100 protein-coding genes and 1 riboswitch are annotated in these 115,343 nt (G+C 34.7%); of the genes, 31 read left to right on the top strand and 69 right to left on the bottom strand.

The annotated features are described in order from the left end of the window. Window positions 1-231: 231 nt before the first annotated feature. From CF599_RS03825 to CF599_RS03815, 3 genes are all read right to left on the bottom strand, one after another. On the bottom strand, window positions 232-2,418 hold the full coding sequence (locus tag CF599_RS03825; RefSeq protein WP_121964722.1) for a glutamine synthetase III: 2,187 nt from the start codon (window positions 2,416-2,418) through the stop codon (window positions 232-234). Between the two features lie 209 nt (window positions 2,419-2,627). Beyond that, window positions 2,628-3,233, bottom strand: a complete 606-nt coding sequence (locus tag CF599_RS03820) for a hypothetical protein (RefSeq protein ID WP_121964721.1) — start codon at window positions 3,231-3,233, stop codon at window positions 2,628-2,630. A gap of 68 nt (window positions 3,234-3,301) precedes the next feature. Next, a complete protein-coding gene (locus CF599_RS03815; RefSeq protein ID WP_121964720.1) occupies window positions 3,302-3,946 on the bottom strand; it encodes an HdeD family acid-resistance protein in 645 nt (214 codons plus the stop codon). Window positions 3,947-4,066: 120 nt separating this feature from the next. On the opposite strand from CF599_RS03815, the gene CF599_RS03810 reads away from it, so the two are divergent. Continuing rightward, window positions 4,067-5,155: a lipase family protein gene (locus CF599_RS03810; RefSeq protein ID WP_121964719.1), complete on the top strand. Its 1,089-nt coding sequence runs from the start codon at window positions 4,067-4,069 to the stop codon at window positions 5,153-5,155. Between the two features lie 632 nt (window positions 5,156-5,787). On the opposite strand, the gene sucD is transcribed toward CF599_RS03810, so the two are convergent. From sucD to CF599_RS03730, 16 genes are all read right to left on the bottom strand, one after another. After that, entirely contained in the window at window positions 5,788-6,660 is an 873-nt protein-coding gene (gene sucD, locus CF599_RS03805; RefSeq protein ID WP_121964718.1) for a succinate--CoA ligase subunit alpha, read from the bottom strand. Between the two features lie 164 nt (window positions 6,661-6,824). After that, entirely contained in the window at window positions 6,825-7,760 is a 936-nt protein-coding gene (locus tag CF599_RS03800; protein WP_121964717.1) for a UDP-3-O-(3-hydroxymyristoyl)glucosamine N-acyltransferase, read from the bottom strand. 20 nt (window positions 7,761-7,780) lie between these two features. Next, entirely contained in the window at window positions 7,781-8,347 is a 567-nt protein-coding gene (efp, locus tag CF599_RS03795; RefSeq protein ID WP_121964716.1) for an elongation factor P, read from the bottom strand. Window positions 8,348-8,371: 24 nt separating this feature from the next. After that, window positions 8,372-9,157, bottom strand: coding sequence for an acyl-ACP--UDP-N-acetylglucosamine O-acyltransferase (gene lpxA / locus CF599_RS03790; RefSeq protein ID WP_121964715.1), 786 nt, complete (start codon window positions 9,155-9,157; stop codon window positions 8,372-8,374). A gap of 5 nt (window positions 9,158-9,162) precedes the next feature. Further along, the gene (locus CF599_RS03785) at window positions 9,163-10,557 is read right to left on the bottom strand and encodes a bifunctional UDP-3-O-[3-hydroxymyristoyl] N-acetylglucosamine deacetylase/3-hydroxyacyl-ACP dehydratase (RefSeq protein ID WP_121964714.1); all 1,395 of its coding nucleotides are present in this window, start codon (window positions 10,555-10,557) and stop codon (window positions 9,163-9,165) included. 29 nt (window positions 10,558-10,586) lie between these two features. Next, window positions 10,587-11,609, bottom strand: coding sequence for a UDP-3-O-(3-hydroxymyristoyl)glucosamine N-acyltransferase (gene lpxD, locus CF599_RS03780; protein ID WP_121964713.1), 1,023 nt, complete (start codon window positions 11,607-11,609; stop codon window positions 10,587-10,589). Window positions 11,610-11,639: 30 nt separating this feature from the next. Then, the gene (locus CF599_RS03775; RefSeq protein WP_121964712.1) at window positions 11,640-12,878 is read right to left on the bottom strand and encodes an HD domain-containing protein; all 1,239 of its coding nucleotides are present in this window, start codon (window positions 12,876-12,878) and stop codon (window positions 11,640-11,642) included. Window positions 12,879-12,989: 111 nt separating this feature from the next. Continuing rightward, a complete protein-coding gene (hutH, locus tag CF599_RS03770) occupies window positions 12,990-14,492 on the bottom strand; it encodes a histidine ammonia-lyase (protein WP_121964711.1) in 1,503 nt (500 codons plus the stop codon). 26 nt (window positions 14,493-14,518) lie between these two features. Then, on the bottom strand, window positions 14,519-15,286 hold the full coding sequence (gene yaaA, locus CF599_RS03765) for a peroxide stress protein YaaA (protein WP_121964710.1): 768 nt from the start codon (window positions 15,284-15,286) through the stop codon (window positions 14,519-14,521). A gap of 281 nt (window positions 15,287-15,567) precedes the next feature. Then, on the bottom strand, window positions 15,568-16,668 hold the full coding sequence (locus CF599_RS03760; RefSeq protein ID WP_121964709.1) for a DUF695 domain-containing protein: 1,101 nt from the start codon (window positions 16,666-16,668) through the stop codon (window positions 15,568-15,570). Between the two features lie 144 nt (window positions 16,669-16,812). Then, window positions 16,813-17,898: a DUF695 domain-containing protein gene (locus tag CF599_RS03755; protein WP_121964708.1), complete on the bottom strand. Its 1,086-nt coding sequence runs from the start codon at window positions 17,896-17,898 to the stop codon at window positions 16,813-16,815. 133 nt (window positions 17,899-18,031) lie between these two features. Further along, window positions 18,032-19,822 carry a cytochrome-c peroxidase gene (locus tag CF599_RS03750; protein WP_121964755.1) on the bottom strand — a complete coding sequence of 597 codons (1,791 nt, stop codon included), beginning with the start codon at window positions 19,820-19,822 and terminating at the stop codon, window positions 18,032-18,034. Between the two features lie 70 nt (window positions 19,823-19,892). Continuing rightward, window positions 19,893-21,383, bottom strand: coding sequence for an alkaline phosphatase PhoX (locus CF599_RS03745; RefSeq protein ID WP_121964707.1), 1,491 nt, complete (start codon window positions 21,381-21,383; stop codon window positions 19,893-19,895). Between the two features lie 248 nt (window positions 21,384-21,631). Next, window positions 21,632-22,564 (bottom strand): hypothetical protein, encoded by a 933-nt coding sequence (locus CF599_RS03740; RefSeq protein ID WP_121964706.1) that lies wholly within the window; start codon window positions 22,562-22,564, stop codon window positions 21,632-21,634. 890 nt (window positions 22,565-23,454) lie between these two features. After that, window positions 23,455-24,054 (bottom strand): hypothetical protein, encoded by a 600-nt coding sequence (locus CF599_RS03735; RefSeq protein ID WP_121964705.1) that lies wholly within the window; start codon window positions 24,052-24,054, stop codon window positions 23,455-23,457. Between the two features lie 99 nt (window positions 24,055-24,153). Further along, the gene (locus tag CF599_RS03730) at window positions 24,154-24,708 is read right to left on the bottom strand and encodes a hypothetical protein (RefSeq protein WP_121964704.1); all 555 of its coding nucleotides are present in this window, start codon (window positions 24,706-24,708) and stop codon (window positions 24,154-24,156) included. A gap of 933 nt (window positions 24,709-25,641) precedes the next feature. On the opposite strand from CF599_RS03730, the gene CF599_RS03725 reads away from it, so the two are divergent. Beyond that, window positions 25,642-26,631 (top strand): diaminopimelate dehydrogenase, encoded by a 990-nt coding sequence (locus CF599_RS03725; protein ID WP_121964703.1) that lies wholly within the window; start codon window positions 25,642-25,644, stop codon window positions 26,629-26,631. A 314-nt stretch (window positions 26,632-26,945) separates the two neighbouring features. On the opposite strand, the gene CF599_RS03720 is transcribed toward CF599_RS03725, so the two are convergent. After that, entirely contained in the window at window positions 26,946-28,916 is a 1,971-nt protein-coding gene (locus CF599_RS03720) for an OmpA family protein (RefSeq protein ID WP_121964702.1), read from the bottom strand. Window positions 28,917-29,236: 320 nt separating this feature from the next. Here CF599_RS03720 and CF599_RS03715 point away from each other — a divergent pair, with 320 nt between their 5' ends. Beyond that, window positions 29,237-29,983: a glutamine amidotransferase gene (locus CF599_RS03715; RefSeq protein WP_121964701.1), complete on the top strand. Its 747-nt coding sequence runs from the start codon at window positions 29,237-29,239 to the stop codon at window positions 29,981-29,983. A gap of 156 nt (window positions 29,984-30,139) precedes the next feature. Here CF599_RS03715 and CF599_RS03710 read toward each other — a convergent pair whose 3' ends face one another. Further along, the gene (locus tag CF599_RS03710; RefSeq protein WP_121964700.1) at window positions 30,140-30,886 is read right to left on the bottom strand and encodes a hypothetical protein; all 747 of its coding nucleotides are present in this window, start codon (window positions 30,884-30,886) and stop codon (window positions 30,140-30,142) included. 331 nt (window positions 30,887-31,217) lie between these two features. Between CF599_RS03710 and CF599_RS03705 the strand changes: the two genes are divergently transcribed. Next, window positions 31,218-32,465 (top strand): MFS transporter, encoded by a 1,248-nt coding sequence (locus CF599_RS03705; RefSeq protein WP_121964699.1) that lies wholly within the window; start codon window positions 31,218-31,220, stop codon window positions 32,463-32,465. 79 nt (window positions 32,466-32,544) lie between these two features. On the opposite strand, the gene CF599_RS03700 is transcribed toward CF599_RS03705, so the two are convergent. The 12 genes from CF599_RS03700 to CF599_RS03645 form a co-directional block, all read right to left on the bottom strand. Continuing rightward, entirely contained in the window at window positions 32,545-32,814 is a 270-nt protein-coding gene (locus tag CF599_RS03700; RefSeq protein WP_121964698.1) for a SemiSWEET family transporter, read from the bottom strand. A gap of 224 nt (window positions 32,815-33,038) precedes the next feature. Continuing rightward, entirely contained in the window at window positions 33,039-33,575 is a 537-nt protein-coding gene (locus CF599_RS03695) for a DUF4303 domain-containing protein (protein WP_121964697.1), read from the bottom strand. Window positions 33,576-33,590: 15 nt separating this feature from the next. Continuing rightward, window positions 33,591-34,202 (bottom strand): SMI1/KNR4 family protein, encoded by a 612-nt coding sequence (locus CF599_RS03690; protein WP_121964754.1) that lies wholly within the window; start codon window positions 34,200-34,202, stop codon window positions 33,591-33,593. Window positions 34,203-34,259: 57 nt separating this feature from the next. Continuing rightward, entirely contained in the window at window positions 34,260-34,937 is a 678-nt protein-coding gene (locus CF599_RS03685; RefSeq protein WP_121964696.1) for a hypothetical protein, read from the bottom strand. Between the two features lie 116 nt (window positions 34,938-35,053). Then, window positions 35,054-35,701 (bottom strand): DUF4240 domain-containing protein, encoded by a 648-nt coding sequence (locus CF599_RS03680; protein ID WP_121964695.1) that lies wholly within the window; start codon window positions 35,699-35,701, stop codon window positions 35,054-35,056. Between the two features lie 77 nt (window positions 35,702-35,778). Next, complete coding sequence (locus CF599_RS03675) at window positions 35,779-36,336, bottom strand: hypothetical protein (RefSeq protein ID WP_121964694.1); 558 nt, start codon at window positions 36,334-36,336, stop codon at window positions 35,779-35,781. Window positions 36,337-36,428: 92 nt separating this feature from the next. Beyond that, entirely contained in the window at window positions 36,429-37,718 is a 1,290-nt protein-coding gene (gene kynU / locus CF599_RS03670) for a kynureninase (RefSeq protein ID WP_121964693.1), read from the bottom strand. Between the two features lie 17 nt (window positions 37,719-37,735). After that, window positions 37,736-38,893 carry a nitrate/nitrite transporter gene (locus CF599_RS03665; protein ID WP_158221764.1) on the bottom strand — a complete coding sequence of 386 codons (1,158 nt, stop codon included), beginning with the start codon at window positions 38,891-38,893 and terminating at the stop codon, window positions 37,736-37,738. Between the two features lie 256 nt (window positions 38,894-39,149). Next, window positions 39,150-40,094: a hypothetical protein gene (locus CF599_RS03660; protein ID WP_121964691.1), complete on the bottom strand. Its 945-nt coding sequence runs from the start codon at window positions 40,092-40,094 to the stop codon at window positions 39,150-39,152. A gap of 56 nt (window positions 40,095-40,150) precedes the next feature. Then, window positions 40,151-41,155, bottom strand: coding sequence for a metal-dependent hydrolase (locus CF599_RS03655; protein ID WP_121964690.1), 1,005 nt, complete (start codon window positions 41,153-41,155; stop codon window positions 40,151-40,153). 319 nt (window positions 41,156-41,474) lie between these two features. Beyond that, entirely contained in the window at window positions 41,475-41,954 is a 480-nt protein-coding gene (locus CF599_RS03650) for an Lrp/AsnC family transcriptional regulator (RefSeq protein ID WP_006258948.1), read from the bottom strand. Window positions 41,955-42,042: 88 nt separating this feature from the next. Next, window positions 42,043-43,194 (bottom strand): M14 metallopeptidase family protein, encoded by a 1,152-nt coding sequence (locus CF599_RS03645; RefSeq protein ID WP_254050227.1) that lies wholly within the window; start codon window positions 43,192-43,194, stop codon window positions 42,043-42,045. A 304-nt stretch (window positions 43,195-43,498) separates the two neighbouring features. Between CF599_RS03645 and CF599_RS03640 the strand changes: the two genes are divergently transcribed. The 3 genes from CF599_RS03640 to CF599_RS03630 all read left to right on the top strand — a co-directional run bounded on the left by CF599_RS03640 (window position 43,499) and on the right by CF599_RS03630 (window position 46,205). After that, on the top strand, window positions 43,499-44,011 hold the full coding sequence (locus CF599_RS03640) for a helix-turn-helix transcriptional regulator (RefSeq protein ID WP_121964688.1): 513 nt from the start codon (window positions 43,499-43,501) through the stop codon (window positions 44,009-44,011). Window positions 44,012-44,331: 320 nt separating this feature from the next. Next, entirely contained in the window at window positions 44,332-45,000 is a 669-nt protein-coding gene (locus tag CF599_RS03635) for a spermidine synthase (RefSeq protein ID WP_121964687.1), read from the top strand. Between the two features lie 89 nt (window positions 45,001-45,089). Then, window positions 45,090-46,205 (top strand): GNAT family N-acetyltransferase, encoded by a 1,116-nt coding sequence (locus tag CF599_RS03630; protein ID WP_121964686.1) that lies wholly within the window; start codon window positions 45,090-45,092, stop codon window positions 46,203-46,205. Between the two features lie 91 nt (window positions 46,206-46,296). Here the strand turns inward: CF599_RS03630 and CF599_RS03625 are convergent, their stop codons facing one another. Further along, window positions 46,297-46,773 carry a hypothetical protein gene (locus CF599_RS03625; RefSeq protein ID WP_121964685.1) on the bottom strand — a complete coding sequence of 159 codons (477 nt, stop codon included), beginning with the start codon at window positions 46,771-46,773 and terminating at the stop codon, window positions 46,297-46,299. 2 nt (window positions 46,774-46,775) lie between these two features. Then, window positions 46,776-46,913, bottom strand: coding sequence for a hypothetical protein (locus tag CF599_RS19480; protein ID WP_158221763.1), 138 nt, complete (start codon window positions 46,911-46,913; stop codon window positions 46,776-46,778). Window positions 46,914-47,417: 504 nt separating this feature from the next. Here CF599_RS19480 and CF599_RS03620 point away from each other — a divergent pair. The 3 genes from CF599_RS03620 (at window position 47,418) to CF599_RS03610 (ending at window position 49,277) form a co-directional block, all read left to right on the top strand. Then, on the top strand, window positions 47,418-47,861 hold the full coding sequence (locus CF599_RS03620) for a GNAT family N-acetyltransferase (RefSeq protein ID WP_121964684.1): 444 nt from the start codon (window positions 47,418-47,420) through the stop codon (window positions 47,859-47,861). Between the two features lie 3 nt (window positions 47,862-47,864). Then, entirely contained in the window at window positions 47,865-48,935 is a 1,071-nt protein-coding gene (locus tag CF599_RS03615; RefSeq protein WP_121964683.1) for an alanine racemase, read from the top strand. Window positions 48,936-49,040: 105 nt separating this feature from the next. After that, window positions 49,041-49,277, top strand: coding sequence for a twin-arginine translocase TatA/TatE family subunit (locus CF599_RS03610; RefSeq protein WP_121964682.1), 237 nt, complete (start codon window positions 49,041-49,043; stop codon window positions 49,275-49,277). 52 nt (window positions 49,278-49,329) lie between these two features. Here the strand turns inward: CF599_RS03610 and CF599_RS03605 are convergent, their stop codons facing one another. Together CF599_RS03605 and CF599_RS03600 are read right to left on the bottom strand one after the other, a co-directional pair. Next, the gene (locus CF599_RS03605) at window positions 49,330-50,013 is read right to left on the bottom strand and encodes a phosphoribosylaminoimidazolesuccinocarboxamide synthase (RefSeq protein WP_121964681.1); all 684 of its coding nucleotides are present in this window, start codon (window positions 50,011-50,013) and stop codon (window positions 49,330-49,332) included. Window positions 50,014-50,198: 185 nt separating this feature from the next. After that, window positions 50,199-50,960: an OmpA family protein gene (locus CF599_RS03600; RefSeq protein ID WP_121964680.1), complete on the bottom strand. Its 762-nt coding sequence runs from the start codon at window positions 50,958-50,960 to the stop codon at window positions 50,199-50,201. A gap of 429 nt (window positions 50,961-51,389) precedes the next feature. Here CF599_RS03600 and CF599_RS03595 point away from each other — a divergent pair, with 429 nt between their 5' ends. From CF599_RS03595 to CF599_RS03585, 3 genes are all read left to right on the top strand, one after another. Further along, entirely contained in the window at window positions 51,390-51,632 is a 243-nt protein-coding gene (locus tag CF599_RS03595; protein ID WP_121964679.1) for a hypothetical protein, read from the top strand. Between the two features lie 115 nt (window positions 51,633-51,747). Further along, on the top strand, window positions 51,748-52,221 hold the full coding sequence (locus CF599_RS03590) for a hypothetical protein (protein ID WP_121964678.1): 474 nt from the start codon (window positions 51,748-51,750) through the stop codon (window positions 52,219-52,221). Window positions 52,222-52,403: 182 nt separating this feature from the next. Next, a complete protein-coding gene (locus CF599_RS03585; RefSeq protein WP_121964677.1) occupies window positions 52,404-53,816 on the top strand; it encodes a PLP-dependent aminotransferase family protein in 1,413 nt (470 codons plus the stop codon). Between the two features lie 51 nt (window positions 53,817-53,867). Here the strand turns inward: CF599_RS03585 and CF599_RS03580 are convergent, their stop codons facing one another. From CF599_RS03580 to corA, 3 genes are all read right to left on the bottom strand, one after another. Beyond that, a complete protein-coding gene (locus CF599_RS03580) occupies window positions 53,868-54,902 on the bottom strand; it encodes an LLM class flavin-dependent oxidoreductase (protein WP_121964753.1) in 1,035 nt (344 codons plus the stop codon). A 1,374-nt stretch (window positions 54,903-56,276) separates the two neighbouring features. After that, window positions 56,277-56,852 carry a hypothetical protein gene (locus tag CF599_RS03575; RefSeq protein ID WP_143824789.1) on the bottom strand — a complete coding sequence of 192 codons (576 nt, stop codon included), beginning with the start codon at window positions 56,850-56,852 and terminating at the stop codon, window positions 56,277-56,279. A gap of 13 nt (window positions 56,853-56,865) precedes the next feature. Next, window positions 56,866-57,951 carry a magnesium/cobalt transporter CorA gene (gene corA / locus CF599_RS03570; RefSeq protein ID WP_121964675.1) on the bottom strand — a complete coding sequence of 362 codons (1,086 nt, stop codon included), beginning with the start codon at window positions 57,949-57,951 and terminating at the stop codon, window positions 56,866-56,868. A gap of 77 nt (window positions 57,952-58,028) precedes the next feature. Between corA and hutI the strand changes: the two genes are divergently transcribed. From hutI to CF599_RS03550, 4 genes are read left to right on the top strand one after another with little or no spacing between them, the layout of a single operon-like run. Beyond that, on the top strand, window positions 58,029-59,273 hold the full coding sequence (hutI, locus tag CF599_RS03565) for an imidazolonepropionase (protein ID WP_121964674.1): 1,245 nt from the start codon (window positions 58,029-58,031) through the stop codon (window positions 59,271-59,273). 52 nt (window positions 59,274-59,325) lie between these two features. Continuing rightward, the gene (locus tag CF599_RS03560; RefSeq protein ID WP_121964673.1) at window positions 59,326-60,369 is read left to right on the top strand and encodes a formimidoylglutamase; all 1,044 of its coding nucleotides are present in this window, start codon (window positions 59,326-59,328) and stop codon (window positions 60,367-60,369) included. Window positions 60,370-60,371: 2 nt separating this feature from the next. Continuing rightward, window positions 60,372-61,046, top strand: coding sequence for a response regulator transcription factor (locus tag CF599_RS03555; RefSeq protein WP_121964672.1), 675 nt, complete (start codon window positions 60,372-60,374; stop codon window positions 61,044-61,046). Between the two features lie 3 nt (window positions 61,047-61,049). After that, entirely contained in the window at window positions 61,050-62,399 is a 1,350-nt protein-coding gene (locus CF599_RS03550; RefSeq protein ID WP_121964671.1) for a HAMP domain-containing sensor histidine kinase, read from the top strand. 110 nt (window positions 62,400-62,509) lie between these two features. Here CF599_RS03550 and aroC read toward each other — a convergent pair whose 3' ends face one another. Continuing rightward, window positions 62,510-63,571 (bottom strand): chorismate synthase, encoded by a 1,062-nt coding sequence (aroC, locus tag CF599_RS03545; RefSeq protein WP_121964670.1) that lies wholly within the window; start codon window positions 63,569-63,571, stop codon window positions 62,510-62,512. Between the two features lie 361 nt (window positions 63,572-63,932). On the opposite strand from aroC, the gene CF599_RS03540 reads away from it, so the two are divergent. Both CF599_RS03540 and CF599_RS03535 read left to right on the top strand, forming a co-directional pair. Beyond that, window positions 63,933-64,433, top strand: coding sequence for a GNAT family N-acetyltransferase (locus tag CF599_RS03540; protein ID WP_121964669.1), 501 nt, complete (start codon window positions 63,933-63,935; stop codon window positions 64,431-64,433). Between the two features lie 519 nt (window positions 64,434-64,952). Continuing rightward, the gene (locus CF599_RS03535; RefSeq protein WP_121964668.1) at window positions 64,953-65,816 is read left to right on the top strand and encodes a hypothetical protein; all 864 of its coding nucleotides are present in this window, start codon (window positions 64,953-64,955) and stop codon (window positions 65,814-65,816) included. Between the two features lie 106 nt (window positions 65,817-65,922). Here the strand turns inward: CF599_RS03535 and CF599_RS03530 are convergent, their stop codons facing one another. From CF599_RS03530 to CF599_RS03515, 4 genes are all read right to left on the bottom strand, one after another. Further along, window positions 65,923-67,701 (bottom strand): aminopeptidase P family protein, encoded by a 1,779-nt coding sequence (locus CF599_RS03530; protein WP_121964667.1) that lies wholly within the window; start codon window positions 67,699-67,701, stop codon window positions 65,923-65,925. Between the two features lie 200 nt (window positions 67,702-67,901). After that, entirely contained in the window at window positions 67,902-69,029 is a 1,128-nt protein-coding gene (locus CF599_RS03525) for a hypothetical protein (RefSeq protein WP_121964666.1), read from the bottom strand. 277 nt (window positions 69,030-69,306) lie between these two features. Next, window positions 69,307-70,017, bottom strand: coding sequence for a sterol desaturase family protein (locus CF599_RS03520; RefSeq protein WP_121964665.1), 711 nt, complete (start codon window positions 70,015-70,017; stop codon window positions 69,307-69,309). Between the two features lie 198 nt (window positions 70,018-70,215). After that, complete coding sequence (locus tag CF599_RS03515; protein WP_121964664.1) at window positions 70,216-71,724, bottom strand: S41 family peptidase; 1,509 nt, start codon at window positions 71,722-71,724, stop codon at window positions 70,216-70,218. A 227-nt stretch (window positions 71,725-71,951) separates the two neighbouring features. Here CF599_RS03515 and CF599_RS03510 point away from each other — a divergent pair, with 227 nt between their 5' ends. Next, window positions 71,952-72,647 (top strand): hypothetical protein, encoded by a 696-nt coding sequence (locus CF599_RS03510; RefSeq protein ID WP_121964663.1) that lies wholly within the window; start codon window positions 71,952-71,954, stop codon window positions 72,645-72,647. A 705-nt stretch (window positions 72,648-73,352) separates the two neighbouring features. Here the strand turns inward: CF599_RS03510 and CF599_RS03505 are convergent. The 6 genes from CF599_RS03505 to CF599_RS03475 form a co-directional block, all read right to left on the bottom strand. Further along, window positions 73,353-74,858, bottom strand: a complete 1,506-nt coding sequence (locus CF599_RS03505; RefSeq protein WP_121964662.1) for a calcineurin-like phosphoesterase family protein — start codon at window positions 74,856-74,858, stop codon at window positions 73,353-73,355. A 3-nt stretch (window positions 74,859-74,861) separates the two neighbouring features. Beyond that, entirely contained in the window at window positions 74,862-76,655 is a 1,794-nt protein-coding gene (locus CF599_RS03500; protein ID WP_121964661.1) for an alkaline phosphatase, read from the bottom strand. A 248-nt stretch (window positions 76,656-76,903) separates the two neighbouring features. Further along, window positions 76,904-78,493, bottom strand: coding sequence for a RagB/SusD family nutrient uptake outer membrane protein (locus CF599_RS03490; RefSeq protein ID WP_121964660.1), 1,590 nt, complete (start codon window positions 78,491-78,493; stop codon window positions 76,904-76,906). Between the two features lie 12 nt (window positions 78,494-78,505). Further along, entirely contained in the window at window positions 78,506-81,574 is a 3,069-nt protein-coding gene (locus CF599_RS03485; protein ID WP_121964659.1) for a TonB-dependent receptor, read from the bottom strand. Between the two features lie 487 nt (window positions 81,575-82,061). Then, a complete protein-coding gene (locus CF599_RS03480; protein ID WP_121964658.1) occupies window positions 82,062-85,814 on the bottom strand; it encodes an AraC family transcriptional regulator in 3,753 nt (1,250 codons plus the stop codon). A 499-nt stretch (window positions 85,815-86,313) separates the two neighbouring features. Beyond that, window positions 86,314-87,291 (bottom strand): deoxyhypusine synthase family protein, encoded by a 978-nt coding sequence (locus tag CF599_RS03475; protein WP_121964657.1) that lies wholly within the window; start codon window positions 87,289-87,291, stop codon window positions 86,314-86,316. A 768-nt stretch (window positions 87,292-88,059) separates the two neighbouring features. Between CF599_RS03475 and CF599_RS03470 the strand changes: the two genes are divergently transcribed. Further along, window positions 88,060-88,512, top strand: a complete 453-nt coding sequence (locus CF599_RS03470) for a PaaI family thioesterase (protein WP_121964656.1) — start codon at window positions 88,060-88,062, stop codon at window positions 88,510-88,512. Window positions 88,513-89,193: 681 nt separating this feature from the next. Here the strand turns inward: CF599_RS03470 and CF599_RS03465 are convergent. The 3 genes from CF599_RS03465 to CF599_RS03455 form a co-directional block, all read right to left on the bottom strand. Beyond that, window positions 89,194-91,272: an outer membrane beta-barrel protein gene (locus CF599_RS03465; protein ID WP_121964655.1), complete on the bottom strand. Its 2,079-nt coding sequence runs from the start codon at window positions 91,270-91,272 to the stop codon at window positions 89,194-89,196. Between the two features lie 285 nt (window positions 91,273-91,557). Further along, the gene (gene fabG / locus CF599_RS03460) at window positions 91,558-92,304 is read right to left on the bottom strand and encodes a 3-oxoacyl-[acyl-carrier-protein] reductase (protein WP_121964654.1); all 747 of its coding nucleotides are present in this window, start codon (window positions 92,302-92,304) and stop codon (window positions 91,558-91,560) included. Between the two features lie 67 nt (window positions 92,305-92,371). Further along, the gene (locus CF599_RS03455) at window positions 92,372-93,673 is read right to left on the bottom strand and encodes a Na+/H+ antiporter NhaC family protein (RefSeq protein ID WP_121964653.1); all 1,302 of its coding nucleotides are present in this window, start codon (window positions 93,671-93,673) and stop codon (window positions 92,372-92,374) included. Between the two features lie 62 nt (window positions 93,674-93,735). Further along, window positions 93,736-93,842, bottom strand: a riboswitch (SAM-I-IV-variant riboswitch). A 358-nt stretch (window positions 93,843-94,200) separates the two neighbouring features. Between CF599_RS03455 and CF599_RS03450 the strand changes: the two genes are divergently transcribed. From CF599_RS03450 to CF599_RS03440, 3 genes are all read left to right on the top strand, one after another. After that, the gene (locus CF599_RS03450; RefSeq protein WP_121964652.1) at window positions 94,201-96,348 is read left to right on the top strand and encodes a TonB-dependent receptor; all 2,148 of its coding nucleotides are present in this window, start codon (window positions 94,201-94,203) and stop codon (window positions 96,346-96,348) included. A 144-nt stretch (window positions 96,349-96,492) separates the two neighbouring features. Then, a complete protein-coding gene (locus CF599_RS03445; RefSeq protein WP_121964651.1) occupies window positions 96,493-97,023 on the top strand; it encodes a hypothetical protein in 531 nt (176 codons plus the stop codon). After that, entirely contained in the window at window positions 97,013-97,603 is a 591-nt protein-coding gene (locus CF599_RS03440) for a hypothetical protein (RefSeq protein ID WP_121964650.1), read from the top strand. Before CF599_RS03445 ends, CF599_RS03440 begins: the two co-directional genes overlap by 11 nt. 46 nt (window positions 97,604-97,649) lie before the next feature. On the opposite strand, the gene CF599_RS03435 is transcribed toward CF599_RS03440, so the two are convergent. Further along, entirely contained in the window at window positions 97,650-98,612 is a 963-nt protein-coding gene (locus CF599_RS03435) for a nitronate monooxygenase family protein (RefSeq protein ID WP_121964649.1), read from the bottom strand. Between the two features lie 506 nt (window positions 98,613-99,118). Between CF599_RS03435 and CF599_RS03430 the strand changes: the two genes are divergently transcribed. After that, the gene (locus CF599_RS03430; RefSeq protein ID WP_121964648.1) at window positions 99,119-99,619 is read left to right on the top strand and encodes a hypothetical protein; all 501 of its coding nucleotides are present in this window, start codon (window positions 99,119-99,121) and stop codon (window positions 99,617-99,619) included. Between the two features lie 64 nt (window positions 99,620-99,683). On the opposite strand, the gene CF599_RS03425 is transcribed toward CF599_RS03430, so the two are convergent. Then, window positions 99,684-100,292: a hypothetical protein gene (locus CF599_RS03425; protein WP_121964647.1), complete on the bottom strand. Its 609-nt coding sequence runs from the start codon at window positions 100,290-100,292 to the stop codon at window positions 99,684-99,686. A 2-nt stretch (window positions 100,293-100,294) separates the two neighbouring features. Continuing rightward, window positions 100,295-100,774: an RNA polymerase sigma factor gene (locus CF599_RS03420; protein WP_121964646.1), complete on the bottom strand. Its 480-nt coding sequence runs from the start codon at window positions 100,772-100,774 to the stop codon at window positions 100,295-100,297. 358 nt (window positions 100,775-101,132) lie between these two features. On the opposite strand from CF599_RS03420, the gene CF599_RS03415 reads away from it, so the two are divergent. The 3 genes from CF599_RS03415 (at window position 101,133) to CF599_RS03405 (ending at window position 102,846) form a co-directional block, all read left to right on the top strand. After that, window positions 101,133-102,167 (top strand): hypothetical protein, encoded by a 1,035-nt coding sequence (locus CF599_RS03415; protein ID WP_121964645.1) that lies wholly within the window; start codon window positions 101,133-101,135, stop codon window positions 102,165-102,167. Between the two features lie 147 nt (window positions 102,168-102,314). Continuing rightward, on the top strand, window positions 102,315-102,551 hold the full coding sequence (locus CF599_RS03410) for a hypothetical protein (protein ID WP_121964644.1): 237 nt from the start codon (window positions 102,315-102,317) through the stop codon (window positions 102,549-102,551). A 4-nt stretch (window positions 102,552-102,555) separates the two neighbouring features. Further along, on the top strand, window positions 102,556-102,846 hold the full coding sequence (locus CF599_RS03405) for a hypothetical protein (RefSeq protein ID WP_121964643.1): 291 nt from the start codon (window positions 102,556-102,558) through the stop codon (window positions 102,844-102,846). 7 nt (window positions 102,847-102,853) lie between these two features. On the opposite strand, the gene CF599_RS03400 is transcribed toward CF599_RS03405, so the two are convergent. The 4 genes from CF599_RS03400 to CF599_RS03385 all read right to left on the bottom strand — a co-directional run bounded on the left by CF599_RS03400 (window position 102,854) and on the right by CF599_RS03385 (window position 105,013). Beyond that, window positions 102,854-103,453 carry a hypothetical protein gene (locus CF599_RS03400; protein ID WP_121964642.1) on the bottom strand — a complete coding sequence of 200 codons (600 nt, stop codon included), beginning with the start codon at window positions 103,451-103,453 and terminating at the stop codon, window positions 102,854-102,856. Between the two features lie 75 nt (window positions 103,454-103,528). Continuing rightward, the gene (locus CF599_RS03395) at window positions 103,529-103,708 is read right to left on the bottom strand and encodes an XRE family transcriptional regulator (protein WP_121964641.1); all 180 of its coding nucleotides are present in this window, start codon (window positions 103,706-103,708) and stop codon (window positions 103,529-103,531) included. Between the two features lie 94 nt (window positions 103,709-103,802). Further along, window positions 103,803-104,366: an immunity 53 family protein gene (locus tag CF599_RS03390; protein ID WP_121964640.1), complete on the bottom strand. Its 564-nt coding sequence runs from the start codon at window positions 104,364-104,366 to the stop codon at window positions 103,803-103,805. 17 nt (window positions 104,367-104,383) lie between these two features. Continuing rightward, complete coding sequence (locus tag CF599_RS03385) at window positions 104,384-105,013, bottom strand: DUF4240 domain-containing protein (protein ID WP_121964639.1); 630 nt, start codon at window positions 105,011-105,013, stop codon at window positions 104,384-104,386. A gap of 716 nt (window positions 105,014-105,729) precedes the next feature. On the opposite strand from CF599_RS03385, the gene CF599_RS03380 reads away from it, so the two are divergent. The 3 genes from CF599_RS03380 (at window position 105,730) to CF599_RS03370 (ending at window position 107,918) form a co-directional block, all read left to right on the top strand. Continuing rightward, on the top strand, window positions 105,730-106,521 hold the full coding sequence (locus CF599_RS03380) for a helix-turn-helix transcriptional regulator (protein WP_121964638.1): 792 nt from the start codon (window positions 105,730-105,732) through the stop codon (window positions 106,519-106,521). Between the two features lie 66 nt (window positions 106,522-106,587). After that, complete coding sequence (locus CF599_RS03375; protein WP_121964637.1) at window positions 106,588-106,971, top strand: RidA family protein; 384 nt, start codon at window positions 106,588-106,590, stop codon at window positions 106,969-106,971. Between the two features lie 14 nt (window positions 106,972-106,985). Beyond that, window positions 106,986-107,918, top strand: a complete 933-nt coding sequence (locus CF599_RS03370; protein ID WP_121964636.1) for a threonine/serine dehydratase — start codon at window positions 106,986-106,988, stop codon at window positions 107,916-107,918. Between the two features lie 165 nt (window positions 107,919-108,083). Here CF599_RS03370 and CF599_RS03365 read toward each other — a convergent pair whose 3' ends face one another. The 8 genes from CF599_RS03365 to CF599_RS03330 all read right to left on the bottom strand — a co-directional run bounded on the left by CF599_RS03365 (window position 108,084) and on the right by CF599_RS03330 (window position 115,221). Further along, window positions 108,084-108,518, bottom strand: coding sequence for a hypothetical protein (locus CF599_RS03365; protein ID WP_121964635.1), 435 nt, complete (start codon window positions 108,516-108,518; stop codon window positions 108,084-108,086). 380 nt (window positions 108,519-108,898) lie between these two features. Beyond that, entirely contained in the window at window positions 108,899-109,462 is a 564-nt protein-coding gene (locus CF599_RS03360) for a Crp/Fnr family transcriptional regulator (RefSeq protein WP_121964634.1), read from the bottom strand. A 10-nt stretch (window positions 109,463-109,472) separates the two neighbouring features. Beyond that, a complete protein-coding gene (ribB, locus tag CF599_RS03355) occupies window positions 109,473-110,129 on the bottom strand; it encodes a 3,4-dihydroxy-2-butanone-4-phosphate synthase (RefSeq protein WP_121964633.1) in 657 nt (218 codons plus the stop codon). Between the two features lie 13 nt (window positions 110,130-110,142). Continuing rightward, window positions 110,143-110,361: a DUF2798 domain-containing protein gene (locus CF599_RS03350; RefSeq protein WP_121964632.1), complete on the bottom strand. Its 219-nt coding sequence runs from the start codon at window positions 110,359-110,361 to the stop codon at window positions 110,143-110,145. Between the two features lie 133 nt (window positions 110,362-110,494). Further along, a complete protein-coding gene (locus CF599_RS03345) occupies window positions 110,495-110,893 on the bottom strand; it encodes a RidA family protein (protein WP_121964631.1) in 399 nt (132 codons plus the stop codon). Window positions 110,894-111,076: 183 nt separating this feature from the next. Continuing rightward, window positions 111,077-111,871, bottom strand: coding sequence for a helix-turn-helix domain-containing protein (locus tag CF599_RS03340; protein ID WP_121964630.1), 795 nt, complete (start codon window positions 111,869-111,871; stop codon window positions 111,077-111,079). A 199-nt stretch (window positions 111,872-112,070) separates the two neighbouring features. Continuing rightward, on the bottom strand, window positions 112,071-113,576 hold the full coding sequence (locus CF599_RS03335) for a RagB/SusD family nutrient uptake outer membrane protein (RefSeq protein ID WP_121964629.1): 1,506 nt from the start codon (window positions 113,574-113,576) through the stop codon (window positions 112,071-112,073). 7 nt (window positions 113,577-113,583) lie between these two features. Next, window positions 113,584-115,221, bottom strand: coding sequence for a SusC/RagA family TonB-linked outer membrane protein (locus CF599_RS03330; RefSeq protein WP_256383554.1), 1,638 nt, complete (start codon window positions 115,219-115,221; stop codon window positions 113,584-113,586). Between the last annotated feature and the right edge of the window lie 122 nt (window positions 115,222-115,343).

Genomic DNA, 115,343 nt, shown 5'->3' with positions numbered 1-115,343 from the left:
GATAATGTCCATATGAGAATTGGACAAATAATTTCTAAAGAAATAGAAATGTTTTAAACTTAGAATATGCCATAGATGCTATGGGTTTTGTTCTAACTTAATGACTGCAAGTTACAAATTTAAAAAATAACTATGTGAGATACTGTAAAGAATATCAAGGAATTAATACGCATAAAAAAAGTGACCTTACTTTACAGTAAGATCACTTTTAAATCATTTTATCACTCTATCTTAGTTAGTAAATAACAATTCTCTGTACTTAGTTAATGTCCAAAGTTCGTTGTCTACCATTATTTCTAATTTATCACTGTGGTAACGGATAACATCAAAATAAGGTTTCACTTTATCACAATAAGCGTGTGCTTGCTTTTCAACATCTTCAATATTATTGGCAATTTTACGCTCATTAGTCATCTCAGTTACCTTCACATTGATTTGCTCGATGTGGTGAGAGATCTTCTTAATCATTTGTAATTGCTCAGCTGCGATTGTTGCAAACTCCTCATTACCAAATATCTCTTTAAGACCTTTAACGTTGTCGATTACTAAGTTTTGGTATCTAATAGCTGTAGGGATTACATGGTTTCTAGCGATATCACCTAATACACGTCCCTCTATTTGGATACGCTTCACGTACTCTTCTAATTCGATCTCGTATCTAGCGTGAATCTCAACACTTGACATTACTGCCATTTCTTCAAATGTAGCAATAGCCTTAGGGTCTATCTTAGCTTTTAAAGCAGATGGAGTCGTTTTGTTATTACTTAATCCACGTTTAGCAGCTTCTTTTTCCCACTCATCACCATATCCATCACCTTCAAAAAGGATTCTTTCGCTGTCTTTGATATATTCTCTAAGTACATTAAAGATTGCTTCATCTCTTTTTAATCCGTCGTTCTCAACTAATGCATCCACTTCGTTTTTGAAGTCTTTTAATTGTTTTGCTACGATCGTATTTAATACAGTCATCGGCCCAGCACAGTTAGCTGTAGATCCTACTGCTCTAAATTCCCATTTGTTACCTGTAAAAGCAAATGGTGAAGTTCTGTTTCTATCTGTGTTATCTAATAATACATCTGGAATCTTCCCTACTACATTTAACTTAAGGTCTGTCTTTTCTTCTGGAGAAAGTTTACCGTCAGTAACCTCTTTAAGTTCATTCAACACTTTAGTCAATTGTTGTCCGATAAACACAGACATAATAGCTGGTGGTGCTTCATTCGCTCCTAGACGGTGGTCATTACTAGCTGATGCAATAGCTGATCTTAGTAATTCTTCGTTATCATTAACAGCCTTAATCGTATTGATAAAGAACGTTAAGAATTGCATATTACTCTTAGGTGTTTTACTAGGACTAAGCAAGTTAACTCCTGTGTCCGTCGCTAATGACCAGTTATTGTGTTTCCCAGAACCATTAACTCCTTTAAATGGTTTCTCGTGGAATAATACTTTAAAGTTATGTTTCTCAGCTACTTTCTTCATAACATCCATTAATAGAGAGTTATGATCTACTGCTAAGTTTGCCTCTTCAAAGATAGGTGCTAACTCAAATTGGTTAGGTGCTACTTCATTATGTCTAGTCTTCACTGGGATACCTAATAAGATACAGTGATTCTCTAGATCGTGCATATAGTTTAATACTCTAGTTGGGATAGAACCGAAATAGTGATCATCTAACTGCTGACCTTTTGCAGCTGTATGTCCTAATAATGTTCTACCAGTAGTAAGGATATCAGGTCTAGAAGCCGCTAATGCGCTATCTACCAAGAAATACTCTTGTTCCCATCCTAAAGTAACAGTTACTTTCTTTACATTCTTATCAAAGAATTTAGCTACCTCAGTTGCAGCATCATCTATAGCGTTAAGCGCCTTTAATAAAGGAGTCTTATTATCTAAAGCTTCTCCTGTATAAGAGATAAATACAGTAGGAATACACAATGTAGAACCAAAGATAAATGCAGGTGATGTAGGATCCCAAGCTGTATATCCTCTCGCTTCAAATGTATTTCTAATTCCACCATTAGGGAAACTAGATGCATCTGATTCTTGTTGTACTAATTGGCTACCATTGAATTTCTCAACTGGATCTCCATCAAAAGATGTTTCAAAGAAAGCATCGTGTTTCTCAGCAGTTGTTCCTGTTAACGGTTGGAACCAGTGTGTATAGTGACTAACCCCTTTTGACAATGCCCACTCTTTCATTCCCAATGCAATGTACTCGGCTAACTTACGATCGATCTTAATTCCTAGTTGCGCATTCTTCACTGCCTGATAAGCCTCAGGAGTAAGAAACTGTCGCATTGACTTGTCATTAAATACGTGATCCCCGAAGATCAATGATTTTCTACCCAGTTCTTCTACCTTTACAGCTTCTCTAGAGGCTGCTTTCTCAATTGCTCGAAAACGAAATGTTGACATAATTAATAGTTTTAAGAGGGCACCCCCTGTTTTGTGAGTACAAATTTAAATAAAAGTGATTAAAAACAATACACACCCCCTATATTTTTTACATTTTATTTTAAAAACTACACTAAAAACATTCGCACCCCTCTACATATTACCCCTAAGGCAATAAAAAAGGGTAGAAACTTGCGCTCCTACCCTTATTCTATATTATTAGTATACTACTAGTAATTCTTAACTACTTTCACATCTTCTAGGTTATACTTACGTACAGCCTCTTCATATGATAAAGTTGTGTTACCACTTGACTTAGTGTCATTATTAGCTTTAACAGACTTAGTATTTGACTTTGGATTCGCTCCTGGAATATATACAATTCTGAAAGTTCTGTCTACTAAATAAGGTATCTCATTAGAATTTTGTGCTCTAAAAAAGCCTAAATCTCTATCACTTGATGCAACTATTTCATAATCTAAAACAGAAAAATTATAACTAAATTCAAGTTGATGTTCTATTTTCGTATCAGAATTAGTTTTATAGTATGATTTTGACAAAGGTGTCCATACTGGAAACTTTGTTCCTTGATTATCTGTTACTGACCCATCTAAAATATACACTAACAGAACATCACCATCATACACTTTAACAGGGTGTGTAAAGGCGTGCCCAACTACAGCATCATTTGGTTTACCATCAAAGCTTAGACGAGTCTCCATTACATAAGGAAATATACTTGGCCCTGGAGGTCCTTGTGGTCCAGTAGATCCCTCACATCCTACTATTAAAAGTGAACTCGCTACAAAAGCGAATAACATTGCAATTTTTTTCATAATCATTTTATTTAGTGGTATGCAAAGTATAAAATATTTTCTACTTATAGTTTTTTTTAAGAAAATATTTAGTCTTCTCCGTGTAGCTTTTTGCGTACTTCTTCTTTAACTTGCTCATAACGATCTAGTAATTCTTGGTCTACTTTACCAGAATACTTCTTGATACGTCTTAAGAACATACCAAATAGAACACTATAAACTCCTAAAAGTATAAACGCGAACGCTGTCCAATAAACTATCGTAAATGCTCCAAACTCTAGGTTCCATAGCATACAGAATGAAAACACTAATCCTAATAGTGCAAATATAAATAAACTAACCCACGATTTAACTCCGTAATTTTTCAAATCAAATGCTATTCCCATACCTCGGATAGATCTAAACATTAGACCAAACCCTACATATATAGGTAACACAACTGCAGAAAGTGTAGGCGTACCTATTAGTATAATACCTAACACTACATCGATAATTCCAGAGAATAGAAGCCATCCCCATCCATCTAATTGCTCACTATTAGAAAATGCAAAAATAATCTCAAAAATACCAGCTATTAAGAACATATAACTAAATACAAATATCAAGGATGCATATGCTGTCACAGGAGTTGTAAACATATATATTCCTCCTACAACAAACAGGAGACCAACAATAACAGGTATGTACCAATTTTTCACTCTATCCTTTACTGTCTTTACAAATGAATTGCCCATAATTTCTATATTTAAGATTAAATTCTAATTTACAAATTTAAAATCTCATTAAAAAATTTAAATTGTTAACTTTGAAGTACAATATATACTCCTAAAGTTTCAAAAATACATATATCACCGATGATTAAAAGAATCTTTCTACTTCTACTGTGTTCTAGTACCATTGCTTACGCACAGTCTACTCTAAAACCAATTGCAGATAAAACAGAAATTTACAATAGCCTTCAGCTAGCTACAGATATACAAAAAGCGTATCCTGTAGATTCGCTTTATACTTTAACACACTACAAGAATATTTATAAATCTCCTGAAGTAGGCCTTACTAATATGTGGGGATTGTATCTTAATGATAATAATGTCTACGAGATAGTAATTAGAGGTTCCGTGAATAAAGGGATTAGTTGGTTAGCAAACTATTATGCTGCTATGATACCTTCATCGGGTGAAATACAATTAGATCATCAAACCAAAAGAAAGTATAATCTATCAGCTGATACTAGAGCCACTGTACACGCGGGATGGACTTTAGCATCACTATACTTAATGGAAGATATACAACCGAAACTTGACAGTCTGATAAAACTAAATAAAAAGGACTTTATCATTTCTGGCCATAGTCAAGGAGCCGCTATTGCTTACTTAATCACAGCTAATCTTCTGAATCAGCAAGCAAATGGCAAGATACCCACTGATATTCAATTCAAAACGTATGCAATAGCTCCACCTAAACCTGGTAATCTGTACTTTAGTTACCAGTATGAAAAGTTAGCTAACAATTGGAGTTACTCTGTTATTAATACACAAGATTGGGTACCAGAGCTACCACCAACAACACAAACGTTTAGAGATTTTAATGAAATAAGTCCGCTAGCAGATCACGAAGTTAAAAAAGCATTGAGTAAAGTTCCTTGGCCTAAAAGAGTATTTGCAAAGAGTATTCTCAACTCAATTAAGAATCCAACAGAAAAGAGTGTCAAGAAATACAATAAGTATTTAGGATCATTTGTTTTTGAGTTTATACAAAAACAACTTCCAGAGCTCAAAGAACCTACTTATACTCTAAATAGCAATTACGCTAGATGCAGTAATCCTATTATACTAGATGGTTTACAAGATAAAAAATACCAAGAGCAATTTCATAAGCCTGAGAATATAATGACACATCATTTACCTCCTGCTTATTTATATCTTCTTGATAAAAGCAAATAAAAAAAGAGACTCTAAATTAGGTCTCTTTTTTGAAATAAAACAATCTTTCAATTGTTATAGTTATTATAGTTTGGTTAGGGTTCAATTTCTGATAGCTCACTTGGCTCTGTTAATAAACACAAATCCGTTTAGCAGTAAGCGCATTACAATATACAGAAGTTTTCTATTAAGTCAAATAATTAAGCTATTTTAATCATTTAACCACTTTATATGTTAATATGAACTCCAAAAAACAAATCAAAAAACAGTTTACATATAATATGCTTTAATTTTTAACCTTAACTTAAGAACATTAGCTTCTATAAATCACCTTATTTGCAAATTATTTCTATGGGATAACTTGCCTCAAAGTCAATAAAGAGGCAATATCCTTAATGCGTTTATGGAAACACTTAACAAAAAAGTGAACCCTACAACTCTCTATCTCCCTAGATTAGTAGACTCGGTAGCTAAATAACACAATTAAGTTGCCAAAAACACCTCCTATATTTTCCATATTTGAAAATTAATGGGACATAGCCCAGAATATTGAAAATTTGAAAGGCTTATCACTTCCATCAAACTGATATAAAATAGAAAAGGTCTATGCTGATATGCATAGACCTTTTCTTATTTGATATTTAGAATATTGACTATCCTAAAACTTCTTTTACTTTTAAACCGATTTCAGCAGGAGAATCAACTACGTGGATTCCGCACTCAGCCATAATACGTTTTTTAGCAGCAGCTGTATCATCAGCTCCACCTACGATAGCACCAGCGTGTCCCATTGTTCTACCTTTAGGAGCAGTTTCTCCAGCGATAAATCCAATAACAGGTTTTTTGTTACCGTTTTCTTTGATCCAACGAGCAGCATCAGCTTCTAATTGACCTCCGATTTCACCAATCATAATGATAGCTTCAGTTTCAGGATCTGCCATTAATAATTGAACAGCTTCTTTAGTAGTTGTTCCAATGATTGGGTCACCACCAATTCCGATAGCTGTAGTAATCCCTAAACCTTGTTTTACAACTTGGTCAGCAGCTTCATAAGTTAAAGTTCCTGATTTAGAAACGATTCCTACATTTCCTTTTTTGAATACGAAACCTGGCATAATACCAACTTTAGCTTCACCTGGAGTGATAACACCTGGACAGTTAGGTCCAACTAATCTACAGTCTCTTCCTTGGATGTAGTCGTAAGCTTTGATCATATCAGCTACAGGAATACCTTCTGTAATACAGATGATAACTTTAATACCTGCATCAGCAGCTTCCATAATAGCATCAGCAGCAAATGCTGGTGGTACGAAGATAATAGAAGTATCTGCACCTGCTTTTTCTACTGCATCTGAAACCGTGTTGAATACTGGACGATCTAAGTGAGTTGATCCTCCTTTTCCTGGAGTTACACCACCTACTACGTTTGTTCCGTACTCAATCATTTGCGAAGCATGGAAAGTACCTTCACTTCCAGTAAATCCTTGAACGATTATTTTTGAATCTTTATTTACTAAAACACTCATGATCTTGTTTTTATTTATTTAAACTTACTTACACAAAAATAAACAATTCTAATTAGTATTAAAATTTTTTACCCTCTTATAAATAACTTTAATTGATTAATTAATAACATTCTTCATTTTCTACTACTTAGCTTTAAACCTAGCAGTAACTACGGTCTTTACAACTATAGATTTTTAGTTTTTGCTATCAATTCAGGTATTCTTTTAATACTAGCTAACTGCTTTAATTTATCTCTAGACTCCTCTGCAGGATATCCGAAATAAACCTTACCACCTGCTAGTGATTTAGAAACTCCTGATTGCGCTAAAATTACAGCTTTAGTTCCTATTGTGATACCACTTGTAGTACCAACTTGTCCCCAAAGTGTAACTTCATCTTCTATTATAACACAACCTGCAATACCACATTGTGCTGCAATTAAAGAGCGAATACCTACTACAGTATCATGTCCGATATGAACTTGATTATCTATTTTGGCTCCTTCTTTAATAGTTGTATCTCCTGTAACTCCCCTATCTATAGTACATAAAGCACCAATACCTACATTATCTTCAATAACGACTCTACCACAAGATACTAAAGGATCAAATCCCTCAGGTCTCTTCTTATAATAGAATGCATCAGCCCCTAAGATAGCTCCAGCGTGAATAACTACGTTATCCCCTATTACTGTACCATCATAAAGTACTACGTTAGGATGAATTATACAGTTCTTTCCTATAACTACATTATGCCCTATGAATACATTTGGCTGTATTACAGTTCCTTCACCTATAACAGCGTCTTTTGCACGAACTTCTATAGCAGGTTTAAAAGGATTAAAAAACTTAGATAACTTATTAAAATCTCTAAACGGGTCATCAGAAATTAATAGAGCTTTGCCCTCAGGACATTCTACATCTTTATTAATTAAGATGATTGTAGCATTAGAGTTTAATGCCTTATCATAATATTTTGGATGATCTACAAAAACTATTTCTCCCGCTTGTACAACGTGAATTTCGTTCATTCCATATACTGGAAAAGTAGGCTCTCCGACAAACTCACAACCAATAATCTCTGCTATTGTTTGTAAATCTTGAATTTTTGCAAAACGCATCTTATTCTTCTAAAAGGTGATTACTCCTTAATACGCTCCATATAAGCGCTGTTTGATGTGTCAATCTTGATTTTATCTCCTTCATTGATAAATAAAGGTACATTGACAATCGCTCCAGTTTCTAAAGTAGCAGGTTTTGTAGCATTTGTTGCTGTATTTCCTTTTACTCCTGGCTCAGCATAAGTAACTTCTAAAATTACAGATGGTGGCATATCTACTGACAATGGCATTTCTGTATCAGAATTAATCTGTACCATTACCATTTCTCCTTCTTTTAATAATTCAGGAGCATCTAATGTTTCTTTTAAAAGAGTGATTTGCTCGTAGCTCTCCACGTTCATGAAGTGGAACAAATCTCCCTCTGGGTATAAATATTGGAATTTATGTGTCTCTACTCTTACTGTTTCGATTTTGTGACCAGCAGAAAAAGTATTTTCTAATACTCTTCCATTAGTAACACTTCTCATCTTCGTTCTAACAAATGCAGGTCCTTTTCCTGGTTTAACGTGTAAAAATTCAACAATTTTGTAAATATCGTTGTTAAACTGGATACATAGACCGTTTCTAATATCAGATGTTGTTGCCATTCTTTTTAATTGTATTTAGTATTACTAATATATTCCTGAATATCCTCTCATAATTCCTCTTGAAGAATTACGGATAAACATTAAAACTTCGTCTCTTTCTGGAGTTGCTTCCATATCTGCTTCTATAATTTCTAGTGCTTGACTTGTATTATAGTTCTTTTGATATAAGATACGGTAGATCTCTTGTATTTCTCTAATCTTCTCTGGAGAGTAACCTCTTCTTCTTAATCCTACTGAGTTAATACCTGCATAAGAAATTGGTTCACGTGCAGCCTTGATATAAGGCGGAACATCCTTACGTACTAATGTACCTCCAGTAATGAAAGAATGTGACCCGATAGTACAGAACTGGTGTACAGCAACTAATCCTGCTAATACAACATAATCTCCTATAGTAACGTGTCCCGCTAAAGTACTTGAGTTTGAGAAAATACAGTTATTTCCTACGATACAGTCGTGAGCGATGTGACTATATGCCTGAATAAGACAGTTCTCACCGATTACTGTTTTGTATCTATCTTTCGTTCCTCTATTGATTGTTACACACTCTCTAATAGTAGTATTATCTCCTATCTCAACTGTTGTAATCTCTCCTTCAAATTTTAAATCTTGTGGTTCTGCTGAAATAACTGCCCCAGGAAAAATCTTACAATTCTTCCCGATACGAGCTCCTTCCATGATAGTAACATTTGATCCTATCCATGTTCCCTCACCGATCTCAACGTTATTATATATCGTTGTAAAAGGCTCAATAACAACATTTCTAGCTATCTTAGCTCCAGGATGTACATATGCTAAAGGCTGATTCATATCTTCTAATTATTTGTGATTTTTGAAATCTGAGCCATTAATTCAGCTTCAGCTACTAATTTTCCATTCGCATATACATATCCTTGCATATGACAAATACCTCTCCTAATAGGAGTGATTAATTCTAATTTAAATACTAATGTATCTCCAGGGATTACTTTATGTTTAAACTTAACATTATCCATTTTCATGAAGTAAGTTAAATAGTTCTCTGGATCTGGTACTGTACTTAAGATTAAGATTCCACCTGTTTGAGCCATTGCTTCACAGATTAGAACTCCTGGCATCACAGGTGCTCCTGGGAAATGTCCAACGAAGAAAGGTTCGTTCATTGTTACATTCTTTAACCCTACTACATGTTTATCAGACATTTCTAAAATCTTATCTACTAACAAGAATGGAGGTCTATGTGGTAAGAAAGACATAATCTTAGTTACATCCATAAATGGTTCTGCGTGCAGATCATAAGATGGTACTTGATTGCGTTTTTCGTTGCGAATAATCTTAGACATTTTCTTAGCAAAATTAGTATTCACTGAGTGCCCTGGTTTATTTGCGATAACTTTACCTCTAATTCTAGTTCCTATTAAAGCTAAATCTCCTATTACATCAAGTAATTTGTGACGTGCAGCCTCATTAGGATAGTGTAAAGTTAAGTTGTCTAAAACACCATTTGGTTTAACAGTTATCTCGTCTTTACCAAATGCTTTTTTAAGATGCTCCATTGTCTCTGCAGATATTTCTTTATCTACATAAACAATAGCGTTATTTAAGTCTCCTCCTTTGATTAAACCATTAGCTAATAAAGCCTCTAGTTCATGTAAGAAACTAAATGTACGTGCTTCAGATATTTCTTCTTTAAAATCAAACATTGACTTTAAAGTTGCGTTTTGTGTTCCTAATACCTTAGTACCGAAGTCAACCATAGCAGTTACTTGGTAACTATCAGATGGCATCACTATGATTTCGCTTCCTGTTTGTTCATCAACAAAAGAAATAACTTCTTTTACGATGTACTCTTCACGCTCAGCATCTTGTTCTACTATACCAGCCTTTTCAACAGCTTCTACAAAGTACTTAGAAGACCCATCCATAATCGGAGGCTCAGATGCGTTTATTTCGATAATAACATTATCTAAATCACATCCAACAAAGGCAGCTAATACGTGCTCTGTAGTTTGTATTTTAACTCCCTTTTTCTCAAGGTTTGTACCACGTTGTGTATTCACAACATAATTAGCATCCGCTTCTATAATTGGATGTCCCTCTAAATCCAAACGTACAAAAGTAAAACCATTGTTTACTGGAGCAGGTTTTAAAGTCATTGTTACCAATTGACCTGTGTGTAAACCTACGCCACTAAGCGTTACTTCATTCTGGATGGTTTTTTGTTTAACCATAATTAAATCTCTTTAAGTATTCTGAAAGGCTATTCGTTTATTTTCTTTTTAACTGTTTCTAAGTCACTAACTATTTTACTGAAATTTTTAAAATAGCTATATGATTTTAAGAAATCACTATGTGGCAACGCAGGACTACCCTGTACTGCCGCTCCATTCTCTAAATTCTTAGTCACCCCTGATTGTGCTTGGATACGCACATTATCACCTATAGTGATATGCCCTACTATCCCTACTTGACCACCGATCATACAGTTCTTACCAATCTTAGTAGATCCCGCTACACCTGATTGTGATGCAATAACTGTATTCTCACCGATCTCAACGTTATGAGCAATTTGAATCTGATTATCTAATTTTACTCCTTTGCGAATAATAGTAGATCCTAAAGTAGCTCTATCTATAGTAGAAGCAGCTCCTATCTCTACATTATCCTCTATAATTACATTCCCTATCTGTGGAACCTTATTAAAGGTACCATCAGCATTAGGAGCAAAACCAAAACCATCAGAACCTACTATTACACCTGCGTGTAATGTACATTTCTCTCCGATTATAGTCTCTGAATAAATACGCACACCAGCGAATAATACAGTATTATCACCGATGCTTACATTATCTCCTACGAATGTATTTGGATATATCTTTACGTTATTACCTATTTTTACATTCTTTCCAATATAACAGAAACTTCCTAAGTATAGATCATCACCGTACTCCACACCCTCTGATATCACAGAAGGTTGTTCTATTCCTGACTTCATTAATTTCACCTCGTTATAGTACTCTAATAATTTAGAGAATGCTTTATACGCATCATCTACTTTTATTAAAGTTGCCGCTACAGGTTGTTCTGGTTCGAATGTTTTATTAACAATCACTACTGATGCTTGAGTAGTGTATATATGATGCACATATTTAGGATTAGCCAAAAAAGAAATAGACCCTTCAGTTCCTTCCTCTATCTTAGCTAATGTACTAACTTCTATCGCAGGGTTACCTACAATCTCTCCTTCTAATACTGATGCAATTTGCTCTGCTGCTATTTTCATTACGGCAAAAATATAAAATATAATTGAAATTTAACTTTCTAAAACGTTTTTTGGATAACAAACAAAATACTTTGTTATCAATTTCGTTAATGATTTTAGATTAAGTTCATCAGATACAGATAACACATCTTTCGTTGTACCATCTTTTTTAAGTATCATAATAGGCTCTTTATCTTTGCTATACGCTTGATTTTCCATTTTACCCTTAAACACAAAGTATTTAGTTGCTTCAATAGAAAGTGAATATTTCTTAGACACTTTTTCAAGCATATTATTTAATTTTAACTTCGTTTCTTCTTTATCAGAGACAAATTCTATGCGCAATAAATCCCTATTGATAATCATTTTGCTCAATTCAGACAAAATAAAATCACTATGGAATTGCCAAGATTTTAACGCTCCTAAAATATCAGAATCATCTAATAACGCGAACTTCTCTAGTCCTACTTGATCAAAATCCTCTTCATTTATCTGACTTTTCAAAAAGAATTGTAACGACTCACTACACCATAACTCAACTCCCTTATGTGTCAATTCTTTTGCTCTTTTCAATACTCTCACTAGTATTAGTTCTGCACACACACTTGTTTTATGAAGATAGGCTTGCCAATACATCAATCGTCTAGCGATTAAAAACATCTCTACAGAATAAATCCCTTTTTTCTCTATGACTAACTCATCATTAACCACATTCAACATCTGGATTAAGCGCTCAGAATTAATATTTCCCTCTGCTACACCACTGTAAAAGCTATCTCTCTTAAGATAATCCATACGATCCATATCCAACTGACCTGAGATCAATTGCAACATAAACTTACGGTGGTATTCTCCTCTGAATATTTTAATTGCTAAATCTAACTTCCCTTCAAATTCTCGATTTAAACGATTCATAAATAGAATCGAAATCTCCTCATGATGTACTCCTTCTACAATGCTTTCTTCCATTGCATGTGAGAACGGACCATGTCCTATATCGTGTAATAAGATAGCCACATATAGCGCATTCTCTTCTTCTTCTGATATAGATACATTCTTAAACCGCAAAACTTGTACCGCTTTTTGCATCAAGTGCATACAGCCTAAAGCATGATGAAATCTTGTGTGATGAGCACCAGGGTAAACTAGATAGGATACCCCCATTTGAGAGATTCTTCTCAATCGTTGAAAATAAGGATGCTCTATTAGATCATATACCAATGAGTTTGGTATAGAAATAAACCCATAAATAGGGTCGTTAAGTATTTTAAGTTTATTAATGTTAGCCAATTATAGTCATTTTTATAAACGTATACAAATATAGCAATATATTAAAAAAACTGCACCTTTTTTTAAAAGAAAGATGCAGTTTAATATAATATTTGTGTGAAATTACAATTCCTAAGCTTCTGTTTCTATTTGAAACGAATTTAAGAATGCTATTGATTTTTCTATGTCATAGTGAAGAATTCTATCTACATCTACAAATGAAACTTCTTCTCTGTATATTTTTAAGAAAGATTCTATGAATTCACTTGATTTAGCAGGTCTTCTAAACTCTAAAGCTTGAGCCGCATTCATTAATTCGATTGCTAATATACGCTCTAGATTATCTACTATACGCAGAGCTTTAGTTGCTCCATTAGCCCCCATACTCACATGATCTTCCTGTCCATTACTAGACACTATACTATCTACACTTGCTGGAGTTGCTAATTGTTTATTCTGACTTACGATACTTGCAGCTGTATACTGCGGAATCATAAACCCTGAGTTTAATCCTGGGTTTGATACCAAGAAATGTGGTAATCCTCTTAATCCAGAAATCAACTGATAAGTACGACGCTCAGAGATGCTTCCTAATTCTGCTAGAGCTATTGCTAAGAAGTCTAATGCCAATGCTAGTGGTTGTCCGTGGAAGTTACCTCCTGACACAATAATATCGTCTTTATAGAAGATATTTGGGTTATCTGTTACAGAGTTAATCTCTGTCTTAAATACGCGATTTACATAATCTATTGCATCTTTAGACGCTCCGTGTACTTGAGGAATACATCTAAATGAGTATGGATCTTGTACATGCTCTTTAGGGCGATTAATTAATTCCGAATCTTCTAATATCTCATTAAAGAATTGAGCAGTTTCTATCTGTCCTTTGTGAGGTCTTACATAGTGAATCAACTCATTAAATGGCTCTATTCTACCGTCAAATCCCTCTAAAGAGATAGCACCGATAACATCAGCTAAGTAAGATAGTTTCTTTGATTTTAACAAGATATAACATCCATAAGCACTCATAAACTGTGTTCCGTTTAACAAGGCTAATCCCTCTTTAGATTTAAGCTTAATCGGCTCCCAATTATGATTAGCAAGAACCTTGCTAGCAGGCTGTCTAAAACCATCGTAGAACACCTCTCCCATACCGATTAATGGCAATGTTAAGTGTGCTAATGGTGACAAATCTCCTGAAGCTCCTAAAGAACCTTGATTATAGACTACAGGTAATATATCATTATTAAAGAAGTCCATTAAGCGCTCTACAGTCTCTAATTGTACACCAGAATTACCATAACTCAATGATTTAACTTTTAATAACAACATAATCTTAACGATCTCCTCAGGAACTATCTCTCCTGTTCCACATGCGTGTGACATCATTAGATTTTCTTGTAACTGAGACAAATTATCATTGTCTATCTTCACATTACACAGCGAGCCAAAACCTGTATTAATCCCATAAATAGGATCTGCCTGTTTTTCCATCTTATCATCTAAATACATACGGCAGTTAACGATATTCGCTCTCGCCTCTTCAGATAATTGTATTTTTTTTCCCTGTGTGATTATCTCTTGTAGTTTATCAATCGTAAACACATCAGAAGAAATATAATGTACTGTTTCCATATTTTTATTTTGGTGGTGTATAAATTTTATCTTGTAAACACTAAATTATTCCCTTTAGAATCTCCTTCACTCCAAGCATACCCATCTACATTAAACTTTTTAAGACCATCGATGTCATTTATATCATTATCTATGATATAACGCACCATCAGTCCTCTCGCTTTCTTGGCATAAAAACTAATTGTCTTTAACTTACCATCCCTTAATTCTTTAAAGTCTGGTGTAACTAATATTCCCTTTATCGCTTTTTTATCTATCGAACTGAAATACTCATTACTAGCAAGATTAACTAATAGCTCATCTTGTCTCATCTCTTTATTTAAAGCCTCTACTAAGATCGGTTTCCAAAACTCATATAGGTTTGCTTTGTCACCGATACTCATTTTAGTCCCCATTTCTAAGCGGTAAGGCTCTATTTCATCTAAAGGTTTTAAAAGGCCATAAAGACCTGATAATATTCTCAACTTATTTTGTAATACATCTATCTTCTCTGGAGTCAAACTATAAGCATCTAGACCTGTGTATACATCACCATTAAAGGCAAATATCGCTTGTCTAAAATCACTCTCTCTTCCCTCTTTCTTTGCGAAAGTTCTCTCTTGATTTCTCTTCCAGTTTAACTCTGCTAGATTATTAGAAATCTTCATTAAAGCTTCTAAATCCATCGGTGTTTTAGACTGTAATACCTCATTAATCATTTTTGACTCTTTTACAAAAGCAGGTTTTGTAGTCTTATCCACTGGCACCGCTGTAGCATAATCTAAGCTCTTAGCAGGTGATATTAAAATTTTCATAGTATCTTTTTTAGCATCCCAAATATAGGATAACTATTTAAACTTTCATATTTCACCCTCTTGTGTTTTTAAGTTTTCTAGTTGTTTTAACACATTTTTTAATATCCTTAGAATCTTAAGTTGTAACATTCGATTTCACTTGTATCGCTAATATTACTCATTACTAAACAGATAAACATAAAAAAACAAAAGAGTTACTTATATATGTACTATCTCATATATATAAGTAACTCTTTTGCCTTATCACATCTCTTATTTAATTAGGTTAAGATATTGTATACCTACCCTCTATTAATAGCATTCGTATAAACCTCTAATCCCATCCAGTATTTATCTCTATAAATCGTATAATCTATATCAAATTTATCTGTAAACAGACTAATCGTCTTTAACACCTCTCTTGAAGCATTTCTATAATCTTTAGTCGCAAAGAATAAAGTACGCTCATTAGCTCCTGTCTCTCTAGCCACACTGTTAAGCAAGTCCGTCTCTAGCAACAAATCCTCTATCTCATCCATCATAGACAAATCATTCGTTGAAGGCATACCATCCTCATTTCCCTCATATCCTATAGACATTTTAACTACCCAAGGATAAGACATCTTTTGATCCCAATTGAGAAACGTTGTATTTACCACTACTATCAGGCGTCCATTATCACCATTACTCTCTAATATAGAATATTCATCTGCTTCATTTATACGGATAATACTATCATATTTTTCTACAAATTCAGCCTCTCTATAACTTAAATAATCGCTTAACTTAGTCACCGAAATAACGTCTCCTTCAATATCTTCCTCACCCTTTACCTCTAAGTAATCGATCATCGTCATTGTCTTTTCTTCTCCTAGATAATTATCTAAGAACAAATAAAGTGCATTACCAATATCACTCTCATTTTCAGGCGTACACTCTTTAACAATAAAGCGCAAATGGATATAATCAGGATACTCCTTGTCATAAATAGGAATAAACGAAATCGTATTTTCATCTAACAGAAAGCCATTCATATCTAGCCCTATCCCTTTCATACTAGGCTTACAACTAATAAATCTCCAATGTGCTAAGTTTGGCGCCACAGCCACTAAATCATCGACAAAAGGCAGTGCTTTTAATGCGCCATCAGGTGTGATAATTAATTCTCCCACTCCATCCTTACTCATTCCAGTTAGCATATTAAAGTTAGGATTTATCTCTTTTAATCGAGGGCCAACAACATCAATAAACTTCTCAACCACCCCATCGTTATTCTTTATTACTTCTAAGAATACCGCTTCCTGCTCTACAAACCACTTCCAAAAATTCTTATATTGAGTATCTAACTCCACTACTGCAGACTCTTTAACCTCTTTCCCAAATATCTTTTTTAAAAAACTCATATTACTTTCTATTAATCCTATATAGTGGATTATCGGTTAAAAATACACCTTTTTAGATAAATAAAAAACAGCTATTACAAATCAACCTTGTCTCCTATTAGGTTTTGAAGATTCAGTACTTAAAAGTTTACAACTACCCTTATATCAACTATTATTAACTACATTTATATATGTTTCTAAATGCTTCCAATATTTATCCTTATAAACAAAATACTCTACCTCTACCTCATCACTAAATAAGTCTAGCACAGCATTTACTTCTTTAGAAGCCTTGCGAAAATCCTTAGTTGCTAGATATAATACTCGCTTATTTTCTCCTGTCTTTCTCCCTACATTATACACTGTGCCTGTTTCTACTAATAGATCTTCTATCTCTTCTAATTTTGACAGACCTTCCCTTGTTGGTAGCCCATCTCCTCTACCTTCATATTTTAAGACTACCATTACTGTCCACGGATAGGACATTTTTCGTTCCCAATTTAAAAAGGTCTTGTTCACTACTATAATAACACGCGATTCTCCCTCTCCTCCTTGTAATATACCAAAGCTATCTTGTTCACTATTATGCAGTACACCATCATATTTCTCTACGAATTCAGCTTCTCTAAACTTTAAATATCCTGTAAGTTTACTAATGGGAATTAAATCTCCTTCTATATCATCGTTACCACAAACTTGTATATCATCCACCAAAGTCATCGTTGCTAACTCACCGATGTAATTGTCTAAGAAAATATACATTGCATTACCTATTTCATCTTCCTTTTCAAGAGTAAATCCATCTACTACAAAACGCAAGTAAATATAATCTGGATACTCTTCAAAATGAACAGGAACAAAGGATACAGTATCTTCATTTAGAATAAAACCGTTCATCTCAATTCCTCCATTTAATGTACCCGGTTTACAACCTATAAAATTCCAACCCTCTAGCTTAGGGGCTTTAGCAATCAGTTCTTCTACATAAGGGATACTCTTTGTCTGTCCATCTGGAGTAATGATCATCTCAGCTTCTTCTAATTCATTAACTCCTACTAAGATTGTAAAATCCTCATTTATCTCTCTTAATTTCGGAAGTACTATATCTAAAAAGTCTTCTTCTATTCGATTATGTTGATGTACTACTTCTGCCAAAACAATACTGTTACACCTAAACCAATCCCAAAACATTTCATAACTAGAATCTAACTCTAGTTGCTTTTTGTTAAATATATTCTTAATAATTTCCATTTTCTGTTTTTTAGAATAAAAATAGAAAATAAATAGTCATTATCAAAATACTAAAACTAAGATTAGATTAATAGACAAAACAAGGCCATAGCAACTGAATACTATGACCTTGTTTTACCAAAATTATCAACACTTACTTATCGCTAAGAGCTTTCATAAATACTATAATATCCTTAATCTCTTGTTCTGACAGATTTAGTTTATCCTCAGGTAGTGTTTGACTTTCTACATCAAGTCCTAAACCTAGTCCTCCTCCTTTATTATAAAAATCCATTACCTCTTCTAATGTTGTATAAACACCATTATGCATATAAGGACCACTCTCTCCTATATTCCTAACAGTTGTCGTTTTAAAGGAATGCCTTAATTGTGGAAGATCTGTATTATAAACATATCGTCCTAAGTCTCCATCTAACACTGTTCCTTCTTTATTAGCAGGAACGCCTAATACCTCTTGCTCTGAATTGGTAAAATATGGAGGCACTGTACCATTAAACAGAGGCATAAAGTGGCAAGTAGCACACTGCGCCTTACCTACGAATAGATTAAAACCATTCTTTTCCTGCGCTGTCATTGCTTTCTTATCTCCTCGCATATATTGATCAAAACGAGAATTAAAAACAGATAGCGAACGAATAAACGTGGCTAAGGCATTTTCTAATTGCCATACCTCGATGTCTTTATCTGTTTTAAATACTGCTTTAAATTGTTTTTTATATGTATCTGATTCATTTAAATGAGCAACTATTTGATCTAAATCTCCGTGCATCTCATCTTTATTCGTAATCACATCTGACGACTGACTTTCTAAAGTAGTACTGCGCATATCTAAAAACTGTCCGTGATAATAAGCAGAGTAGTTTAACGATGGTGTATTGCGTACCAGTGGTTTCCCCTTTAAGTCTAAGGCTGTTTTTAACCCATCTGTATAGCCTTTATCTTTGTGATGACAGTCAGCACAACTTCTAAAACTGTCCTTAGAAAGCTTTTTATCAAAAAACAGTTCCTTTCCTAAAGCTACTTTCTCTGGTGTAAGATAATAAGTAGAATCTGGCATAAAAGCATTTAGATTAATCAAGTCCTTATTAAACAATGATCCCACACTGCCTTTAACCACCTGATTACCATCATTAAAAGGAATACCTAACTCTCTTTGCAAACTCACAATACCCGTCGAAATAGGATCTAAATAACTAGTAATCATATCTAGATAGTCAAAACTATCTTTACTTGGATTCTTCTCACAGATAGCAATTGTTTTATCTAATAAAACACAAACATCCTTAAACACCTGTTTATCAGACCAAGTTTTATTTAATAAAAGAGCCTGCTTAACTCCTTTTAAACTAGCTGTAGCTTCTACGAATTGCAATTTACTCGCCGGAGTATCAAATCCTGTAATCCCCAAAGCTATAATCTGAAAAACCTCCATCTTTAAAGCTTCTAAAACTAGGACTTCCGAAATAGTAATAACTTCAAAGTTCTTTCGCATGCTATGTACAAAGCTCTTTAGCCTCTTTACCTCTAATAACAAATCCTCTCTACTTGTCGTGTCATATATCGGATAAAGAAACTCTTCTACCACCTGAAATCCCTCTGCAGGGATAAATTTATTCTCATCTAAATCTAATTGATCTAAAGCAGGCCCATTAATTGCCTTACTTGTATGAGGTAAAAAGTATGACACAGCCCATTCCATCTCTTTATAAGCTAATCTGCTATTGACAAATGCTGTACGCACAGATGTACTATCTTTAGCTGTACTTACAGATTCTACTAATTGATCTACTTTTGACTCTAGACTATCTACTTTCGTTAATAAGTAGTTGTTATACGTTATATCTTCATATTTATTCTCTTTGTTTGCACAACTTAATATACTTAAGGTCAACACAAATACAGATATATATTTTAAAATCTTCATAGGCATAAAAAAAGACCTCCGGCAGCATATTAACTACACCACCAGAGGTTACAAAACACTATATTCTAATCTATCTTTCTACGTTGCGGATGATCACTACTTGACCTCCCTCTTTATTCTTATTTACTCCTGCTTTATCAGCATTAGCAAACTCTGATTTTTGCCAAGTGTGAGAGTGAATGTTTACTGAGAATGTATTCGGAATACCTACTAAGTCAGAGATATCTTCCATTGCTCCGAATTCCCAAGAACCAAACTTCTGTAATTGTCCTGATTGATTGTAATTCTTTTGCCATTCAGCATCTTCACGATTGTGTTTCATATTTAACCATGGTTTATATGATCCATCAGCCATTTTGTACTGCCAGATATAAGAGTCATGTTTCGCATCAGCGTAGTATGAGTCACCATCTTCTTGAATATATACATAGTTCTCTGTTACACATAAGTTATCTGGGTTGATTAAGTCTCTACCTGGCTTACTATCTCCCTCAGCGATAACAGATAACTTACCTGTCATCATACCGTTTTTATCCATTAACAACTTATATACACGTCCCCACATTGTATATCCCTTTACAGGATTACCACCACTTGCTTGACCTGTCGCTGTAAAGTAAACTTCATTTCCTTTACCTGCTCCTTTTCTATAATCCACATCCTCTACACGAGAAAAGCGAATTACACCTAAATCCATATTCTTTTGATTGATTTGTGCTCCTGTCATATCTTTAGCACCAGGTATCTCTACGAACTCTACATCATATTCTTTCCCTTTCTCCATATCCATTTCAGTATACCCACCAGACTTGCGTTTTAACGCATATAGTTTACCTCCATTAAGATCTCCTTTATTTCCTACATACATAATCAACTGTCCAGCACTCTGATGACTTGAACTATACCCTTGATCTTCTCCGATTAAGATGATAGTCTTTCCATTAGATACATCTGATGGCAACGGCACTGCATTCTCCATACTTGCTTTACCTAATGCAGGCAATACGCGATCTGTATTAGACTTAAGATCTGTTGACCCTAATGGATCTACCGCATGTACCATACTCTCTTCTCCAGATTCTCCTGCTGTTAAAAATACAGGTCCAAATCCATGAACTTCAGGTTTAGCTAGTGTCGCCGAGCATAACCTTGTGATTCCTCCTATACCATCTACGATATATTCTCCTTTTACAGGTTTAAAATTCTTATCTAAAGTCACACGTGATACAGATTGCATAATCTCGTGATTCGTGATCATTAAAAACCCTTCTCCTTTTGGATTTTTCATAAACCCAGCTCCATCAGGTTGTCCTCCGAAGACAAAATCAGGAGATTCACTTAACTTATCTTCACTTGAGATAAGAGAGAATATTTCTAATTTTTCAAAACCAGGCATAGCATACACAAATGCTGGTGTCTTTGAATGATTCTTTAATTCAATCTTGTCGCCTTTGTTGCCTTCTCCTCCTTTGTCAGTTGAGTTGTCGTCATTGCATCCTACAACTGAGGCAGTCATAATAAGACCTAAAACCCAAGTAGGTAGTTTGTAGTTAATTTTCATTAGTTTATATTTTTTGTTAATGCAAACATACCCTCCCTATTTAAGCAAATTATTACTAACAAATTATTAAAACTTTAACAAATCAACTATTCTTACCTCCTAACTTAAACGAATTGTATCTTTAATGTAAAGACTGATACAAAGACATCCCTATAAACAAGATACCCGCTGCACGAAGCTTCTCAACTTCACACAGCGGGTATACTAACTTAAAAATTCTTACTTTCCTCAGAAAGAGCTAAAGAGTACTATAAACAAAAAGCATTATCTGCTCCACCTATTGAGATCACATAATCGTTTAGAGTCATAAATCCTAGTGCATGCTCACTATCCCAAGAACAATTAAACAAATATCCCACAGAAGGTGTATCTTCTAATGACTCCGGTATAATGTAAATAACCAATGGTGTAATCAACGTACCGAACTGTTCTACATCAGTAATATCAGGCATAAAAGACGCTTTATCCTCTTCTACATAATCATATCTCGGCTGCCATTCTCTATACTTAATGACTAACTTAGCTAATAACTCATCTAAGATAGCCTGTTCATTCTCTTGTATATTGGCAACAATACGATCCATTAATGCCTCTGCCTCCTCTTCATCTATCTCCTCTTCTAAATAATCTAACAACACCTTACATCTAATATTATTCTCCGTCTTAAAGAATGCTGCCCATAATGGTAATGTAAACTCACACTCTACCTCCATCTCATCATCATCATCATAATCCTCATTTACTGGCAACTCTCTAGGGCTTTCTAAATGCTTATTAAAAAACTCGTAACAGAACGGCGCTCTAGTGAAGATATAATCAGGTTCTACAGCATAACACAAATTCAGATAGCGTAATGCTTCCTCCTCATTTCCACATTCTAAGCAACACTCTCCTTTATAGTAATTTCTAATATACTCAGGATTTCTATCACGATTAATATGTTTGTCATTTTCATCTAGCCAAAACATCATCTTATCAAATTCCTTTAAGCGAATATACTCATTAGTCATGCGCCCTATAATAATAGAGGCATTGTATATGCTGTATTTATTATCATCAGCTATAGCCCACTGCCCTTCAACATAAGCAATAAACTCCTCTAAAGTCTTCGTATTGGTCTTTAAACCATATTTATCCAAGTAATTATATATACAATCAATTACGATATGCGCATCTTCCATAGTGTTGTGTTATTATAAATCCAGAATAAGAGATAAACAGAATTTTTGAATTAAGGACTAAGTTGCTAAGATAAGAAAAATGGTGTTTTATATAGTGATTTAGGCTATTACTTGTTTTACTGCCCTTCTGCAAACACCCTCAATACATTATTAACGAAAATATCTAACGATATTTTATGTGGGTGTATAGTAATACACCCCTACCGTTGCGTGCCGACAGGACGTAATATACATCCGCAATAACCCCGCTGTTCAAAGTCTCCCGACTTTGAACAAAATACACAAAACACATCCCCAAACTTTGTCATCCTGACGTTAGGAAGGATCACATTATATTTAATCCGTATGACAACGCATAGCCGTCATCGTAGGGATGATTACATACATCCACATAAAACATCTTTAGATGTTTTCATAAACGATGTGACACATATTGGAGGGTGTATAGTAATACACCCCTACCGTTGTGTGCTGACAGGACGTCATCTATATCCGTAATCATAATCCATAACACTTGCGCTGTCGCAGGACAGAGCGTTAAAAAAGAGTCCTGTGGGCTCTCTTAGCGAATGGGACAGGCGGCGTGTTGGCATAATCCGTGACGTCTATATCCATAATCCACTTCCACAGTAGTACGGGCGTATTACTATACGCCCTTCATAAAACATCTTTAGATGTTTTCATAAACGATGTGACATATATTGGAGGGTGTATAGTGATACACCCCTACCGTTACGTACCGACAGGACGTTATTCAGTTTGTGGAGACGCAAAATATTGACGTCTCTACATTGACATTCGACTAAAACATTCTATTTCAGATTTTTATCTATAATCTTTGAGATTATCATTTCACCAATAAATCTAATTACATAATGTTGTTATAATTTTCACAAATTCTTTTCCATCATTTCTCTATAACCAGGAAAGTCATTTGGATTTAAAATTATTTTATCTTTATTGTCAGTGATATTTATAATTTCAAAATCTGGTGCAGGATTTGTTTGTACAATATATTCATTTAGAATTTTCACACCTAATGCATTATTTCCACGAAAGCTAAAAAAGTAAGTATAGGAAGCTACTTCATATTTTTTATTTCCTAATATAGTCGCTAATGAGTCTATTTTTGATAGAATCACTTCGTTTCTCCTAATTTTTGTTTTTAGGTTTTCTACTTCCTTTTCATCATACATTGAAGGAATTTCAGTCTTATACCCTTCCTGTCTTTCTAGTGAACTTTTATCATACCCAATGTTTCTGGTGAAATAGTCCTTTCGATATTCAATATTATTACTAAAAGTTATTGAGTCTATCAATTCAAGTTTAACGAATTCATAACTACTTGGATCATTCATCTTTTCTTTAAGGTATACTTCTACATTTTTCTTTATAATCTCTCCTTTTGTAAGTCGTTTATCAGAGCAAGAAGCTAGCCCAAATATAAAAAGTCCAAGACCAAGTATAATTAGTATAGTTGTTTTTTTCATTTTTTGATAATTAAAATTATTATTGACTTTTAGTTGTTACACAATGTTCCTACATTTTAGGAGATGAAGGGATATGTATATACAACATTAAACTTACATCTACTTTTTTAGTTCATCAATTTTGTTTTTTGCTTCTGTAAAAGCTGTTTCGATAACATTACCATCACTAATGAATAAAGTATTATCTGAACCAAACTTTTCAAGCTTTATATACCAACTTGATTTCCCACCACTAACATAATACCCTACCTGAAAACCATCAACTGTTACAAATTTATTTTCCATATAATCAGGATTTAAAGCTACATCACCTTCTACCTCATTTTTCAATACTTTTAAGGCTTTCAATACTTCATTTAAATCAGAGTATTCTATAGACGCAACACTTGTACTATATTTCCCTTCTTTAGAAATTTGATAAAAATACCCTGTTACAGTTCCATTTGAAATTTTTCGGATTCGCGATTCAGCCATACCAAAAGATGCTTTTAAATTTGGTAGCTTTGTATCAGTAAACTTTGTTATACTTCCTGTTTTTGATGCAAAAATATCCATCTTTGTTTTTACTGTTTCTGCTTCTTTCTTTACATCTTGAGCACTCACACTAAAAGAAATAAAAAATAGTGTAGTAACGAAAAATAATTGTCTAAACATAATTGTATAATTAATATGGTTTATAATGTCAACCAAGATATAAGTATTAATCTATACGATTTTACGGAAAACCGTAAAACACAACTATATTTGATTTGTATAACTACATAAAAGCAAAAATGAGCTTATATCACTCTTTATTGTACTTTTTACTCTTCTCAAAATGCACTATAGTTTATTCTCAAAATGTTAGTTCTGCAAGTACCGAACTCTCACCAATCCTAGTAATATCAATAGCTAACAAGGTTTAAGACGCAGTTTGTTCGAGAGTTGTGCGGGACTCGTTCGGAAGAGCTTCGGAAAACAGGGTCCTTTTCCGAACAAACCCCGAACAAACCTGCATAAACACTCAAACAAACCCATATCCGGATCTCTCCAACTCAACACCAATAGTAAAAAATGAGATTTTTTTAGCCCTTAAAAAGATGGTACTTTTTAAAGCTAACTGAAGAAGTATTTTTGCTTTGATTTATATTCTTTTAAGTTGAAAAACAATCAGATTAGAACTCTGATTTGAAGCAAAATACAGGGCAAAGATACGAAAAAAAGAATTAGGAATTTAAAATTAAGAATTAAGAATTGGTGCCTTCGGTATTTGGGGATATAGACTGTGGTTACTGTATGGAGTTACGAGTGTGATCCTTCCTTTCGTCAGGATGACAAAGTTTGAGTTATATTATGGAGACAGAACAGGACGTTAAGAAAACATCATTTGATGTTTACGTGAATGTATGTAATCATCTCTACAATTGCAGATGTGACTTGTGGATATAGCTAATGACTTTGGTTATAATACCTGAGAAAAGATGTGTTAACCTAATTCGGATAATCTATTTATTATACAGTAAGTCTAAAGTTTTACCTACCTTAGCTCGTTCTAATAATCCCTTTAAATACTAGGGATGACACACTTTTTAAAACAATAATAAGCATATGAATACGGACAGTAACAATACAATCAAAATAGGTATTGTAGGTTATGGAAATTTAGGTAAAGGAGTTGAATTAGCTATTCGCCAAAACCTTGATTTAGAACTAATCGCTATCTTCACTAGGAGAAATCCTCAAGACTTAGAGACAACAACTAAGGTAGTGCATATAGACGAAATAACGGATTATAGAGCTATCGTAGATGTAATGATCATCTGTGGTGGATCTTCTACTGACTTGCCTGAGCAGGTACCTTATATCTCTCAATGGTTTAACACTGTAGATAGTTTTGATACACACGCTAAGATACCTGAGTATTTCCACACAGTGAATAAGTCTGCTAAAGAGCATAATACTTTAAGTCTTATCTCTACTGGATGGGATCCGGGACTGTTCTCTATGCTTCGCTTATTAGGAGAAAGTATCTTACCACAAGGCGAAACATATACGTTCTGGGGAAAAGGACTTAGTCAAGGGCATTCTGACGCAATAAGACGTATAGATGGCGTTAAAGGTGGTGTTCAGTACACTATTCCTATCGAATCAGCACTAGAACGTGTTCGACAAGGAGAGAATCCAGTGTTGACAACAGCTGAGAAGCACGAGCGAATCTGTTATGTGGTGCCTGAAGAGGGTGCTAATACTGCAATTATAGAATCGACTATCAAGACGATGCCTAACTACTTTGCGGATTATAATACTGCTGTTCACTTTATCTCTGAAGAGGAGTTAAAAGCTAATCACAGTGCAATGCCTCACGGTGGTAAAGTATTCAGATCAGGAATCACGGGTACTGATACGAAACAGAATATAGAGTTTGGTCTTGCCCTAGAGAGCAATCCTGAATTTACAGCTAGTGTATTAGTAGCATTCTCACGTGCAGTATATAAATTAGCAGCTCAAGGACAGACAGGTGCTGTAACGGTATATGATATCCCATTAGGGGCACTATCTCCTAAATCAGCAGAGGACCTGAGAAGAGAAATACTTTAAGTTAATTAGGAATTAGGAATTGTTGCCTTTCAGGCATTAGGGGATTATTGTGCGAAAATCTCTCAACTTTGAGAGACTTTGCAAAGAGGGCACAACGAATATAAGGTACAGACGCAATATCTTGCGTGTCACCCAATACTTCACGCCCTCCAATGTAAGAAAATATCATTTGATGTTTTAGGTGTATGTAATCATCCCTACGATTGCGGATAATGATTGTGGTACGGTATGTACATATTGCCCGCAGGGCAAACAATTCTTAATTCTTAATTTATAATTCTTAATTAAAAAAAGAGGCTTTCGCCTCTTTTTTGTTACATTTCTGTTATGATAAATTCACTACGTCTGTTTAGTTGGTGGTCTACTTCGCTACACGGTACGCCGTTAGCACATCTGTTTTGAAGTTGAGATTCTCCATATCCTCTACCTGTTAATCTACTTGGTTCTATACCTTGTGAGATCATCCATTGGATAGTTGCTTTCACACGTCTATCAGATAATGCTAAGTTATAATTGTCATTACCTCTACTATCTGTATGTGAGCGTACATCTATCTTCATCGTTGGATATTCTCTCATTACCTCTACTACTTTCATTAATTCAATCGAAGCATCTGGACGGATAAATGATTTGTCAAAGTTAAAGTATATCGGTTGTAACTTCAGCTTCTTAAACAAGTCATCGTTTACCCCTACTGGTTCATACGATTTGTCTAATCCTATATTTACTTTCTTCTCCCCTGTTATATCAGCTAATGCGAAGACTAACTCTACAGTGCTGTATAATGGAGCTTCTCCTTTAATTCTATATTTGTGGTTACAGTCTAATACATCCGAGCTATACTGACCATTCTCATCTGTCTGTATTGTTTTTGACTTTTCGTATAAAGCATCAGAGATTACGATTGTTGCATTTGGAATACCTTTATTTGTTTTGATATCATATACTGTACCTGCGATATGCTGTAAACAAGCTTTTTCCATAAAGGTATAGATATCATCTCCACCTAATCCCTCTGGTCTATTCGAACTTACAAATCCCGAATTAGTATCTCTATTGATATATAAAGAGAAATCGTCAAATGGACTGTTAATCGGAGCACCTACATTAGTTACTTCTCCTATCCCTCCATTGCGGTCTATCTTAGCAGTGAAGATGTCTAATCCTCCTAATCCTGGATGCCCATCTGAAGCAAAGAATAAATAGTTATCCGATGATATAAATGGGAAAGTCTCTCTACCTGCTGTATTTACTTTTTTGCCGATATTCTCTACTCCTCCATATACGTGGTTAGGATAAAGCGCTACTCTGTAAATATCTGATTGTCCCTCGCTATCTTCTCTATCTGATGAGAAGTATAACCATCCATCATCAGCTGTCAATGCTGGGTGAGCTGTATTAAAATTGTCAGAGTTAATTGGCAATTCTCTTACGTCTGCCCAAGTACCATTAGCTTGCTTAGTAGCACTGAATATCTTTAATAATGAAGAGTTCTTCTTGTTGTTCTTACGCTTTCCTTTTAAACTAGAATTGTTACGGGTGAAGTACATCATTTTGCCATCTTTCGTAAAGACTGCTGTAGCGTCATTTACTTTAGAGCTCAACTCTGGTGCGTACACCACTGGTTCTCCCATCTTGCCATCAGCTGAGATAGTACTGCTGTATAAAGTAGTAAAACTCTCATTAGTCCACTCGTGTAATTTCTTACTTGACAACTTCGCTGACGGACGTGCAGAAGTAAAGATTAATTGATCTCCTATCACTGTTGCTCCATAATCAGAATATGGCGTATTAATAGATGTATGTTTTAATTCATAACGGCTATTCTTGTCTTCGATTCCCTTTAAGTAATCTTTATTTGCTATGTATAATTGTGATCTTGAATCTCCTTTCTCTAATGCAACGAATTGTTCCATTACTTTCTTAGACAGATCATATTGTTCTGATGCTTTTAGCGTCTGTGCATAGCGATAGTAGTACTCAGAAGGAATAGCTACCTTCCCTTTATCTTCATACTCCCCATTAAACAGTTCGCCATACCACTTGTTAGCATCTAATAGCTTTCCATTAAAATAGTACGAATCAGCCAACTTCATTAATATATCAGCATTGACATATCCTTTCTTAGCCATGCGTTCATAGATCTTAATCGCATCTATATACGCTAACTTTTCATATTCTTTGTCCGCTTTCTTCTCAGTTACACGCTGTGCCTGTACAGTAGTACTGCTTAGCGCTAATAAAACGATACTTAATAAACTTGTCTTTAGTAATTGTTTTCTCATACGTTAGATTGTGAATGTGGGGTTAATCACCTATTACCTAAAAGGTAATACAAAACTACATTAAGTATTATCAAATACACAATAAAACAAGACTTGGACTATCAATAATACTACTTATTCGCTATTTTATATTTTAATACACAACTATATCTAAATAGTAATCACTATTAAATCAATAAACACATTTATTTAATGATTTTTAACAAGTACAATAATCACTTTTAATTGAAAGGCATTGGACTAGGTGCTTTTAAACATTCTGGACTATAAGGCTACTGGGATAGACTTTTACCTTTGCCCAAAACAAAACAACGAACACAATGCATATACATATTGTAATACACGAGGAGTTTGAAGCACCGGGAGCTTATTTAGATTGGGTGATAATGAAAGGATACAGTGTCAGTATGACCAAATTATATGAGTACAATACACTGCCTACCTCAGCAGAACACATTGATTTATTAGTAGTATTAGGTGGTCCTCAAGACCCTATCACAACTGTAGAGGAATGTCCACACTTCAACGCTCAACTCGAAAAGGAATTAATTCTCAAATGTTTTAGAGCAAACAAAGCTATTATAGGGGTATGTCTAGGCGCTCAACTTATAGGAGAAGCGCTCTGCTCTGCCTTTAGTCACAGCCCTGAGAAAGAAATAGGTGTATGGCCGATACATCTAACTGAAGATGGAAAGAACAACCCCAAGTTTAAACACTTCGGCGATACACTGGATGTAGGCCATTGGCATAATGATATGCCTGGGCTTACTCCTAATGCTTCTGTTATAGCAGCTAGTGCAGGTTGTCCAAGACAGATTATAGAATACACACCGCTGGTATACGGATTTCAATGTCATCTGGAGTTTACTCCTGAAGTTATTGAGTTGCTAATCGCTAATGATCTTGATAATATAGAGGGGAATAGCCATAGACCTTATGTACAGTCTGTCGCCGAATTAAGAAACAATGATTATAAGGTGATGAACAAGGCGCTGTTTACGTTCTTAGATTGTTTGGTTGAGGAAATAATGGTTGACAGTGATCGGCAGTTTTTAAGGAGTATTTAAAAGATTATTCTATTTATGAGAGAGGATGTGGATTGGGGCTACTGTGTGGAGGCGCAAAATATTGCCTCTACATTCCTGTTCCCATTTTTCTATTTCCCTCTGCTGTAGGCACCATTCTTAATTCCTAATTTTAAATTCTTAATTGGAGCGCAGCGACTACCCGTCTAAGTGCATCTCCACGCATTCTTTGTTCTCAAGTACTAAGTCGATAATATGATCCAAGATTATCTGATCTCCCATAGATATCGTTGCTTCCATTTGTTCTGGACTGTGATAATGTATAGATACACTGTAGATATCTAACGTATCATACCAATCTGATCTAACCTTGGTTCTAAGAAATGGCATATATTGATTCTTCTCGCTATTATAGAAGTCTATAATCGGCTTGCGTACGCTAGCTAACCAATTCATATATTCACGTATCAATAACTTATCTGCATCTGTAAGTGCAATAGAAGATTTGATTTCATATCTATTCCCTGCACAGTATTTATTAAAGATAACTACTTTCTTTGCATTTAAGCTGTACACATAAGTAGTCCCCTCTGTAAGGATAAAGTCATCTACAGTCAACTTAGCTAAAACCTTTATTTGTTTAAGCTTTCTGATATCTTTTAATCCGAAAGTATCTCCGTGTGTTTTTGCCTTTTGACTAAATATAAATAATTTGCTCTTTACAGTTGAATTATCTATCTCGAGTAAAATATCATATGCTGACTGCCACCATTCTAACAAAGCATAGATATGTGACTGCATGACAAGATTTTTATTTGTTTGCTCTAATTCTTGTAATTCATAAAGTAAATCAAATAGATCATCTGCAATTTCTTTAGTATTGTACGCCTCTCTAAACTGTTTAGAAAGTGCATTATATCTTTTATTATATGTAGTAAAACTCATTCTATAATATAACTAGCTTTTAGTGGGTAATTATCCTTTTCATCTATATGTCAACCCTCTATTACAACAAAAAAACAATCCATACTAAGGATAATAGTTTTAAATAAGAGTGCCTTAACACTAATCAAAGATAAAGAAAAGAATAATCGATTATCTTTGCCAATTGCTTTTTTAGTGAATAATAAAATTATGATTATAAAGAACCCTAGTGTTTACAACACTTTACGGAATAAATAATTTTAACAAATATCAATTAATATTATCACTTAAAGTATTAAATCATCTTCTGAACAGATATTAATCTTATCAGAAACTTATTAAGCAACATTATATGACCCAAATAAACAACCAAGCATTCACTGGCTATGAGAAGTTCGTAATCTTTATCTTAGCTATTACACAATTTACCGTTATTCTAGACTTTATGGTTATGGCTCCCTTAGGAGACTTATTGCTAAAGAGCCTTTCGATGACCACGAAGGACTTTGGGATAGCTGTATCCGCTTATGCCTTTAGTGCAGGAGCAGCAGGATTACTAACGGCAGGGTTTGCTGATAAATATGACCGTAAGAAACTATTGTTATTCTTCTATATCGGTTTTATAATTGGCACATTGTTCTGTGGATTAGCGAACTCATACGTAACATTAGTGCTAGCCCGTATATTCACAGGTCTATTCGGTGGTGTGATAGGTTCTATCTCTATGGCTATTATCACAGATATCTTCTCTCTCAAGCAAAGAGGACGAGTAATGGGATTTGTGCAAATGGGGTTTGGAGCAAGCCAAGTATTAGGTATCCCTATAGGGCTATATATCGCTAACAAATGGTATTGGGAAGCGCCATTCTTTATGATTGTAGGCTTATCAGTAATCATCGCTATCGCAATAGGACTATACTTAAAACCTGTAAACGAACACTTAAAAAATACGCATCTTCAAAAAAAACCTATTGCTCACTTATGGCATACTGTTAAGAATAAGGATTACCGCATCGGATTTATGTCTATCACGATGTTATCTGTAGGAGGATTTATGATGATGCCATTCGGAACAATATTTGCAGTCAATAATCTAGGAGTACATCCTGATCAACTACCTATTATGTTTATGATATCAGGGGTAGCTTCACTAACATTAATGCCGTTTATAGGTCGTCTAAGTGATAGAATGAGCAAGTTTAAGCTATTTGCCTTTGCTTCTATCTGGTTAATGACAGTATGTGTGGTATATACTAATCTATTTCACATTCCATTCTGGCTAGTAATCGCGATTAATATCTTAATGATGATTGGTATTATGAGTCGTATGGTACCCTCTTCTGCCTTAAACAGTGCAGTACCTGATAGCCCTGACAGAGGAGCTTATATGAGTATCACTTCTTCTCTACAACAGATATCAGGAGGTATAGCTGCTGCCATAGCTGGTATGATCGTTTATCAAGAACACGAGAATAGTCCACTGATCAACTATGATATCGTTGCTTATGTATTAGTTGGAGTCTCTATAGTAAGTATTATCTTAATGAGTAGAGTCAATAAATTAGTTCAAAAGAGGTATGTAGTAGTGGAGAATGATTAATAAATAGAAATATAAAAGGGAAATACACATAACTGTATTTCCCTTTTACATTATCTCTATTTCCTGTTCTCTACTTTCCTTATACTAATGCTGTAATACAAGCAAACAATCCAAATAACACGCCTGGAGCATTCGCTAAAGCAATAGGCCAATCTTTCTTCTTAACCCCATACATCACCCATAAGGTACAGTTAATAGCTGCTACTAGAGGTTGGATATAATCACTCTTGTTACCGTTTAGATTACCTATGATTTGCGGGATATAAGATACATACATCGCGATAGCCATTACTGTAGCTACAATGCCTAATATTCTAATAAATTTAGTGTCTTGTGTTGCTTGTGCCATAGTAAATGTGTTTTAGTATATATCCTCAAATCTGCAACTACCATTTACTGCGAATAAACTGTACTTTACATAGCTTTAATTAGCTCTAAAACCACACTACAGTGTGCTTTAATCACTAATCTTGCTCTGTGTTGTACAATTCATTCTCGTTTAAACGTTATCTGCAGATTTAAGGAATATCACAATTTACAAAAAACAAACAGAACACACTAACTAACAGCCGTTTATTCTACTGAACTAATTACTAATCGTTCTTGGGCTAATAAACGCTCTTCATCTTCTTCATCAGCATCTACTTCTGTCACCAATGTCCAAACACTAGGTGTCGTCTTAAGATAACGAGCTAATAGATCCTCTCTTTCTATCCTCACCATTATTCTTCTTAGACAAGTAAGAAAGCCTGTAGAATAACTATCAAATAATAGGGTGTCATCTATACTATCCATTATTCTGAAGTATTCATCCTCTATAGGGCTGTATAGTTCTTCCCATAGTACATTAATCTCAGGGATATATTCTTCTACCTCTACATACGTCCAATCAGGAGGATAATAGCCCCTAGCCTTATTCATCTCGTCTGTATCAAAACTCAGCAATATATGCCCATAGAAAGAATGGCAGTTATAGGCGAATGAACAGAACTGTTCTTCTTTTAACGTTGAATCAGCGATTAGCTTTATAGACTTCTTTGTCAATAAATATACTGTTTCTTCAAATTGATACTTCTTTTCAAAAGCACTCCAACTAAGCGTTTCTGCCATTGTTTTATCTATTTATTAATATCTCCATTTATTGACTATATCCTTTCCTATTAAATCTATCACAATATCCTCTGTCCAATGGTCTACCTCTTTCTGATCAATATCGCCAAACAGGTCTGTCTGTGCTAGTACTAAACAGCATTTAAGATAATCCTCAAAGTCAAGGAAGAACTTCGTTATATAAGGTCGAGTATCGTGATCAAAGTAATAAATCTCCTTGGTATCCTTGTGAAAACAGAACATATTACCATTACCTAAATAATTGCTAAAGGTTATCAAATATGGCAATACCGCAAGATCTTCTTCCGTAAAGTTTGGTCCATATTGTGGATCAGGTGCCCATATTTCTTCTAGATATTCTATCTCTTTTAGTTCAATAAGTTCTTCTCCTATACCTGCTACCCCAAACACAAGATAGAACTGCTTTAGAGAAAGAGGTAAAGTAGTTTCTAGCCTTTTTTCTAGTTCTTCTATCTCTTGTTTTGTACAAGGTACAGCACTTGATTTGCTCCAATTATAAGCTAAAGATTCTATGATTAACCTTGTATTTACTTCCCATTGTGGATCACCTATATGACTAAAAGGGATGATAACATCTTCTTTTTTATTTACTTCTATATATTCCATATTTAAATACATTAACATTAAACAACTTAATACTTCTATATAAAGTGATACTTTATATTAAAAATACCAACTCCACTCTTGTCCTTTGCTTAAAAACTGGTTGATTAAATATAAGAATACGGCTTCTTCACTGCGATATTCGACTAAGTACTTGTTCCAAGTATTGCTACTTAGTTCCACCTTATTTTTCTCACTATCCTGATACTCCCAAGCACCGAAAATATTCTTTTTAAACGAGGCTGATTCTCTACCCGATTTATAGTTATACGTTCCTAATATATCTTTACCGATCGTTCTTTTGATTCCTCTAGATTTGTCTTCGTATACTTTATTCCCAAAAAAGTCGGTACTATACTCTACTTTATTTCCTCTGTTATCTTCAATAATCGTTTTGCCTAAGACGTCTATTTTATAACCTGCTTCATAGCCTAATACATTCTTAAATCTAGCAACGTGATCAACTAAGAACATCTTTCTTTTATCCTCTTGATCTAGTAGTTCGGGATACTCTTTCTCGACATATTCTTTTGAGTATTCTACTTTATTACCTCTATTATCAGAAAAGACAAGGCCTCCAAAGAAGCTCTTCTCTAGTTTAGCCGAATAACCATAATGATAATAGGTCAGATTATTCTTATAATCCACATCTATCTTCTGTGCCTTAATAGAACCTGCAGTAAGTAAAGCAGTAGATAATAAAAAAGTGCTAAATAGTGTTTTAAAAGGTTGTGTCATATGTAGTGTTCTTTTATAAAACTAGGTTAAGGTAATAAATACTTGGCTTTAGTGCAAAAAAAAAGTTTAAGGAATAATCCTTAAACTTTCTTATTATTTATCTAGTAAGACACATACTATTCTTCAACGTCCGAACGAACGTCACAAATCTCCTCTACTAATTCAGGATACAGCTTTTGTAACTCTGTACCTCCTTTTACTTCTCTATTCATCTTTACTTCTACATCGTCATATCCTACTACATTAGGATACCCTTCATAGATAATATCTCTGATTTCTTCAGACTCCTCTACTCCATTCATCTCTTCATTAGCAAGATCTGCTACATATAATAGCTCCTCACCATCACAGTCACCGATATCAAAGCTATATTCTCCGTTAACGAATGCCTGAATATCTTTCGTTATTGCGTCTACAAAGTCTTTACCTTTTAATAAAATCCAACATCTAAAGTATATAAATGCATCATCTGATATAGAATCGTCAAAGTCTATCACTCCCTCTTCTACTTCAAACTCGTTATTTATAATGATGTACAACTCAGCCATTTCTGCTGTATACAGTTTATACAATTGTTGTTGCATAACTTTCTCGAAAACAACTAAATGATCTTTATCTGTCTTGCTTAAAGTATCGATCATTTGATCAATATGTTCGTCTTGGTCATAATCTTCCCAATCACAATCTTTCTGTTCGTTAGACTCCTCTATTACTTTCCAAAAAAAGTTATCTTGTTCTTGTTGTGTTGCTTTGATAATACTCATATCTCTGTATTTTAAAGGTTCTTCTTTGATTCAATAAAATTATACATTATATTCTAGATACGCTGTCCTTTTTAAAGTTATTTATTAGGAAACCACTCCTTGTCAAAGGATTTCTTCTGAAATATTATATTTCCTATGTCAACATTGAATATTCCTTTGTCTTTTGATTTGTAGGTATAGTTATCATACGCCATACAACAAGATATTAGCACCTCCATATTCGCATCATCATTAGCTGTAATGGTATAGTTATCCCCTGCGAACCAAGACACCGCTTGCTTATCCCACCAAGCGATCTGCTTTCCATTTTCAAATACAGAACACTTTCTACCTCTATGTGGGTAGATATCATATACTCTATTTTGATATGTACACTGATAATGTGTCTGCCAATACGACTTCATCTCTAAAACAGCTTCCTTCCCTTGGCTATCTGTCAGCACATAAGTAGGATAGATAAAAAAGAACTTCTTCTTTACTTTAAAAGCTTGTTGTCGGGTTTGTTCTGAGAACAAGTGCATCTCAGCGAAGAGTTTAAATATCTTTTGTTCTCCGTAGTACTTCTTTTCTCTATTTACATAAATATCATATTTACTTCCGATAGAGATTTTTTGTTGATTGATATCAATAATCATTTAATGTAGTCTTCTAATTACAGAGTAAAGCTAAGGTATAAATCTGAAAAAGGCATCTAATTATATAAATTAAATGCCTTTTATACTCTTTTTTAGATAACTATCGCTCTTTCATTGCTAAAGTCATTCCATTCTTTATTCTTTCCGATTAATTCTAACGTTTCTATTAAGTGATAAACCTCTTCATAAGAATTATAAAGGGCTATCGGTGCTAATCGAATCACATTAGGCTCTCTAAAATCAGGAATAACATTGTGTTTCTTTAATGCTAGACAGATACGATAAGCTTCTTCGTGTACTAAAGCAATATGTCCTCCACGCTTAGCATCCTCTGTTCCGTTACTATAAGAATAGTTATAATCTTTTAGGCGAGTATCGATAAGATACATCATATATGCGGTAAGATTAAGTGATTTAGCTCTTACATTCTCCATCCCTGCCTCTTCATAGATATTTAATACCCCTTCTAAAGGTGCCATAGAGAACATATTAGGTGTTCCTGTCTGATAAGCTGTAATATCTAAGGCTTGATCGAACTGATGTTTTAACTGAAACTGTGTCTCATCTTTATTACCAAACCATCCTGACAGACCTACTTGCTTATCGAAGTGCTTCTTATTAACATAGATACCTGCTGTAGCCCCTGGTCCTGCTGATAAATACTTATAGTTACACCATATAGCAAAATCAGGCTGAATAGCCTCAAAGTTATGCGCTACAGCTCCTATAGAGTGACATAAGTCAAATCCGATATAAATACCTCGCTTATGTGCTTCTTTAGTTAGGCGCTCCATATCTAGAAGTTGTGAACTGCGGTATAATACAGAAGGCAATAAGATAACTGCCACATCTTCTGTCATCGCTGCTATAATAGCGTCTTCATCTATAAACACACCATTATTACTATTCACTACTTTTACTACCTCGTCTACTTTCATCCCTTTTAATAAGACTTGACTATCTATAGCATATCTATCTGTAGGGAAGTTTAGATCATCTACTAATATCTTATAGCGCTCCTTAGTCGGTCTCCAAAATGTAGCGATCGCTTGGTGAATATTCAGTGTCGTGTTAGCCGTAATCATTACTTCATTTTCTCCTGCATTGATTAATTTCCCTACGCGATTACCTAAGTTCTTACCATAGTTAAAGTAATGTCCGTTATCTACATTCCATATTAAGATTCCCTCTTTTTTCCATACATCCATTACTTTTAATAATGCCTTCTCAGCATCTATAGACGCTAACCCTAATGAGTTACCATCCATATAGACTTTATTATCTGTTAGTGGAAAGAATCGACTTCTATACTTGCCAAGGACATCTTGTTGATCTAAAGCTCTTGCTTGTTCTATACCTGGTTGAAAATCTTTATTTGCCATATCTCTGTTTTTTTTAATTATATATCTTGTTTTTCTATTTTTGTAAATGGTGTTAATAATAATGCTGCTACTAATGCTAATGCTGTTAAGAATAACAATGCTACTCCCCAACTTCCAAAAGACACTATACTGGATACTATAGGAATTCCAATAAGTGCACCTATATAGTAGAATAAGTAGATTACTGCAAAGCTATCCTCTAGTTGATTCTGTTCTTTTATTACTTTAGGAACTGCTGAAACGATACACGTCGAGGCAAAACTAATACACGTAGTAAGTAATACAACCTGAATAACAACTGCTAAACCAAGTAATCTATCTGCCATAAAACAGGCTAATGCCATAAATAAGAAAGAATAAACACCTATAAGAATAGGTCTCTTAGTCTTCTCTATCAAAAAACCAATGAAAATACCCGCGGGAATACCTGCTAATCCAAACAGGATAGCATTTAGACTTGATTCTTCTAAAGACAATTTGTTTACTTCCTTAAATAAAGTCGGATAACTATCTAGAAATGTAAAGAGGATAAAACTCAATATCGCCATCGCTAATGCCAATTTAAGCACTGTTCCATTCTTTAATGTAGCCAATAAGGAAGGTTGGCTGGCTGTTATTGTTTCACTTTCACTTGCATCATCAAATAACAGGGCATAAAAGACAGCTATTACAGCAGATACTATCGCTAGATACAAGTATATATTAGATAGTCCATATCGCTCATACAGCACAGGCAATACGTAAATCACTATCGCGTAGCCCAATGCGGAGAAAGTAACAAATATCCCAACTGCTAGTCCATGTCCTTTTTCTTTAAACCAATGTGTCAAGAGCATCATACTACTGACCATTATAAACGAGAAAGACACCCCCTCTATAATACGCGCGATCAACATCAAGGGAAAAGAATGACTATAATAACCTAGTAGATTGCCTATAAACAGTGCTATCATTACTAGTATACTGACTTTCTTCGCTCCGAAACGCTTGACTAAGCTTCCTCCCGGCAATGCTAAAAACACAGGTGCAAACGCAAAAACTGATACATAAATAGAGACTTCTAAAGGTGTAAGACCTAAAGTGCTAATAAAAGCCTCTCTAATCGCTGTAGGCGATATCTTCATTTGGCTAATAGACAAAACTATTGCTCCTATATATAGCACTGTAAATTTCATCCTTTTAGACCCCTTCATTACTTGCCTTTTTTAATAAATTAAATATCCATTTCTCTCTTATCCATTTGGATTAGTTTAAAATAACAACTTAATTTTTTATTATATAAGTCCATTTTTGTCTATTAAAGACAGAAATAATGCTAAGATTGTCGATTAGCACAAAATACTTACTTAAAATGCTATTTAGTATCTATATTTAGTCCACTGAGCAAAATAGAGGCACAAAAAAAGAGCAACTAATTGCTCTTTTTCTTATCTAAGATTGTAATAATTCTCTTTGTTTATTTAAATAGGCAGTCTTCTCCATTTCGCCTGATTGACTAATCAGTGTTGAGGTGCGTTTGATGACTTGTAACCTATGTGTCTGTGCTTGATTAAACGCTCTGTCAAAAGATAGCAGTGTATTGGGGTAATTTAAGTCTAAGACAGTTGCTTCTAGCCCATCTGATACTAAACAAGTATGTGATAGCTCTATTGCCAAATGGGAGATATACAAGTCTAATTTCTTTCCTTTATACTCCCCTGTACTCCCGATATCACTGATTAAGCCTAATATTTCGACTATCTCAGCTATTAGTACATTCTTATTTTCTAAAGACAACATATCCGTTTTATAGAAGTACTCTATGTCATATAGTATCCCTGTTAATAGTTCTGGCCCTAGATAAAGGACTATATTAAAGTACTGTATCGCTTTCCAATAAGCACCCTGAACCTTCTTCAGTCGAGGTGATAGTTCTATCTGATCGAAACCTTTGGGATTACCCACACCTTGATTAAGCTGTAACTTCATTAAGCGCAGTTTCATTAAACCTGTTGAACCAAAATAAAGTAGCTCTGGCAACTCTTTACTCACCATTAGCATGGAATGCTTACTTTTAGATTCAAACCCTTCTAAAACGTTTAATTCTGCTTCTAGCTTCTTTACATAGCCATCTACTAAGTTCTCCTCCTTTATTACACGCAGATTACAAGTTACCTTATCTCCTCCTTCTCGAATAACTAAAGAAGTTAGGTTTATATTTAATGCCTTAGAGATATTAACTACTTCTGACAAGGTAAACTCTACCTCACATCTTATCCTTCTATAACAAGCTTCTTTACTCAGATGTACTAGATCAGAGAGGAAGTCTACTAGCTTTACTCCATCAGGAAGTTGTTCAGAGATGATATTGATAAAATGTTTTTGGTATGAACTCATATATAAAAAGTATTGAAGGTATAAAGATAATAATGTAAATAAAGACGTATAAAGAATTATCTCCCCTGAAGACGTACCCAAAGCTTCTTAAGCAATAAAAGTCCGTCTTTTCTGTCTTTCTTTACTTCCTCCGCTTGCAGCTCTCCTCTATTATCTAAATAAAAATGATAACTAAAGGCAAACTGTACTTCTTCACCTTCATTCTTAAGTAACCCAAAACGCAAATCGTTAAAGTATATTCCCTCCTTAGTCTCTGATAAAGTATAATACCCCTCACTGATATTTATTAATCGAAGAATCAAAGGATGTGTTTCTAGAGACTTGATTAACTCTCTATTTTTTGGAAATTCCTGAAATGTAATCGGTGAATGATCAAAGAAAGAATACTCTCCTATCAAAAAGGAATCTTCTGTTTCTACAATAGCATTCCACAGAATAGTATTCATAACTGTTGGCTTGACAGACATCTCTGTATACTTAATTCCCTGTGTAGATAGGGCATCTGTAAAACTATAGAAGGCAACTGCTTTTAAGGCTAGTGTAATGAATAAATAGAATGAACTGACATAGAATCCCATACGGTTAAAAAACATTCTTTTCTTCATATCTGTCTTCTCACGCATCGAACGAATCAGAAAATACGCAAATGGTAATGTATACAGTGGATCAATGACAAATATTGATTTAAAGGCTAAGGAATAATCAAAAGGCCACAATAGACGTGTTCCCCAAGTAGTGAACATATCTAATAACGCGTGAGTGAAGAATCCCCAAAAAAACAGCCAAAACCCCTCTTCATAGGTTACCTTATTCTTTTTCTCAATGAAATAAAGCAAATAACCAAATAAAGCTCCCCCGAATAGGGCAAATAGAATAGAGTGTGTGAAACCACGGTGTACTTCGACAGCTGTAATAGGATCTGTAAAGAACATAGACAAAATATCTAAGTCAGGAATAGTCCCTGCTATAGCTCCGTAAAGTATTGCTCTATTTCCAATCTTGCGACCGGCAACAGCATTCCCTACTGCAGCACCTAGTATAATTTGTGTTAATGAATCCATCTTTTTTCTTCAAAAATACAAATAAAAACAGAAGAAGTCCTTTAACCATCGTTGACTTACTAAATAAAGTGCCTTTAACCTAGAATCAGCGATAGCCAAATACTACAAAGCAATTCTACTTTATAACTCTTTCATTAGCTCTATAACCATACTTTGGTATGCTTAAATCACTAATTCAGATCTATTTTGTATAATTACTTTTCGTTTATCTGTCTATCACATATTCTGGGTTTAACCTGCAATAAACACACAGTTTAGAGCAAAAAAAGAGGGTAATCCAAATAGGATACCCTCTTTTATATTTAATATGCAGTATATCTTAAAGTTCTTTGAAGATAGTGTGCATTAAACGTTTTTTATCGTTGATACTTTCTTCTAGAGAAATCATTGATTCAGTTCTGTAAACTCCTTCAATGTCATCAATCATATAAATTACTTCTTTTGCGTGACGAGTGTTTTTTGCTCTAATCTTACAGAATACGTTAAACTTACCTGTAGTAACGTGAGCCACTGTAACGAAAGGAATCTCATTAATACGCTCTAACACAAACTTAGTTTGTGAAGTATTGTGTAAGAAAATCCCAATATATGCGATAAACGCATATCCTAATTTTTCGTAATCTAAAGTTAAAGAAGATCCTTGGATAATTCCAGCGTCTTCCATCTTTTTAACACGAACGTGAACAGTACCAGCAGAGATTAATAGTTTCTTCGCTATATCTGTAAAAGGAACTCTCGTATTGTCAATCAACATATCTAAGATTTGGTGATCGATTTCATCTAAACGAAATTTACTCATAAATCAATTATTTATCTTATTATAATCTATAATTCTGTACAATAATACTAAATAAAATTTATATTTTCTGAAAAAAAAACAAACTTTATTATTTTTTTAATAATTCACTAACCATTACACTGTCTATTTCAACATAATCTGTCAATTCCTTATCGATTGCTTCACTTATACTAATTAAGGTGTCTTTAAAGAAAAGCTCTCTCTTAATAGCGTGATGGACAAATTTACTTTCTTTTTTAATAATATCAACAATAATAGGACAAAATTTAACACATTCTTCCTTTAATTGCTCTAAATATTGAATTTTTACAATATATTGATCCCTAGTTTCCTTGCATTTAACGTATTCTATACTAACATCATTGAAGTTTTTTTCATTCTCAGGGATATTTAAGTAAGAATCTACACTATTGTTAACATAATTTTCTTCATACAATGCAGAAACTACAACAATAAGACTTCTAAAAACAACCTTACGACTCACCTCTCGTTCATAATCATTAGGATAATGACCTGCTTCAAACAGTATAGTTGGTACATTCTGAGACTGAAAGTAATCTCCTATGCAGTTAATGTTAAACCCATCGTCAAAACGCCCTACTTGCCCAGGGATAACCTCCTGAAGCTCTTTATTCATTTCTACGATTAGCTTGATTGCCTCTAGTCTATTAACATTAATCTCTCTCTCTTCATTATACGAAGGAGCTAAAAAAGAGATTGTAGCTGGCTTACCAGTGTCTCCAACACCAAAAATAGTACGCTGATCGTGAAGATTAAACGCATAGTGAGGTGCAAACTCCACGAATAGCGATCGTAGCAGCTGACTTTCGGGTTGAGTAAGATCTATAGAGTCTCTATTTAAATCTACTTGATTAGCATTAACACGGGTATAATAATGTGCCCCATCAGGATTCAAAATAGGCACGATTAAGAAGGTAAATTTACTATGCCAATCCTCTATAAAAGGTTCCTTATTTTCATTCAACATCAATAACAAATCAAGAACACCTTTTGTAGTCGTTGCTTCGTTACCGTGCATCTGTGACCACATAAAAATACGTTTAGGTCCCACACCCCAAGTCACCGTCTTTATCGATCTATCTTCTACTGATTTTCCTCTCTCTTCGACCTTAAAGTTTTGATTCAAGTCTTCTAGAAATGGAGTGATATTTTTAAGGGTGACATATCTGCCAAACACATATTTATTTGTGTAGTTATTTACTAGAGAAGTATAGTTCATCTTGTCTTTATATTTTGATATTACAAATGTAAACAACTTATTTTTTACATCTGTAAACACATTGCTTTTTATTTTTGTTTACAACCGTAACCAATTCATTCCCTCACCTCTGCTAGTGACACTTTAGGAGTTTACAATTATAAACAACAATATTTACTGAGCTTATTATCAATCATATAAGTATCATCATATAAATATAAGCTTCACTATTGTTTACAATTATAAATATGTATACATTTGTAATATTCTATTGTATATTACATTTGTAAACAATAGAACTATTTACTTTTATAAACAAATTGCCATGGATAACTTTGTAAACAGACTTGAATTTATACTTCACAACTATGATTATACAGCCTCTTCTTTTGCTGACAAGATTGGCGTTCAGAGGTCGAGTTTATCTCACCTCCTGTCAGGTAGAAACAAGCCTAGTTTAGATTTTATTCTAAAGATTAATGATGCCTTTTCGGAGCTAAGTTTAGAGTGGCTTCTTAAAGGAACGGGTAATTATTTAGAGAAAGATAACACAACTACCATCACTAAAATTATCCAAACCCCTCCCTCTCCTCCTATTGGAAATCCATATTCAAATGATCTTTTTTCAACAGAAGATACTGTAGTTAATTCACAAAAAAAGAAAGAGGAAAGCGAGCATTTTCACACCGAAATAAAGAGTGCAAATCAAGAGGAAAAAGAAGAGAAAGAAATGGAACAACACTTCTCTAATTTTCCCTTCGGATCAAACAAAGGAGACATAGAACAAGTGGTCATTTTTTATAAAGATGGAACTTTTAGCCAATTCAAACCTCGTTAGAGATACACTCTCTTTTAACCTAGAATAAGTGATAGACTATAAACGAAAAGTAATTAAGTAATCTTCTCATACATCACTATATAAAAAACCGTGTAAACTCTACCTCCCTTATTCGCTTGAGGAATACGAGCAGTTCTATTGAGGTGTTGTTGCTGAAAGAGCCCTCCTGAGTAAGCATTGCTCAATGAATCGGCACCGAAACCGCAAGAAATAGCAAGAATACTAGACTTCCTTGATTAGTTTTTGTTTGTGATTAATATTCTAGGCTTATTCTCTGCAATATTTAATTTATCTTTGATGTTAAAGTTGAGCTAGAAAAAATGATAAAGAGAATACTGAGTTATTTTACCCCTATTATAGAAAAGAGAATCCCGTCTAAAGTCAGTCAACAATTAGAAGTAACCTGGACAGAAGGGCGCTTAGTCGTAGATACTAAACACACTAACTACTCTTATGGCAATTTGGAGAAAGTGTTAAAGAATGGGCTGTCATTCATTGGTTTTGAGAAAATCAAACGAATGAATAATGTCCTAATCCTAGGCTTAGGTGCAGGTGGTATATTAAAAACATTGCGCGATGAGGTCAAATATGCTAATCATATCGATAGTGTAGAACTAGATGAAGCTATTCTTTTTGTCGGGAATAAATACTTTGATTTACAAGACTATAGTGAGAAGCACACTATCCATAATATGGATGCTTTCGAATTTGTCTTGCGCTCTACAGAACATTATGATCTGATTATCATAGATGTTTTTCAAGATGCAAAGATGCCTGCTTTTCTGTTTGAAAGTTATTTTGTCGAGAAGATACATACTATACTGAACACAGGAGGTTTTATCCTCTTTAATACAATCGTTCTAAATCAAGAAGACGAAATAAGAAATCAAAAACTTCATACTCTTTTCCCTAAGGAGCACTACTCTATTAGAACCTATCCTAAACAACAAAAATACAATGAGCTTCTTACTATCAAAAAACTAAAGTAAGAGTCCGTTTTAATTACATAAAAATAGTAAGCCAATATCACAAATAAGTATCTTTGTGACAACAGTGGTTAATAAAATATCTAGAGAAAATGATTGAGATTAGAGAAGCGAAGACAAAGAGTGAAATCAAAGAGTTTGTCAAGTTCCCTTTTAAATTATATAAAGACAACAAGTATTGGGTACCTTCTATGATAAAAGAAGAAGTCAAAAGTTTTGATAAAAACAATGACATTTTCAAGACAGTGGATGTACACTTTTATCTTGCTTATAAAAACAATGAAATCGTAGGTCGTGTAGCCTGTTGTATTAACTGGACAGAAGTCAATGATTTACACAAACCTAAAGTGCGTTTCGGATGGCTTGAGATGATTAATGATATTAATGTTACCAAAGCATTGCTTGATAAAGTAATTGAATTCGGTAAAAGTAAAAATATGGAATATATAGAGGGACCTATGGGATTCTCTAATATGGATAAAGCTGGTATGCTGACTAAAGGATTTGACTATGTAGCTACGATGATTGGGTTATATAATCACGAGTACTATCCTAAGCATATGGAACAACTAGGCTTTAAGCCTGAAGCAGAATGGATAGAATATAAACTTGATCTTGGAAAATATGAAAAGGAGAAGATTAATAAAATGTCTAAACTTGTACGAGAGCGTTATAAAGTAAAGGTTCTTGAATTCCAATCTATTAAAGAGTTAATGCCTTATGTAGATGAGATGTTTGCCTTGCTAAATAAAACGTATGCTGATCTACAAAGTTTCGTGCCTATCGAACCTTTCCAAGTAGAACATTATAAACAGAAATACCTGAAGTTTATACATCCTGATTATATCTCTTGTATTATGGATGAGCATAATAAAATGATTGCTTTTGCTATCACAATGCCTTCTTTCTCTAGAGCATTTCAGAAAGCGAATGGCAAGCTGTTCCCTTTTGGTTTTTGGCATTTACTTCAAGCTGTAAAAAAGAATGACCACGCAGAGTTTTACTTAATTGGTGTAGATCCTGAATATAGAAATAAGGGTGTAACAGCTGTAATATTCGAGGAAATTTACAAATGTTTTACGAAGCACAATATCTCTTTCATAGAAACCAATCCTCTGTTAGTAGAAAACAATAAGATCCAACAACTTTGGAAACAACTAAATCCAGAGATTCACAAAGAAAGAAAAACATATAGATTAGACCTATAATCTACTGATAATAAACACAAAAGGCTATTCTTTTTATATGAATAGCCTTCTTTGTTTATTACTAATTTATTGAAAATAAATGTATTATAATCTAAGATTCAAAAGGTTTAGAGTTTTCTAATCCTATGTTTTTAAGATATAGTAAGTCTGCCTTATTTTTAGAACTAGAAATTAAGGAGATATAATGATTCCCATTTTCATTATCTCTTATTTCTATATTTTGCAAGATATAACTATCTGAATTACATCTTTGAAATAACATTTTAAAGATTTGACTTCTGAATTTTTGAGGTGATAATTCATTTTGACGAATTCTCATTTTTATAGGATAACTGTCACAGTAGTAATAAAGAATAACATTATTAGATTCTAAATATTCTAACACAATAGAAGTTAACTTATTTAGAGCATGGATAGTACAACTCTTTTCTTTTTCATTAACTAAAACTAAAGTTATATTAATTATAGGCACTGATACATCTAATTCAGAGATATTAAATATATCAAATTTAACTATGTATTCATGCCCTTCGAGACTTTCGAAACATACTACTTTCTCTAAGCTCAATCTTATAATTTTTTAGGAAAGTATAAGTCTTTTTTTGAAATTAAATCTGCTTTAACCTCCTCTTTTTCAACTTTAAATTTTCTAAAAAACTCTAACAATTCTTTAGAGGGTTTATCTATATGTAAAGTATTCGTTTTCATAATTAGATATTTTATATACTTTTTAAAGCACAAATATATAACTAATATTTCATTTTTATTGTATTAAAAAAAATTTAACTAATTGATAATCTATACAATAAACACTAATTACGTATTAAATCTAGGTTTAATACTAGCTAGTTTTTATCAAGCTACAGCAGCAGGTCAACATATAAGATTCGCGAATACTCATAAATACCCCACGTTCTACTAATAACCTATTTGAAGACTCTTTCTTTTAGTATAAACACAACGATATTTCACTGCTCTTTTATCAATAAATTCTATTTTAATTTGTCAAAACGGCATTGTTTTGTTACTTTTACAGAAATCGAATTTATTTAATCAAGCTTATTTAGCTGTTTTATTAGAAGAGATATTCAACAAAAACGACTAATTGTTTTTGTTTTCTTACTTTCAAATCAAAGGTCTATTATACACCTTTTCTTTTTTGTCTTCATCTTTGTTTAAAGCCTAAATAAGCATCTAAAAACAATCATTTTTATGCTTACAATTCATAAAATAGACGCATTAACACCTACTACTGACGAACAAATTAATCAATATACTACCTTTTTACATCAACATCTAGAGCAATATGGCGATAAAGAAGAAGATATCAGAAAGGCAATAGACTATGCATTAGCACGAAATAATAAACCCGGAGGTTTTATATTATCAGCATTTGATCAACAACAGCATATCGTAGGTATTGCGGTACTGTTAGATACGTTAATGGATGGTTTTATCCCTGAACACATCCTTGTATACATCGCTATAGACGCAAGTGTACGTGGTCAAGGATTAGGAAAACAATTACTAGAACGAGTAAAAACAGAAGCTAAAGGTTCGATAGCACTTCACGTTGACAGAGATAATCCCGCTCAGAACCTATATGAAAGATTGGGATTTGAGAAGAAGTATATCGAAATGAGATTAACTAGATAAAAGATGGCTTATATAACCTTAGATAGAGACAAACTAAAACACAATTACGACAACCTCAGTGCATTATTTGCAAAGAATAATACCCAGTGGGCCGTTGTGGGAAAATTACTATGTGGTAACGAGACTTTCTTAAAGGAAGTTTTAGCGTTAAAACCGAAACAAATATGTGACTCTAGAGTTTCTAATCTAAAGACGATTAAGTCTATAGACCCTGATATTGAGACTATTTATATAAAGCCTGCACCCAATGGCAGTATAGATGAGATTGTTGAATTTGCAGATATTAGCTTCAATACAGAACTAGAAACTATAAAACTACTCTCTAAAGAAGCTATTAAGCAGAATAAGGTACACCAGATAGTCATTATGGTAGAATTAGGCGAACTGCGAGAGGGAGTCTTAAGAGATGATCTAATAAGCTTCTATCAGCAAGTCTTTACACTACCAGCTATTCAGATTATCGGATTGGGAACTAACCTCACCTGTATGTATGGAGTACTTCCTAATAATGATAAGCTTATACAACTAGTATTATATAAAGAGCTATTAGAACTTAAGTTTAACCAAAAGATCCCTTATCTATCCGGTGGAGCCTCAGTGACCATCCCCTTGCTGTTAAACGGAAGTTTACCTGCTGACATCAATCATTTTCGCATAGGTGAAACCTTATTTATGGGAACTAATGCTTATGACAACACAGAATATGATGATTATAAGCAAAATGTATTTACACTGCATGCCGAAATAATAGAGCTACACGAGAAGCCAATGATGCCAGATGGCGAAATAGGGCTTAAAATGACAGGAGAAAAAGTAACACTAGATCCAGAATGGGAGAATAGTGTGAACTATCGGGCTATCATTGATTTAGGATTGCTAGATATAGAAGAAGATCACATCACTCCTATCAATCAAAAAATTACTTTCGTGGGTTCTAGCTCAGATATGATGGTTATAGACTTAGAAGATAATCCGGAAGAATTAAAAGTAGGTGACACTATTTCCTTTCACATGAGCTACATGGGAATATTGCGAATAATGAATTCTAATTACATCGATAAAATCGTATTATAGTGCATTATTCATTTACAAATTCACAATTAAAATAGTGTTAAAAAGTATTTCAATAACCATTCTCTTAATTACATTTGTTTTTCTCAATCAAAATAACTTTGCAATATGATTTCAACAATCATCCCATTAGGAGGAGTAGCACCATCTGAATTAATAGTTGTTGTTGCAATAGCTTTATTACTTTTTGGAGGTAAGAAAATCCCAGAATTAATGAAAGGACTTGGAACAGGAATTAAAGAATTCAAACAAGCTACTAGAGAAACTAATACGGAAACTGCAATGGCAAAAGAGTCCATTACAGAACCTAAGAAAGTTACAGATACACAAAACGAGTCTGTATAATAGGATTTTAAGCAAAAAGGGATATTACAGTGTAATATCCCTTTTTTATATTTTACTTTAAAAATTCTTTCTCTAAATCAAGAGGAGCGATATAAGTATTGTCTTTATATACTCTCATATTTCCACCTGATATCTCATCGATTAAGATAATCTCATTAGTCGCTTTATCTCTACCGAACTCTAATTTGATGTCATATAGCTCTAAATTCTTAGTTGCTAACTCTTCTTTAATGATTTGACAGATTTGTTTTGTGCGTTCTTTAAGGATGCTATACTCTTCTTTAGATAAGATACCTAACATTTCTAGTGCATCATCAGAGATAGTAGGATCACATCTCTCATCATCTTTGATAGTTACTTCTACGAAGCTATCTAGTGGCATTCCTTCTGTGCAATACATTCCATATCTTCTAAAGAAACTACCTACAGCTCTATATCTACAGATTACTTCTAATCCTTTACCGAATGGTGTAGCCTCTTTAACGACCATAGATACTTCATCAAGATCCGCAGATATATAATGTGTCTCTACTTGTTTTTCAGCTAATACTTCGAAGAAATGTTTTGTCATTTTCAGACCGCTTCTCCCTGCTCCATCTATTGTTAGACCTACTGTGTTAGCTCCTGGATCGAATACTCCATTCTCTCCTGTTACATCATCCTTAAATTTTAAAAGAACCTGATTGTTTGAAAGACTGTAAACATCTTTAGTCTTCCCTTGATACTTTAGTGTCATGTTATGTTAGTGTTGTTATTAAAGCTCAAAAGTAAGACAAATGTCCCAACTCCTCCTTATTTATCAACAATTTTCTTTTCCTAATCTAAGCTATTTGGTATTGTAAACTCTCCTTCACTCTATTCCAATAAAAAAGCTCCAAAACAATACTGCTTTGGAGCTTTTTATATTACTTATAAATATCATTATATTAAATCAAAATCACATCTTCTATTCTCACCATTTCCACCTCTACTATATGCACCTTTAGTTGGGATATTAGAATTTACTGTTTCTACCCACTTCATTAATCGAGATGGAGAAATACCCTTAGATATCATATAATCAACTACTCTATCTGCTCTACGCTGAGATAACCATTCATCATATTTGACATTTCCTCTTGTATCAAAATACACATGCACTCTCACTTTAGCATTAGGATTATTATACATGTATGATACGATCTGATCTACAGCATACTTGTTATCCGGCGTTAAGTAAGAGCTATTAAAATCATAGTAAAACGATTCTAATGTTGAGTTATCATATTTTGCTATTGGTCTAGAAGTATCTCTATAATCTGTATTTTCATTCGAATATGTTCTAGCATCATTAGAAGAAGTGTATACTTTTCCTTTATTATCTGATGCAGCAACTAATCCAAAATTAGCAATAGCTCCTTTATCTAGATTGTTAATCATAATTTCTGCCTTGCTATAATTCTTAACAGATGTTGCCACTTTATGTATTTCTTTTACTTTCTGAGATTCAAAAGAATACATACCATTTTCTAAAGTATAGACTGTAGCTATTTTTTCTCCTTTATCGTTAAAAAATGTTACTTCTCCTTCAGTAATTGGCGTATTAGTATTCTTATCAAATACTCTTCCCTCAATCTTCTGTGCAGATACTGACACAAAACCTAACAAAGCAACTCCTAAAGTAATTAAATGTAATTTCTTCATATCTTTTTTAAAGTAAACACAAATAGAACTTTGCGTATTATACAATTACAAAACTACATATTATTTCACAACTTTTAACACTCTTGCGATTTTATTTAAATCAACTTCATGCTTTGCCTATATTTAAGTATATTTTACCCTTAAATACTTATCAATAATTCACTTATACAAACTATATTTTATTAAAATATAATAATTTAGAGAAATAAAAATAAATATATACCACATTTACACTACTAATAATAATATTTTTAACTACTATTATATAGTATGATTTTTATTTTAAATAGATAATGGCCTTTATATCATATAAACAAATACTTGATTGAATAAAACTCAAAAAACATTAAATATCAACACAAATAAACCAATAATGCTAATAATTATGTAATTTTGTTTTTATAATAATAAAACATACTTAACTAACAAATGACCGCAGATCAATTAAACTCTATCGCAGAAAATGCTTTAGAAGAAAAATATATATCTATTATCAATAAATTAAAAGAATCAGCATTACAAGGCAAGAGCTCATATACTACAGATGATTTACCAGAACCTCTAGTACGTAAATTAACAAATAAAGGTTATGTTATTATACCAGTATTTAAGTATAAATATGATTACCTTTTAAGAAGAAGAAAGAAAAAATACTATATGGTAAGATTCTAGAAAGTAGAATACCTCCTTAATTTATGTTTTACTTATAACAATCAAACTATTTTAAACAACAAAAAATCAATGGAATAGTATTTGTGCCTTAACTTAAGACACAACTTACTACATTATGAAACTGATATACCCACTGCTTTTATTATTCTGTATGCATTCATTTGCACAGGAGTTGACAGATGTAAATCTTGCCTATAAGAAGAGAACCCTAGAAGAGATAAATATCGTTCGCATTAATTATGACTCTAATAACCAAGAATCCTATCAGTTTCTAATAGATGCTAAGTATCTTAATAAAGATATTTTGACTTTCTATACTCCTATTCTAGGTACTTCTTTATTAGAAAAACCTTATCTAAACGTAGTGAAATACAAGGATAATTACTATTTTATTGCAAAGACTAAAGAATCAACTATAGTTTCCTTAGCGCATATCATTACTACCCCTAGAGTAGAGGCTAAATTCCTAGTGCTAGGTAGCAATCACTGCCTTATCCCAAGTACATCTGATCTCTGTTATCCTGCTGATGACGGACTTTCTTGCTTAGATAAACAACTTCACTGTGCTAAAATCAACACTAAAAAGTGATAAAGCACATCAACAAGAAACTATTATAGTTAAGTATACCTTAATTCATTCAGGGCTATCTTGTCTATATATCTATGGCTTAATCTAGTTTAAAATAATTATTTTTTAGATAGTTGAAGATTTAAGGTTGTACATTTGGACTAGAATTAATTGATATAACCTACTTTTATACTAGTCCAGTTATGCTAAGACCATGGCCTCTACAAATACAACTTACTAATTCAGATAAGAAAGCAGTTTATCTACAGATAGCCGATGCTATTATCGAGGCGATAAAGCTCGGTCAACTAAAAGAGGAAGAGGCTCTACCCGGTAGTCGAAAACTTGCAGAGATTATCGGAGTTAATAGAAATACAGTTATAGAGGCATATGACGTGCTTCTAAGTGAGGGATGGATAGAATCTAAATCTCGTAGTGGAACTTTTGTCTCTAAACTGTTAGGAAAAGACACTGCTAAGAAAAAATCAAAAGAGATAATCGAGGAGAACAAGAATCAAATCAATTACACCATTATGGTGGATGATGGCAATCCCGATACCTCTATTGCTCCTGTAGAAGAACTAGCCCGTGCTTATCGTCAAATCTTTAAGCGAAAAGGCAAGTGGCAAATGATGGGATATTCTTCTCCTCTAGGATTATTTGAATTCAGGGAGCATATCAGCAAGATGCTTAATCACTTAAGAGGAATGCAGGTCACTGCAGAGGAAATCTGTATCTCACGAGGTAGTCAGATGGCGATGTACTTAGTAGCGCAGGTACTTCTTAAACCTAATGATTACGTCATAGTAGAACACCCAGGATATAAGAAAGCATGGAACACATTTGAGCACGCAGGAGCGCAGCTATTATATGCTGATGTGGATAGTCAAGGTATCAATATCGAGCAGGTGGAAGAATATCTAAAGAAGTATAAAAACATCAAGGCAATCTACCTAACCCCTCATCATCAGTACCCTACGACCGCTACATTAAGTTTACAAAGAAGATATAAACTGATCGAATTATCTAATCAATATAACTTTACGATTATAGAAGATGATTACGACTATGAGTTTCACTATGGGCATAGACCTATTATGCCTATCAGCAGCCTTCCTAATATCACTAATTATGTATATATAGGCACTTTGAGTAAGGTAGTTGCACCCTCACTTCGTATAGGATATATCGCTACAGATAGTCAACTAATCGCTAAAATAGGTGAACTTAGAAGCATCATAGATGTACAAGGAGATAATATTATGGAGCAGGCCGTATTACAGTTAATGGAAGACGGTACAATTCGAAAACACCTCAAGAAAGCACATAATTACTACAAAGACAAAAGAGACCTTACGGCTAACCTATTGGATTTACACCTTAAAGAGGCTGTACATTATACTATCGCGGATGGTGGTCTAGCGATATGGTTAGTTCCCCTTAAAAAGATAAAGTGGTCAACTCTAGAAGCGCAACTACAAAAAGAACGCATTAAGATTATGGGACCTAGTAGATTCTCTTATCTACCTGAACTACAAGGAATACGTTTTAGTTTCGGATCTTTAACAACACAGCAGATAGAGGAATCTATCTTGATTCTAAAGAAATACTTATAAAATAATCCCCCATCTGATGTTGTAAATCTGATGGGGGATTATAGATTATCATTATTTAGACAGTGCCTTTCTAACTTCAGGCGCTACCTTAGTTCCTAATAATTCTATTGATTTCATTTGAGTCAAATGATCTGGCGCACCTAAATCACTGTGCATTAACCATCTTGTCAACCCAAACATCTCTTGGTGATATAATATTTTATCTACTACTTGATTAGGGTCTCCTATAAATAATGCCCCATCTCTACTTCTTCCCCCCTCATATTGCTCATAAGTATAAGGTTGCCATCCACGAGAAGCACCTATGCGATCCATTTGTTCCTTATATGTTGGGTAATACGCTTTAGATAATGCAGTGCCATCTACGCCTATTAATCCGTGTGAATGTGTTGCCACTTGCATTTTGCTAACATCGTGCCCTGCATTGATATACTCTGCTTTATAGTAGTCAAAGAAAGGTTTATACTGTTCAGGCATCCCTCCTATAATGGCAAATACCAATGGCAAACCTAACTTAGCTGCTCTTAGTACAGACTCTGGTGTTCCACCTGCGGCTATCCATATATCTAGGGGACTTTCGCTTCGTGGGAATACTTCTTGTTCTTTTAGAGAAGGGCGGTGTTTACCTGTCCACGTCAATGGACCTTCAGCCAAATTAACGTTTAACAGTAAGTTTAATTTCTCTGTAAACAATTCGTTGTAATCATTTAAATCATATCCAAACAGTGGAAATGATTCTATAAAACTACCTCTACCTACTGTTATCTCCGCTCTGCCTCCTGATAAGGCGTTTATAGAAGAGAATGCCTCATATACACGTACAGGATCATCAGAACTCAATACTGTTACTGCACTCGTTAGTTTAATATTCTTAGTTACAGTAGCAGCACCTGCTAAGATAATATCAGGAGCTGATACAGCATAGTCCTCACGATGATGCTCTCCTATTCCGAATACATCTAACCCTACTTCATCCATCAACTTCACTTCTTCTATAATCTCTTTTATACGTTGACCTGCTAGTTGGTACTTGTTACTTTGTTTGTCAAATCTAAGATCTCCAAACATACTTATTCCTATTTCCATATCTTCTTTCTTTAATCTTATTAATACTATCTTAAACTTAAAACTATCCATTAACTCTACCCTATTTCTCTTTATATCTACAATAATAGTTAGAGGTTCTTTAATAAATTAATTATCAGTGAACTGACCTAGTTTTTAAGTAGTATAAAGATACCACTTATTAAATCAAGATTGCTTAATGTAGATTAAGAAGTAAATATTCAGTATTATCTAAGTAGTTTATGCCCTAGTTGTTAAATATTATTCAACAAAAATTACCTAAAACTACTATTAAGTTAAAAAAGACATTGACTGACAAACGAATACGCCTAGGATTTTTATTATTTAATTAGAAAAGCGCATTGCTTTTAGTATAATTTGAAGAAGTAAGCAATATAGATTAACAATCCCTATATTTTATTCGCAAAAAGCACTCTTTTAGTAAGTTTTAGCGTCTGTTTAGGAAATTATCCAATGCCTTTTGCATACTTTTGTCCTGTAAGTATATAAGAAGATAATCCTTCTTAAATAACTAAGGTTCTTGTAGTAAAGATTTGATAAGTGCAGAGATGTCTGTTCAGATAATATTATAAATAGAACCTATATCACTCCTCTTTGTTTTAAATAAACAAATGGAGATTCTCGATACGAACTATCATAGAACTATGTTCTATTTAAGTTATAATGTTGTTTCCTATTATAAAGCTCTATTGTTGTTGATAGAGCTTTTTTTTGTCTTAAAGTCATCTTAACTTTCTAATTTACTCTGTAATTACATTAATATTACCCATAAGATACTAAGTAAAACAGCTAGTTAAAAGCATATCAATTCTACTGCTTAAACAACGAAAGTTAGTAAATAAAGCATTAGTCTATTTAATTTATAGCAAAATATACGGGTGTATTAAAAAGGTTTGGTTTTTAACACCTATCTTTGCAAAGCAATGAATATCAGTTTTATTGGAATTTTTCAGACCATTCTTCTAGGTCAATATTTAAAAATAATCATATCATTTGTTAGTAGGCTAGAATAGGGACTTTTATGCAGTCTTGGTTTGAGTGAGTCCATAGTGAGTCCATAATGAGTCCATAGTGACTCCATTAGAACAGCCTTTTTAATGGAGTCATTATGCATACACGATGCTGTCAATATACTTTCATATAAAGCTACATGGCAACTTCATAGAGAGTAGTAGATAAATAAGGTAGTTTTGTCTTGAGATAAGTGATAAAATCCTAAATCTTGTTTGGATTAAGATCGTTGATTTCTAATGAAATAGAAATGAGTATAGAACTGTAAAGTTAGGAATTTAAATTGAGCATATATGGCGGGGATTGACTAAAGTGAGTTATCTTCTTTAAAAAGTCAAGATCCCTTTCTATAACTAGTTGAACTTACTTTGTGATAAAATAAGTTTCGTAGAAGTGATATATCGTTGCTCCTAAGATCATCAATAAGAAAGACGTTGACATAATAATATTAATGATGCGAGATACTTTCTTACCAAAAAGCTCTCTGATGATATACACTGTCGTTCTTCTAGAAGGGTGTCTATGCTCATATACCCACTCCTTATCTTTAAAGCTACTATAGTTCCAATAAATAGCAATCGATAAGAACAGTATATAAACCGCCCATGTGTTCTCTTTAAAAAACAAGGCTACTTTATCAGCTATATCTCCCCCTATCTCCCGAATCTGCACGAATACATCAGCTTCAGAATCTAATTTAATCTGATATTCAGGTAAATAGAAATAATTTAAATATACTGCGCTAATCAGTATTCCCATAAATAAGAATAAGACAAATGATCGGATATATCCAACAGCTTTTGAAGTGGTTATATGCATATTCTCTCTCATCCATATCACTAACTTGACATGCTCACCACCTCTCATATATAGCCATTGATTCTTATAAAAAACGAAACAAAGAAGACTAACTAATACAAACAGTATAACTACAATCATAATTCACAAGAAGTTAAAACCACTTCTTCCATTTAAAATAGCTAATCATAACAAGAACAAGCACTACCATAGCCCCTATCGTATAGAAATATCCGTTTTCTGATTTTAATTCAGGCATATTCTCAAAGTTCATTCCATATACCCCTACGATAAAAGTTAACGGAATAAAGATAACAGACACAATAGTTAATACTTTCATGATCTCATTCATACGATTGCTCTGTGATGAGAAGAAATAGTTAGTCGCACTATCTAATTTGTTTAGATTATAATCTATCTGATCTAACATTTCGAAACTCTTATATTGTAATCGATCAAAGAATCCGATGCTGTTCTTACTAATCACGCAGTCTACACTCTTCTTATCATGCTGTGTCTTAAGATTATATAACACCTCTCTCAAAGGGATAATCGCACGTTTCACCTCTTGAAGTTGTTGTGTATACTCTTCTATTCGTACTAATACATCATGGTGATATTTGGTTCTAGCTTCTACTAATACATGCTCTACATTATCTTCTATAAAATCCAATGCCGTAAAGTAGCTTTCCATAAGTGAATCTAACAGTCCATATAATAAATATCCTGAATCTTTCTTTCTAATTTGGCCTGTTTTAGTGCGAATTCTCTCTCTAATTAGATTAAAGAATGACCCTCTTTTCTCTTGAAAAGACAGCAGTACATTATCCTGTAATATAAAACTAATCTGTTCTACATCTAAAATAGTTTCCTCATTACTATAAGGTAGAATAGCCTTAACACTAAAGAACAATGTATTTTCTAACTCTTCTACCCTAGTTCTCCTAGAGAAGTTAAGTATCTCTGCCATAATGTAAGATTCTATGCTAAAGAAATTACCCACTTCTTTTAATAGCTCAATATCGTGCAAACCGTGTAAGTTGAACCACTTTATAGCACTAGGCGAAGCAGTCTCCATTATTTGCTCTATCTCTTTTAAACTTAAATCATTATACTCTTCAAAAGTATTCTCATCATAGATAAATAGCTGCATTGAGATAGGAACATCAGGAAAAGAACCTGAATATTCAAGAGAATTGGGCTGAAGTTTTCTAGTTTTCTTATATTTAACTCGTCTCACATTTTGTAAATTTGCTTAAAGGTAAAAGATTTTACACTTTTATTCTATTTTAAAACTAAAAAACAACACAGACAGTCATGAAAACACTACTTATAAATATTAAAGAAATACTTCAAGTTAGAGAAGAATCTATAGATAAACTAGAGGGATCAGCAATGGGGATACTTCCTAAACTTGATAATGCCTACCTATTAATAGAGGACGATATCATCCTAGACTACGGGGTAATGAATGAATGTCCGAATACAGACAATATGGATCTAGTGATTGACGCCACAGGAAAAACTGTCTTACCAACTTGGGCTGATAGCCATACTCACCTAGTCTATTCAGGTAACCGAGAACTAGAATTCGTAGATCGAATCAACGGACTTAGCTATGAGGAGATTTTTAATAGAGGGGGTGGAATACTAAACTCTGCTAAAAAGTTACAAGAGACTACAGAAGAAGATCTATACAAACAATCTTGCAAAAGATTAGAAGAAGTCATTAGTCAAGGAACTGGAGCTGTAGAAATTAAGTCAGGATATGGGCTAACGCTAGAAGCTGAACTAAAAATGCTTAGAGTAATCAAGAGGCTAAAAGACAACTATCCTATCGCAATCAAAGCTACATTCTTAGGGGCTCACGCCTTCCCTACTGTCTATAAAGATAATCATCAGGGATATATAGATCTTATCGTAAACGAGATGATACCTGCTATCGCTAAAGAGAACTTGGCAGAATATGTAGATGCTTTCTTAGAGACAGGATATTTCTCTTGTGAAGAGACAGAACGCATTATAAAAGCGGGACAGGCTTATGGCTTAATCGCTAAAGTACACGTTAACCAATTCACTGCCATCGGTGGTATAGAGACTTGTGTTAAGAATGGCGCCTTATCGGTAGATCACTTGGAAATAGTAACTGATGAAGATATCGAAATATTAAAAGGAAGTATAACAATGCCTGTAGCTCTACCTACATGTTCTTTCTTTATTTCTATCCCTTATACTCCTGCGCGTAAGATGATAGATGCGGGGCTACCACTAGCTTTAGCTTCTGATTCTAATCCGGGGACGACGCCTTCAGGTAATATGAACTTCGTCGTAGCAACAGCGTGTATTAAAATGAAGATGACTCCTGAAGAGGCTATTAATGCTGCTACAATCAATGGTGCGTATGCTATGGGGGTACAAAAAGAGTATGGAAGTATAACTAAAGGCAAAAAAGCAAGCATAATTATAACAAAACCATTACATTCGTTCTATGAACTACCTTACGCATTCGGTACTAATAATATTGATCAGGTAATTCTAAATGGAAAAGTACAAAATATATAAGGTTATCATTAAAGCGACAACATAAGTAAAACAGCACAATACTCTACTGATTATGAATAAACAAAAACTCAAACTATTCAAAAAAAGTGACCTTGCTTCACTAACTAAATTTAGAAGTGGTGAAATCAAGTTTGGAGAACGAGTACATATATTAGAATCTGATGACAACTGGCAGAATGAACTAACTACTTTAGACGCGCGTTATGTCGTAGTAGGTATTCCTGAAGATATCGGTGTTAAGGCTAACCTAGGACGTACTGGAGCTTCGTCTGCATGGCAGTCTTTTTTAAATAGCTTTTTAAATATTCAACATAACCGCTTTTGCAAAGGAAGTTGGGTTACTCTACTAGGACATCTTGACTTTAGTGAAGAACAAGAAGAAGCAAACAAGCTAGATCCAAACAACAGAGAAGATCGCAAAAGATTATTTGAACTTGTCTCTCTTATAGATAAGGAAGTATCACACACGATAGCTAATATCGTTAAGGCAGGTAAAATCCCTATCATAATCGGCGGTGGACATAATAACTCTTATGGCAATATCAAAGGAGTTGCTCTAGCAAAAGGCAAGCCTATTAACGTAGTTAACTTTGATGCACATACAGACTTCAGACCACTAGAGGGACGTCATAGCGGCAATGGGTTCTCTTACGCTTTTGAAGAAGGGTTCTTAAAGAACTACTTTATCTTTGGGCTACATGAGAACTATACTTCTAAGACAGTCTTTAATGAAATAAAGTTAAATGCAGATCGAGTAAAGTATAATACATACGAGCAGATACGCATCCGAAAAGAGAAGTCTTTTGATACAGAACTAATTACTGCTCAAAAACACATAGATAATAATACGTACGGAATCGAAATAGATCTAGACGCAGTGCCATTAGTAGCTAGTAGTGCGATAACTCCTACAGGGTTCTCAGCAGAGAGACTAAGACAGTTTATTCATTACTTTGCCAAATCTAGATATGCAGGATATATCCACATTTGTGAAGGTGCGCCTTCTCTAGATGCAGAACAGAATACAGCATTAGTAGGTAAACTAATCGCGTACTTAGTAACCGATTTTATGAAATCAAATACAGAAAGAATTTAGCCTTGAATATATTACTTGTGGAAGACGATTCGCGTATAAGCGACTTTATCGTCAAGGGTTTAGAAGAGAACGGAATGCAAGTACAGCTTGCCTCAACTGGGGAAGAAGCTAGAGAACTAGTCTTAAATAATGATTGGGACCTTATTCTTATGGATATTATGCTACCCGGTATAGATGGTATACAGTTAACTAAAATGATTCGTTTTAAGAAGAACTATACTCCTATCTTAATGTTAAGTGCACTTAGTGAAACATCGGATAAAATATCTGCACTAGACAGTGGTGCAGATGATTATCTAACTAAGCCTTTTCACTTTAGTGAACTACTCTCTCGCATTAATGCATTGACGAGACGTACTAAATTTAATTACGAAAAGAAAGAACAAGTATATATCTGTCGCAACCTGAAAGTAGACCCTGAGAAACACTTGGTCACTCAGAATGATAAACAGATAGATCTCTCTCCACGTGAATATAAACTACTCTTATTCTTACTAGAGAATAAGGATCGTGTAGTCTCTCGTATGCAGATACTAGAGCGTGTATGGGGTATTCAGTTTGACACCAATACAAATGTGGTAGACGTCTATATCTCTTATCTGCGAAATAAGATTAATGAATCAGATGGTAAACTAATCCACACTATTAAAGGAACGGGCTATATGCTACAAGAATAACTTATGAATTTACGAACTCGTCTTACCACCTATAGTACGATTGCCTTTGGTATTGTTTTTTTGGTTGCTTCTTTATTGATTTTCTTTGCTTATTTCTCGAAAATGCAAGACTCGATTAATAGATCACTTAAAAATACTACCCTGCTCTCGGCTATCTATTACTTAGAACAAGACGAGTTGTCCCAAAGTGAACACTCTGTAATCAAAGAAGAATTTAGAGCTGCTATACAGTCTAAGAATGTCGCTGTCTATAATGATAGTGGTGAACTAGCCTATGGTGCTTTAACAGAAGATCCCATCCTAACGAGAGAAGAATTAAATAAGGTAAGAGCGCTTAAGAGTTACCATTTTAAGAACAAAGAGCACTTCTATTACGGGATATACTACCCCGATAATCAAGGAGATTTTGTAGTCTTTACTAGAGAATCTACGGTTGATTTTATAGGGCAAATGAGAACCTTAATTCTTATCCTATCTGCAGTATTAATCGGAGGTTTATTAGCGATATATTTCCTTAGTAGATATATCTCTAACATAGCATATAAGCCGATTAAAGACATCGTAAAACAGGTCAATCAAGTCAATTATTCTAACCTAGAACACGGCATAGAAGTGCCTAAATCAAATGATGAACTAGAAGAACTTATCTCCACCTATAACAACCTCTTAACTCGCCTATCTGAGACGTTTTTAATACAGAAGAATTTTATTAATTATGTCTCTCATGAGTTTAAAACACCACTAACTGCTATCAGTGGAAATCTGGAAGTTTTTGCACAGAAAGAGCGCACTCCTGAAGAGTATCAGCAGGTAGCACATGACGCTTTAGAAAATGTCTATAAAATAGAAAACATCCTAAGTAATCTATTGCTGTTATCAGGGTTAAAGAACGCGGAGAAAGACCACGGATTGATTAGAATAGATGAGCTAATTTGGAATATCTATGAAGCACTTCAAGAGAAGTTAATAGAGTTTAAAACCACGATACAAATAGACATACAAGTAGAGGATTTCTCTAAGTTAGAATTTAGAGCAAATGAGACACTTATTCACTTAGCACTCTATAACATCATTGAGAACGCTGTAAAGTACTCTAATAACAATCCTATCGCTATTACTTTAACTGTAACAGATAATCGACTACAAGTAATCGTTGCTGATAACGGAAAAGGTATCGCTGAGGATGAACTCGCGTTTATTAAGCAGACATTCTATCGAGGTAAGAATGTAGGTACGATTAAAGGCAGTGGTATAGGACTATCCCTAGCTACGATAATCTTCGAACAGCACCATATTGACTTTGATATCTCTTCTAATTTACAGTTGGGAACGGTTATTACGTTGAGTTTTTAACTCAAGAATATTCTTCTTAATAAGGGTATTAATAACCCTACAATTATATATAAAAAAGAAGAGTTGAAGTAAAGGTGCTTATCTACCTTTATTTCAACTCTTCTTTTTTATTACTTTCTTCCGAATTGTTCTATATAAAAATCTAGTAGCGTGATTGCAGTCATCGCTTCCACGATAGGCACTGCACGTGGTAGTACACAGGCATCGTGTCTTCCTTTTCCTTGTACAGTTACGACCTCATGGTCAGTATTGATTGACTGTTGATCTTTCATTAAAGTGGCTGTTGGTTTAAACGCAACTCTAAAGTAAATATCCATACCATTACTAATACCACCTACTATACCACCTGCATTATTTGTTGTAGTACTGCCGTCAGGTAAGATAGAATCATTATGCTGACTCCCTCTCATTTTTGTCCCTTCAAATCCTCTACCAAACTCTACTCCTTTTACAGCATTGATCCCTAGCATAGCTTTTGCCAAATCAGCATCTAAACGATCAAACACAGGTTCTCCTAACCCCACTGGAACGTTCTGTACCACGCAGATAATAGTCCCTCCTATAGAATCACCGTCTTTCTTTATGTCTTTAATTAACTCCTCCATTTGCACTGCCTTTACAGGATCAGCACAGCGTACAGGGTTTTGTTCTATATGATTAAAGTCTAGTTCTTGGTAAGGCTTATCTACTGTGATATCTCCTACAGAAGCTACATAAGCCGTTATCTTCAAGTCTTTTAATACTTGTTTTGCGATAGCACCTGCCACTACTCTACTTGCCGTTTCGCGAGCAGAACTACGTCCTCCACCTCTGTGATCACGGTGACCGTACTTCTCATCATATACATAATCCGCATGGCTAGGGCGATAAATATCTTTAATATGGTCGTAATCCTTAGACTTCGAATTTGTATTCTCTATCATAAAGCCTATCGGAGTACCTGTTGTCTTCCCTTCAAATATCCCTGAAAGAAACTTTACTTCATCTGCTTCTTTGCGCTGTGTTACTATCTTAGATTGCCCTGGTTTACGTCTATCTAGCTCCTGTTGTATAGCCTCTAAATCTAACGTTACACCTGCTGGACAGCCATCTATAATACCACCTATCGCTACACCGTGTGACTCACCGAATGTAGTTACTCTAAACCTATTGCCATAAGTATTACCTGCCATATTATTGTATTTTATACAAGTTTACCACTTTTCTATTTTATCCTTGTCTTTATTAAGGTGTTTTTTGCTTAGAACAGGTTATTTATTGAATAATTCTATATTTTATAAACAAGCCATAGCTGTATTTAGGACTGTTTATCACTAACACCCCCTCATTTATGATAGATAAACGTCATCCCTAAAAACATCAATTCGTGATTAAAACCTATCATAATCTATTTTATTCACAAATTACAGTATGTGTTATTTGAATTATTCTCGTTTTAACACTTTACGCAGTGTTAAGGTGTGTTTAATTATAACAAAGCAAGATTATAGAGACACAAGGTTGTTTATCTTTGCCGCCCATTAAAAATTATACATGATTATATTAGAACCATTTACTACTAATGACATTCCTCTTATGCTTAATTGGAATTTCTTAGAAGATGAATTAGTCCAATTTGGAGGGACAGCTTTTACTTATCCATTAACCGAACAGCAGATCGTCAACTTTATGAAAACAAAGAATGCGATGTACTTTAAGGCTATAGACCCCGAGAACAATGTCGTCATCGGTGCAGGTCAAATAGTACTTATGGATAATAATACCGCCAAGTTAGCCCGTATAGTTGTTGGTGATAAAGAGAGTCGTGGTAAGGGTTATGGCAAGAGAATGATGATGTCTTTTGTGCAATATGCTCGTAAAGAACTATTGAGAGAAAATGTAATGCTAAACGTATTCGATTGGAATGAAGGAGCGATTAAATGCTATGAGAAGATAGGATTTACCTTCGCTGATGTACCACCTAGCTTTTTTGACCTGCCTAATGGCAAACCATGGTTAAGTAAACAAATGAACTTTACAGGTTCTATAGATTAATCCCAAAATATGCGTTAGACAAATAAACGAAAAGTAATTATACAAAATAGGTCTGAATTAGTGATTCAATCATACTATAGTATGATTGTAGAGCTAATGAAAGAGCTATGAAGTAGAATTGCTTTGTAGTATTTGTCTAAAGTTGATTCTAGATTAATACTTCCTACAAGCCGATTACTCACGTAATCGGCTTTTTTGTTTTCATTTTCCTGTCATAAATAGACAATAAACACCTTCCAAATGTTAAATACTCGAGTATAGAGCCTCCTGCCCAAACCATACAAACTACTTCTATTTAGAGGTAACTTTACTTATACCCTATTCTTCTTAAATCACAGTACTACTGACTTTAACGCACTATACCCTTTTTAACTATAATGCAATAGAATTAAAGAATTTTATTGCATTGTATAATTTTTACATCATTCCAAATAAAAGAATTAAAAAAAACTTGTTTGTTTTTATTAAAAAATTATATAAATTTCCAAAACAAAACCTAACTAATCAAACGACTTAATTATGACACTTGAATTATTTGAAGAACTCACGGATGTTTTCGGAGAGTTCATAGAGAAATTCGCAAAACTCAACATTAATGCTAACAAGCATTCTTTAGCTTGGCAAAGATTTCATTACAACTATTTTGATTCAATGAGCACCACGTTATTCGAATCATTAATGCATATTAACTATGCTACAATAAAAGAGCATCAACAAGACATTCAGTATGCACAATCTTTCTCATTAGTTTTAGACAACAACTTTAATCAGATAAGAGAAGTTAACTTCGAGAAAATTACTCCTGACGTTAAAGAACAAATAAACAAGGTACTTTCTAATGACTTGTCTAATTTGTTCAAAAATCTAAGTAGTGATCAATACCACTATATCAAATTCAACTGTTTAAACAGAAAGAATAGACTATGTGGACTAGGGGGAACATTCTTTAAAGATTCTAAACGCGGAGAGATAGTACTTAACCTTTTCTATTTAAATCTGCGCAATGAACATATTGACTCTCTATTAGATATTGACTTCTATATGAAAGATAAGGCGAAATATATGACCTTATATAAAGAGTTAGCAACTAATAAAGTAAATAGTAAAGAGGAGTTAGTTCTTGCTTTATCAACAAAGGGATTAGCTCTAGACAACTTTAATAATGACTTTGTATACTTCTTTGGGGAAGAGTATTTAGCATTCCACGAAAAGAGAAAGTATATTCAGAGTTTAGAAATGGTATTCTTCACGAAGAATTCATTTAAGGAGATAGCTGATACTTGTGGGTATCAGTCTTCAGACTTTTTAATTCAGAAGTATCAGACATTCGAAAGTAATGGGCACGCACCTATTATTCGCTATTCAAATGTTATACACACATAATTGTTTTTAAATTGTTTTTAAATTTTTTGTAATTAAAAAAGGTTGGCTCATCTAATGAACCAACCTTTTTTTATAACCACTAAAGTAGAATTACAATGTAAAGCTACTAAATTGCTTTTGTTTTCTCTTTTAACCACGCTGCTTCTACAGGTGATAATTTAGATTCTAATGATTCATACACCCATTGGTTGTAATTGTTCAACCAATCGATATGTACTTGATCTAATAGAGACTTATCTACTAAATCAGTTGCGATATAACAGATTGTAATCGTTTCGAAGTCCATAAAGTCACCGAACTGATTAGAACTAATATCTCTTGCTACCACTAAATTTTCAATACGGATACCGTGTTTACCTTCTCTATATAATCCTGGCTCTATAGAACTCACCATACCTGTCTCAATAGCGATATCTACTGCCGCTCCATTAAAAGTATGTGGTCCTTCATGTACATTAAGGAAAAACCCTACACCATGTCCAGTACCGTGTCCATAATTACGCATAGACGCCCAGATAGGACGACGAGTGATAGCATCTATCTGATAACCTCTAGTTCCTTTAGTGAAGATAGCCATAGATCCTTCTATTGTACCTTTTAGTACATAAGTATAATCCTCTTTCTCCTCTTGAGTTAGTTGCCCTAGAGAGATTACACGAGTGATATCTGTAGTACCAGTTTCATACTGCCCACCTGAATCTACTAATAATAATCCTTTAGCTTCTAACATATAGTTACTATCTAGCTCTGCTTTATAATGAGGTAGTGCACCGTGATCTTTATATCCAGCGATAGTATCAAAGCTGATATCTTTAAATCCAGGTTGTTCTGCACGTAATCCTCTCAAATGATCCGCAATGCTCATCTCTGATAATTGTCCAGAAGCTACATTCTCTTCGATCCACTTAAAGAACTTCGTTAAAGCCACACCGTCATTAACCATCGCTTGTCTCTCATGGTTAAGCTCTACTTCATTCTTAACAGCCTTAAGCATTGTAGACGGATTCATATCTTCTAATATTTTCACATTAGCAGGCACAGAATCATATGTAGCAAAACAAGTGCGTTTAGGATCCAATAAGATTGTCTCACTTGCACTTAATGACTTAAGGTAGTTTCTTACTTCTTCATAAGGCTTGATAAGAATACCATATCCTTGTAATTCTTCAGCTGTTCCCTTATCTAACTTTTTAGAGTCAATAAACAAGATTGATTTATCTTGACTGATGAAAGCAAATCCAAGTGTAACAGGATTACACTTCACATCTGTTCCTCTTATATTTAATACCCAAGCAAGATCATCTAATGAAGAAATCAAATGTGATGTTGCTCTTTTTTGTTTTAATACTTTGCGTACTGCAGCTATCTTATCAGGAGTAGATTGTCCTGTAATAGAGATAGGTAGTGTATAAGTAGGTTCTGTTGGTAATGCAGGTCTATCTTTCCAGATCAAATCTAATAGATCTACATGACCATCTACTTTTACATTAAGTGGCTCTAAGATTGATTTTACTGCATTAGCTACAGCTAGTGATGCTAAATTACCATCAAATGCTACTGTACTTCCTGCAGATAATTTATCTCCTAACCAGTTAACATACTCTGGAGCATGCTGAACTTTTAACTTTACTAGCTCAAAGCCCGATCCTTTTAACTGTGCAGGCCCTTGCACGAAATAACGAGAATCTGTCCATAACCCAGCGAAGTCTTGTGTTATAACTAATGTTCCTGCAGAACCTCTAAACCCAGATGTCCAAGATATACACTTGTAATAATCTGGTAAGTATTCACTAATATGAGGATCCGACGAAGGAATAATATATCCATCTATACCCTTGCTCTTCATTAAAGAACGTATCTCTGATAGTTTTTCTAAATATGTCATTTTTGCTAATAAATTTTTCAAGCTAAAGATACAAAATGGCAATTACTACAAAAAGATAAATCTGTTAAAATAGCAGGCTCTTCTCTTTCCTCTTATTGGCTATAAAAGAATGCCTTACCACTAATCACATCTAGTTATTTATAATCCCTAAGTATCCTAAACGAATAAAGCCTGCTATTTAGCAGACTTTATTTAAGATATTATTCTAATGTGTACAGTGCCTTTACCGAGGCATTAAGTACTATAATCTTTTTGTTTAGTATTTGTTCATAAGAGAAATCCTTTAAATGTACATCTCTTCTAAATAATTCTGGGTTATTCGCTAACGCCACGATAAAATCAAAGAAGATCGTATCAGGAGCGATACTCTTATCTAAGACCACTCTAGTACGCGTATCTTTCTTATCTGATTTTCTTTTGTAATCAAAGATATACTGATTAGGCTTCTTCCACTCTCTCTTACCGAAGTTTTCGAAGTAGATATCCGAGATACTCTTCCCTTTTTCTGTCTTAGCCGTTACACGTTTTTTATCAAAACCTACATTAATCATAGAAGCTGTATTCAGTGGTGAAGCCACTAGTTTACTCCCCTCCTTCTTAAAAGATTGTTCATACACAGTAGTTATCCCTTTCTCTTTTTCGATGAAGACATAAGACAGTACATTATCTTTTCCTATTATCTTCCACATCATTTTCTCCTTATTCTCATCTAAAGAACTGTATAAAGTAGCAGGAGTAGATAGCCCATCTATATTCACTTGACTCTCTGTAAGATTACCATTCCACGATGTCCATTTATCATTTACATAGCTTTGTTTATAGGGAAGTAACTCTCCTTCATCTAAATTGTCAAACTGATCTCTAAGCGCATCGTTTTTCTCTATTTCACTACTCGCATACATATAGAAGTGATAATCACTATTGGTTATATACCTAGTCACAGGTTTAAAATCTGTGTAATGTACCACCGCTAGATCCTCTGCTCCATTATCTTCTACCACTACTCCACTCTCTAGCTCTCCTTTGATATACTTAGACACAAGTACTATACTATCCTGTTTACTATCTAAACTGATAAATGGCTTAAATCCCTCATCAGTAGTAGCAATATATTTTAGACGACTATTTAACGGTGTATGTATAGCAGGCATCGCACTTCTTTCCTCTACAATATCTAGAGAGTCATTAAGAACAGAACTCTCTAAAACATACGTAATATCTCTTAACTTCAATGTATCCGTTTTAGAAACATTACTTAATGCAGTAGCCTCCTGAGCGTAGATAACTCCACCTAGTCCTAACATCAATACAACAATACTCTTTTTCATAATAGCATTTTAATTACAATCACATCTTAATACTATCAATAGTAAGGTGCGAATATCAAATTTACGAATTCCAATTGATTATCTGACTAATTTCCGTTTCCAATATTAACAAAAAAGAGTGTGTTTATCGAAATATTCTACCACTGCACTTATCATTAATTATTAAAAATCAATAACTTATGATAATAAAACAAGAAAGAAAAGAGATATAAATACATAAAAATGCACGCACTAAAAAGAGTTTCTCACTATAAATCAACTACTTGCAGAGCACATATTACACTTTTCGGTACGTTTTAAAGCATTTGTCCCAAAATAAAGTGTAAAAACCGTAGTTGCTATCAGGATCTTGGTGGTGAATATTGTGAAATACCGTTAAACATAGGACATCGCGACTGATACGCTCAAATAAGGTTCCCTTAAAGATATCTTTATCGATATGCCCTATCGTACCCCATAATAAATTAATGATTAAATATAGTGTGACAGCCATTACATCAAAAGTGAATAGATATAACAACACCACTATCAAAAGTCCGAAACCAATAGCTTCGATCGGGTGTAGAACGAATAGACTAATCGCATTCACACTGCTGTGTTCGTGATGTCTAACGTGCGCTAAAGAATAAAAGATAGGAATATGTGCTAAACGGTGAAACACATACATCAAGAAGTCCATACCGACAATTAATCCAATAGTCTGCAGGATAATAATCCATACTGTACTCTGCTCACTGACATTAATAATTCCATGCTTATAAAGCCATACACCTAACAAGAATACAATGGCATTACACACAATAGTAAACAGAGACAGCCGAATATCTCTACCTGTGATAGCCTGCTGTTCTTCTTGTATATAAGTACTGCACGTGTACTTCTGTAATAGGAGATATAAACCAATAGAAAGCCCATAGAGAAAGAGGTTTAGTAATAAACTAAAGACAATTAATTCACTAATAGGTAATGTGGTAATTCTTTCTAACATATTTATATTCTCAAAGCAGATAGTATAACCTTAAATCTGCAGATAACGTTTAAACGAGAATAAATTGTACAAAACAGAGCAAGATTAGCGATTAAAGCACACTGTAGTGTGGTTTTAGAGCTAATTGAAGCTATGTAAAGTAGAATTAATTCACAGTAAATGGTAGTTACAGATTTGAGGTATGAGTACAAACAATTCTTAATTAGCGTCTATACTCTTTAACTCTACGTTCTGTGCTTGTCTTTTTAGTAAATCTAAAGCAAAGGTCAACTCAGGATCTTGCTCATTGATTAAGCTTTTATAGAATGCTTTTTCATCTACACTATAATCAGGAAGTACTCCACGGCATCCTTCTTTAGTACTAATTAAATTATTAAAGAACACTTCAGAACGAGGCAAATCTACAATCGTCTGCGTGTTAGGCAATTTATAGTTGATAAACCAAGAAGCTGTAGTGAAGTTACTACACGTACGAGTCTCTTGACCGATGATAGCACCTCTGTTATTTTCCTTAAATAAAGAAGCAAAGTATGCTGCTGCTGACACCGTATTATTATCTATTAATAACATTGTATTTCCTTCAAAGAAGTAACGGTCACGAGGATAGTTCTCTACATAAGACTCATCTAGACGGTTATTACCATAGTAATATTCATCCCCCTCTACTGTACTCTTGTCATAACGTTGGAACATAAAGTTGTTCATATTCTTAATGTCCATATCAGAATACTGTCTTCCACTCGCATCGATTAAATTCTCACGCACATTGATCTCCACTACCTTAGTAGCATAGCGATAGCTATTCTTAAACACTTTATCTTTTGAAATAAAAGAGTAAAACAAAGGAATATTACTAAGAAAACCTCCTCCATTACCTCTAACATCAATGATTAAGTTCTTCACTCCATCCGCATTTAGCTTCTCAAAGAAAGTACTCAACTTCTGATAAGCGAACTCTTCAGAAAAAGCAAACGTCTTAATAGTCAGGAAGTAAGTATCATCAGTGATCTTACGTCCATAAATCCCATAAGAATAACTAATCACATCTACAGGCAATATTGCCTTCTGTACATTATAGTAATTACGAGAATAGTTAACCGACTTCATCACTACTTCCTTCTGCTCTGGAGCATTCAGTGTATCTTGATAAGCGATCTTAAATTCTTCTGCACCGGGATTCATCAGTGATACGTAGAACGAGAAGTCCTTAGCGTCATCAGCTACTATCTGTCCATCTGTAGTCACATTTATTCTATCTAAATAGGCTTTAGACTTAACATCATTAACAGCTGTGATAATACTACCCGCAGGTAGAACAGGATTATGTTGATTCACAAACACCTTACCCTCATACACAATCGTATTTACCGGAAAGAAAGTCGCCTCTTTCGTAAAATCCTCAAATATCGTACTATCTGTACTTAGAGAGGAATGAGCATCGTGAATTAAGGGAATAGGATTAGACAACAAAAAGTTCCCATAAGAAGGATTCTTCTCTAGGTTACTTCTAATCTCAGCCACCTTCTTATCAAACTCTTTCGCAGTAATACTACGAAATGGATTAGGGTGTTGGTTCTTTATAATATTTATAAGAATATCAAAATCATTTAAATAATCCTCTTTAGTAAGTTCTGAGTACTTCTTTTGTCCAATAACAACGGAGCTACTCAATAGTAAGGCAATTAATAATAAACCTTTTTTAATCATTCCTCTTCTCAATTAAATTATTTAAAAATAAAGAATCTCTCTCATTTAAAAAAGTGTAGAGCTAAAACATTTGTCTTAGTGATTCTTTATTAATCTAGTCTACAAAGATAAGGTTTACCCCCTATCTTCACAACCTTTCGCTAGTCTGTATATTATAACACACAAATTGCACTTTTATTATTTTGAAAGCGTTAAACTTGTAAAAAAATTACCGAATACTTTTTACAATGAAAAACACAAGCCTATTTATCCTCCTTTGTTTCCTTACTATCAGCTGTGGTTCAGTAGATAATAAAGTAAAAACCAACTTCGCTAACACTGCTAAAAACATCAACAAATGGACAGCTATTAACGGAGATTGGACTGCCGAAAGTTACAACCTTACAGGGGAAAAAAACAAACATTGGGCAATTATAACACTTAATAAACAACTTCCCGAAAACTATATCCTTACTTTTTCTTCCCAAGTACAAGAGGGAACGTACTTATTAGAGGTCATGCTAAACATCAAAGAACAAGCCTTTTTAGGGATATTATACAACACCCTAGACAAAAAACTTCAGATCGAAGACCGCAAATTATTTAAGGGAGAAGAAATCATAAAAGAGAACGCCTTCATACGCACCAAAAACAATATCGGTAAACTTCCTAAAGTAGCCCTTATCCCAACAACAGAATGGGTCACTTGGCAAATCCAAAAGATAGATAACCACCTCTACATTTGGCTTAACAACGAAGAATACTTCCATTATGAAGACCACACCACCCACCTACAATCACGTGGACAACTAGGATTCGCCATCAATGGCCAAGCCACTATCAAAGACCTAAACATCACTCCCCTTAAAGGAAAGACCCCTGTCCACCCAACTGATTTTAAAAGTAAACCTGTCATACTACCATTTTTCTTATTCTCTGAGTAGGTTAAGAGTAGAAGTCATTCACAGTAACCCACAAGATAATATTCCAAAACCCCAATCATCAATAATCATCATCCCCCATCAAAATCCCCCAAAATATGTCATCCTGAGTGCAACGAAGGACCCCATTCTACTGGTACAATATACTCGCAAACATTATCCAATCCAATTTCAAATATCCCCCCTTTAATCTTTTAACAAAAATACTACACCCTAAAAACATTTTTCTCCTTCAGGGAAGATTCTTCCACTTTTTGCCTAAAATGACCTTTTTTTACCAAAAAAGACCACTTTTAAAAATACAAAACACTGATTATCAATAATAAAACACACTTGATTTAGCCATTTGTTCGGAACGGCTTCGGAACAGTGCAGTAATCCTTCGGAAAGAAGGCCTGTTTTCCGAAGAACTCCCGAATCCTGCTACAACACTTCCCGAACAAAGTGTGTTTTAACCCTCCTTCATCCCTGTGATACAAAGGGATTGAAGAATTTTATAAGTTTTTGAGTCCAAAAGGCAATTTTGGTAAAAAGTGGTAAAAAAAGACAAAAAGTAGCAAAAAATTCCCTGCACCAAATTTTCTAGTTTTATAATTCTGAACTTTGCATCTGGGTTACTATAAAAACAGAAAGGTAGCCACGATGGGCTACCTCTCAATACAAACACTACTAATCTAAAAAGTTGACACCTCAACTCCTTATATAAAGCTAATTTGGGGTCCACAGGACACGGTTCTCCACATGATTAAGACCGTATCGTGTGTCAATAGCTTTTACTTTAATCAACTGAGATCCTTCTTGAAGTCCCTCAGGAATTGGCATACGCCATAAATGTTTACTTACTCTCTTCGCATCTACGGCAGAAGAAGTATTCATATTTTTAAACCTACCTTGTTTTTGTAGTTCGATTAATCTTGTATAATGAGGATCTACTCCCTCATAATAGTCCATCGATTGCCACGTAGTACCATCAAAGCTGATTTGCACTTTAGTATCTTGATCACCTGCGAAGACGTTTGCGTAGATATAGCCATCATTTAGATGTTCTAGGCTCTTGTCCCATTCTTTTACCTCAGGCGCCCAAACTTGTATCTGTTTATCCGCATCTCTACCTGAGACTTTGTACGATAACGTATAATCTTTGGGAGATGAATTCAAATGCCAATATCCCTTCCAAGTACCGTCATACATCATCGCAAATGGTATTCCCTCGATATCGTGAGGTCCTTGCCACCAAGCTCCACATACTGCTCCTGCTACTAACTCGTGAATAGGCGTATTAGCTGTTCTAGAGTAGTGATTATGATATTGGGTGTGGGTGTGCCCTACCCCAACAAACACTTGGTTATAGCTGTCAAATAAGCTGACAAACTCCTCCTTATCCTTCATAAATTCGATAGGAATATGCATCATTACTTTTACTTTTTGATGAGTTGGTGCATAATGGCTTAGAATATTCTTTAGAAAGACTTTTTGTACCTCATCTATCTTGCCGATATATCCCTTCTCATCGATAAGCAAAATATTATTAAGCACGATAATTAGCTCATTCCCATACTCTAAGGTATAATACGAAGGTCCAAACACCTTTTTATAACTAATATCTCTGTCCTTAACCTTCTTCCCTTTACCAAAGTCTAGATCGTGATTTCCAACCACATAATATATCGGGCTTCCTATCAATCCCAATGATTTAGACAAAGGGTCAAATACTTCCAAACGATCAAATACCAAATCCCCTAAAGGAAAGATTAGATCAGGTGGCGTCTTTGACAATTCGCTGACTACTAACTTCTCTACGTGGTGAATATCGTCTAATACATCAGACTGTAAATCGCCTAGAAGTACTGCATTTAAAGGCTTTGACTCATCTTGTTTATACAAGGCAAAATCATATGTACTCACTTTTCCTAAATCAGCATAAGGCAGATAGAAGTTCACCTTGTTCTCTTTAGACAGAGAAGACTGATAACCAGTAGGCTTTACGATAAAAACCTGCATATCTGCCAAAGTATTTATCTTATATTCTCCTTTTTGATTTGTCTTTACAAGGTCTTGACCATTGCTGATCAAAACATCTTTTAACAGAGGCTCTCCTTTATCATATTGCCCATTCTTATTGACATCTTCGAATACCTTACCACTAATATTTTTATTTTGGGCATAAAGACTAGTCCCCATTACAGCCATCAGATAGACTACTAATCGCTTCATCGTTTACTTCTTTAGATTTAAAAGCTTAACTATCTTATGGAATACTTCATTATTCTCATATACACCTCTAAACTCGCCTGATTTAGGCCCGTAAGCGAAAATAGGAATCATCGTTCCTGTATGGTCATTAGAGATAAAGTCTCCCTCTATAATTCCCTTCTTTACATCCCCTTGTGGTATCGCAAAACCACTTGTCTCGTGGTCCGCAGTGATAATCACTAATGTCTGTCCATCGTTGTCTGCGAACTTTAATGCTTCTGTAATCGCTCTATCAAAGTCAATACCTTCAGTCACGATACCTCCCGTATTATTAAAGTGACCATAAGAATCTATTTTCGCTCCTTCAACCATTAAGAAGAAAGGCTGTTTATCTTTAGATAGGAAATCTAAACTATGCTTAGTTGCCTGTGCTAATACATCCTCTCTACCGTCTATAATTCCCTTTAATCCTCCGTCAGCTAAGAACATTCCTACCTTAGATTCTTTTGCATTACCAAGCTCTTTTAGGTCATTAACTACAGTAAACTTTTGCTTTAAGTCAATATCGTTAAATGACTTCTTTCCAGCTGCTACAAACAATGACAAATTACTACTTAGCAAATCCTTTGCGATTAAATCATAATTATCTCTATCTAGCTGATGTGCGTAAAATGAAGAAGGTGTTGCTCCAGTCAATTCATCTGTACTGATCACTCCTGTTTTATATTTAAAGGGCGCTAGATACTCTGTGATATTCATTAATGGCTTTCTCTCCATACTCATCCCGATAGAGCGATTATACGTCTTCTCACCTGTAGCTAAAGCTGTACCACCTGCTGCAGAATCCGTTGTAAAATCATCTCCCGACTGCGTCTTTAAGAACCCTACACTTTTTAATTGCAACAAACTTAAATCACCGCCATTTGCCAATGCAGCAGCAGATATTTGTGACAATCCATTACCATCTCCTATTAGCAGAATAACGTTCTTAATAGGCATATTTTTATCATCATTCGCAAAGGTTGGCTTATACACTTTAGATACTTCTTTATTGGTATAAACAGTCTTGTGTAGATTTGACAAATACGCATTAGCCAAATAAGGATTATCAGTATTGATAACATCTATTCCCATATCTGCAAAAGCCTTAAAAGCAGTCTTCCCATCCGGTGTTCCCCAGAATCGGATAGCTTTCCCTTGGCTGTGTACTAGATCAATCACTTGCTGCAACTTCACTTTCTCAGCTTCCACGGTACGCCCTTTACCATTCCAAACAGAGTACTCTCTAAAGTTTAGACTAACCATCGCGACTCTACTCCATATCGCTTGATCTGCAATAGGCGTAAGTGACTGATGATCTAGCTGTATGTAAGTAGGACACTTCTTAAATGTCGCATCATCAGGCTTATTACCTGAGATAACGAAAGTTATTTGTTGTTCTTTAATTAGCTGCTCATATTTCTTTAGCACAGGTAATAGCAATTCTAATGACTGATTTGCATTCGACTTTAGGTCAATTAAGAAGTTTAGCCCTTTTGCCTGTCCTATATTTAGTTTAACCGCTTGGGCTAATGGGTCTAAATACAAGCTCTCAATTGTTCTGTTTTTATCAATACTCTTTTGCTCGTGCGCTACGTATAACGCTCCTTTATCAAGTACTAAGTCTATCTCAATAGATTGACTCGTATTAGTATACGCTGTCCAGAACGGCGTAGCTTGCTGATAGTCGTTATGAGAGTGTATTTTATATGTTTTTGATTGCGCATTAGCTGTGAATACACTTGCTAGTAGCGCTATCGATAGAAAGAATCTTTTCATATTGTGTGTGTAAAAAGAGGGGCGTAGAGCTTACACCCCCTCTGAATCTTGAAAATAATATACCTAAAATCTTATCTGCAGATTTAACCCAGATTACGCGATAGACATATAAACGAAAAGTAATTATACAAGATAGATCTGGATTAGTGACACAAGCATACTATAGTATGGTTTTAGAGCTAATGAAAGAGCTATGAAGTAGAATTGCTTTGTAGTATTTGGCTAATGCGTAATCTGGGTTTAAGGTATTACCAACCTACATTTTGTTTGATACCTGATGATTGTACTGCTCTGTTAGGAATAGGCCATACGTGCATTTTACTTGTATCAAAGTTTCTTGCCTTCCATACTTCTGATACTGTATATGGAGAATCAGGGTTAGAACGCTCCTTGTGAATACGTCCATAAAGTGGCTTGCCATAAGCCGCCTTAGCATCACCCCATCTCACTAAGTCAAAGTGTCTATTAGCAAACTCCCCTGCTAATTCTACTCGTCTTTCGTGTTTTAGATCAGCCATAGTAGCTCCTGTTTTAGTTGGTAGCCCAGCACGTACACGCACTTGGTTTAACGCCTCATCCCCACTCTGTCCAGACATAATCTGTGCTTCTGCCTTTATTAATAAGATCTCCGCATAGCGCATTAAAGGCACATTATACGTCGTCGTTGGTTTATCTCCATTGGTATTGATAAACTTCCCTAGAGCATCTTCTGTAGCATACTCTGCCATATACTTATTAAACTGAAGTCCTGATAATGAATTCTCTGATGCATATCTTCTCGTTTTTCCAAAATAAGAAAACTCATCTCCGAAAGTCAATAAAGTTACCTTTCTACGTGCATCCCCTTTCTCAAATTCTTGGAATAACCCTTCTGTTGGTGTATAATACCCCCAACCGTTATAAGCACCCCAACCTTTGTTCTCAAGCATACATCCCGGTAAGATACTTCCTCCCTCTATACCCGAGTTCACAGACCAGATATACTCACTCTTCCAGTTGTTTTTATAACTGTGTAACTCTCTGTAATCTTTCGCAGGATTACCTGTATTCACTAAAGCTCTATTAGATCCCGAATTAGTAACTGCATCCGCATACTTAATTACTTCAGCATATCTAGATTTGTCATACTGTGCCCAGTATAAGTTAGTCTTAGCGATATAAGCAAGGGCTGCATCTCTATGTGCTCTACCATAATTATCAGCAGAATACGCCGTAAATAAAGGTAATAGCTCCGCTGCTTTAGTCAAGTCTTTCACGATATGATCATAGTTCTCTACTACACTAGCAGGTCTTTTAAAACTACCTGCCGGTTGAGACATATTAGCCTCTGTAATAATAGGCACCCCACCATTCTGTCCGTTATCTCCATAAGTGTGCGCTAACCAAAAATAGAAGAACCCTCTCATAAAATATGCTTCCCCTAGAATCCTAGTTTTAAGAGACTCGCTTATTTTCATCCCAGGAACATTCACGATAATGTCATTAGCTCTGCGGATTACTTTATATGCATTCTGATAGATACCATTGACATAGTTCTCATCTCCATTCATATTAAAGTTCTTGATATTATCAGCAGTTGCGTTTAGACGCCCCGTCACCATATCATCAGAAGCATTAATATACCAGAAGAACCCTCTACCGAACATTTCGTCCTGATTCATCATTTGGTATAAGCTATTCGCTGCTTCTACCGCGTCTTGCTCACTTTTCCAATAGTTCTCATACGATGTACTTCCCTTTGGATCTAATTCTGTAAAATCAGAACTACACGCGCCTAGTGATAAGATAGTCGAAAGACCTAATACTAGACTATATTTAGATAAGTTGTATTTTTTCATAATTGTCATGGATTAAAAAGTAAATAAGAAACCACCTGATATGGTACGAGAGATAGGATATGTAGCTACATCTAGACCTATTCCACCTACTTCAGGATCTAAACCTTTATATCCTGTAATAGTAAATAAGTTATCTCCTGACATAAAGATTCTCAAGTTAGACTTAGTAGATAAGGCATTCATAATACTCTTCGGTAAAGTATATCCTATCGTTAAGTTCTTTAAGCGCAAGTATGACGCATCCTCTAAATACCAGCTAGAAGTAGTACCGTAGTTTTGATTGTCATCTTTAGTAGATAATCTTGCGATACTCGTATTTGTATTCTCAGGTGTCCACGCATTCTGTACTCTACTATCTAGGTTATATCCTTGTAATGAAGCGTTATAAGCAGTGAACTTATATCCGTTAAATACCTTCACATCACCTACCCCTTGGAAGAACATACTCACATCCCAATTCTTATACTCTAGGTTTAAACCAAAGCTATAAGTGATCTTAGGCATATAAGCGTCCATAAACTCTTTATCATTATTATCTATCTTGCCATCCCCATTAGAATCAGCAAACTTGAAGTCTCCAGGTTTAGCATTAGGTTGGATTAAATTACCGTTCTTTCCTCTGTAAGCGTCTATTTCAGCTTGTGATTGGAAGATCCCTAAATATGGAACCAAATGAGTTGAATAAAGTGATTTACCCACTACAGAACGATAAGGAGATAAGATACCTCTCACATTATCTGTGTGTGCGATATAGTTAATACCACTCTGATTATATCCGTTCAAATTCACTAATTCGTTCTTTAAGAAACTCACATTACCAAACAACTTATAGTTAAGATCACCGATATTATCATTATAACTTAATGACAACTCTAATCCTTTATTTAATACTTCCCCTCCATTAACATCTGCTGCTGCAGTACCGTGGTGAGCGTCTTCTAATCCAGGAATAATCATCCCTTTCGTACGCTTGCTAAAGTAATCCGCTACCAAATTTAAACGCCCATTAAAGAATGCTGCATCTACTCCGATATCCACAGACTCTGATGTTTCCCATTTAAGGTTAGGGTTAGACTGTCTATTGATGTAAGTTCCCTTACCTGTTAGCATACCATCTTCCCCCATAATGATATCTGTAGTACTCAATGGCACGTCAAAAGAGTAATAACCCACTGAGTTAACGTTACCAATCTGTCCCCAAGACGCTCTTAGTTTTAACTCACTAATCGCAGGTACATTAAAGAAATTCTCTTGAGAAATTCTCCACCCCACAGAAGCAGAAGGGAATACCTCAGACTGATTATTCTTAGCTAAACGTGAAGTAGTATCCTTACGTAAACTCCCTGATAAAAAGTATTTATCGTCAAAGTTATACATCACACGTCCGATGATAGAAGTCAATGCATCCTCATATGTTTCTGTAACAGGCTTACGCATAATAGAGGCGTTCCCCATATATTGATTAAAAGACTCTTCACTACTAAAACCTTCCCCTTGTATAGAATAGAAATCATAGTTCGTTTTTTGAGCAGAGTGAATAGCTGTAGCATTAATATCGTGCTTGCCAAAAGTCTTGTGATATGTTATTTGGTTATCCCAAATCCAGTGTGTTTTCTCGTAATTACTTTCAAATAAGTAGTTATTTAAGTTTGTTCTCCCTAACTCAGGTGCTTTAGGTGTAAACTTCTTGTATTTATTACTTGTATAATCAAAGCTATAAGATGTTTTGAACGATAGCCCATCTACGATTTCATAGTTTAAATATACATTGGCATTTAGAAAATTAGTAGGATTAGACGTGGTAGGTCTTAATAACAACGCAACCGGATTAAATACATCTCCATATGCTCCTGCAAACTGAGCCAACTCGTGAGGTACTACACCGCCGAACTTTCCATTTGCATCATATACAGGCGCCGCAGAAGGCATATATAAAGCACTAATCACACTTCCTGAGTAAGAACTACTTGTATTAGTCCCTATGGCATTGGTATTAGAGTAATATACATTCTCTCCTATTGTAACTTTATCTGTAAGTTTAGTATCTGTCTTTACTCTGAAGTTATAACGCTCTGCGAAAGTTCCGACAAGTGTCCCCTCTTTCTTGTTATAACCAAATGATACTAAGTAATTACTTTTATCTGTAGCTCCAGAGATACTAGCATCAGCATTATACATTGCCGCTGTTCTAAATATCTCGTCCATCCAATTGGTTCTAGTCTCTTGTCCCCAAGGATTAAGTGCTGCATTATGAGCAGACTGTCTAGGTGCACCAGAGTTGTCAGCAGCGGTATTATACGCCCAAGCCTGACCTTTAGCATCTAGCGGTGTAGGTAGATTAGTAGCATTAGAGAAACCTGTATACATATTCAATGTAACACTAGGATCACCTTTTACCCCTTTCTTAGTTGTAATCACGATTACCCCAGAAGCAGCTTGTGCTCCATAGATAGCAGCTGCAGCAGCATCTTTTAAGATCGATACAGACTCTATATCATTAGGACTAATCGCAGGACCATAATAAGGAACCCCATCTACTACAGTAAGTGGTGCCTCGTTGGCTAATGAACCTGAACCACGAATAACCATCTTACTCGTACCTGATGGATCTCCACCTTGCTGTGTAACAGTTACCCCTGCTACTTGCCCTTGTAAGAAATCACTTAAATTAGACACAGGTCTAGAAGCTAGCTTATCGATATTATCCACTGTAGCGATAGATGTCGTAATGTCCTTCTTCTTAGAAGCTCCATAACCGATTAGTACTACCTCATCTAAAATATTGCTATCTTGCTCAAGCACGATACTTACTAGTTGTGCACCTTTGTAGTTAATCGTTTTAGGTTGATATCCTAAATACTCTACAGCTAAGGTACCTGCATCAGCTTTTAGCTCTAACATAAAATTACCATCGGCATCTGTTGTTGCCCAAGTAGAATTATCCTTATTAGCGATTACTGTAGCAAAAGAAACTGGTAAGCCATCGCTTTTACCTGTTACTTTACCTTTTACTATTACTTGTGCATGTAGGAATGTGCTGCCTCCTATACATAGCATCCAGATTAAGAAATGTCTTTTCATAAGTTTGATTACATTGATATTTCACTTTCGAAAGTACTTCCACTTGGCAAAAATTAGGGGTATTAATCTTTCAGTGAAGTAGACATTTCTTTCATTTATCCCCTAATCTTGTATCAGAATAGTGTCTATTTTGTACAATAACCTTTAGTTAACACTGACGTGATGTTGTGATGTTGTTTTTTTTGTGATTTTGTGGAGGTGTGATGTCGTGATTTTGTGGAGGTGTGGAGGTGATGTTTCACACGGATTACCAAATCCACACAAGCGTAATGTTGGGAAGTTGTAATGAAATTAGCTTCTAAAAGGCTATTTTTCTCTAATAAAAACAGAATACTCTTCACCTCATGCCTGAAAGGCAAAACAAAAAACCGAAAAAACAAAATCACAAAAAAACTAGTCAGTGCGTCTGTACCTTATATCGATTGCGAAATAGATATTCCCTAATGCCGAAGGCACAGATTCCTAATCCCTAATTTTAAATTCCTAATTATAGCGCCGCGCCTTCACTTTTAAAATAAGAAGGACTGCATTCATATCGTTTCTTGAACGATTTACTAAAATACTTAGGGTCGTTAAATCCACATTCAAAACCAACCTCAGATATCGTCAAGTCTCCTTTCTCTATGAGTAAGCGAGCTTTCTGTAATCGCATTTCGATTAGTATTTCTAATGGTGATTGATCTAAGAACTCCTTAAATAATCTATAGCATTTCATCTTTGAGATGCCCAAGTCAGAGGTCAACTGCTCGATGCCAAACCCCGCATCGCTAAACTGTGCATTCATAATCTTCATCCCCTTTCTAAACAGTTTCTCATTAGGAGATAGATGTGCAGCGATATCCTCAGACAGATTTGTCTTCCACAGGACAGTATTACTCTCTTTGTTTTCCTTATCGTATCGAATGCGCTTATAGATCTTATTCTCTAGAGTAGATTTGCTCACAGGTAGATGGATAAAATCACTCACCCCTAATTGACTTAATTGCTCTTGAAGGAAGTAATCTACTTCTTCAGCTATATAAAAGATAATCAGACGTTGCTTCTGAGCATACTTCTTAACCTGTGAGAACAGGGATAGAGAGCGATCTGATAAGGAAGTATTATACAGCACTAACGCATCATACTTATAATGCTCGATATTCCCCACTACCCTACTAACACTGTGGTTGTACACGATATTAACCTCTTGATTAAACCCTATTAATTGCTTTACGATAGGCTTATCTTCTTCTTTCGAATACACTAATATATTCATCTTGTCTTTTGGCAAGACTTGAAGTTCTTCTAAAAACTCGTTCCAATTTGCCTCTTTACCCTGCTTGCTTTCATTAGAAGAACACAGCACAGGTATCGTCAGCCCAAGATGAAAAGTATCTATCTCATTCCCTTCAATAGTTCCTTTTAAAATTTGCAATAGAGAATCAAAGGCTCTGTAATAAGGGCTAAAGCTTCTGTTGTCATTCCAAAAAGTCAATAGTGTCTTACTATCAGACTGAATATCTATGCATACTAGGTTTTCTCTCATAGAGAATCGCACATTTACTACCTGATTTGCATCCATATATTTACAGCATTCAAATAACAAATAGCGCAGTAATAACTTAATGCGTAGCAGGTCTACCTCTACCCATTTAGATACTAAGTCATTCTCAATATTTAAAGTAATGCCAAACTTCTCCCTCACTGTAGACCATTCTTCTCGTAGATATTCTATAAAGACAGACAAATCAACACTTACTAACTCACCGCTATCAAAGTCGTTAACCTGCTCGATATAATCCCATTCTCTTACTAGATCATAGACTTTGACCAATTCCTCTTTCTTACTTGCTTCTACATTTAGCTCTTCTAAAGTAGCAAGTGTTTTGACAATGGGTTTCTTAATACGTGAAAGCAAGAATATCCTGAAGTTCTCCATCTCGATATCTTCATTCTTTAGCTTGCTGTGTAATGCCAACAATTCCTCTTGCTGCTGTTTAATCGCTTGATTTAACTCGCTTAATTGGCTATTCTTATTTGCTAGGTTAGTCTTCTGCGCTTCTACCTCACGAGTGCGATCTCGAACTTGCTTCTTTAACTCCACCTCGCGTTTGCGCGTTGCTCGTTGTTTCACACGCACACGCCATAGAATAAGCAGTCCTAATAAGACTACAAAAGCAATAATAAAGTAAGGTTGTAAAAAATAAGGCTTCTCTATCTCAAAAGACAATGCGTAAATAACTTTCTTCTCACTATCTACAGTATCCCTTATCTCTATGCGGTAAAACTTGTGATCTAAATCATCTAGGTGAATCTCCTTCTGTGGCAAGGCTCTCCAATCATCAAACAAACCAACAATTCTATACTCAAACTGATTAATAGGATATTGATTAAAACCAATGGGATATAAAGCCAATTGTAGTTTATTCTCTTCCGGATTAAAGCGAACGATATGCTCATTAGACACGCTCATCCCATTAAACAACACCTTAAACTGTGGGATGTTATCATACTGATTAATTTGTGCAGGGTCAATGATATTCAATCCCTTGTTCCCTCCATAAAGTAGCAAGCCTGCCTTGTTTTGACTATATGCCCCTTCAGAGAACTCTAATCCTTGCCAACCTATATAATTACTATAGTTAAGTACATCATAGGTCTTCTTATTTATTGTTGCAATTCCCTTCGTGGTACTAATCCAAATATCCTCTCTAAAGGGAGTCAAACTATAAATCAAATGACTTGGCAGACCATCTTCTTCTTTAATCTGTTGTTTTAACTTATTATTTGTATCAAATACCGATATCCCCCCTAATGTCGCTACCCACAAGTCTCCTGTAAAAGCATCTGCATAAGTAGAGAACACACTATTTCCAAGTAAACCATTGGTTTGATTTAGTGTATTTATCTCTCCTGACAGACAGTTGTAAAAGACTACGCCGTGCTCCTCTGTTGATAAGATTAATTGATTATTTAGAATAGAAATATGCCTGATATGATATTTACTCAATTTATCTTGATTGATAATCGGCTCAAAGGTATGCGTCAGCATATTAAACTTGCTCACTCCTCCCCAACTCCCCATCCATAAGGCGTGATTAGCATCTTCTGCAAAGGTATATGTTCTATTCTTGTGAAAATGAGGAGTACTTCCCTCTTGGTAAAACTCTTGTTTATCCCCTTTAATTCTAGCCACACCACCATAAGTCCCCACCCAAATAGCTCCTTGCGTATCAGCGTAAATACTACGCACTCGTTTCCAATCTTCGTTCTCCTGTTGCTTGCGAATGAGGATAGGTTTAAATGGGCTGTTTTTGTCCTTTTGGTAATATAATCCCTGCGTGTAATACCCAAGCCACTTACCTCCTAACTGATCTACAGCGATAGCTCTAATGGTTTCATAAGGCAGATGAGGTTGTTTTGATGGATGTGCATAGATATAATCGACACTTGCATTAATACGTGGTAAGATAGATACCCCACCATCTTTAGTCCCTACCCAGATATTGCCATATTTATCGTTGTGCAAAACCATAACCTCGTTACTCAAAAGACTAAACGGATTCTGTGGATCTACTTTATGATGCTCTATAATATGGTACGACTGACCGACCTTCTTCACAAGATAGATGCCCTGCGTTTTAGTTCCTATCCAGATATTGCCATTCTCTTCAGTCGTTATCGCATTGATGGTTAACTCGCTAAAATATTCTCTTATATGACCTAAGAATACAGCATTATCAGCGTGTTGAGGTGATTTCTTACGCGCATCAGACACTAGGTATTTAGACACTTCACCAGCTTGCTTTTGGTGAGCAATAATAAAGCGTTCCCCATCATACCTATACCACTGTTTCGTATCTAACTGCACGAGTATATTTCCCTTTGCATCTATACTTAATACATGTGGAATCCCTTTAAAACTGAAGTTCTCAAACGTATTATTGTCTAAATAAAGACTCAGTTGTTTACCATCTGTTAATATCCATAAACGGTCTTGCTTATCCCTTAATAAAGCATAAATATCATTCCCGCCAATAGAGTTATTATCCTGAGGATTGTGTTTAAACACTCTTATCTGCTTGCCGTCATAGAGATTTAACCCATCCCACGTACCGAGCCATACGGATCCGTCTGTGTGATTAGCAATACAGTTAATAGAATTATTAGACAGACCGTCTCGTGTAGTAATCGTTTTAAAGTGAACACTTTGTCCCAATGATAAAAAAGGGACGAATAATAAGAGTAATAACCAACGCATATATAATATATAAACTTGTATATGGCTGTAAAAGTACTCTCAATACATCCACTCAATTATAAGCCTAGGTTAAATTATAGTTACGGAAATGTTGTTAAGTTTTATTTTTGGTTTTTTGTTCAACGTAATTGTCTTTTATAAGCCAACTTCATCACAACTCTCCAACTCCACAAACCACATCTACCACAGTATAGACAGGGCAGAGCATTAAAAAAGTGTCCTGTGGACAGTTTTAGCGAATGGGACAGGCGGCGCAAAGGCAAATACGCCCCACAATCCAAATCCACAGGTCACATCTACCACGGTACGGGCGTATTACTATACGCCCCACACAGTAACCACAATCCACATCCACACCGTGCTGACAGAACGTGATTTACATAATGAAGTTCCACCATCTACATAAGGTACAGACGCAATATCTTGCGTGTCACCCAAACCACATCTTCATTATACAAACACCATCCCACAAAAAAAGAGCCCTAAGGCTCTTTCATATTTATTGTTTTAATACCCACGAGAATATTAATGGTGCTACGATAGTAGCGTCTGATTCGATTACGTAACTAGGAGTGTCTACATCTAGTTTTCCCCAAGTGATTTTCTCATTAGGGATACATCCTGAGTATGATCCAAAAGAAGTAGTCGAGTCAGTGATCTGACAGTAGTATCTCCATCTTAATACTGAGTCATCTTCTAAATCCTGTGCCCACATCGGTGCTACACACATTGCGAAATCTCCTGCGATTCCCCCTCCGATTTGGAAGAAACCAACTCCGTGGTCTACTGCATTGTTCTTATACCAATCAGCAAGCCAAACCATATAATCAATACCGCTGTTTACTGTTCTAGATTTTAGTTCTCCCTTGATCACATACGAAGCGAAGATATTCCCCATCGTAGAGTCTTCCCAACCAGGAACTACGATTGGTAAGTTTTTTTCGGCAGCAGCAAGCATCCAAGAGTTCTTTGGATCGATCTCATAATGCTCTTCTAACACGCCGCTTAATAATAACTTATACATATATTCGTGTGGAAAATAGCTCTCACCTGCCGCTTCACTATCTTTCCAAATCTTCTCAATATGGCATTGTATTCTTCTGAATGCTTCTTCTTCAGGAATACAAGTATCTGTCACACGGTTATATTTATTCTCTAGTAATTCTAACTCATCTTGTGGCGTCAAATCTCTATAATTAGGTATTCTCTTATAGTGAGAATGCGCTACTAAGTTCATAATATCCTCTTCTAAGTTCGCTCCTGTACACGAGATAATAGCCACTTTATCTTGTCTAATCATCTCTGCTAATGAGATCCCTAACTCAGCAGTACTCATCGCACCTGCAAGAGAAATAAGCATCTTCCCTCCTTCATCTAAAAACTTTTCAAATCCCTGAGCGGCATCTACTACTGTCGCCGCATTGAAATGGCGGTAGTTATGCGCCATAAATTGAGAAATAGGTCCTCTATTTTCCATTTTATCTGTATTTATTAATTATATTTGGTATTCGTTATCGTCCTATTTTTAGGATGCAAAGATTGGGATTTAGAAAAGGTAATTTTTTATCATATGATAAAAAATACTTCGCATTTTAGCTTATGAAATAGGCTACTTTTTCCAATTATTCTTTACTTGAGAATATTAACGATGGTCTTTTATTATTCTCAAAATGTTAGTTCTTCAACTACCGAACTTCCTCCTATCCTAGTGACAACATAGACTCACAGAGTTTAAAACACACTTTGTTCGGGAAGGGTTGTAGAAGACTCCGAGAGTTCTTCGGAAAACACCCCCTCCGTCCGAACAAGTACTGAACTCTTCCGAACGCCTTCCGAAGGAATGTTACTTTTAAATACATCAAAACATTTAAAATCAATATATTACAATTTAAAAAAGAGCAAAAAGTGGTCTTTTTTGTCAAAAAAAGGCAAAAAGTGGAAGATATTTCCCTTTTGAAAAAATGCTGTTTTGAGGATCGCTAATTTTGCTGTCATAGAATTCTACTTCGTTCTTTGACATCCTACTTTTTCATAGCCCAATGATAGTACCATACTTGAGGTGTTCGTGCTGAAAAAGCCCTCCTGAGGTAGAACACTGCTGATATACCGCAAGGATTAGGCACTGTGTGGCAAGAATGGAAGGGATATCTTGATTGAGATTAGAAAAGCATTATATAGCTATATTATTTGACTTCCTCATTAAATTTAGGTTTATTTGTATTTAACCAACCAATCAATTACTATTATGACAAAAGCAATTCAAGACTTATACCCTGAGAGCTTAGCGCACTGCTATGGCTGTGGTAAGAACAATCCTGATGGACATCAATTAAAAACATACTTAGAGGGTGATGAGACTATCGCTCACTTCACTCCTGATGCTAAGTATACCGCTATCCCAGGTAGTGTGTATGGTGGATTAGTGGCATCGCTATTAGACTGTCACGGCACAGGATCTGCAGCGGCATTCTTATGTAGACATAATGAGATTCCTCTAGAGGGCACTATCCCTGTAAGATGTGTAACGGCATCACTTAAGGTAGACTTTAAGGCTTCTACTCCTATGGGAGAGGAACTAACGCTTAAAGGAAGACTTCGCAGTATCGAAGGACGTAAAGTATGGGTGGATATGACACTAGAAGCTAATGGTGTGGTCTGTGCTACAGGTGAGATATTAGCGATACAGCTGAAAGAGTAAGAGAATTAGGAATTTTTTACCTTCGCCAAGCGGGGATGTGTATTGTGGCTACTGTGTGGAAATACACCGCAAGGATTGTGGAGTTCCTGATGAGTTCTTTCTCATATATTAAGCTCTCACAGACTTTCTCAGTATAACAAAAATAGTGGGAAGGGATTAGGGATGTAGATTATTGTGCTGAGTACAGATCAGCACAAACTGTAAACCAAAAAAAAGCTACCTGATTACTCAGATAGCTTTTATATATTATATTCACGCAAATACTAAGGGTTTAACTTAACTATCTTCCCATCTCGTATTACAACTATTTTACTGTTTTTTTCTTTCTTGAAAGCGACCATATTTTGATAAGCAAGTTCTAATCCTTTTACGATCTTTTCTTTTAGCTCTTTCTTCTGTTGTCATAATATTGTTTTAATGCATTAAACTTATCAGTATTATGAATAGATTCTTTTCCCTCATTCTCTTAGTTTCTATAAAGATACATATACCTACTATTTAAAACAAAAGAATATTTACACTAACGTACTGTGTTCAATTCAATTACGAACGCAGTGCAAACACAATTGAGAAAAAGACTGTATAGTTGTAAATTATAATTATAGACATTCTCAAGCTGATCACATCATCAGTATAAAGTAATATTTTTTTACTGTCTTCATAGTATAAAATTAATTAGTATTAAAACGTCGCAGCTCCCTTAGTATAGTTCTGAAGACTTCGATTAACATTAGTCTTCTTCCCTACTGAGAAATCATATCCTATCCCTACAATAAACATATTCTTATTATTCCAGATTTGGGTATGGCTTCTTTTTTGTACTAAACTCTCTGACAGTGATTTGCTCTTATACTCCGATGGCATTCCTATAAACAACATTCCCGCTGTGAATGACCAATTGTTTAGTTTATATTGTCCGAATAGATTACTTGCATTCTCATTAGTACTAAGCATCACACCAGATAATGAATAAACAGGGATGTTAAATGAATAAGATAAAAACAAATTCTTATAAGACGACGATACTGTGAAACTATTGCCTATATAATTATTAGTCAGTTTATCCCCTTCTACAGTCTTTATGCTCTCCCACGTTGGATATAGATTTACCTTAAGCACTAATACCTGTGTCCCAAAAGGTTTTATAGATCCGTATACCCCTAGTGAATACTGTTGCATATTAGCATCATTTACATAGGTCAGTGCATATCTATTATCTTGCAATACATAACGACTATTCACAAAGTCCTTTAAATAATCATAAGAGAATGAAGCATTTAAATCAAAGTACTTCGAATTAAACGAATAATTCGCCGAGTTAATAAACGAACGTTGAACTTTTAAATATGGATTACCTGTCTGTACGATATTGGGTTGTAGTTGTATCACATTACTACTTAACTGATCACTTGTCAGCGCTCTAGGTCTATAAGTACTAGACAATCTAATACTTTGTTTATTATTTATCTCATACCCCATAAGCACTTTAGGAGTGAACACCCACGTATCTTGTGTATGCTCAGGGCTTGAGTTTCGCATATTGTTTAAGCTTGCACCTAGGCGATACATCCAGCCATTCTTTTTACCGACAAATTCTGTGTAAAGATATTGCTGTGTGAAAGTAGTCGTGTAATTAGAATACCCTTCTAAATTAGTCAAATCATATTTAACTTCATCCATACTAAAGCGATAACCTGAATTTAGCTTCGATACTCCGAAGTTATGACTATGCGCTATCTCTCCTACAAAACCGCTCTGCTTCGTCTCTAGAATAGTCTCGTTATTAAATACATCCTGTGCCGTACCACTCAGCCACTCCTTATCTAAATTAAAAGAACGAGTAGTATAATAAGTACCTAAGGCATTGAATGACAATTCATCTTTCTCTGTTATTTTTTTAGAATAATACAAGTCTAACGAAGGCATCGTATATTTCTTATTGTTATGTCTGTAGATACTGTGATCCTCTTCTTGCTTATTCTTATAGAATAGACTTTGTCCATCCGTATAGTTAAACTGATCCATTAAGGTAATATTTACCTTAGCCTGAAAGGTGTATTTATCTGTATCAGTATTTGTGTATCTAAATACAATATCTTGATTCGTATATCCAAACTTATCTTTTCGGAATTCTTCAGCTCGATAATCAATATCATTAAGTTTATAAGCAGTAGAGTTCTTATTCTCTCTGTTATTATAGTCACGTAAATTAATAGAGTAATCTACTCCGAAGTTGTTTTTTCCTTTAGTAACACTTGAGTATGCAGATCCGTTGACAAAACCAGTATCTAACGCAGTAATAGCATCAGCTCCAAACACATAACCATTCTCAGGATTACGAGTAATAATATTCACTACTTGACTAGCCCTATTTGCCCATCGTGTAGGTGGTACATCATAGTACTCTACACGCACTACATTCTTAGGTTCGATAGTACGCATTTGGTTATCACTTGCCTCGATTCCATTAATTAAAAACAAGGTAGTTCCGCCTTTAATACTTTGAACAGTATTACTTACAGGATCTAAGGTTAACGTAGGAAGAGTTGTTAGTAAGTCTTTAGCATATCTAGCCTTATCTAAAGCATCTTGGTCAAAGGTATAGACTGCTTTATCGATATACTGCTTTTTTCTAAGGCTTTGAATAAGCACTTCTTGCAACTCTGTATTCAAAGTATCTTTAGACACTTCTTGCACTTGAGCCTGACTAATAAAAGAGCTAAAGCAAATAGCTAGTAAACTAATGTATTTTTTATTCATAGGAGTGCAGTTTGATTACAATTACTTTTATAAACTACTACTAATTACACACCAAACACCCATAAGCACATAATCCATTCAACAACAACAACTTATTATTTATTTAAAGATTACATATGTTCATTATCGGACAGTTAGTTTTACGAAAACGAACAAGTATCAGATAATGACAAATGTTATTATATGTTTATTATGATGTAGGTCCACTGTTAACCATTCACTATAAACCAAAAAAAAGCTACCTGATTACTCAGATAGCTTTTATATTTTATAACTGTGTGAATCTTAAGTAAGCATTCCACCGTCTACGTTGATCACTTGACCAGTGATATAAGCAGACATATCAGAACCTAAGAATACACAAGTATTTGCGATATCTTCAGGAGTACCTCCACGTTTTAATGGAATAGCATCTCTCCATCCTTTTACTACATCTTCAGGAAGTTTACCTGTCATTTCTGTTTCGATAAATCCAGGAGCAACAACGTTACAACGGATGTTACGAGAACCTAACTCTAATGCGATAGACTTAGAGAATCCGATAACTCCAGCTTTAGAAGCAGCGTAGTTAGCTTGTCCAGCATTACCTTTTACTCCTACTACAGAACTCATATTGATAATAGACCCTTTTCTGTTTTTAAGCATTGTGCGTTGAACAGCTTTAGTCATATTAAATACAGACTTAAGGTTTACTTCGATTACTGCATCAAAATCAGCTTCAGACATTCTCATTAATAAGTTGTCTTTCGTAATACCTGCGTTATTTACTAAAATATCAATGTTTCCGAATTCTTTTAAAATCTCTTCTACCAATTGTTCTGCTGCTACATATTCAGCTGCATTTGATTGATATCCTTTTGCTTTAACACCTAAAGCTGCTAATTCTTGTTCTAATTCTACAGCCGCTTGTGCAGAAGAACTATATGTGAATGCAACACTTGCTCCTTGTTGAGCAAATGCTAAAGCTACTCCTCTACCGATTCCTCTAGTAGCACCAGTGATAATAGCGATTTTACCTTCTAATAATTTCATGTGTAAATCCAATTTATATATTTGAACCGAGGCAAATATAAACAATTTGTATTTTCTAAGACTGTTTTTATGCTGATTGTGCACTTTTTCTTAAAAAGATCATATAGATTAGCGTGACAATCAACAATGTACCGAAGTAATAAGAATACTGTATTAAGTCGAGATAATCGATACCACCATTAGTAAAACTCAATAGAATTAATATCTGCGCCCCATAAGGCAAGATACCTTGTACCACACAGGCGAAGATATCAAGGATAGAAGCTACACGAGGTCTGTCTAGTTTATACTCTGTTGCTATATCTCCTGCCAAGTTCCCTGCTACTAAGATAGACACGGTATTATTTGCCAAACATACTGCTATAGCTGATACTAATCCCGCGATACCAAACTCAGCACTTCTAGGCGACTTCATTAGTTTCTTCATTTTAGAAAGCAACCATTGTATCCCGCCTTGGTCTTCTACCATTCTCGCTAATCCACCTGTTAACATAGACAAGAAGAAGATCTCATTCATAGAAAGAAACCCTTCATACGTAATATTAGCAAAACCTAAGACATCAAAGTTATTTTGGAATAAACCAATCACTCCTGCTACAAAAATTCCTATAAATAAAGCCACGAAGACTTGCACTCCTACTAATGCCAAAACAATAATCAAGATATAAGGTATTATCACCCAGAAGTTGCTCGTATCACCTAATTCTAACACGACATCACTTGCCTCGCCTCTCATAAAGAATAAGATAACGATAGTAATCAATGCTGCAGGTAGTGCAAGCTTAAAGTTGGCTTTAAACTTGTCTTTCATCTCACAACCTACTGTTTGTGTAGCGGTAATCGTTGTATCTGATATAATAGAAAGGTTGTCACCGAACATTGCTCCCCCTAATAAACTACCACATAATAGCCCCATAGAAGTACCTGACTTTTCCGCTAGACCTACTACGATAGGTCCTAAGGCAACGATAGTACCTACAGAAGTACCGATAGATAAGGATAAGAAACAAGAAATAACAAATATACCAATGGCTAAATATTCTATAGGAACAACGCTAAGCCCAATATTTACCATCGTATCTACCCCACCGATAGCTTTAGTCACTACAGCAAATGCTCCTGCTAGTAAATAAATAATACACATCGTGATGATCTTACTATCTCCACATCCTTGTATTAATGATATCACTTTATCATTCATAGAAGTCTTGTAGAATATAATAAAAGCAGATATGATACCTACAGAAATAGCTATGGGTGATGGCATCTTATAGAAATCTCCTAATAGAATACCTGAGCCTAAAAAGATGGCTATAAAAATAAAGAATGGAATAAAGGTGTAAAACTTGTTCTCTGACATAATTGCAATTTAATAAATGATGTTATTACAAATAATTTACCAGAGTGGTAGAAATAAAACTTACTAAGGAAGTAAACAACATTTTTTCCATTTCTGGCTTATCGATTGCAGCACCTTGCTTGTTGTGCAGGTTGCTATCCTTCGGAGACATTCCTCAGAAGAATTCTTGATAATTGAAGGGCAAAGATAGTAGTTTTTAGAATAAATACAAGTTATTTATTAATATAATTCATAATCAATTAACGAGTTAGGCCTTTATTACAGCAATGAATTACTTGCACTCGCTTCTTTTAGACAACACAACATATAACTTACTAGATAAATATTTGATTTCCTACATTCCAACTATGCTACTATATCATAGAAATTAGAATGTTTTAGTATAGAATTAATAATACAATCAAAAAAAACACCTCTAATCTATATCTCTAAAAAAAGAAATGTTGCAGATATTATAAAAGTTATTTGTACTGATTCTAAACAATGATAAAACATTTAACTTTACAGTATAAATAACTCAATTAATAAATAGATGTATGAATATAACTAAATACACACTATTAGCACTAATTTCTCTTCCTTACTGTGCATTCTCTCAAGAAAACACGAAACAAGAAGACACACAACTATCAGAAATAGTACTATCAACTACCCGACTACCGGAGGTCAAAAGAAACACCTCAAGTTCAGTAATCGTAATTTCTCAAAAAGAAATAGAGACCTATGCTCAGCTTAATCCTGATATGTCTGTCATCTTAGGATTAGCAGTACCAAGTATCGGATTAAGTTCTAATACTACAAGTAATAGAAGTCAAACCCTACGAGGAAGACAGATACTTGTATTAATAGATGGTGTACCACAGAGTACTCCTCTGCGTAGTACAGATAGAGACCTACGTACGATCAGCCCTTATGCCATCGAGCGTATAGAAGTAATAGAAGGTGCTTCTTCTCTATATGGAAGTGGTGGTGCCGGAGGTATTGTTAACTTTATCACGAAAAAAAGTACACAAGACAGAGTATTTAGCGGTAGTACCTCTATAGGCTATACAGATGCTAATATCTCGAAAGGTCAGGGTACACAAGGATATAAAGTAAACCAACAGTTTAGCGGTAAGTATAAAAGCTTTGACTACCTACTAAACGGCGGAATAGTTAAGGCAGGACGTGCTGTAGATGGTGAAGGTGAGTTTATCTCTCCACGCTATGGATTAGGAGAAGTAACTACTCAGAACTTATTAGCTAAGGTAGGATACGACTTTAACACCAATAACCGCATAGAAGCAATGTATAACTTCTACAGTGCACTTCAAGATACTGATCTTGTAGGATCTGGTGGTAAATACTTAGAATCTCCACAGATAGGTGTCATCGGTAAGAAAGACCCTGCTGCCGAGAATGAAGGTACAAAGTATAATCACAATGCTTATCTTAAATTTACAAGTAAAGAGATATTCACGAATACTGACTTAGAAGCGTCTGTATTCGGTCAGAAGATCTATACCTTATTTGACTATAGAGCACATAATCCTAAATCACCTCGCTGGGAAGAAACAGGAGGGCAAGCTACGATCAAAGCAGAAAAACTAGGAGCTCGATTGAGCTTACTCTCTAAGCTAAACTTCTCAGAGGATATCCGTATGAACTATATCGTAGGTGGTGATTTCTTATATGATAAGACGAGTCAACCTCTAGTAGATGGGAGATTATGGGTACCTGAATTAAAGGCGTATAACAGCGCTGTATATCTACAAACACGTACCGTGTTCTATAACAACCTTACCTTAAAAGCAGGTCTTCGCTATGACAATATCAGCGTAAAAGTACCTGACTATAAAACCATCCCTTTAAAGAAAGACCAAGAATGGCTAGCGATCAAAGGGGGTAACTTAGATTATAACAAGATATCGTTTAATGCTGCCTTATCGTATGCTGTCGTAGATGAGTTTAACCCTTATGTGTCATTCTCTCAAGGGATATCTATCTATGACTTAGGTCGTATCTTAAGAGATGCCAAGAGTGATGTAGTCTCTAAGATAGAAACTGATCCGGTGGTAACCAATAACTACGAAGTTGGGTTTACAAGTAAATTAGGGAACAACTGGAACTTCAGAGCGGCGTATTTCTGGTCAGTAGCTAAGCTGGGAAGCGACCTACAGGCAGGCGAAGGAGGATTCTGGAAAGTAGTAAGAAGTCCGCAACGCATAAATGGTATCGAACTAGCCTTTGATGGTGAACCTGTGGATTGGGCTACTGTAGGAGGTAGTTTCTCTAGCTATGAAGGAAAGATGAAGTCAGATGATAGCTCTAGTTATGATACCTATATGAGTGGATTAAATATTGCTGCTCCTAAGTTAAGCTTGTTTACTACTATCACACCGATAGAACACTTATGGGTAAATCTATATTATACACATACTTCTAAAAGAGATCGTTTTGACCCACAGCCTAATAAAGCAGGTGTATTAGTCTATAACGAAGGAGAAGGAAAGGTATCCCCTATCGACCTATTTAACTTACAAACATCCTATCAGTATAACAAGAACATTCAACTATCCTTAGGAATAGAGAACTTGTTTAACAAGACGTATTATACTAGTGCTTCTATGTTAGTGGCTCGTGATGCTGAGTATGCTAGAGGTAATGGTAGATATTATACATTATCACTGACATTTAAGTATTAATTCGTATACATTGATATAAACAATAAAGGCTCCTACTATAGGAGCTTTTATTATTTATATTTGAAAAACACCGTAAATAAAGAATTATCAATATAACACATTTAATTATTTAACAGTATTTTAGTTAGACAAATAGAGAATGTTATGTCAACATTAGAATACAAAGAATATAACAAATCACGTAATATTTTATTACTAACCCCATACTTAATTATATGGTTAATAATTGGGTCTATCTACTTCGGAGGGTTTCATAAATTACTACGACAATTAGAGTATTACCATAGTAACAAATATTATTGGATTCCTATAGGAGTAATAATAGTTACATTGTTTGTAGTATTGACACGTATATTCCGTCGCCCCTGTTCCATTACTATCAATACAGGCAATATTTGTATCAGACAAAAATCAAAAGCAGATATAAATATATCACCTTCATCTATCTATTCAATAAAAGTTAACACACCTGAGATAAACGTTTTAACATTATCTAACAAGGAAGATGAAATAGTTTGTTTCATTTGTGTTAATGCTATAAAACGTCCTCAACTATTTATTCTTGCAGAAGAAATTGCTCAGCAAGCTGACTTTCAAAAAGAAATAGCTGAAAAAACAATTCAGGGGTTTCACTTTCAAACGATAATTTACACAAAAACAACTTATGAAAGATAGAACAACATTAGGTCTTGTATTATTATTTTCTTTTTTCGGTCTTCTTGGGGTGTATATTTTTCACTATATGGGGGTTGTCATTACAGAGGAAAAAGAAAAAACAGATCATTTATCTCAAAACGTTACAAAGCTATTTTCAAATCGCGATGTACCAATTCCATATAGCCCTTCAACTATAAAATGGAATGGCAAGTACATCATACTAGATACTGACAGGCAACTAAATAAGGCAACTTATAAATTACTATGGAATGAAGACTTTGAATTATCAGAGAACTACCCTGGTGAGAACCTTAATGGACTAGTCTTAGTGGAATCAACAAACGAAATCGTAGGTGAGTATGTAAATGACCTATTTAGTAATTCTACAGATAATAAGCCTAAGAAGAGTTTTGGTAATGCTTATCAATGTAATTATGTTATTCATTATTATGATTATAATAAACAAGCAATCATAGCACGTGATACATTAATCGGTGAAGAACCACCACAACACAAAAAAAGAAGTGAAAGTGGATATGGAAGACTCCCCCTAACCTTAGATGCACACAAATCAATTAGAGATCGTATAAACAAATAGCAAAACAGCTCCTACTATGGGAGCTGTTTTTATTTACAATAATATCTTAGAACTTCAGATTATTCTTAATCTCTTCATTCTTATTCAGTGCAGCCTTGTACTCTGCTTTAAGTTGATTAACCAAGTCTTTTACACTTAATACCTTATCAATACCTGCGGTACCGTGCCCTGCAGACCAAATGTCTTTCCAAGCTTTATGATTATCAGCGCTCATCTGAGAGAAGTCTTCCTCTTTCTTATGAGAAAGATCTACCCCTGCCTGCTCTATACTTGGCTTAAGGAAGTTAGCATTTACCCCTGATACCCCATCTGTATAGATGATATCATCTATACCTGAGTTAACCACCATCTGCTTATACTCTTCTACAGCAAGACATTCATCTGTTGCGATAAAACGAGTTCCCATATAAGCGAAGTCTGCCCCTATCGTATTGGCAGCTAACACATCACTACCTGTGTCTAAGCTTCCTGCTAATAATACTGCTCCTTTAAAGAAACTCTTAATCTCTGATACTAGTGCAAAAGGATTTGCTGTTCCTGCGTGTCCTCCTGCTCCTGCTGCTACACAGATCAGCCCATCTACTCCTGCCTCAGCAGCTTTCTCAGCGTGTCTTTTCTTCACTATATCGTGGAACACTAATCCTCCGTAACTGTGTACTGCATCTACTAGATCCTTCACTGCTCCTAGAGAGGTAATTACTAAAGGTACTTTATACTTCACACATAACTGCAAGTCAGGCATCACACGTGGATTGGTTTTGTTTACAATCAAGTTCACTCCAAAGGGAGCTGGTTTAATCCCTGTCTCTTTCTCAAAAGCAGCTAACTCAGTCGTTACTTCAATTAACATTTGTTCAAATACCTCTGAACTTCTTCCATTTAATGCAGGGAATGTACCTACTATACCGTTCTTACAACACTCTATGACTAGCTTCGTTCCTGAGATAATAAACATCGGAGAAACTACGATAGGCAAAGTAAGACTATTCTTTAATTCTTGTATTGTCATAATCAATTGATTTTTAGCTATTAAATCTTACAACCTCAACACTTAGGATCAAGCTATAAGAATGAATGTAATATAGTTCAAAATATTGATTTATAGAAGAATAATTCACTGATTTAGTTGCATATATCTAAACAAGAGATATTTTAACATTCTTCATCCAATAATCCTATTTGCTAAACGTTGTCATTATAACATAACAGAATTTAATACCTTAAATCTGCAGATAACGTTTAAACGAGAATGAATTGTATAAAACAGAGCAAGATTAGTGATTAAAGCACACTGTAGTGTGGTTTTTGAGCTAATTGAAGCTATGTAAAGTAGAATTCATTCGTAGTAGATGGTAGTTGCAGATTTAAGGTAATACACTAAACCTCATAATATAACTTAATACTTCTATAATACTAGAAGTACACATTAGGTGCAAGTGGTTACTCTCTGTTATATTTTTTTGAATATCCTTACTATTTGCACTACTTTTGAACCGCAAAAAAATAAATATTACGATGAAAAGATTATTGCTTTCAGTTGCACTAGTAGTAGCGGTAGCGTTTACTGCTCAGGCACAAAAAGGGCCTAAGAACGCATTAGGATTGCGTTTCGGAGGAAACAATGGATTGGGGACTGAGATCTCTTACCAAAGAGATTTATCTAAGAACAACCGTCTAGAACTAGACTTAGGTTGGAGAAACAATGACCACTATGACGCTGTGAAAGTTACAGGTCTTTATGAGTGGGTATGGAACATCGAAGGAGGATTTGATTGGTACGCAGGAGTTGGTGCTGCAGTGGGAACTTGGAACTCAAGTTACTATGATCACAAACACAGCAAACATTCTGACAGTGGAGCTTTTGGGCTTGTTACAGGAACTGTAGGTATAGAGTACAACTTTAAAGAAGTGCCTATCCAAGTAGCAGTTGATTTACGTCCGGAAGTTTACTTAAACGATAGCTACCGCAACGGTATCTATGCTGACTTAGGTATAGCTGTACGTTATAGATTCTAATTTTTTTTGCACCTGAAAACGATTTACAATACAAGGAGGCTGTCTATATGGACAGCCTCTTTTACTATTGTATCGTTTCTAACTTGTTTATCATCTGTTCTAATTCTGCTATCTTCTTAGTGTTCTTTTTCTTGTTCCAATACAGGTTAATACCTCCCCATACCATTAAGACACCGTAATATATGAACACCACAGCATCTCCTAGAAGTGCTATAGTATCTCCTATAAGCGCTATAAAAGGATAACTATATACCCCTATCCCCACTAGAAACAATAAGATATATACATTCATCCATACTTTAGATAATTGTAACTGTTGTCTCTTCTCTTTAGTTAACAACACAATATAATCACTTGTTGTCTGTGTTAATATAGATCCTGGTATTAAGCCATTTAAGCGATAATAACTAATCATAAACATTGTGATTGCTAAACCACAAATTATACTCCCTAGTATTACCCAAATAGAGTCATAGAACACAGTTCCTCTTAATGATACATTAACTCCGATAATCCATCCTAGAGAAGATACTCCTATTATAGCTAGAGCCCAATTCATCTTTACTTTCTTTAAACGATAGGCATCTATAGATTTAAACACCTCAACGATATTACCTTGTTCTACTCTTGGAGTAGCCCAAAGCTGTTCTAAATTCACTTGTTTGCTTTCCATAATTATTTGAGTTTTTGATACAGTTCTTCTTTGATACGATGTACACGAGTCCGTACATTAGCGTGTGATAAACCTATTATCTCCGCTATCTCTTTCTGCTCCACTCCCTCTAAAGTTAGTGAGATGATGATTCTATTCAGTTCTGCTAGTTCACTTATAGCCTGATAGAGTCGCTGTGTATCCACCTCTTGATATACCTCATCAACGGTACACGTGCTTAGCAATACCTTTGCCTCATTAGGCACTACTTTCTTACTCCGTTGTAGTTGCCGCAGACAGATATTAACCGTGATACGGTATATCCACGTACCATAGCCTGCCTCCTGTCTAAACTTAGGGAGTTGGTTCCACACATTGACAAAGGTTTCTTGTGCGATATCCTTTGCCCAATCCGCATCATTGACATACCCTAAAGCCAACCGATAAATACTCTTCCAATACTGACTATACAGTGACTCGAAAATTGCTTTATGCTTACTCATTACTTCTATTATTGGGTGGTTATATGGTTTAGAGACATATGGTGAATATATGTTACAAAAGAATTAAGTTTACTCAGCATGATTATCGTGTCGTTCATCTTATGATTATGTTCATTGGTGTTTATTCTTATAACTATCCATTGTTATATTTCTATCTTTGAGCTTTGTAATTAAAACAATATGTGTCTTCCACTTAGCCAAGTTTTATTAGTGATTTTCTACTTTTATTTTGACCCTAAAGGGTCATTATAATTTATTATGTCTGTTGCGTACAGACAGTCAAACAAGCATCAGAAAATATAGAATCACAATAACTATTTAGTACAAATACTAGGTAGTCCAAACAAGGTTATCAATTATGAATAATATACCACAATCTATTTTAGATAAACGCAATCTAAAATTACACAATAACAAACTACATCCTATCTGTCAGTTAAAAGAAAAGATACAACTTTACTTCGAGGGCTTCACTTTAGTAGATAATATCAGTGAAGTAGTCACGCTAAAAGAGAATTTTGATGATTTATTAGTTCCCTTAGATCATCCCGCTCGTTCTATGAATGACACCTACTATATGGATGCTGAACACGTACTTCGTACTCAAACTTCTGCACATCAAAATAGCTTATTAAAACAGGGATATGACAAGTTTATCGTCACAGGGGATGTATATCGAAAAGATACTATAGATAGAACACACTATCCTGTATTTCACCAAATAGAAGGAGTTAAGTTACTCCCTAAAGGTAGTGATGCACTCCAAGATCTTAAGAATACATTAGAAGGATTAATACAACACTTATATCCTGGTAAAGAATACCGATTCTTAGATGATCACTTTCCTTTCACAAGCCCATCTATACAGTTAGAAGTATGGCAAAATGGGGATTGGATGGAAGTATTAGGAGCTGGCGTGATACATACACAGATACTAGACAATTGTGATATAGACGCTACCGGATGGGCATTCGGGTTAGGCTTAGACAGGTTGTTATTGTCTTACTGTAACATTCCTGATATAAGATATATCTGGTCAGAAGATGAGCGTTTCTTATCACAGTTCAGAAGTGGGCTAACACAGTTTAAAGAATACTCTAAGTACCCTCCTGTTCACAAAGACATCTCGTTTTGGGTGGCTGACTATAAAGAGAACAGAGAAGGCAACTGGGATCAATATAATAACCTGTGTGAAATCATAAGAGAAGAAGCAGAAGATATCATAGAGAATATAAGTCTACTAGACAAGTTCTCTAAGGACGGCAAAACTTCTCTTGCTTATAGAGTTTCTTATCGATCTAATGATAGAACCCTACACAACGAGGAGATTAATGAAAAACAAAACCGTATTAGAACTGTACTAGCCACACAGTTTGACATCGAACTTAGATAATACATCATACCCTTTGTTAGTAAATACTAGCAAGGGGTGTTTTTATTTTGTGTAATTTGAATTCAGATATACAACAATAACAAAAAAAGTGTAATTTTGCAATACACTATTAAGTAACAATAAGTTAACTAATAAAAAACTGACAAAATGAACAATAATAACAAATCAGAAAGGCTAAAGAAAGTTAACTATAAACTTGAGAATTTACCTGAGAACTTACTTAGAGAAGTTGACTTGTTTATTGACTACCTAACACTAGAAGAAAAAGAAGAAGAATCTTCTAACATTCCTCAATGGCAACAAAGCATTGTACTAGACCGCATAGAGAACTCTACTGAGTTTATGGATGCCTTCGAAATGGTGGCTCTGTTAAAGAACAAGTAAATCTATGTATGAAATTAAAGTAGATACTAAGGTACTATTCGATTTGCAGGATGCGATGTATTATCTAAATACTAAACAGACTGATCTAGGAGATGAATTCCTTAACGAATATAGTGCTGCATTATCATATTTAGAAAACTCACCTTACACACAGTTAAGATATAAAGATGTACATTGTTTTCCGCTAAAGAGATTTAAATATATGATTCATTTTAGAATTGAAGAACAAGAGAAAACTATTACTATTTACGCTGTTCTCTCTACACATTATAATCCTAATAAGCATTGGCTATAACACAACTCTAAATCTTGTGTTTAAAACACTTAAAGTCAGACTTCTTTACCTCTAGTTGGTAGACTTTATCGCGAAGTACTTGTAGTTGGGCTAAGTACTCCACCTCATCAGTGCTTTCTATATATCGGATCAAGTGATCGATAAGCGTAAGCGCCTTCCCTCTATACTTCACCACTTCTCCTACGGGATGATAAGACTCACTCTGTAAGTATAAGTCAAGATTAAACTTGACCATCTCCTCTTTCGTAATATTCGGAAACTCCTGTACTGCTCTTTCTAGCGTATTCAGTGTATCCTCTATCTTAAAGCGGATACCGCGCTCACATAGTACTTGAAGAGCTAAGATCTCACCTTGCTCTACGAAGTATACAGCTAGCGGTTCATTAAATACATCATAGCTATACCACCCACCGTGTGCGCACGAAATAAGCTCCTTATAGCGCTTATCTCCCTTCCATTGTGCGATGATAATATCACGTACCTTGTTGTGCCTTAAAAGGCTTTCTGCTTGTTCTTCTGCAGAAGTCTCTAAGGCATTATAGTAATACTGCATACCGTGCAGTTTATAGTATTTCTCTATGTCTTTAGTAAGCTTGGTGTAACTCATATTCTATATACTAAACCCCTAAAACAATGGCAGGGTCAATATCTAATTTCTTAATTTAAAGATTCAATAACTCCACTAATATAGTGGTTCTATAGGATGATTCATTTGCTCATAATCCACTACCAAGTCTGAGATGATATCTAACTCTATAAAGTCTCTATCAGTAGTAGGAGTGTCATTACCCACTACTTCTAATAGTACTTCTATACGCTCACATAAAGCATTGTATTCTATTTGATTTTTTATAGCTCTCATAACACTTCCTTATTTATTGCAAAAATATACTTAAGAATGGAAACTTAAAGTTTATACTCTATTTAAATTTGACATATTGTTTTAAAAAAAATTACTAAACAATTACCAATCCTATACAATCAAACATCGTTACCAATTCACATTGGACAATATCCCCTACTTGATACCTTGATATTTGCCTTATCTTATCTGCTTGAATCTTCTCAAAATCATTAATATCCAAAACTACTAATTCTGTTAATTCAAAAACAGGAATTGATACTATCTCAAAACTATCAAGATTATGCATCCTAGCTAATACCTTTTTATAGACTTTAATATCAGTATCTATCTCTTCATACAAAGTATATAAACTAGTTGATTCAGTTATATATGGAATCGCAAAAGAAGATATAAATTCTTCTAAAATCAAGTCTAGTTTACTAGTATCCCAATACCCTTTAAATATCTCCCCATCAGCATTAATAATCATCCAATTATTATCATCCACAATAATCTCCTTTGAGTAACTTTTGTTTTCTAGACAAGTATCTTTTAGACTAATCTCAACACGCCATCCTGGGTTATCAAGTGTTTCAATCTTGACACCATAGATATGTTCCCATTCACCATCACATTGGTTTTTATACCATTGCTGTATTAACTCTATCTTATTCATATTTTAAAAAATAACCGCTACTCCTCTTCCTCCTCATTTCTTAGCTCCCCTATCTCCATAACTAACTTAGGATAGTGTAACTGTAGTTCTGTACCTGTATAAGGTTCTCTCGTCCAATCAGTCTCTATCAAGTCATAATGAACAACTTCAACATATAGATCATCCACTGCATCAGTCACGAAACTAGAGTCTTCCTGCCCATACTTCGCATCAAAAGCTAAATCTGTCACATATAACAATCCCTCTGCCCACGTATCCGATATATCAAACTCATACTTCCCATTAATAAAGGCATTAATATCCTCTATAATCTCATAGAAGAACTCCTTTCCTCTCAAAATCAGCCAACATCTAAAATAGATAAATCCATCAGTAGACATATAATCATCAAAGTCAAAGACTCCTTCATTCTCTTCAAAGCTGTTCTCTAAGATCATACTTAGTTCTGCTATCTCTACCGTATTAAGCTGATTAATCTTCTTTCTGAGTGTCATCTCAAACAAAATCATCTCACCTGAATCTAACTCTGACAGCAAGGCTGTCAACTCATCAATATGTTCGTCTAACTCATAAGACTCAGGCGTATCACTAGTATTCGCTTGCGCTATTAATTCCCAAAAGAATTGTTCGTTTAAGTCTACTTTCATAATGTATATCTTAAATAGTATTGCATTAGCACTAAGATACTGCTTCTTATTTAACTTAAATAATTTTACTAAACTATTTAGCCATAGTTATCTTGACTTTTAAAAAATCAAAATCAATTCAATCCCCTTTCATATACGCTCAATTTAATTTCGTAAATTAGCACTTCTATTCCTCATTTAGAAAACAACGATTTTAGTCCATCTAAGGATTATAGTTTTCATCATCTATCTCAAGACAAAACTACCGTATTATCACTTCCTATCTATGAAGTACCTATGTGTCTTTATATGAAAGTATCTTGACAGCATCGTGTGTGCATGGTGGCTCCATTAAAAAGACCATTTTAATGGAGTCACTATGGACTCATTATGGACTCACTATGGACTCACTCAAAACAAGTCAGCATAAAAACCCCTATTTTATCTTAATACCTTATATCTACTTGATTATTTGAAAAAGCGACCTAGAAGATTGGCCTAATGAATATTGATATTCAATACTTTGCAAATATATACATTTAAAATTAATCTTTTTGATACACCCTTATATTTTGTATCCCTTAAATAGTCTGATGCTTAATTTACTTGCATCCTTACATTACATAGTAGAATTACGTTGTAGTATTTAGCTAATGCTAATTCTAGGTTTAACATACTATCACAGACAATAATCACTAAATTTGTTCTTTAAGGTATAATTACTAATTCCCACTGTATTGAAAGAACTAGCTAAAGGACAATATTCAGGTAATAAGATAGCGGAGGTAGAGAATACACTATTCACTACTTCTGTAACCTATTATACCCCTGAGTCATTTGATAATACTAGACACAGCCATCCTAATGCACATCTGAGCTTTGTCCTTAAAGGGGGATGTGAAGAGCAGAAATCTGATAAGTACGAGCGTGGTTTATTAAGCTCTACATTCTATCACAGAGATGAACCTCATCAGATCAATATGATGTCTAAAAACTCTATACACCTCAACATTGACTTTGACCCGCTGTTTATCCAAGAGATCAATACAGAGAACACAGTAGAACTAATTACCAAAAAGGACTTCTCTCTTCCCTTAGAGATGATGCAACTCTATAAAGAGTTATACGCTAAAGATGATGTAAAGCCATTGGCAATAGAAGAAGCTGTACTAGGGATGTTTGGTACAGATAAATCAACTTCACTGTATAAAACCCCACCGCTATGGGTAGAGCAAATCAAACAATATCTACAGGAATATTGGGATAAGTCTATTACCTTAGAAGAGCTATCACAGATAACAGGATTACACAAGATTAGTATCTCTAAACACTTTAGTAAGTTTACTGGCTGTACTATCTCTACTTATCAGCGAAAGCTCCGTGTTTATCACGCTTTAGAACTCATTAACAATGGAGAGCAAAGTCTCTCTCAGATCGCCTTGCAATGTGGCTTCGCAGACCAAAGTCATTTTATCCGTTTCTTTAAACAATACACAGGCTTCTTGCCTAAGAAGTTTGAACAATTATAAGTAAGGCAAATTGCGTTCTATTTTTAGGCTATTTGTTCTATTAGATTTGTCTATCTAAAATTACAAATGATGCAAATAATAAACAATAACTTCCTGCCTAAAGCTAACGGTCATTACAGTACCGCAATAGTCAGCAATAACAATCTATATATTTCAGGTCAATTACCCATTGACACAAATGGAAATCATCATCACCTAGCGGCCTTTGAACAGCAGTTTAAAATAGTCTTTGATAACCTCTCGCTTATCTTAGAACAGTCTCATAGTTCGTTAAATCAAGTAGTCAAAATAACAGCCTATATCACTGATGTACAGTTATGGCCTTTGTTTAACTCCTTATATGCGCAATATATGGGTGAACACAAACCTGTGAGAACGGTAGTCCCTGTCCCTGAGCTACATTATGGGTATCAACTAGAAGTAGATTTAATAGCTGAAGTAACCATCTAACACATATCCTAATTATGACAAAAAGTATTCTAAACACACATAGCCAAATCAGCTCGTTTATACACCGTACACCTGTCTTAACCTCATCTGCTCTTAACGAAATAGCGGGATGTGAGTTATACTTTAAATGTGAAAACTTGCAGCGTATGGGAGCTTTTAAATTTAGAGGTGCTATCCACGCCCTCCTTAACCTAACTGATGCAGAAAAAGCAAAAGGTGTCATCACCCACTCATCGGGCAACTTCGCTCAAGCCTTATCTTTAGCTGCTAAGTCGCTAAACATCCCTGCTTATATCGTAATGCCTGAGAATGCTCCTCGTATTAAAGTAGAAGCAGTCAAGGGATATGGTGGGATTATCACGCTATGCCCTCCTACTAATGAAGATAGAGAGGCGTACACACAGCAGTTAATAGAGAGTAAGCAATTGACGTTTATACACCCGTCTAATGACCTCAATGTGATCTTAGGTCAAGGAACATCGGCATTCGAACTTATACAAGATATTACTGATTTGGATTATATCTTCACTCCCATAGGTGGCGGTGGTCTAGTAGCAGGGACGATACTTGCTGTAAATGAGAATAGCCCTCATACGAAGGTTATCGGTGGAGAGCCTAAAGCAGTAGATGATGCTTATCGCTCACTTATTTCGGGAAAGATAGAATTACATACTAACGACTATACTATCGCTGATGGACTGCGAACACATCTAGGTGATATCAACTTCCCTATCATCAAAGCGGGGATAGAGAAGATCACTCGTGTAGAAGAAAGTGAGATTACAGCTGCGATGCGTTTGATATGGGAAAGAATGAACATCATCATCGAGCCGTCGAGTGCCGTGGCATTTGCTGCAGTATTAAAAGATAAAGAACTTCTTAAAGACAAAAAAGTAGGTATCATCCTATCAGGAGGAAATGTAGACTTAACTAAGCTCCCTTTTTAAAATAAGTAACAGTGGTGAGACTAGACGCTTAGTAGCTGATGGTCTTACTGCTGTTGTTTATAGAGGTATTATCTTCCAAGCTTCTAATCAAACAGTACTATCTTGAATTTGTAGATAGTATCTAATCTCTTCGATTTAGAATCCCCCCCCTTCATTCTATCACACCTAAAGTTTCTTCAAGTAAATCACGCCATCTTGTTTAGTAGCTTTAAACTTTGCATCTGTTTTACTCACTTTGAACGTTTTTACATCTGTCACAAAAACAACGCCCTTTATAGCTTGGTCTATAGTAGGAAACCAATACTTCTGATAGACTATTTTTCCATTGTTTAAAAAAACAACTCGATCTCCAATATCTTCCCATTCAGTATAACTACCTCCAATTATCTGTTCTATTTCATCTAAAGATACTCCAACTGAAAAATAATACATTGTATCCCATTCAGGACATATCAATTCCGAAAAGTCAAGTATACAATCATTTGTTTTATTGACACATAACTCTACTTTCTGTTCTATAATTGAATCAAAATCACTGTTCCTTGAACAATTACTAAAAAACAAAACAACCAATAATATCAAACAAATAAAATACCTCATAATCTTTAATACTCTAGATACATTTCTTCCAATTTAAAAAGAAGTTACTTATACAATAAATAGGTTATCACATACTTCTCTCCCCTAAGGTATAAAAAATTAAAACATCATGCCCTATACAAAATAACACACTCTGTTAAAGGCTCTTCATAAAATCACATCATAATTTTTATCACACATTCTCAAATGTGCACGCACCGCGTGCACAATTAAGTTGGACACAGTAAAAGCTACTTTTAAGCGTCGATAGTAAAGAAAGATAATAAATTAACTATTTAAAATAAAAAACCCTCTCAACAGCACACACTGTCAAGAGGGTTAGCCCTATAATAGACCTTTGTCAAATACTACAAAGCTATTCTAGGTATAAATAATCCGACTTATTTAGACTTTATTCTACTCAGGGTTTCCTGAGAGATATTAAGATATGAAGCAACTATCTTGTTAGGTAATCGCTGTACTATTTGGGGATTAAGCTTGAGTAGTTCGTTATATCGTTCTGCTGCATCCATGGTCACCATTGCTTGTAATCTATTTGTATTATTGATGTAAGCGAATTCTAAATACTGTCTGTAGAACTTCTCCCACCTAGGAACGAGTTCTAATAGATTATAAAAATCAGCGTGTGTAATAGAATAAACCTCACTTACTTCTAAGGCTTGTAGATACTCAGACGAAGCCGAACTATTGATAAAACTAACCAAGGCAGTTGCAAATTGATTTTCAAAAGCAAAGAATCTCGTAGCATCCTGCCCTGCCTCATTAATATAAAATATACGCAAACACCCTTTACATACGAAATAAAGCTTCTGTGAGTTAACCCCAGAAGAAGTAAGTTGCTCACCCTTTTGCAATTTCTCATAGCGAAAAAAGGAAAGGATCGTATCTAGCTCCTCGTCACTCACTTTCACTCTATCTTGTATATATTCAATCAGTTGCTTCATTTATATTTCTTTATTTCTCTGTTACAAAAGTACGGTAATATACTAAATCTGCTATACTTAATACCGTCATTTTATGTTCTTTAGCGAATGCTACTACTTCAGGTAATCTCGCCATAGTCCCATCGTCATTCATTAGTTCACATAATACTGCCTGAGGCGGAAGACCGGCTAACTTCATTAAGTCTATCGCTCCTTCTGTATGTCCATTGCGTTCTAACACTCCACCATTCTTTGCTCTAAGTGGAAATATATGTCCAGGACGAGCTAGATCAGCAGGCTTTGCATTCTTATCGCTTGCTGCACGCACAGTAGTTAATCTATCTGCCGCAGATAATCCTGTAGTCACTCCCTCAGCTGCCTCAATAGTTACAGTAAATGGCGTTTGAAAACGTGAACTATTCTCTGTCACCATATAAGGTAATTCTAATTCGTCTGCCTTGTCATTAGTTAAACACAGGCAAATCACCCCACTACAGTAGCGGATCATCATCGCCATATCTTGTTCTGACATTAAGTGTGCTGAGAAGATAATATCCCCTTCATTCTCTCTGTCTTGGTCATCTAATAATAAAACTCCTTTACCGCTTTTAATAAAACTAAGTGCTTGGTTTACTCTTTCTTGACTATCCCAACCAAATTGGTTTAAGACATTTTCTAGTGTGCTCATTATATATTTTTTCTTATTTAATTAATCGCTCTGCATATTTGCGCGCTCTTGGGATAATTAGAAATGCTGAGGCATATGCTACAGGCAACATCACACTCCAAGCTTTTAGAAACAAAAAGAACCATCCTTCACCGAAACCGTAGTTTCTAACTAATCCTACTATTGCCATAATCAGAGTCATCGGAATGACTACAAACAAAGTATTTACATACTTATAATACTTACTATTCATCTTTTTTACATTTTTTGATAGGGCAAATTTCTACTTCCTAGTCCCCAAAAACATTGACATAAGTCAAAAAAGTAATTTGCACTAAAAAAAGTAGGTTGTCTTAGTAAGACAACCTACTTTTTTTAAGCAGCCGTTATTTAGCAGCCCATACTTCGATCTCTATATCTATCTCAGGAAGGCCTAGTGCTGTGATATATCCAATAGTCATTGAAGGATCACTCTGATTAAAGATGGTATCCCACACCTTGTAAAAATAGTCCCAATCAATTTCTTTGGTCGCCCATACATTCACTTTTATAATATCTTGACCACATAAGTCTTGACTTTCTAACAATGCTGTGATATTGGCAAACGTATTGGTTACTTGCTCGTTAAAATCTTTTGGAATATTTCCGTTTAAGTCAGTGCCTATTTGTCCTGAGAAAGTATAAATAGTAGCCTCTTTAGGTACTATGGTTATATGTGAGTATTTCCCTACAGGACCTGATAATGTAGTTGGGTTTAGCCTTGTTACTCGCTGTACATTTTTCATACTAATTGTATCTTATTAATTACTATGGCAAAACTACTTATCGTATGAAGTGTAAAATTGTATAAAACCGACAGTTCTACATTACTTCTTTAACCCAAAATAAGTGATAGACATATAAACAAAAAGAAATTATAAAAAACAGGTCTGAAGTAGAATGACTTTGTAGTATTTGGCTAACGCTGATTATCGGTTTATCTTAGGAAAGTTAGGCAACTGCTCCTCTGTATTAAACAAAAAGCTTCTAGGACTTGTTCCAGTAAATTCTTTAAACTCTCTTATAAAATGAGATTGATCAAAGTACTCACTTTGATAGGTAAGTTCAGTTAGGCTTTTAAAATCAGCTTGACGAAGTAGGTCTAGACTTGACTGAAAGCGAACAATCCGAGAGTACACCTTAGGAGTCATCCCTACATACTCTTTGATTAGGCGCTCTAGTGTACGCTCTGATAGATTCATCTCTAACTGTACCTCTTTAAGTGTTTGACCACGCTGTAACAGCGAAGTGGCGAAGTTGGCTTTCTCAGCCTTGTATTTTACCTCTTGCACTAAGTTTAATAAGAACCTTGCTATTATTTCTATCTTCTCTTCTACAGATATAGCATTGACTAATCGTTCAAGGATAGGTTCTGTCACGATATCCTCTAAAGGAATATTCAGATTATTAAACAAAACGGCATCTATTCCAAATAGGGTCTTTAAAGCCGTTGGTTCTAAGTACGCACCTATAATGCGAAAATTGCTATTGATTGTTTGGTTCGTATAGGTATTAAACTGCCCATAGACATACAGCTGTGGCATAGCTTGATTATTCCCATCGAAGAATTGGTTCGGTCTATCTTGAAAGATCAAGGCAGGTATCCCATCAGGTATAATCTTAAAGTCTTTAGCCTCTACATTATCAGACATATCTTCCAGTACCCAAAAATATCGGACATACCCTTGTAATGGTTTTATTGGAATTATTTCTTGATAGTGCATCGTTGTTCTCTTTGTAGTTCAAAGATAAAACCTTTACCTAAATACATCTCATCTAACTGCAGATTTAAGGGTTAAAAAAAGCCCCGCTTGTATTAAGCGGGGCTAATTATATCTCAAAAAAGAAACTAACTAATTACTTGAGATAATGTAGATTAGTATCTATAGCCTTCTAAGAAACCTATATACTAACTAATCAATGTTACTTATATCCTTGGTTTTGATCTATTTTACTAACGTTAATTTCAGAGATAGGTATTGGGAATGCAGTTAATACGTCACCATATCTCACTTCTCCTTTAGTACTTAAATTAGTATTTACATCTGTCTTAGGGTTTTTAATCACACCTTCCCATCTCATAACATCTTCGTACCCCAATCCTTCAAACATTAGCTCTTTAGTACGTTCTTTCTTTACAGTTTCGAAATCTAAAGCAATATATGTTTTGGGTTTCCCTGCATCATTAGCGATTTTAGGGTCTACTAATAACACACGATTACTAACGATTGTGTTAAGATAATTAAGAGCAACACCCTTATCTGCATTTGATGCACCTTTTACAGCAGCTTCCATATAGTTAAACATTACTTCTTCTATACGCAACATCTTAATATTAGATGACATCGCTGTGAACTTACCTGTATTACGCAATACACCTTGATAATCTTTTGTAACTACATCTTGGCGAATATCTAGGGAGTTTAACCCATCCATTACCTCAGGAAATACAGACGTCACATCTCCATTCCAAATTACGTCTCCATATCCTCCACCATTAGCAAAAACATTGTAGATGTAAAATAAGCTATTCACTCCTGAATGATCTGTACCTGACTGTGCAAACTCAAAAATAGAGTTTTGCGCAACAGCTTCTGATTTATATCCATCTAAAAAACCTGCTCTAGGAGCTACGCTAACATTCATACGATTAGCTTCCTTGATAGATAATGAAGCTGACTCTGCAACTACATTATAAAGAGTAGAATCATAATGTGCAAAAAACAAAGCTATTCTTGATTTTAAGGCATAGGCAGCAGATAGGTTAATCTTCACTCTTGATTCTTTGCTCTTTGCATTATCAAGTGAGTTTTTCATCAATTCAATTCCCAAGTCTAAATCCTGAAAAATAGCTTGTTTGTTTGATGCTACAGTTTGCCTTTGTACCTCAGCCTTCGTTTGTCCAAACTTTGTTATATAAGGAATCCCAAGAGCTGTTAGACCCGTATTATTTACATACTGCTCTCCATACAGACGCATTAAATCATAGTGTGCTAAGGCTCTAATGATATATCCTTGTCCTTTAAAATAATCTACTAACCCTTTATCACTTCCTAATTCTGCTTCTAATACTCTATTTGTATTTGCTATAACTCTATAGATTTGATTCCAAGTATCTCTTGGATAAGCGTGAGTAGTCTGTAAGGTAAAACCTGATATATTATCAAATCTTCCACTTACACCTGTAGAATATGCATATGGTGCTCTACTTTCAGAGAAGATAATCATATCACGTCCATAGTACATAGAACTCGTCATTCTTGCATAAGACCCAATTATTCCCGCTTCTAACTCCTCTACAGTTCGTATTGGACTTTTCTCATTATCAACCTTACTACTTTGTTCAGGATCAAGTGAACAAGACGAAACGCTTAGCATTCCACCTGATAACAATCCTGATAACATTACTATTCTTATATATCTTTTCATCTTCTACTTAAAATTTAACGTTTAACGAAAATACTATAGACTTAATCGCTGGAGTAGTCATCTCGATATACCCTTCTGCATCTACCTCTGGATCTGCTTTTAATCTACCATCTTTCACCCAAGTAAATGGATTTAGTGCTGATACTGATAAGTTAACTCCATCAAGCTTTAGAGCTTTTACAGCATTCTTATTAAAATCGTATCCTACTGTTAATTGTCTTAAACGGACATGATCACCATCATATAAAAATCTAGTACTAGGAGAAGTATACGTACCTCCACCACCTGTAGTTAATTTTGGCACATCTGTTATATCTCCAGGTTTTTGCCATCTGTCCATTAACTCTACTGATCCATTATATGTATTTAACGATCTACTATTCACAGCATTAGTATAACTTGCCCAGCTATCATATACTTTATAACCAGTAGCAAATGAGAATAAAGCATCTAAATAGAAACCTTTATAATCTAAGTGAGTATTCACACCTCCTGTTACCTTAGGTAATGGGCTTGAATTTTGATATCTTTTTTCTGCGGCATTATAGTTCGTTGTTTTACTACCATCTGCCATATACCATTGTGCTAATCCATTATCAGGATTCACACCTGCATATTCTGCTAGATACCAAGTTCTAATCGCTTTTCCTTCTACAATTGCATTATAGCTTCCTATTACTTCTAAAGGTTTACCATCTACAACAGGCATTCTTGTCACTTTATTTTTAACAGTACCTAAATTTCCTCCAATAGACCAATTAAACTCCTTACTTTTAATAATATCAAAGTTTAATTCTGCCTCAAAACCAGAGTTCTCTAAGTCACCTAGGTTCACCCATTGACTAGCAAAACCTGTTGTCATAGATAACGGCATTGAATACAATAAGTCTTTTGACTTACTTTTAAAATAAGCAAAACTACCACTGATTCTATTATTAAGTAATCCAAATTCAACGCCTAAGTCAAACTTAGTTTGCTTTTCCCACCCAAGTGGCCCACCAATTTGACTAATGTATAAACCAGCCTCATTATTATAGCTACCTGCACTTAGCATTTGTTGGTACGTATTAATGGATACACCTGAGTTACCAGTAGTTCCATAAGACCCTCTTAGTCTAAGTAAATCTAGAAAATCAACACCATTCATGAATTTTTCAGAAGTAATATTCCAAGCAGCACCTACAGCATAAAATGTACCCCATCTATCATCTTTAGAGAACCTAGAAGAACCCTCTCTTCTTAAAGTAAGATCTAGTAAATAACGATCGTCATAAGCATAATTCAACATTCCTAAATAACTCAACTGAGTCCAATCGTCATAATTAGCATTAGCACTAAAGTTAGCTGCTGCTGTCCCTACACTTGTTAAACCTGGAGGTAAAACCTCTCCACCTGCTGATAAAAGGTTAATCTTATTCTTTTGAAATTCCATTAATGCCTTAGCATTAAATTTATGTAGTTCACCTAAATAGAACTTATAATCTAAAGAGTTTTGCCATACATAGTTGAATATCTTTCTATCTGATTCTGAAGCTGAACCTTTACGACTTACCCCATCTCCATAGTTTGGATTATAATATTGAGAGTAATTAGCTAAAGTATAGTCTAAACTTATAGCAGATTCAAACTTTAAATTATCTAATATTTTATGAAGTCGTCTTGACTTTTGTAAAATAAAGAAGGGTTATAGAAATTTGTGTCGCTAAACAAACAAAACCTACAACCCCGTGTACCAAGTACTCCACAAAGATAGTATAGAATTAGATA

The sequence above is a fragment of the Myroides sp. N17-2 genome, from assembly GCF_002286775.1.
In the GTDB taxonomy this organism is placed as follows: domain Bacteria; phylum Bacteroidota; class Bacteroidia; order Flavobacteriales; family Flavobacteriaceae; genus Flavobacterium.
This window is presented reverse-complemented; position numbering and strand designations above follow the sequence as displayed.

What these genes read in the sequence shown, in the direction of transcription:
- CF599_RS03485 (WP_121964659.1), bottom strand. Translation starts at nt 81,574, where the DNA reads ATGAAAAGACATTTCTTAATCTGGATGCTATGTATAGGAGGCAGCACA.
- CF599_RS03440 (WP_121964650.1), top strand. Translation starts at nt 97,013, where the DNA reads ATGAAAGATAGAACAACATTAGGTCTTGTATTATTATTTTCTTTTTTC.
- CF599_RS03690 (WP_121964754.1), bottom strand. Translation starts at nt 34,202, where the DNA reads ATGGAATATATAGAAGTAAATAAAAAAGAAGATGTTATCATCCCTTTT.
- CF599_RS03600 (WP_121964680.1), bottom strand. Translation starts at nt 50,960, where the DNA reads ATGAAGAAATTACATTTAATTACTTTAGGAGTTGCTTTGTTAGGTTTT.
- CF599_RS03615 (WP_121964683.1), top strand. Translation starts at nt 47,865, where the DNA reads ATGGCTTATATAACCTTAGATAGAGACAAACTAAAACACAATTACGAC.
- CF599_RS03705 (WP_121964699.1), top strand. Translation starts at nt 31,218, where the DNA reads ATGACCCAAATAAACAACCAAGCATTCACTGGCTATGAGAAGTTCGTA.
- CF599_RS03430 (WP_121964648.1), top strand. Translation starts at nt 99,119, where the DNA reads ATGAAAAGATTATTGCTTTCAGTTGCACTAGTAGTAGCGGTAGCGTTT.
- CF599_RS03490 (WP_121964660.1), bottom strand. Translation starts at nt 78,493, where the DNA reads ATGAAAAAATACAACTTATCTAAATATAGTCTAGTATTAGGTCTTTCG.
- CF599_RS03645 (WP_254050227.1), bottom strand. Translation starts at nt 43,194, where the DNA reads ATGAACTATACTTCTCTAGTAAATAACTACACAAATAAATATGTGTTT.
- CF599_RS03635 (WP_121964687.1), top strand. Translation starts at nt 44,332, where the DNA reads ATGATAAAGAGAATACTGAGTTATTTTACCCCTATTATAGAAAAGAGA.
- CF599_RS03450 (WP_121964652.1), top strand. Translation starts at nt 94,201, where the DNA reads ATGAATATAACTAAATACACACTATTAGCACTAATTTCTCTTCCTTAC.
- CF599_RS19480 (WP_158221763.1), bottom strand. Translation starts at nt 46,913, where the DNA reads ATGAAAACGAATACTTTACATATAGATAAACCCTCTAAAGAATTGTTA.
- CF599_RS03710 (WP_121964700.1), bottom strand. Translation starts at nt 30,886, where the DNA reads ATGAGTTTTACTACATATAATAAAAGATATAATGCACTTTCTAAACAG.
- CF599_RS03750 (WP_121964755.1), bottom strand. Translation starts at nt 19,822, where the DNA reads ATGAAGATTTTAAAATATATATCTGTATTTGTGTTGACCTTAAGTATA.
- CF599_RS03425 (WP_121964647.1), bottom strand. Translation starts at nt 100,292, where the DNA reads ATGGAAAGCAAACAAGTGAATTTAGAACAGCTTTGGGCTACTCCAAGA.
- CF599_RS03540 (WP_121964669.1), top strand. Translation starts at nt 63,933, where the DNA reads ATGATTATATTAGAACCATTTACTACTAATGACATTCCTCTTATGCTT.
- CF599_RS03695 (WP_121964697.1), bottom strand. Translation starts at nt 33,575, where the DNA reads ATGGCAGAAACGCTTAGTTGGAGTGCTTTTGAAAAGAAGTATCAATTT.
- efp (WP_121964716.1), bottom strand. Translation starts at nt 8,347, where the DNA reads ATGGCAACAACATCTGATATTAGAAACGGTCTATGTATCCAGTTTAAC.
- CF599_RS03385 (WP_121964639.1), bottom strand. Translation starts at nt 105,013, where the DNA reads ATGAAAGTAGACTTAAACGAACAATTCTTTTGGGAATTAATAGCGCAA.
- lpxD (WP_121964713.1), bottom strand. Translation starts at nt 11,609, where the DNA reads ATGAAAATAGCAGCAGAGCAAATTGCATCAGTATTAGAAGGAGAGATT.
- CF599_RS03760 (WP_121964709.1), bottom strand. Translation starts at nt 16,668, where the DNA reads ATGAGTTTTTTAAAAAAGATATTTGGGAAAGAGGTTAAAGAGTCTGCA.
- CF599_RS03655 (WP_121964690.1), bottom strand. Translation starts at nt 41,155, where the DNA reads ATGGATTCATTAACACAAATTATACTAGGTGCTGCAGTAGGGAATGCT.
- CF599_RS03575 (WP_143824789.1), bottom strand. Translation starts at nt 56,852, where the DNA reads ATGATTGTAGTTATACTGTTTGTATTAGTTAGTCTTCTTTGTTTCGTT.
- CF599_RS03610 (WP_121964682.1), top strand. Translation starts at nt 49,041, where the DNA reads ATGATTTCAACAATCATCCCATTAGGAGGAGTAGCACCATCTGAATTA.
- CF599_RS03530 (WP_121964667.1), bottom strand. Translation starts at nt 67,701, where the DNA reads ATGACATATTTAGAAAAACTATCAGAGATACGTTCTTTAATGAAGAGC.
- CF599_RS03735 (WP_121964705.1), bottom strand. Translation starts at nt 24,054, where the DNA reads ATGAAAAAAACAACTATACTAATTATACTTGGTCTTGGACTTTTTATA.
- CF599_RS03465 (WP_121964655.1), bottom strand. Translation starts at nt 91,272, where the DNA reads ATGAATAAAAAATACATTAGTTTACTAGCTATTTGCTTTAGCTCTTTT.
- CF599_RS03420 (WP_121964646.1), bottom strand. Translation starts at nt 100,774, where the DNA reads ATGAGTAAGCATAAAGCAATTTTCGAGTCACTGTATAGTCAGTATTGG.
- CF599_RS03470 (WP_121964656.1), top strand. Translation starts at nt 88,060, where the DNA reads ATGACAAAAGCAATTCAAGACTTATACCCTGAGAGCTTAGCGCACTGC.
- CF599_RS03815 (WP_121964720.1), bottom strand. Translation starts at nt 3,946, where the DNA reads ATGGGCAATTCATTTGTAAAGACAGTAAAGGATAGAGTGAAAAATTGG.
- CF599_RS03640 (WP_121964688.1), top strand. Translation starts at nt 43,499, where the DNA reads ATGGATAACTTTGTAAACAGACTTGAATTTATACTTCACAACTATGAT.
- CF599_RS03400 (WP_121964642.1), bottom strand. Translation starts at nt 103,453, where the DNA reads ATGAGTTACACCAAGCTTACTAAAGACATAGAGAAATACTATAAACTG.
- CF599_RS03675 (WP_121964694.1), bottom strand. Translation starts at nt 36,336, where the DNA reads ATGATTATTGATATCAATCAACAAAAAATCTCTATCGGAAGTAAATAT.
- CF599_RS03685 (WP_121964696.1), bottom strand. Translation starts at nt 34,937, where the DNA reads ATGACACAACCTTTTAAAACACTATTTAGCACTTTTTTATTATCTACT.
- CF599_RS03365 (WP_121964635.1), bottom strand. Translation starts at nt 108,518, where the DNA reads ATGAGGTATTTTATTTGTTTGATATTATTGGTTGTTTTGTTTTTTAGT.
- aroC (WP_121964670.1), bottom strand. Translation starts at nt 63,571, where the DNA reads ATGGCAGGTAATACTTATGGCAATAGGTTTAGAGTAACTACATTCGGT.
- CF599_RS03700 (WP_121964698.1), bottom strand. Translation starts at nt 32,814, where the DNA reads ATGGCACAAGCAACACAAGACACTAAATTTATTAGAATATTAGGCATT.
- CF599_RS03745 (WP_121964707.1), bottom strand. Translation starts at nt 21,383, where the DNA reads ATGAAAATTAACTACAAACTACCTACTTGGGTTTTAGGTCTTATTATG.
- CF599_RS03595 (WP_121964679.1), top strand. Translation starts at nt 51,390, where the DNA reads ATGACCGCAGATCAATTAAACTCTATCGCAGAAAATGCTTTAGAAGAA.
- CF599_RS03390 (WP_121964640.1), bottom strand. Translation starts at nt 104,366, where the DNA reads ATGAATAAGATAGAGTTAATACAGCAATGGTATAAAAACCAATGTGAT.
- CF599_RS03535 (WP_121964668.1), top strand. Translation starts at nt 64,953, where the DNA reads ATGACACTTGAATTATTTGAAGAACTCACGGATGTTTTCGGAGAGTTC.
- CF599_RS03650 (WP_006258948.1), bottom strand. Translation starts at nt 41,954, where the DNA reads ATGAGTAAATTTCGTTTAGATGAAATCGATCACCAAATCTTAGATATG.
- CF599_RS03360 (WP_121964634.1), bottom strand. Translation starts at nt 109,462, where the DNA reads ATGAAGCAACTGATTGAATATATACAAGATAGAGTGAAAGTGAGTGAC.
- CF599_RS03725 (WP_121964703.1), top strand. Translation starts at nt 25,642, where the DNA reads ATGAATACGGACAGTAACAATACAATCAAAATAGGTATTGTAGGTTAT.
- CF599_RS03335 (WP_121964629.1), bottom strand. Translation starts at nt 113,576, where the DNA reads ATGAAAAGATATATAAGAATAGTAATGTTATCAGGATTGTTATCAGGT.
- CF599_RS03755 (WP_121964708.1), bottom strand. Translation starts at nt 17,898, where the DNA reads ATGGAAATTATTAAGAATATATTTAACAAAAAGCAACTAGAGTTAGAT.
- CF599_RS03435 (WP_121964649.1), bottom strand. Translation starts at nt 98,612, where the DNA reads ATGACAATACAAGAATTAAAGAATAGTCTTACTTTGCCTATCGTAGTT.
- CF599_RS03505 (WP_121964662.1), bottom strand. Translation starts at nt 74,858, where the DNA reads ATGAAGCGATTAGTAGTCTATCTGATGGCTGTAATGGGGACTAGTCTT.
- sucD (WP_121964718.1), bottom strand. Translation starts at nt 6,660, where the DNA reads ATGAGTGTTTTAGTAAATAAAGATTCAAAAATAATCGTTCAAGGATTT.
- CF599_RS03475 (WP_121964657.1), bottom strand. Translation starts at nt 87,291, where the DNA reads ATGGAAAATAGAGGACCTATTTCTCAATTTATGGCGCATAACTACCGC.
- CF599_RS03800 (WP_121964717.1), bottom strand. Translation starts at nt 7,760, where the DNA reads ATGCGTTTTGCAAAAATTCAAGATTTACAAACAATAGCAGAGATTATT.
- CF599_RS03580 (WP_121964753.1), bottom strand. Translation starts at nt 54,902, where the DNA reads ATGGAAATAGGAATAAGTATGTTTGGAGATCTTAGATTTGACAAACAA.
- hutH (WP_121964711.1), bottom strand. Translation starts at nt 14,492, where the DNA reads ATGGAAACAGTACATTATATTTCTTCTGATGTGTTTACGATTGATAAA.
- CF599_RS03510 (WP_121964663.1), top strand. Translation starts at nt 71,952, where the DNA reads ATGAAAAACACAAGCCTATTTATCCTCCTTTGTTTCCTTACTATCAGC.
- CF599_RS03680 (WP_121964695.1), bottom strand. Translation starts at nt 35,701, where the DNA reads ATGAGTATTATCAAAGCAACACAACAAGAACAAGATAACTTTTTTTGG.
- CF599_RS03785 (WP_121964714.1), bottom strand. Translation starts at nt 10,557, where the DNA reads ATGGTTAAACAAAAAACCATCCAGAATGAAGTAACGCTTAGTGGCGTA.
- CF599_RS03720 (WP_121964702.1), bottom strand. Translation starts at nt 28,916, where the DNA reads ATGAGAAAACAATTACTAAAGACAAGTTTATTAAGTATCGTTTTATTA.
- CF599_RS03620 (WP_121964684.1), top strand. Translation starts at nt 47,418, where the DNA reads ATGCTTACAATTCATAAAATAGACGCATTAACACCTACTACTGACGAA.
- fabG (WP_121964654.1), bottom strand. Translation starts at nt 92,304, where the DNA reads ATGAAATTATTAGAAGGTAAAATCGCTATTATCACTGGTGCTACTAGA.
- yaaA (WP_121964710.1), bottom strand. Translation starts at nt 15,286, where the DNA reads ATGAAAATTTTAATATCACCTGCTAAGAGCTTAGATTATGCTACAGCG.
- CF599_RS03585 (WP_121964677.1), top strand. Translation starts at nt 52,404, where the DNA reads ATGCTAAGACCATGGCCTCTACAAATACAACTTACTAATTCAGATAAG.
- CF599_RS03515 (WP_121964664.1), bottom strand. Translation starts at nt 71,724, where the DNA reads ATGATTAAAAAAGGTTTATTATTAATTGCCTTACTATTGAGTAGCTCC.
- CF599_RS03375 (WP_121964637.1), top strand. Translation starts at nt 106,588, where the DNA reads ATGATGCAAATAATAAACAATAACTTCCTGCCTAAAGCTAACGGTCAT.
- CF599_RS03825 (WP_121964722.1), bottom strand. Translation starts at nt 2,418, where the DNA reads ATGTCAACATTTCGTTTTCGAGCAATTGAGAAAGCAGCCTCTAGAGAA.
- kynU (WP_121964693.1), bottom strand. Translation starts at nt 37,718, where the DNA reads ATGGCAAATAAAGATTTTCAACCAGGTATAGAACAAGCAAGAGCTTTA.
- lpxA (WP_121964715.1), bottom strand. Translation starts at nt 9,157, where the DNA reads ATGAATCAGCCTTTAGCATATGTACATCCTGGAGCTAAGATAGCTAGA.
- CF599_RS03345 (WP_121964631.1), bottom strand. Translation starts at nt 110,893, where the DNA reads ATGAAAAATGTACAGCGAGTAACAAGGCTAAACCCAACTACATTATCA.
- CF599_RS03340 (WP_121964630.1), bottom strand. Translation starts at nt 111,871, where the DNA reads ATGCACTATCAAGAAATAATTCCAATAAAACCATTACAAGGGTATGTC.
- CF599_RS03810 (WP_121964719.1), top strand. Translation starts at nt 4,067, where the DNA reads ATGATTAAAAGAATCTTTCTACTTCTACTGTGTTCTAGTACCATTGCT.
- hutI (WP_121964674.1), top strand. Translation starts at nt 58,029, where the DNA reads ATGAAAACACTACTTATAAATATTAAAGAAATACTTCAAGTTAGAGAA.
- CF599_RS03605 (WP_121964681.1), bottom strand. Translation starts at nt 50,013, where the DNA reads ATGACACTAAAGTATCAAGGGAAGACTAAAGATGTTTACAGTCTTTCA.
- CF599_RS03445 (WP_121964651.1), top strand. Translation starts at nt 96,493, where the DNA reads ATGTCAACATTAGAATACAAAGAATATAACAAATCACGTAATATTTTA.
- CF599_RS03665 (WP_158221764.1), bottom strand. Translation starts at nt 38,893, where the DNA reads ATGAAATTTACAGTGCTATATATAGGAGCAATAGTTTTGTCTATTAGC.
- ribB (WP_121964633.1), bottom strand. Translation starts at nt 110,129, where the DNA reads ATGAGCACACTAGAAAATGTCTTAAACCAATTTGGTTGGGATAGTCAA.
- CF599_RS03405 (WP_121964643.1), top strand. Translation starts at nt 102,556, where the DNA reads ATGTATGAAATTAAAGTAGATACTAAGGTACTATTCGATTTGCAGGAT.
- CF599_RS03350 (WP_121964632.1), bottom strand. Translation starts at nt 110,361, where the DNA reads ATGAATAGTAAGTATTATAAGTATGTAAATACTTTGTTTGTAGTCATT.
- CF599_RS03560 (WP_121964673.1), top strand. Translation starts at nt 59,326, where the DNA reads ATGAATAAACAAAAACTCAAACTATTCAAAAAAAGTGACCTTGCTTCA.
- CF599_RS03630 (WP_121964686.1), top strand. Translation starts at nt 45,090, where the DNA reads ATGATTGAGATTAGAGAAGCGAAGACAAAGAGTGAAATCAAAGAGTTT.
- CF599_RS03715 (WP_121964701.1), top strand. Translation starts at nt 29,237, where the DNA reads ATGCATATACATATTGTAATACACGAGGAGTTTGAAGCACCGGGAGCT.
- CF599_RS03370 (WP_121964636.1), top strand. Translation starts at nt 106,986, where the DNA reads ATGACAAAAAGTATTCTAAACACACATAGCCAAATCAGCTCGTTTATA.
- CF599_RS03660 (WP_121964691.1), bottom strand. Translation starts at nt 40,094, where the DNA reads ATGAGTTCATACCAAAAACATTTTATCAATATCATCTCTGAACAACTT.
- CF599_RS03550 (WP_121964671.1), top strand. Translation starts at nt 61,050, where the DNA reads ATGAATTTACGAACTCGTCTTACCACCTATAGTACGATTGCCTTTGGT.
- CF599_RS03525 (WP_121964666.1), bottom strand. Translation starts at nt 69,029, where the DNA reads ATGAAAAAGAGTATTGTTGTATTGATGTTAGGACTAGGTGGAGTTATC.
- CF599_RS03410 (WP_121964644.1), top strand. Translation starts at nt 102,315, where the DNA reads ATGAACAATAATAACAAATCAGAAAGGCTAAAGAAAGTTAACTATAAA.
- CF599_RS03415 (WP_121964645.1), top strand. Translation starts at nt 101,133, where the DNA reads ATGAATAATATACCACAATCTATTTTAGATAAACGCAATCTAAAATTA.
- CF599_RS03820 (WP_121964721.1), bottom strand. Translation starts at nt 3,233, where the DNA reads ATGAAAAAAATTGCAATGTTATTCGCTTTTGTAGCGAGTTCACTTTTA.
- CF599_RS03740 (WP_121964706.1), bottom strand. Translation starts at nt 22,564, where the DNA reads ATGGAAGATGCGCATATCGTAATTGATTGTATATATAATTACTTGGAT.
- CF599_RS03480 (WP_121964658.1), bottom strand. Translation starts at nt 85,814, where the DNA reads ATGCGTTGGTTATTACTCTTATTATTCGTCCCTTTTTTATCATTGGGA.
- CF599_RS03395 (WP_121964641.1), bottom strand. Translation starts at nt 103,708, where the DNA reads ATGAGAGCTATAAAAAATCAAATAGAATACAATGCTTTATGTGAGCGT.
- CF599_RS03730 (WP_121964704.1), bottom strand. Translation starts at nt 24,708, where the DNA reads ATGTTTAGACAATTATTTTTCGTTACTACACTATTTTTTATTTCTTTT.
- CF599_RS03500 (WP_121964661.1), bottom strand. Translation starts at nt 76,655, where the DNA reads ATGAAAAGATTCTTTCTATCGATAGCGCTACTAGCAAGTGTATTCACA.
- CF599_RS03590 (WP_121964678.1), top strand. Translation starts at nt 51,748, where the DNA reads ATGAAACTGATATACCCACTGCTTTTATTATTCTGTATGCATTCATTT.
- CF599_RS03520 (WP_121964665.1), bottom strand. Translation starts at nt 70,017, where the DNA reads ATGTTAGAAAGAATTACCACATTACCTATTAGTGAATTAATTGTCTTT.